Annotated in this window: 98 protein-coding genes, 1 tRNA gene and 1 pseudogene; 61 read left to right on the forward strand and 39 right to left on the reverse strand. The window is 58.5% G+C overall.

Going from position 1 to position 104,408, the window contains the following annotated elements:
* The first annotated feature begins 167 nt into the window (after nucleotides 1-167).
* From SHM7688_RS18725 to SHM7688_RS18745, 5 genes are all read left to right on the forward strand, one after another.
* On the forward strand, nucleotides 168-965 hold the full coding sequence (locus tag SHM7688_RS18725; RefSeq protein WP_083499127.1) for a ChaN family lipoprotein: 798 nt from the start codon (nucleotides 168-170) through the stop codon (nucleotides 963-965).
* A 72-nt stretch (nucleotides 966-1,037) separates the two neighbouring features.
* Nucleotides 1,038-2,234: a bifunctional phosphopantothenoylcysteine decarboxylase/phosphopantothenate--cysteine ligase CoaBC gene (coaBC, locus tag SHM7688_RS18730; RefSeq protein ID WP_058241464.1), complete on the forward strand. Its 1,197-nt coding sequence runs from the start codon at nucleotides 1,038-1,040 to the stop codon at nucleotides 2,232-2,234.
* Nucleotides 2,235-2,297: 63 nt separating this feature from the next.
* Nucleotides 2,298-2,765: a dUTP diphosphatase gene (gene dut, locus SHM7688_RS18735; RefSeq protein WP_058241465.1), complete on the forward strand. Its 468-nt coding sequence runs from the start codon at nucleotides 2,298-2,300 to the stop codon at nucleotides 2,763-2,765.
* Nucleotides 2,765-3,820 carry a HesA/MoeB/ThiF family protein gene (locus tag SHM7688_RS18740; protein ID WP_058241466.1) on the forward strand — a complete coding sequence of 352 codons (1,056 nt, stop codon included), beginning with the start codon at nucleotides 2,765-2,767 and terminating at the stop codon, nucleotides 3,818-3,820. The genes dut and SHM7688_RS18740 overlap by 1 nt, the downstream gene beginning before the upstream one ends.
* Nucleotides 3,821-3,918: 98 nt before the next feature.
* A complete protein-coding gene (locus SHM7688_RS18745; RefSeq protein ID WP_058241467.1) occupies nucleotides 3,919-5,934 on the forward strand; it encodes a M3 family metallopeptidase in 2,016 nt (671 codons plus the stop codon).
* A 164-nt stretch (nucleotides 5,935-6,098) separates the two neighbouring features.
* Here SHM7688_RS18745 and SHM7688_RS18750 read toward each other — a convergent pair whose 3' ends face one another.
* Nucleotides 6,099-6,467, reverse strand: a complete 369-nt coding sequence (locus SHM7688_RS18750) for a hypothetical protein (protein ID WP_058241468.1) — start codon at nucleotides 6,465-6,467, stop codon at nucleotides 6,099-6,101.
* Nucleotides 6,468-6,619: 152 nt separating this feature from the next.
* Here SHM7688_RS18750 and SHM7688_RS18755 point away from each other — a divergent pair, with 152 nt between their 5' ends.
* Nucleotides 6,620-7,129: a hypothetical protein gene (locus SHM7688_RS18755; RefSeq protein ID WP_058241469.1), complete on the forward strand. Its 510-nt coding sequence runs from the start codon at nucleotides 6,620-6,622 to the stop codon at nucleotides 7,127-7,129.
* An 8-nt stretch (nucleotides 7,130-7,137) separates the two neighbouring features.
* Nucleotides 7,138-7,350, forward strand: a complete 213-nt coding sequence (locus SHM7688_RS18760) for a helix-turn-helix domain-containing protein (RefSeq protein ID WP_058241470.1) — start codon at nucleotides 7,138-7,140, stop codon at nucleotides 7,348-7,350.
* Nucleotides 7,351-7,545: 195 nt separating this feature from the next.
* On the opposite strand, the gene SHM7688_RS18765 is transcribed toward SHM7688_RS18760, so the two are convergent.
* From SHM7688_RS18765 to SHM7688_RS18790, 6 genes are all read right to left on the reverse strand, one after another.
* Nucleotides 7,546-9,042, reverse strand: a complete 1,497-nt coding sequence (locus SHM7688_RS18765; protein ID WP_058241471.1) for a phosphomannomutase/phosphoglucomutase — start codon at nucleotides 9,040-9,042, stop codon at nucleotides 7,546-7,548.
* A gap of 64 nt (nucleotides 9,043-9,106) precedes the next feature.
* Nucleotides 9,107-9,940 (reverse strand): 3-deoxy-8-phosphooctulonate synthase, encoded by an 834-nt coding sequence (gene kdsA, locus SHM7688_RS18770; protein WP_058241472.1) that lies wholly within the window; start codon nucleotides 9,938-9,940, stop codon nucleotides 9,107-9,109.
* Complete coding sequence (locus SHM7688_RS18775) at nucleotides 9,940-11,634, reverse strand: KpsE/RkpR family capsule polysaccharide export protein (RefSeq protein WP_058241473.1); 1,695 nt, start codon at nucleotides 11,632-11,634, stop codon at nucleotides 9,940-9,942. The genes kdsA and SHM7688_RS18775 overlap by 1 nt, the downstream gene beginning before the upstream one ends.
* Nucleotides 11,612-12,271 (reverse strand): ABC transporter ATP-binding protein, encoded by a 660-nt coding sequence (locus SHM7688_RS18780; RefSeq protein ID WP_058241474.1) that lies wholly within the window; start codon nucleotides 12,269-12,271, stop codon nucleotides 11,612-11,614. Before SHM7688_RS18780 ends, SHM7688_RS18775 begins: the two co-directional genes overlap by 23 nt.
* A 305-nt stretch (nucleotides 12,272-12,576) precedes the next feature.
* A complete protein-coding gene (locus SHM7688_RS18785; RefSeq protein WP_058241576.1) occupies nucleotides 12,577-13,617 on the reverse strand; it encodes a permease in 1,041 nt (346 codons plus the stop codon).
* Complete coding sequence (locus tag SHM7688_RS18790) at nucleotides 13,610-13,954, reverse strand: ArsR/SmtB family transcription factor (RefSeq protein ID WP_058241475.1); 345 nt, start codon at nucleotides 13,952-13,954, stop codon at nucleotides 13,610-13,612. The genes SHM7688_RS18785 and SHM7688_RS18790 overlap by 8 nt, the downstream gene beginning before the upstream one ends.
* An 86-nt stretch (nucleotides 13,955-14,040) precedes the next feature.
* Here SHM7688_RS18790 and SHM7688_RS18795 point away from each other — a divergent pair, with 86 nt between their 5' ends.
* Nucleotides 14,041-14,622 carry a uracil-DNA glycosylase family protein gene (locus tag SHM7688_RS18795; RefSeq protein ID WP_058241476.1) on the forward strand — a complete coding sequence of 194 codons (582 nt, stop codon included), beginning with the start codon at nucleotides 14,041-14,043 and terminating at the stop codon, nucleotides 14,620-14,622.
* Nucleotides 14,619-15,410, forward strand: a complete 792-nt coding sequence (locus tag SHM7688_RS18800; protein ID WP_058241477.1) for an SseB family protein — start codon at nucleotides 14,619-14,621, stop codon at nucleotides 15,408-15,410. The genes SHM7688_RS18795 and SHM7688_RS18800 overlap by 4 nt, the downstream gene beginning before the upstream one ends.
* A gap of 110 nt (nucleotides 15,411-15,520) precedes the next feature.
* On the opposite strand, the gene SHM7688_RS18805 is transcribed toward SHM7688_RS18800, so the two are convergent.
* Complete coding sequence (locus SHM7688_RS18805; protein ID WP_058241478.1) at nucleotides 15,521-16,450, reverse strand: 2-hydroxyacid dehydrogenase; 930 nt, start codon at nucleotides 16,448-16,450, stop codon at nucleotides 15,521-15,523.
* Nucleotides 16,447-16,857, reverse strand: a complete 411-nt coding sequence (locus SHM7688_RS18810) for a VOC family protein (RefSeq protein ID WP_058241479.1) — start codon at nucleotides 16,855-16,857, stop codon at nucleotides 16,447-16,449. Before SHM7688_RS18810 ends, SHM7688_RS18805 begins: the two co-directional genes overlap by 4 nt.
* Before the next feature lie 103 nt (nucleotides 16,858-16,960).
* Here SHM7688_RS18810 and SHM7688_RS18815 point away from each other — a divergent pair, with 103 nt between their 5' ends.
* The gene (locus SHM7688_RS18815) at nucleotides 16,961-17,824 is read left to right on the forward strand and encodes a LysR family transcriptional regulator (RefSeq protein WP_058241480.1); all 864 of its coding nucleotides are present in this window, start codon (nucleotides 16,961-16,963) and stop codon (nucleotides 17,822-17,824) included.
* A gap of 192 nt (nucleotides 17,825-18,016) precedes the next feature.
* On the opposite strand, the gene rodA is transcribed toward SHM7688_RS18815, so the two are convergent.
* The 5 genes from rodA to SHM7688_RS18840 form a co-directional block, all read right to left on the reverse strand.
* Nucleotides 18,017-19,156, reverse strand: a complete 1,140-nt coding sequence (gene rodA / locus SHM7688_RS18820; RefSeq protein WP_058241481.1) for a rod shape-determining protein RodA — start codon at nucleotides 19,154-19,156, stop codon at nucleotides 18,017-18,019.
* Between the two features lie 9 nt (nucleotides 19,157-19,165).
* On the reverse strand, nucleotides 19,166-21,106 hold the full coding sequence (gene mrdA, locus SHM7688_RS18825) for a penicillin-binding protein 2 (RefSeq protein ID WP_058241482.1): 1,941 nt from the start codon (nucleotides 21,104-21,106) through the stop codon (nucleotides 19,166-19,168).
* On the reverse strand, nucleotides 21,106-21,639 hold the full coding sequence (locus tag SHM7688_RS18830) for a hypothetical protein (protein ID WP_058241483.1): 534 nt from the start codon (nucleotides 21,637-21,639) through the stop codon (nucleotides 21,106-21,108). Before SHM7688_RS18830 ends, mrdA begins: the two co-directional genes overlap by 1 nt.
* Nucleotides 21,632-22,525 (reverse strand): rod shape-determining protein MreC, encoded by an 894-nt coding sequence (mreC, locus tag SHM7688_RS18835; protein WP_058241484.1) that lies wholly within the window; start codon nucleotides 22,523-22,525, stop codon nucleotides 21,632-21,634. Before mreC ends, SHM7688_RS18830 begins: the two co-directional genes overlap by 8 nt.
* A 79-nt stretch (nucleotides 22,526-22,604) precedes the next feature.
* Nucleotides 22,605-23,645 (reverse strand): rod shape-determining protein, encoded by a 1,041-nt coding sequence (locus SHM7688_RS18840; protein WP_058241485.1) that lies wholly within the window; start codon nucleotides 23,643-23,645, stop codon nucleotides 22,605-22,607.
* A 232-nt stretch (nucleotides 23,646-23,877) separates the two neighbouring features.
* Between SHM7688_RS18840 and SHM7688_RS18845 the strand changes: the two genes are divergently transcribed.
* From SHM7688_RS18845 to SHM7688_RS18930, 18 genes are all read left to right on the forward strand, one after another.
* Complete coding sequence (locus SHM7688_RS18845; protein ID WP_058241486.1) at nucleotides 23,878-24,672, forward strand: 23S rRNA (adenine(2030)-N(6))-methyltransferase RlmJ; 795 nt, start codon at nucleotides 23,878-23,880, stop codon at nucleotides 24,670-24,672.
* 192 nt (nucleotides 24,673-24,864) lie between these two features.
* Nucleotides 24,865-26,454, forward strand: a complete 1,590-nt coding sequence (locus tag SHM7688_RS18850) for an arylsulfatase (RefSeq protein ID WP_058241487.1) — start codon at nucleotides 24,865-24,867, stop codon at nucleotides 26,452-26,454.
* 84 nt (nucleotides 26,455-26,538) lie between these two features.
* Nucleotides 26,539-27,519 carry an HAD family hydrolase gene (locus tag SHM7688_RS18855; RefSeq protein WP_058241488.1) on the forward strand — a complete coding sequence of 327 codons (981 nt, stop codon included), beginning with the start codon at nucleotides 26,539-26,541 and terminating at the stop codon, nucleotides 27,517-27,519.
* A 2-nt stretch (nucleotides 27,520-27,521) separates the two neighbouring features.
* Nucleotides 27,522-28,514 carry an AAA family ATPase gene (locus SHM7688_RS18860; RefSeq protein WP_058241489.1) on the forward strand — a complete coding sequence of 331 codons (993 nt, stop codon included), beginning with the start codon at nucleotides 27,522-27,524 and terminating at the stop codon, nucleotides 28,512-28,514.
* A gap of 36 nt (nucleotides 28,515-28,550) precedes the next feature.
* Nucleotides 28,551-29,546: a DUF58 domain-containing protein gene (locus tag SHM7688_RS18865; protein ID WP_058241577.1), complete on the forward strand. Its 996-nt coding sequence runs from the start codon at nucleotides 28,551-28,553 to the stop codon at nucleotides 29,544-29,546.
* Nucleotides 29,543-30,085, forward strand: coding sequence for a DUF4381 domain-containing protein (locus SHM7688_RS18870; RefSeq protein ID WP_058241490.1), 543 nt, complete (start codon nucleotides 29,543-29,545; stop codon nucleotides 30,083-30,085). The genes SHM7688_RS18865 and SHM7688_RS18870 overlap by 4 nt, the downstream gene beginning before the upstream one ends.
* Nucleotides 30,078-31,061, forward strand: coding sequence for a VWA domain-containing protein (locus SHM7688_RS18875; RefSeq protein ID WP_058241491.1), 984 nt, complete (start codon nucleotides 30,078-30,080; stop codon nucleotides 31,059-31,061). The genes SHM7688_RS18870 and SHM7688_RS18875 overlap by 8 nt, the downstream gene beginning before the upstream one ends.
* Nucleotides 31,058-32,686 carry a vWA domain-containing protein gene (locus SHM7688_RS18880; protein WP_223229217.1) on the forward strand — a complete coding sequence of 543 codons (1,629 nt, stop codon included), beginning with the start codon at nucleotides 31,058-31,060 and terminating at the stop codon, nucleotides 32,684-32,686. Before SHM7688_RS18875 ends, SHM7688_RS18880 begins: the two co-directional genes overlap by 4 nt.
* Nucleotides 32,683-34,005, forward strand: coding sequence for a BatD family protein (locus tag SHM7688_RS18885; RefSeq protein ID WP_058241492.1), 1,323 nt, complete (start codon nucleotides 32,683-32,685; stop codon nucleotides 34,003-34,005). The genes SHM7688_RS18880 and SHM7688_RS18885 overlap by 4 nt, the downstream gene beginning before the upstream one ends.
* 10 nt (nucleotides 34,006-34,015) lie before the next feature.
* Complete coding sequence (locus tag SHM7688_RS18890) at nucleotides 34,016-35,974, forward strand: multiheme c-type cytochrome (protein WP_144432634.1); 1,959 nt, start codon at nucleotides 34,016-34,018, stop codon at nucleotides 35,972-35,974.
* Nucleotides 35,975-36,098: 124 nt separating this feature from the next.
* Nucleotides 36,099-38,978 (forward strand): monovalent cation/H+ antiporter subunit A, encoded by a 2,880-nt coding sequence (locus SHM7688_RS18895; RefSeq protein WP_058241493.1) that lies wholly within the window; start codon nucleotides 36,099-36,101, stop codon nucleotides 38,976-38,978.
* A 1-nt stretch (nucleotide 38,979) separates the two neighbouring features.
* Entirely contained in the window at nucleotides 38,980-39,348 is a 369-nt protein-coding gene (locus tag SHM7688_RS18900) for a Na+/H+ antiporter subunit C (RefSeq protein WP_058241494.1), read from the forward strand.
* Nucleotides 39,345-40,898, forward strand: a complete 1,554-nt coding sequence (locus SHM7688_RS18905; RefSeq protein WP_058241495.1) for a monovalent cation/H+ antiporter subunit D — start codon at nucleotides 39,345-39,347, stop codon at nucleotides 40,896-40,898. Before SHM7688_RS18900 ends, SHM7688_RS18905 begins: the two co-directional genes overlap by 4 nt.
* The gene (locus SHM7688_RS18910) at nucleotides 40,895-41,386 is read left to right on the forward strand and encodes a Na+/H+ antiporter subunit E (RefSeq protein WP_058241496.1); all 492 of its coding nucleotides are present in this window, start codon (nucleotides 40,895-40,897) and stop codon (nucleotides 41,384-41,386) included. The genes SHM7688_RS18905 and SHM7688_RS18910 overlap by 4 nt, the downstream gene beginning before the upstream one ends.
* Nucleotides 41,383-41,652, forward strand: a complete 270-nt coding sequence (locus tag SHM7688_RS18915) for a K+/H+ antiporter subunit F (protein WP_058241497.1) — start codon at nucleotides 41,383-41,385, stop codon at nucleotides 41,650-41,652. The genes SHM7688_RS18910 and SHM7688_RS18915 overlap by 4 nt, the downstream gene beginning before the upstream one ends.
* Before the next feature lie 6 nt (nucleotides 41,653-41,658).
* Nucleotides 41,659-42,033, forward strand: a complete 375-nt coding sequence (locus SHM7688_RS18920; RefSeq protein ID WP_058241498.1) for a Na+/H+ antiporter subunit G — start codon at nucleotides 41,659-41,661, stop codon at nucleotides 42,031-42,033.
* A 207-nt stretch (nucleotides 42,034-42,240) separates the two neighbouring features.
* Entirely contained in the window at nucleotides 42,241-43,377 is a 1,137-nt protein-coding gene (locus tag SHM7688_RS18925; RefSeq protein ID WP_058241499.1) for an efflux RND transporter periplasmic adaptor subunit, read from the forward strand.
* Between the two features lie 3 nt (nucleotides 43,378-43,380).
* A complete protein-coding gene (locus SHM7688_RS18930; protein WP_058241500.1) occupies nucleotides 43,381-46,518 on the forward strand; it encodes an efflux RND transporter permease subunit in 3,138 nt (1,045 codons plus the stop codon).
* A gap of 280 nt (nucleotides 46,519-46,798) precedes the next feature.
* Here the strand turns inward: SHM7688_RS18930 and SHM7688_RS18935 are convergent, their stop codons facing one another.
* The 9 genes from SHM7688_RS18935 to fabI form a co-directional block, all read right to left on the reverse strand.
* On the reverse strand, nucleotides 46,799-47,146 hold the full coding sequence (locus tag SHM7688_RS18935) for a VOC family protein (protein WP_223229218.1): 348 nt from the start codon (nucleotides 47,144-47,146) through the stop codon (nucleotides 46,799-46,801).
* A 35-nt stretch (nucleotides 47,147-47,181) separates the two neighbouring features.
* Nucleotides 47,182-48,693, reverse strand: coding sequence for an anthranilate synthase component I (trpE, locus tag SHM7688_RS18940; protein WP_058241502.1), 1,512 nt, complete (start codon nucleotides 48,691-48,693; stop codon nucleotides 47,182-47,184).
* 14 nt (nucleotides 48,694-48,707) lie between these two features.
* A complete protein-coding gene (locus SHM7688_RS18945; RefSeq protein WP_058241503.1) occupies nucleotides 48,708-50,549 on the reverse strand; it encodes a peptidyl-prolyl cis-trans isomerase in 1,842 nt (613 codons plus the stop codon).
* Between the two features lie 106 nt (nucleotides 50,550-50,655).
* Nucleotides 50,656-51,843 (reverse strand): aminotransferase, encoded by a 1,188-nt coding sequence (locus tag SHM7688_RS18950; protein WP_058241504.1) that lies wholly within the window; start codon nucleotides 51,841-51,843, stop codon nucleotides 50,656-50,658.
* Nucleotides 51,844-52,090: 247 nt separating this feature from the next.
* Entirely contained in the window at nucleotides 52,091-52,609 is a 519-nt protein-coding gene (gpt, locus tag SHM7688_RS18955; protein ID WP_058241505.1) for a xanthine phosphoribosyltransferase, read from the reverse strand.
* 68 nt (nucleotides 52,610-52,677) lie between these two features.
* Complete coding sequence (locus SHM7688_RS18960) at nucleotides 52,678-53,601, reverse strand: AEC family transporter (RefSeq protein WP_058241506.1); 924 nt, start codon at nucleotides 53,599-53,601, stop codon at nucleotides 52,678-52,680.
* A gap of 70 nt (nucleotides 53,602-53,671) precedes the next feature.
* Entirely contained in the window at nucleotides 53,672-54,421 is a 750-nt protein-coding gene (locus SHM7688_RS18965; RefSeq protein WP_223229219.1) for a L,D-transpeptidase family protein, read from the reverse strand.
* On the reverse strand, nucleotides 54,421-55,035 hold the full coding sequence (locus SHM7688_RS18970; RefSeq protein WP_058241507.1) for a LysE family translocator: 615 nt from the start codon (nucleotides 55,033-55,035) through the stop codon (nucleotides 54,421-54,423). The genes SHM7688_RS18965 and SHM7688_RS18970 overlap by 1 nt, the downstream gene beginning before the upstream one ends.
* Complete coding sequence (fabI, locus tag SHM7688_RS18975; protein WP_058241508.1) at nucleotides 55,032-55,850, reverse strand: enoyl-ACP reductase FabI; 819 nt, start codon at nucleotides 55,848-55,850, stop codon at nucleotides 55,032-55,034. The genes SHM7688_RS18970 and fabI overlap by 4 nt, the downstream gene beginning before the upstream one ends.
* Nucleotides 55,851-55,975: 125 nt before the next feature.
* On the opposite strand from fabI, the gene pdxH reads away from it, so the two are divergent.
* The 4 genes from pdxH (at nucleotide 55,976) to SHM7688_RS18995 (ending at nucleotide 57,848) form a co-directional block, all read left to right on the forward strand.
* Nucleotides 55,976-56,581, forward strand: coding sequence for a pyridoxamine 5'-phosphate oxidase (gene pdxH, locus SHM7688_RS18980; RefSeq protein ID WP_058241509.1), 606 nt, complete (start codon nucleotides 55,976-55,978; stop codon nucleotides 56,579-56,581).
* Between the two features lie 96 nt (nucleotides 56,582-56,677).
* Entirely contained in the window at nucleotides 56,678-57,235 is a 558-nt protein-coding gene (locus tag SHM7688_RS18985; RefSeq protein ID WP_058241581.1) for a cold-shock protein, read from the forward strand.
* Nucleotides 57,205-57,726 carry a DUF192 domain-containing protein gene (locus tag SHM7688_RS18990; protein ID WP_306341279.1) on the forward strand — a complete coding sequence of 174 codons (522 nt, stop codon included), beginning with the start codon at nucleotides 57,205-57,207 and terminating at the stop codon, nucleotides 57,724-57,726. Before SHM7688_RS18985 ends, SHM7688_RS18990 begins: the two co-directional genes overlap by 31 nt.
* A 45-nt stretch (nucleotides 57,727-57,771) precedes the next feature.
* A tRNA-Pro gene (locus tag SHM7688_RS18995) sits at nucleotides 57,772-57,848 on the forward strand.
* Between the two features lie 198 nt (nucleotides 57,849-58,046).
* Here SHM7688_RS18995 and SHM7688_RS19000 read toward each other — a convergent pair.
* Nucleotides 58,047-59,018, reverse strand: coding sequence for a sulfotransferase (locus SHM7688_RS19000; protein ID WP_083499117.1), 972 nt, complete (start codon nucleotides 59,016-59,018; stop codon nucleotides 58,047-58,049).
* A gap of 15 nt (nucleotides 59,019-59,033) precedes the next feature.
* The gene (locus SHM7688_RS19005; protein WP_058241511.1) at nucleotides 59,034-59,240 is read right to left on the reverse strand and encodes a cold-shock protein; all 207 of its coding nucleotides are present in this window, start codon (nucleotides 59,238-59,240) and stop codon (nucleotides 59,034-59,036) included.
* Nucleotides 59,241-59,680: 440 nt separating this feature from the next.
* On the opposite strand from SHM7688_RS19005, the gene SHM7688_RS19010 reads away from it, so the two are divergent.
* Together SHM7688_RS19010 and preA are read left to right on the forward strand one after the other, a co-directional pair.
* Nucleotides 59,681-61,006, forward strand: coding sequence for an NAD(P)-dependent oxidoreductase (locus SHM7688_RS19010; RefSeq protein ID WP_058241512.1), 1,326 nt, complete (start codon nucleotides 59,681-59,683; stop codon nucleotides 61,004-61,006).
* A gap of 116 nt (nucleotides 61,007-61,122) precedes the next feature.
* Nucleotides 61,123-62,427, forward strand: coding sequence for an NAD-dependent dihydropyrimidine dehydrogenase subunit PreA (gene preA / locus SHM7688_RS19015; RefSeq protein ID WP_058241513.1), 1,305 nt, complete (start codon nucleotides 61,123-61,125; stop codon nucleotides 62,425-62,427).
* A 78-nt stretch (nucleotides 62,428-62,505) separates the two neighbouring features.
* On the opposite strand, the gene SHM7688_RS19020 is transcribed toward preA, so the two are convergent.
* From SHM7688_RS19020 to SHM7688_RS19030, 3 genes are all read right to left on the reverse strand, one after another.
* Nucleotides 62,506-63,102, reverse strand: a complete 597-nt coding sequence (locus SHM7688_RS19020; RefSeq protein ID WP_144432635.1) for a sulfotransferase family protein — start codon at nucleotides 63,100-63,102, stop codon at nucleotides 62,506-62,508.
* A 286-nt stretch (nucleotides 63,103-63,388) separates the two neighbouring features.
* The gene (locus SHM7688_RS19025) at nucleotides 63,389-64,006 is read right to left on the reverse strand and encodes a TetR family transcriptional regulator C-terminal domain-containing protein (RefSeq protein WP_058241515.1); all 618 of its coding nucleotides are present in this window, start codon (nucleotides 64,004-64,006) and stop codon (nucleotides 63,389-63,391) included.
* An 80-nt stretch (nucleotides 64,007-64,086) separates the two neighbouring features.
* Nucleotides 64,087-64,728 (reverse strand): TetR/AcrR family transcriptional regulator, encoded by a 642-nt coding sequence (locus SHM7688_RS19030; protein ID WP_058241516.1) that lies wholly within the window; start codon nucleotides 64,726-64,728, stop codon nucleotides 64,087-64,089.
* Nucleotides 64,729-64,896: 168 nt separating this feature from the next.
* Here SHM7688_RS19030 and SHM7688_RS19035 point away from each other — a divergent pair, with 168 nt between their 5' ends.
* The 3 genes from SHM7688_RS19035 to hydA all read left to right on the forward strand — a co-directional run bounded on the left by SHM7688_RS19035 (nucleotide 64,897) and on the right by hydA (nucleotide 68,077).
* On the forward strand, nucleotides 64,897-66,147 hold the full coding sequence (locus SHM7688_RS19035) for a Zn-dependent hydrolase (protein WP_058241517.1): 1,251 nt from the start codon (nucleotides 64,897-64,899) through the stop codon (nucleotides 66,145-66,147).
* A gap of 129 nt (nucleotides 66,148-66,276) precedes the next feature.
* Nucleotides 66,277-66,561: a GIY-YIG nuclease family protein gene (locus tag SHM7688_RS19040; RefSeq protein ID WP_058241518.1), complete on the forward strand. Its 285-nt coding sequence runs from the start codon at nucleotides 66,277-66,279 to the stop codon at nucleotides 66,559-66,561.
* Between the two features lie 58 nt (nucleotides 66,562-66,619).
* A complete protein-coding gene (hydA, locus tag SHM7688_RS19045) occupies nucleotides 66,620-68,077 on the forward strand; it encodes a dihydropyrimidinase (protein WP_058241519.1) in 1,458 nt (485 codons plus the stop codon).
* Nucleotides 68,078-68,082: 5 nt separating this feature from the next.
* On the opposite strand, the gene SHM7688_RS19050 is transcribed toward hydA, so the two are convergent.
* The gene (locus SHM7688_RS19050; RefSeq protein ID WP_058241520.1) at nucleotides 68,083-68,496 is read right to left on the reverse strand and encodes a cupin domain-containing protein; all 414 of its coding nucleotides are present in this window, start codon (nucleotides 68,494-68,496) and stop codon (nucleotides 68,083-68,085) included.
* 32 nt (nucleotides 68,497-68,528) lie between these two features.
* Here SHM7688_RS19050 and SHM7688_RS19055 point away from each other — a divergent pair, with 32 nt between their 5' ends.
* The 8 genes from SHM7688_RS19055 to SHM7688_RS19090 all read left to right on the forward strand — a co-directional run bounded on the left by SHM7688_RS19055 (nucleotide 68,529) and on the right by SHM7688_RS19090 (nucleotide 74,217).
* On the forward strand, nucleotides 68,529-69,332 hold the full coding sequence (locus SHM7688_RS19055) for an ABC transporter ATP-binding protein (protein ID WP_058241521.1): 804 nt from the start codon (nucleotides 68,529-68,531) through the stop codon (nucleotides 69,330-69,332).
* Between the two features lie 93 nt (nucleotides 69,333-69,425).
* Nucleotides 69,426-69,857, forward strand: a complete 432-nt coding sequence (locus SHM7688_RS19060) for a GNAT family N-acetyltransferase (protein WP_058241522.1) — start codon at nucleotides 69,426-69,428, stop codon at nucleotides 69,855-69,857.
* Nucleotides 69,854-70,786: an ABC transporter permease gene (locus tag SHM7688_RS19065; RefSeq protein ID WP_058241523.1), complete on the forward strand. Its 933-nt coding sequence runs from the start codon at nucleotides 69,854-69,856 to the stop codon at nucleotides 70,784-70,786. Before SHM7688_RS19060 ends, SHM7688_RS19065 begins: the two co-directional genes overlap by 4 nt.
* Nucleotides 70,783-71,628, forward strand: a complete 846-nt coding sequence (locus SHM7688_RS19070; protein WP_058241524.1) for an ABC transporter permease — start codon at nucleotides 70,783-70,785, stop codon at nucleotides 71,626-71,628. The genes SHM7688_RS19065 and SHM7688_RS19070 overlap by 4 nt, the downstream gene beginning before the upstream one ends.
* A gap of 38 nt (nucleotides 71,629-71,666) precedes the next feature.
* Nucleotides 71,667-72,656: an ABC transporter substrate-binding protein gene (locus tag SHM7688_RS19075; RefSeq protein WP_058241525.1), complete on the forward strand. Its 990-nt coding sequence runs from the start codon at nucleotides 71,667-71,669 to the stop codon at nucleotides 72,654-72,656.
* 120 nt (nucleotides 72,657-72,776) lie between these two features.
* Nucleotides 72,777-73,208 carry a thioredoxin TrxC gene (trxC, locus tag SHM7688_RS19080; protein ID WP_058241583.1) on the forward strand — a complete coding sequence of 144 codons (432 nt, stop codon included), beginning with the start codon at nucleotides 72,777-72,779 and terminating at the stop codon, nucleotides 73,206-73,208.
* Between the two features lie 112 nt (nucleotides 73,209-73,320).
* Entirely contained in the window at nucleotides 73,321-73,728 is a 408-nt protein-coding gene (locus SHM7688_RS19085) for an acyl-CoA thioesterase (protein WP_058241526.1), read from the forward strand.
* 111 nt (nucleotides 73,729-73,839) lie between these two features.
* Nucleotides 73,840-74,217, forward strand: a complete 378-nt coding sequence (locus SHM7688_RS19090; protein WP_058241527.1) for a BrnA antitoxin family protein — start codon at nucleotides 73,840-73,842, stop codon at nucleotides 74,215-74,217.
* A 76-nt stretch (nucleotides 74,218-74,293) separates the two neighbouring features.
* On the opposite strand, the gene SHM7688_RS19095 is transcribed toward SHM7688_RS19090, so the two are convergent.
* Both SHM7688_RS19095 and SHM7688_RS19100 read right to left on the reverse strand, forming a co-directional pair.
* Nucleotides 74,294-74,509, reverse strand: coding sequence for a hypothetical protein (locus SHM7688_RS19095; protein ID WP_144432636.1), 216 nt, complete (start codon nucleotides 74,507-74,509; stop codon nucleotides 74,294-74,296).
* Nucleotides 74,510-74,735: 226 nt separating this feature from the next.
* Nucleotides 74,736-75,104 (reverse strand): hypothetical protein, encoded by a 369-nt coding sequence (locus SHM7688_RS19100; RefSeq protein WP_058241529.1) that lies wholly within the window; start codon nucleotides 75,102-75,104, stop codon nucleotides 74,736-74,738.
* Nucleotides 75,105-75,260: 156 nt separating this feature from the next.
* Between SHM7688_RS19100 and SHM7688_RS19105 the strand changes: the two genes are divergently transcribed.
* Nucleotides 75,261-75,740 carry an REP-associated tyrosine transposase gene (locus tag SHM7688_RS19105; protein ID WP_058241530.1) on the forward strand — a complete coding sequence of 160 codons (480 nt, stop codon included), beginning with the start codon at nucleotides 75,261-75,263 and terminating at the stop codon, nucleotides 75,738-75,740.
* Nucleotides 75,741-75,817: 77 nt separating this feature from the next.
* Here the strand turns inward: SHM7688_RS19105 and SHM7688_RS19110 are convergent, their stop codons facing one another.
* Together SHM7688_RS19110 and ettA are read right to left on the reverse strand one after the other, a co-directional pair.
* Entirely contained in the window at nucleotides 75,818-76,291 is a 474-nt protein-coding gene (locus SHM7688_RS19110; protein ID WP_058241531.1) for a hypothetical protein, read from the reverse strand.
* A 587-nt stretch (nucleotides 76,292-76,878) separates the two neighbouring features.
* Nucleotides 76,879-78,546, reverse strand: a complete 1,668-nt coding sequence (ettA, locus tag SHM7688_RS19115) for an energy-dependent translational throttle protein EttA (RefSeq protein WP_058241532.1) — start codon at nucleotides 78,544-78,546, stop codon at nucleotides 76,879-76,881.
* Nucleotides 78,547-78,709: 163 nt separating this feature from the next.
* On the opposite strand from ettA, the gene SHM7688_RS20120 reads away from it, so the two are divergent.
* From SHM7688_RS20120 to SHM7688_RS19810, 4 genes are all read left to right on the forward strand, one after another.
* Complete coding sequence (locus tag SHM7688_RS20120) at nucleotides 78,710-79,207, forward strand: YbjQ family protein (protein WP_223229220.1); 498 nt, start codon at nucleotides 78,710-78,712, stop codon at nucleotides 79,205-79,207.
* 160 nt (nucleotides 79,208-79,367) lie between these two features.
* On the forward strand, nucleotides 79,368-79,973 hold the full coding sequence (locus SHM7688_RS19125) for a nicotinate-nucleotide adenylyltransferase (RefSeq protein ID WP_058241533.1): 606 nt from the start codon (nucleotides 79,368-79,370) through the stop codon (nucleotides 79,971-79,973).
* Between the two features lie 238 nt (nucleotides 79,974-80,211).
* Complete coding sequence (locus SHM7688_RS19130; RefSeq protein WP_058241534.1) at nucleotides 80,212-81,966, forward strand: methyl-accepting chemotaxis protein; 1,755 nt, start codon at nucleotides 80,212-80,214, stop codon at nucleotides 81,964-81,966.
* A 131-nt stretch (nucleotides 81,967-82,097) separates the two neighbouring features.
* A complete protein-coding gene (locus SHM7688_RS19810; RefSeq protein WP_158500715.1) occupies nucleotides 82,098-82,238 on the forward strand; it encodes a hypothetical protein in 141 nt (46 codons plus the stop codon).
* Nucleotides 82,239-82,251: 13 nt separating this feature from the next.
* Here the strand turns inward: SHM7688_RS19810 and SHM7688_RS19135 are convergent, their stop codons facing one another.
* A complete protein-coding gene (locus tag SHM7688_RS19135; RefSeq protein ID WP_058241535.1) occupies nucleotides 82,252-83,073 on the reverse strand; it encodes a family 16 glycosylhydrolase in 822 nt (273 codons plus the stop codon).
* Nucleotides 83,074-83,357: 284 nt separating this feature from the next.
* Nucleotides 83,358-83,900: an OmpA family protein gene (locus SHM7688_RS19140; RefSeq protein WP_058241536.1), complete on the reverse strand. Its 543-nt coding sequence runs from the start codon at nucleotides 83,898-83,900 to the stop codon at nucleotides 83,358-83,360.
* Between the two features lie 149 nt (nucleotides 83,901-84,049).
* On the opposite strand from SHM7688_RS19140, the gene SHM7688_RS19145 reads away from it, so the two are divergent.
* The 5 genes from SHM7688_RS19145 to SHM7688_RS19165 are packed head-to-tail and all read left to right on the forward strand — an operon-like array spanning nucleotide 84,050 to nucleotide 90,775.
* A complete protein-coding gene (locus tag SHM7688_RS19145; protein WP_144432637.1) occupies nucleotides 84,050-85,189 on the forward strand; it encodes an acyltransferase in 1,140 nt (379 codons plus the stop codon).
* A gap of 13 nt (nucleotides 85,190-85,202) precedes the next feature.
* Nucleotides 85,203-86,705, forward strand: a complete 1,503-nt coding sequence (locus SHM7688_RS19150; RefSeq protein WP_058241538.1) for a sugar phosphate nucleotidyltransferase — start codon at nucleotides 85,203-85,205, stop codon at nucleotides 86,703-86,705.
* Entirely contained in the window at nucleotides 86,702-87,547 is an 846-nt protein-coding gene (locus tag SHM7688_RS19155) for a hypothetical protein (protein ID WP_058241539.1), read from the forward strand. The genes SHM7688_RS19150 and SHM7688_RS19155 overlap by 4 nt, the downstream gene beginning before the upstream one ends.
* Before the next feature lie 50 nt (nucleotides 87,548-87,597).
* Nucleotides 87,598-89,469 (forward strand): glycosyltransferase family 2 protein, encoded by a 1,872-nt coding sequence (locus tag SHM7688_RS19160; RefSeq protein WP_083499120.1) that lies wholly within the window; start codon nucleotides 87,598-87,600, stop codon nucleotides 89,467-89,469.
* Nucleotides 89,447-90,775 (forward strand): DUF3131 domain-containing protein, encoded by a 1,329-nt coding sequence (locus SHM7688_RS19165; RefSeq protein WP_083499121.1) that lies wholly within the window; start codon nucleotides 89,447-89,449, stop codon nucleotides 90,773-90,775. Before SHM7688_RS19160 ends, SHM7688_RS19165 begins: the two co-directional genes overlap by 23 nt.
* A gap of 144 nt (nucleotides 90,776-90,919) precedes the next feature.
* Here SHM7688_RS19165 and SHM7688_RS19170 read toward each other — a convergent pair whose 3' ends face one another.
* Both SHM7688_RS19170 and SHM7688_RS19175 read right to left on the reverse strand, forming a co-directional pair.
* Nucleotides 90,920-92,128: an HlyD family secretion protein gene (locus SHM7688_RS19170; RefSeq protein ID WP_058241542.1), complete on the reverse strand. Its 1,209-nt coding sequence runs from the start codon at nucleotides 92,126-92,128 to the stop codon at nucleotides 90,920-90,922.
* The gene (locus tag SHM7688_RS19175) at nucleotides 92,109-94,145 is read right to left on the reverse strand and encodes an ATP-binding cassette domain-containing protein (RefSeq protein WP_058241543.1); all 2,037 of its coding nucleotides are present in this window, start codon (nucleotides 94,143-94,145) and stop codon (nucleotides 92,109-92,111) included. The genes SHM7688_RS19170 and SHM7688_RS19175 overlap by 20 nt, the downstream gene beginning before the upstream one ends.
* Before the next feature lie 176 nt (nucleotides 94,146-94,321).
* On the opposite strand from SHM7688_RS19175, the gene SHM7688_RS19180 reads away from it, so the two are divergent.
* From SHM7688_RS19180 to modC, 5 genes are all read left to right on the forward strand, one after another.
* Nucleotides 94,322-96,010, forward strand: a complete 1,689-nt coding sequence (locus SHM7688_RS19180; protein ID WP_058241544.1) for a DUF3131 domain-containing protein — start codon at nucleotides 94,322-94,324, stop codon at nucleotides 96,008-96,010.
* Between the two features lie 23 nt (nucleotides 96,011-96,033).
* Nucleotides 96,034-97,719, forward strand: coding sequence for a hypothetical protein (locus SHM7688_RS19185; protein WP_058241545.1), 1,686 nt, complete (start codon nucleotides 96,034-96,036; stop codon nucleotides 97,717-97,719).
* A 138-nt stretch (nucleotides 97,720-97,857) separates the two neighbouring features.
* Entirely contained in the window at nucleotides 97,858-98,646 is a 789-nt protein-coding gene (modA, locus tag SHM7688_RS19190; RefSeq protein WP_144432639.1) for a molybdate ABC transporter substrate-binding protein, read from the forward strand.
* A complete protein-coding gene (gene modB / locus SHM7688_RS19195) occupies nucleotides 98,646-99,338 on the forward strand; it encodes a molybdate ABC transporter permease subunit (RefSeq protein WP_144432646.1) in 693 nt (230 codons plus the stop codon). The genes modA and modB overlap by 1 nt, the downstream gene beginning before the upstream one ends.
* Nucleotides 99,335-100,420 (forward strand): molybdenum ABC transporter ATP-binding protein, encoded by a 1,086-nt coding sequence (gene modC, locus SHM7688_RS19200; RefSeq protein ID WP_058241547.1) that lies wholly within the window; start codon nucleotides 99,335-99,337, stop codon nucleotides 100,418-100,420. The genes modB and modC overlap by 4 nt, the downstream gene beginning before the upstream one ends.
* 37 nt (nucleotides 100,421-100,457) lie before the next feature.
* Here modC and SHM7688_RS19205 read toward each other — a convergent pair whose 3' ends face one another.
* On the reverse strand, nucleotides 100,458-100,889 hold the full coding sequence (locus SHM7688_RS19205; protein ID WP_058241548.1) for a DUF1489 family protein: 432 nt from the start codon (nucleotides 100,887-100,889) through the stop codon (nucleotides 100,458-100,460).
* Nucleotides 100,890-101,049: 160 nt separating this feature from the next.
* On the opposite strand from SHM7688_RS19205, the gene SHM7688_RS19210 reads away from it, so the two are divergent.
* Entirely contained in the window at nucleotides 101,050-103,332 is a 2,283-nt protein-coding gene (locus tag SHM7688_RS19210; protein ID WP_058241549.1) for an adenosylcobalamin-dependent ribonucleoside-diphosphate reductase, read from the forward strand.
* 741 nt (nucleotides 103,333-104,073) lie between these two features.
* On the opposite strand, the pseudogene SHM7688_RS19215 reads toward SHM7688_RS19210, so the two are convergent.
* Nucleotides 104,074-104,322, reverse strand: a pseudogene (locus SHM7688_RS19215) (DDE-type integrase/transposase/recombinase); the annotation flags it as partial.
* Between the last annotated feature and the right edge of the window lie 86 nt (nucleotides 104,323-104,408).

Raw genomic sequence — 104,408 nt, forward strand, 5'->3', positions numbered from 1 at the left:
CCGGAGGCGGCGCCCCCGAGAATGAGACTGAGCTTGGGCAGCATCACATGTCCTTTGCGCGTGTTGGCGGGCAAGGTGGGCCAAAGCGGGCGCGGGTGCAAGCCACAAAGGGCGGAGTGGCAAAGCAGAGGCTTGCATCCTGAAGTCAACGGCGTATGTCTGTGCTCATGAAAAATTATATCCTACCATTTATGTCGTCTTTGGTGTTGAGCGTCGTGACAGCGGGGGCGCAGAGCCCTGACTTTGCGGCTTATCCCTCGGTTGATGTGTTCTTCCTCGGCGAAGTGCATGACAATCCGACGCATCATGAGACACAGGCGCAGGCGGTGCGAGAGATCGAACCGGGCGCGATTGTTTTTGAAATGCTGGTGCCAGAACAGGCTGCGAAGATCACCGAGGCCCTTTTGCAGGATCCGGTGGCGCTTGAGGCAGCCTTGGGCTGGAACGACAGCGGATGGCCGGATTTTGCGATCTATTATCCGATTTTTGCTGCCGCTGGACGGGCAGATATCTATGGGGCGCAGGTGCCGCGTGGTGCGGCGCGAGATGCGGTGCGCCATGGCGATTTGAGCGGTGCGCTCAATGGAGAGGCCGCGCTTTATGGGCTGACCGAGGCTTTGCCGGCAGAGCAGCAGGCCACACGTGAGCAGATGCAGATGGAAGCGCATTGCAATGCGCTGCCTGAAGCGATGTTGCCGGGGATGGTCGCGGCGCAGCGTTTGCGGGATGCGCGGCTGGCGCAGGCCACGGTGCAGGCCTGGGCGGAGAGCGGCGGGCCGGTTGTGGTGATCACTGGCAATGGTCATGCACGCACAGATTGGGGCGCACCCAGCCTTTTGCCGGATATGCTTTCATCGGTTTCATTGGGACAGCTTGAGGCCGAACCTGAAGGGACGCAGCCCTATGATATCTGGGTGGTGACCGCGCCTGCGGACCGTGAGGATCCCTGCGCTGCCTTTCAGTGAGGCGGTTTCTTTGGTTGTTTCTCGTTGCTGAGGGGCCTAACTTTGGGCAACTTGGCATAAGGGGGCAGCTAAATGCTGACGGACAAACGCATTCTTCTGATCATCGCGGGGGGAATCGCAGCCTATAAAACGCTGGAGTTGATCCGGCGGTTGCGGGAGCGTGGGGCCTGGGTGACGCCGGTTTTGACGCGGGCGGCTGAGGAGTTTGTTACCCCTTTGTCAGTGTCTTCGCTGGCAGGCGAAAAAGTCTATCGGGATTTGTTTGACCTGACCGATGAGGCGGAGATGGGGCATATTCAGCTGTCGCGCTCTGCGGACCTCATTGTTGCGGCCCCGGCAACGGCGGATTTGATGGCGAAGATGGCGCATGGGCAGGCCAATGATCTGGCCTCGACCCTGCTTTTGGCGACGGACACCCCTGTGTTGGTGGCGCCAGCGATGAACGTGCGCATGTGGGCGCATCCGGCGACGCAGCGCAATCTGGCCCTGCTCAAGCAGGATGGTATTGGCTTTGTTGGTCCCAATGAGGGCGATATGGCCTGTGGCGAGTTTGGCCCCGGCCGGATGAGTGAGCCCATGGAAATTGTGCATGCCATTCAGGGGGCGCTGTCAGAGGGGCCTTTGCAGGGGAGGCGCATATTGGTGACCTCTGGTCCGACCCATGAGCCGATTGACCCGGTGCGCTATATCGCCAACCGGTCGTCTGGGGCGCAGGGCAGTGCGATTGCCGAAGCGCTGGTGAAGCTGGGCGCGGATGTGGTTTTTGTGACCGGGCCTGCAGATGCAGCACGGCCAGAAGGGGTTACGCTGGTTGAAGTGGAGACGGCGCAGGAGATGCTGCGCGCGGTGCAGGGAAGCCTGCCGGTGGAGGCGGCGGTCTTTTGTGCGGCGGTGGCAGACTGGCGCGTGTCCAGCGCGTCAGACAGCAAGATCAAGAAAACCAAAGGTGGGCTGCCGGTGATGGCGTTTGCCGAGAACCCCGACATTCTGGCCACGGTGAGCCAGATGCCAGAGGGACGTCCGGCGCTGGTGGTGGGATTTGCCGCAGAAACAGATGATGTGATCGAAAATGCCACTGCCAAACGTATCCGGAAGGGATGTGATTGGATTGTCGCCAATGATGTGAGCCCGGCGACGGGTATCATGGGCGGAACAGAAAATGCTGTAACCTTGATTTCTGATGCTGGATCAGAGGCTTGGGAGCGGATGGATAAAGTGGCCGTGGCCGAAAAACTGGCAGAGCGTGTGGCCGAAGCGCTGGAGGCGTGACGCGGGCGGGGCAAGATGCGCTGACGCGCAGCCTCCGGCGGGGATATTTGGAGTAAGGGGAAGATGGCAGCAGTTTCCATTAAACTGAAGTGGTTGGCGGAGGCCGACCGGGAGGTGGCGCTGCCATCTTATGAGAGCGCCGGAGCGGCGGGAGCGGATGTGCGCGCGAATTTCCCTGCAGATCAGCGCGAGGGCGTGGTTCTGGCCCCCGGTGCGCGGGCGCTGGTGCCCACGGGGCTGTCGCTGGAAATCCCGCAGGGCTATGAGGTGCAGATGCGTCCGCGCTCTGGGCTGGCGTTGAAGCAGGGGCTGACGCTGGCCAATAGTCCGGGCACGATTGACAGCGATTATCGCGGTCCCTTGGGGGTGATTGTGCTGAACGCCGGTCAGGAAGAGATTGTGATCAGCCACGGTATGCGCATTGCGCAGATGGTGGTGGCACCGGTGGTGCTGGCGGCGTTTGACGTGCAGGAAGATCTGAGCGCAACCGAGCGGGGTGCGGGCGGCTTTGGCTCCACAGGGATCGCGTAATGCTGTTGGTGCTGGCCATGGCAGCCGGGCTCTGGGCGATTGGCTGGATTATGGGCGCGCCCAAATCGGCGCGCTGGGCGATGATTGCTTTGCTCTATATGGCTGTGGTGGGGGTGCAGATTGGCTTTCCGGTGGAGCATCCGCTGGTGATCGCCACCGGGGGCAGCCTTGCGATGTGGTTGCTTCTGGGGGGCGCGGTGGCGCTGGTGTTGGCCTATTCGTCCATGTTGCAGCGGTTGCGGCGGCGGGCGGATGCCAATCAGGCGGTGCAGGGACAGGAAGACAATGCGCAGGCGCTTTTCAGTGATACGGAGCTCAACCGCTATGCGCGCCATATTGTGCTGCGTGAAGTGGGCGGATTGGGGCAGAAAAAGCTTAAAGATGCCAAGGTGCTTGTGGTGGGCGCAGGTGGTCTGGGCTCACCTGTGTTGCTCTATCTGGCGGCGGCGGGTGTCGGGCGCATTGGGGTGGTGGATGATGACGTTGTGGACAATTCGAACTTGCAGCGGCAGGTGATCCACAAAGATGCGGCGATTGGCACGCCCAAGGTGCTCTCTGCGGCGGAGGCCATGGTGGCGCAGAACCCCTATGTGGAGGTGGTGCCCTATCCGCGCCGGCTGACGGTTGAGGATGCGGAGGAGATCATCGGGGAATATGATCTGGTGCTGGATGGCACAGATAATTTTGACACCCGTTATTTGGTGAATGAGATTTGTGTGGCACAGGGCAAGCCGCTGATTTCCGGGGCTTTGTCTCAATGGGAGGGGCAGTTGAGCGTGTTTGACCCCGCCAATGGCGCGCCCTGTTATCAATGTATTTTTCCGCAGGCCCCGGCACCGGGGATGGCACCAAGCTGTGCGGAAGCCGGGGTGATTGGACCTTTACCCGGCGTTGTGGGCACGATGATGGCGGCAGAGGCGATCAAGGTGATCACAGGCGCGGGCGCGGCGCTGCGTGGGGAGATGATGATCTATGATGCGCTTTGGGGGGAGACCCGCAAGATCGGGTTGAAACCGCGCGCGGCCTGTCCGGTCTGTGGCACGGGCAAATCCTAAATTAAGCACCCCTGAGCCTCGGTGAGTGCACAGGGATGTGAGGCGGATTGCACCTCTTCTTTGGGCTGCGTAGGGTGGCGTCAAAGGAGATATATCTGATGACTAATCCGCTTTTGGCCGACTGGGACACGCCCTTCAAGCTGGCACCCTTTGACACGATTTCAGACGATGATTTTGCCCCTGCCTTTGAGGGGGCACTGGCGGCGCATAAAGTCGAAATTGCCGCGATTGCCGATCATGCGGAGGCGCCAAGCTTTGCCAATACCATTGAGGCGCTGGAGAGTGCCGGGGCGGCGTTAGACAAGGTGCTTTCGGTTTTCTTCAGCGTGGCGGGGGCGGAGAGCAATCCGGCGCGTGAGATGTTGCAGCGGGACTTCTCCCCCAAACTGGCGGCGCATTCGGCGGAGATTTCCGCCAATAAGGCGCTGTTTGCGCGGATCAAAACACTTTGGGAGGCACGGGAAAGCCTTGCTCTGAATGCGGAGCAACAGCGGGTTTTGATGCTGACCCATCGCGGCTTTCTGCGCGGCGGTGCGGCGCTGGAAGGGGATGCGGATGCCCGCATGAAAGAGATCAAAGGCCGGTTGGCCGTGTTGGGCACGGAGTTCACGCAGAACCTTTTGGCGGATGAGCGGGATTGGTTCATGCCTTTGGCGGAAGAAGACCTGGAAGGCCTGCCGGGGTTTGCCGTGGATGCGGCGCGGGCGGCTGGGGCCGAGAAGGGTGCTGAGGGGCCGGTTGTCACGCTATCACGCTCTATCATCGTGCCGTTTTTACAGTTTTCGCCGCGCCGGGGTTTGCGTGAGAAAGCTCTTGCGGCCTGGGCCGCGCGGGGTGCCAATGGCGGGGAGACGGATAATCGGGAGATTGCCGCAGAAATTCTGGCGTTGCGGGAAGAACGCGCCAAGCTTTTGGGCTATGGCAGCTTTGCCGACTACAAGCTGGAAACCGAAATGGCCAAGACCCCGGAGGCTGTCCGCAGCCTGTTGATGGAGGTTTGGGCCCCGGCCAAAGCGCAGGCGGAGGCCGATGCGGCTGTCCTCACGGAGATGATGCATGCGGATGGGGTGAACGGCGATCTGGCCCCTTGGGACTGGCGCTATTATGCGGAGAAACGGCGCAAGGCGGAGCATGATCTGGATGAGGCAGCGCTCAAGCCTTACCTGCAGCTGGAGCGTATGATCGCGGCGAGTTTTGCCTGTGCTACCAAGCTGTTTGGCTTGGAGTTCAAAGAGCTGGACGTGCCGCTTTATCATGAGGATTGCCAGGCGTGGGAGGTGACACGCGGGGGCGAGCATGTGGCCGTGTTCATTGGAGACTATTTTGCACGCGGGGGCAAACGCTCTGGGGCTTGGTGCTCGGCCATGCGCGGGCAGGCGAAATTCCCTGAAGTGCAGGGGCCTGTGGTGATCAATGTCTGCAATTTTGCAAAGGGTGAGCCTGCTTTGCTCTCCTATGATGACGCGCGCACCCTGTTTCATGAGTTTGGCCATGCGCTGCATCAGATGCTGTCCAATGTGACCTATGAAAGCATTTCGGGCACCTCTGTGGCGCGCGATTTTGTGGAGCTGCCCAGCCAGCTTTATGAACATTGGCTGGAGGTGCCAGAGGTGCTGGCAGAATATGCCATCCATGCGGAAACGGGCGCGCCCATGCCGCAGGAGATGCTTGAAAAAGTGCTCGGGGCGGCGAATTTTGATCAGGGGTTTGCCACGGTTGAATATGTGGCCTCCGCTTTGGTGGATCTGGCCTTTCATGAGGGGGCTGCGCCGCGTGATCCTATGGCGAAACAGGCAGAGGTGCTGGCCGAGCTTGGCATGCCAGCGGCGATCACCATGCGCCATGCCACGCCGCATTTTGCCCATGTTTTTGCCGGGGATGGCTACAGCTCTGGTTACTACAGCTACATGTGGTCGGAGGTGATGGATGCGGATGCGTTTGAGGCCTTTGAAGAGGTGGGGGATGCGTTTGATCCAAAGACGGCCAAGGCGCTGGAGCAACATATCCTGTCGACCGGAGGATCGGTGGAGGCGGATGCGTTGTACACCCGTTTTCGAGGGCGTTTGCCGGGCGTGGAAGCGCTGTTGAAGGGCCGCGGTTTGGCCGCTGGATAAGGGGGGCGGTGCGCGGGGACCGCGCACCCTACATTGCATCAGACCGTAGGGGGCGCCTTAAAAAGCGTTTCTAGGTTTCAACAAATCACACCTGCCGGGCAGAGATCCCGGCGGGTGTTTTGCTTTGGGTCTGGGGATGTGGTGGTTTGCTGCGTCAGAGAGCGTTAGCCGATCACATCGTGGCCGCGGTTCTGCATGCAGCGGATCAGAACATTGCGCCGCTCGTCCTCCACAGAGGAGGCGTTTTCAGCTGCGCCGACAAGCCCGCCAATGGCCGCACCGGCCAACGCGCCTTCCAGCTCATCCTCTGCATCCACAGCCCCAATCGCTGCACCGACAAGCGCCCCGGTGGCGGCCGTCTCAGCCCCAGCGCCATTGGTGAAGCTGGCGGCCTGTGCATGGCAGGCGGTGTAATCATGATCAAAATTCGCATTGCGCGTGCCGTCCACCGTCAGGGGACGATCCACCGGAGCGGTGCAGGCGCCCAGAGTGATGACAGCAATCAGGCTGAGGGTCAGGGCATTGTGGGTCATTTTACAGTCCTTTTGGAAATGGATTTGTCTTGGATGGCGGCTACCTAAGAGCTGTCGTTTTTCATTTCAAGGTAAAAAATTATTGTTTTACATAAAACATTGCATGTTGATCGTAATTCAATTATTGAGAAGCAACAGATTTGGAGAGAAAAATGACGCTTGTGGCCCGTCTCGCTATGCTGATCACACTGGTGTATTTCACCTTTGGCTGGGCGCTCCTTTGGATCTTTGCCTTTCTGGGAGAGGCGGAGATGCTTGCAGATACGTTTGACTTGCCCTTGGACATGGCGGTGCCGCCGGCCATGGCGCTCTATTTGGGCATGGCGATGATGTGGCCTGCCTTGATCAGCCTGGGCCTTGGCTTCTGGGCGCTAGATCGGATCCTGATGCTGCGCGATCCTCGGGATTTCGCGCGTATGGGGGCGCATTTGCGGTGGTGTGCCTATGCGTTTTTTGGCTTTTGGGTGCTCAATGCGGTGAATGTGGCCTTGCAACCGGTGGTGTTGAGCGCGCATTTGCCGCCAGAGTTGCGTCCGGAGGTGACGTATATCGACATTGACATTGATGTGGTGTTTCTGGCTTTGGCAGCGGTCTTTATGGCGATCAGCCGGTCGCTGAAACAAGCGCAAGATATTGCTGACGAGAACAGCCAGTTCCTGTAGGAGGTCCTATGCCCATACGCATCAACCTCGATTTGGAACTGGTAAAACGCAAGATGACCTCGCGCGAGCTGGCGCAGGCGATTGGTTTGACGGAAACCAACCTGAGCCTGCTGAAATCAGGTAAAGTCAAAGGGATACGCTTTAATACGCTTGAGGCGATTTGCGCACATCTTGGCTGCCAGCCCGGTGATATTCTGGAGTATGTGCCGGAGGAGGAGTAGGGCGCTTTGACGGTGTGGCAGGTGGGTGTGCTCCCGCCTGGCCGGATCAGCCGGTGGGCTGATCGCCCCGTTGGGCCCGGCTCACCCAAGGTGAGCCTAGGCTCAAGCCAAAGGCTTGAGCTGTGCCCAACCGCTGGCAGGGGCCGTCAGGCCCCGAAGGGGGCGGGAGCATTTCTCCCGCCATCCATCGTTTCGTTAGATTTTTTGGTCGTACTCGCCGACGCCTGGCTCGGTTTGGATAACGGCGTCAATCTCGGCAAAGATCTGGCGCATTTCTTCTTCGCTCTGTGCGCTTTCAATCACCACCACGAGGTTCGGGGTATTGGACGATGCGCGCACCAAGCCCCAGCTGCCGTTGTCGAGGATAACGCGGGCCCCGTTGACAGTGACGACCTCGGTAATGGCGCGCCCAGCGATGGTTTCGCCTGCGTCTTTCTTGGCCACCAATTTGGCGACCAGACGCTCCAGAATGTCGTATTTTTCTGTGTCCGACGCATAGGGCGACATGGTTGGGGTTGACCAGGTCTTAGGCAGGGCCTTGCGCAGATCGGACATTTTCATATCCGGGTTGCGGTCCAGCATTTTGCAGACTTCGACAGCCACGCGCATGCCGCAGTCATAGCCGCGCCCGATCGGCTCCGCCAAGAAGTAGTGACCGGATTTCTCAAAGCCCGCCAGCGCCTTGAGCTCATGCACGCGGCGTTTCATGTGGCTGTGACCGGTTTTCCAGTAATCGGTTTTGGCGCCTGTGGCGAGCAGATCGGGGTCAGCGGCATAAAGCCCTGTGGACTTCACATCAGCGACAAAGGTGGCATTGGGATAGATCTTGCCCAGATCCTTGGCCATGATCACGCCGACCTTATCGGCAAAGATCTCCTCGCCTTCATCGTCCACCACGCCACAACGGTCGCCATCGCCGTCAAAGCCAAGGGCCAGATCGGCACCGGAGGCTTTTACGCTGTCAGACATGTCGTGCAGCATCAGCATGGCTTCGGGGTTGGGGTTGTAGTTGGGGAAGGTGTAATCGAGTTCACAGTGGCTTTCGACCACTTCAACGCCCATGCGCTTGAAGATTTCCGGCGCAAAGGCCGCCGCGGTGCCATTGCCGGTGGCGCAGACCACCTTAAGCGGGCGGGACATTTTGAAATCGCCCACAAGATCTTCGATATAGGCTTCACGGACCCCATCCACGACCTCATGTTTGCCGCCCTCATGGGCGTCAAAATCGCCATTGAGCACGATGTCACGCAGCTCGGCCATTTCATCAGGGCCGTGGGTCAGCGGCTTTTCAAAGCCCATCTTCACGCCGGTCCAGCCATTGGGGTTGTGCGATGCGGTGACCATGGCGACCGCAGGGGCATTCAGATGAAACTGAGAAAAATAGGCCATCGGGGAGAGGGCCGGGCCAATATCCTTCACGTGGATTCCGGCCTTCATCAGGCCGATGATCAGCGCCATTTTGATGGCCACGGAATAGTCGCGGTAATCATTGCCAACGGCAATCACCGGCTCGATGCCGCGGCGCTGCATCTGGGTGCCCAGACCAAAGCCAAGCGCGGTCATGCCCGGCAGGTTGATCTCTTCTGGGAATTGCCAGCGGGCGTCATATTCGCGAAAGCCCGTCGGTTTGATCATAGGATCACGCAGAAATTCCCAAGTGTTCGGGCGCACGTCAGGCAAAGGTTTTTTCATTTTAATAAACTCACTTCGTACAATGGTCTTGTCGTCAAAAAGGTCGGTTTAATGAGGTGCGGGCTCACAGCACAATCGGATTGGCTTTGGCAAGCGCATCAAACTGCATCAATGTGTCAATTAGATGAGGCATATGATCAAGGTAAATCATATTGGGCCCATCACAGGGTGCATTGTCCGGATCCTGATGGGTTTCGGTGAAAACCGCGCCGATTCCTGTGGCAACTGCCGCACGGGCAAGCACCGGTGCAAATTCGCGCTGTCCCCCGGATGCACCGCCCAATCCGCCGGGCTGGGCCACGGCATGGGTGGCATCCATCACAACTGGATAACCGGTTTTGGCCATTTCGGGCAGGGACTGCATATCCACCACGAGACGGTTGTAGCCAAATGAGGCACCACGTTCTGTGAGCAGAATGCGGTCATTGCCGGTGCTCTCAATCTTGGCCACGACATTGGGCATGTCCCATGGGGCCAGAAACTGCCCCTTTTTCACATTGATGACAGCACCGCTGCGGCCAGCGGCCAGCAGGAGCGATGTCTGGCGGCAGAGAAAGGCCGGGATCTGCATCACATCGCAGACTTCGGCCACCGGGGCGCATTGCTCTGGTTCATGGATGTCAGTCAGAACAGGCACATCCAGCGCCTCTTTGACCGATTGCAGAACTTTCAGGCCTTCGTCGAGGCCCAAGGCAGGGGCTGCGTTGAGAGAAGTGCGGTTGGCCTTATCAAAAGATCCTTTGAAGATATATTGCGCACCGGCGGCGGCGCAGGCCTCTTTCAAGGTGCCCGCAATCATTTGTGCATGATCTGCACTTTCCAGCTGGCAGGGCCCCGCAATCACTGTGAGCGGAGCATCGTTTGCAACCGTCAGGTCACCAATGGACACTTTTTTCATTACGAGGATACCTGTTCTCTGAGGATGGATGCGGTGAGCGAGATCATCAGATAGATGCCTGAAAAGATCAGGAAGGCCAAGACCGTGTTCTCAAAGCTGCGTGGATAAGAGGGGTCTTCGGAGGCCACAGGGCGCACAGATGTGGTCAGATAACGTACCTGACGGCTGGCTTCGAGTTCGGTTTGCTTCAAGGTTTGCAGCGCTGATTGCATAATCAGATCCGCCGTGGCGAGATCGGCCTGAGCCATTTGAATTTGCGCGGTTTTTTGCGCAAGGGAGCTTTCGCCCTCGGTGGCCTCGGTCATTTTGCTTTCCAGACGGGTCAGCAAATTTTGCAAACGGCGGACATCGCCTTGTACCCCTTCGACGCGGGCCGGGTTCGGGCGGGCATTGTCTTGCAGCGCAGCCAGCTGCAGCTCTTTTTCCTGAAGCTGGATCTGCACATTGGAGATCTGCTGACGCAAGGAGGCGATCAGGCCTTCTGGATCCAGCACGCTGGTTTCCTGAAGCGCAACGAGAGCCGCCTGTGCATCGCGGCGTTCCTGCGCGGCTCTGTCCAGACTGGTCCGTGCGTCGCGCACATGGTCTTCGCGTTTGCGCCGGGACAGATCGTCCGCGATTTCCTCAGCATAATCGACCAGCGCCACAGAGAAGTCGGCGGCAATCTGTGGATCGGCGGCGACGACTTCCATGCGGATGGAGCCTTCGGTCGGATCATAGCCAATTTTCACGAATTTCTTGTAGAGCTTGTAGGCTTCTTCGTTCGTGGGATTGGGATCCAGTCGTTGAATCGGATCAATGTCAGGGCTGGCGAAGTGCGATTTGAACCCCACATCCTGATCCAGACGGATCATAGCCACTTTGGATGTCAGGTAATCCTGCACCGCGATGGCATCTCCATTGGCATTGAGTTGAGAGGGCAGCAGGGAGCCGAGCCCTGTGCCACTGTTGCCGTCGGCCTGTTCCACCATGAAGGAGGATTTGGACGAATACATCGGTGTGGCGACAGAGTAGAAGTACCAGCCCGCAAAGAGCGTGGGCAAAAACACAAAGGCGGACAGGCGCGCAAACAGCAGCAAGAGACGCTTGCGTCGGCGCCGGGCGATGTCCTTTTGGATTTCCCCAATCTCGATGGCGCGCATCTCAGAGGGGGACATGGTTTCGGTGGAGGGCAGGGTGGTCTTGCCCAATTCCATGGTCTGCGGCAACTGCACGCGCCCGGTCTTGGCCGGTTGGGTTTCTTTGTCAGAGGGCACCAGATCAAGCATGTTGGTGCGTTGGAACGGGTCAATGCCCGCCTCCCGCAGAAGCCGGACGGCATCATAATCGGAGGTCGCTGCAAGGCCGTTTTTCTGTGCCATACGGCGCGCCATGCGCAGCTGGCGACCGGTCAGGCCTTCGCGTTTGATGGCGTCAATGGCCGCCTCCGCCCCTTGTGGCGTGGGTTGGTCACTGTTTTGCTGTGTCGGTGCAGCCGGCTCTTGCGCGCGGCCCGCTTTGCCACCTGCTTTGCCTGCCGCGCTTGGCAGACGCACGGCGCGCGCGCTCTTGCCTGTTGGCTGTGTTTCGACGTCAGTGGCCACTGCCGTCGTGCCCTCGGTGATAGGCGCGTCTATGGCGTCGGCGCCTTGCGTCTCAGCCCCTTGGGAGGAGCGGCGGATGCGGAACTTCTTAGCCTTGGGTTTGGTAGTCATAGAGCTGTTTGGCCTCTTCCAAGGTGTCGAACATATAGAGTTTGCCATTGAGCAGCACGGCCGCAGATCTGGCAAATTTTTCCAGCACGTTGGGCTGGTGTGACACAATGATAATGGTGGTTGTGCGCAGGCGCTCGCGCAGTACTTCGCCTGCTTTCTTGTTGAATTCTACGTCTGTCGAGGACGGCATGCCCTCATCGATCAGATACATGTCAAAATCGAGCGCCAGCATCAGTGCAAAGGTAAACCGTGATCTCATCCCGGAGGAATAGGTGCCGAGCGGCTGCTCAAAATATTCGCCGAGATTGCACAGCCAGCGGCAGAAGGCTTCGACATAATCCGGATCAAGACCATAAAGGCGGGCGATATAGCGGCTGTTTTCCACAGCGGTATGTTTATTGACCACGCCGCCCATGAAACCCAGAGGAAAAGAAATACGGCAATCCCGGCGAATGACGCCTTCGTCCGGCTTTTCCAGACCTGCCATCATATTGATCAGGGTGGTTTTGCCGGTGCCATTGGGCGCGAGGATGCCCAGGGAGTTGCCCAGTTCCACACGGAAAGACACACGTTCAAGGATCACCTTGCGCTGTGTGCCGGTCCAGAAGGACTTACTCACGTTGTCGAATTCGAGCATCGACTGCTCCCAATACTGCTCTCGCGTGTCGCTTATACCACGAAACTGTACGACACGATGGTTAACGCTCTGTCGGCGTTTTCAACATTATGTGTGATCAGGAGGGGGATGCGCAACTCTCTCCCTGCGGTTTGCAGGGAGAAGAGAGGAAAAACAGGGGAAATTCTGCGGTTTCCTACACTTGTGAAGGAAGTTGGTCTTTTCGTCGCAGCGCAGATTGTGTGTTTGCGTCCCATGATTTGGCAATGGAAAAGACCGGCGCAGGAGGCTGCACCGGTCCGTCAGAGCGTTAATGGTGGGCGTGATCAGGCAACGGCCTGCCAGAGGGATCCGGCAATCAGGGCTCCGAGCATGGCGTAACCAAAATAGGCGGCAAACACACGGGGTTTGACCAGAGCCCAGACGGCGATGGCGGCTGGGATGCAGCTGACGCCGCCTGCGATCATGAAGGACATCGCCGCCCCATTGGACATGCCCTGCTCCAGAAGCCCGCCGACCAGAGGCACCGCCGCATAGCCGTTGAGATAGGCCGGGGCGCCAACCAATGCGCCCAGCAGGATCGGCTGGAAGCCATCGCCGCCTAAGATCTGCGCGATCCAAGCTGCGGGCACATAGTGGATCATCAGGGCTTCGATCACATAGGCCAAGGCCAGCCATTTCAACAGGAACAGGCCGTTTTCCAGCGTTGTGGTGCGAAAGAGGCTGCGCCGGTCTGCGTCCTTCCAGAACGCCCACTGGGGTTTGGCACCAAAGGGCTTTTTCACCCCGCAGCAGCCGCCAACCTGCGGTTTCTCGCGCAGAGGATCGGCAAAGACAGGTGTGGATTTCAGCAGCATCGTGCCAAAGCCGCCCAGCAGTCCAAGGCCAATGGCGGACAGGGCTTTGGCAATGGCAAATTCAAAGCCCAGCGTGCCGGAGGTGATGGCAAACATCGCGGGATCCATCAGCGGAGAGGCCAGCCAGAAGGCCATGACCGCCGAGAGAGGCGCGCCCACTGCCAGCAGTGCCGCGATGAAAGGGATGACTTCACAGGAGCAGAAGGGCGAGAGCCCGCCCAGAGCGGCGGCAAAGAAAATCATGCGGGTCTCGCGCCCTTCAAAAGCTTTCGCCAGAAGGTTCTCCGCCCCGGTGGCCTTGAGGTAGCCAATTGCAAAGACCGCAAACAGGATAAACGGCGCCGTGTGCAGCAGGGCGTTGGTGGTGAACTGCACCGTGGGCCCAAACTGCGGTGTATCCAGTGCAGCGACGCAGAGCAAAATCAGCAGGAAGGCCAACCAGGCCTTGTCGAGTTTTGCGAGGCGGGCGCGAAATGGGGAGGGGGAAGGGGACTGTGTGGTGTCAGCCATGATCATGGTCCTTACAGTTGTGCACCTCATCGGCGCAGCATTCTCTCAGCAGGAAGGCGGAGAGGTCGCGCACCGCGTCATAGGCGACGGCGGCGCAAATGATGGAACGTCCCTGTTTTTCCTGCGTCACCAGACCAGCCTGGGCGAGGATTTTCATATGATGTGTCAGTGTTGAGCCTGTGACGCCCGTGCGTTTGCCAAGCTCGCCGATAGAGAGCCCCTGATTGCCCGCCCGCACGAGGCAGCGCAGCACGGACAGGCGCTGTTCGGACCCAAGGGCCGCAAAGGTGGAGGCAGCCACCTCAAGAGAGATATCTGGATGTGTTGTATTTTTCATGATTCTAGAAATATCGAAATAAATCCTTCGTGCAAGGGTTATTTCGAATGTTGTCGAAATAAGTGGGGGGAGATATCACAGGGACCATGTCTTTGAGTGAGGAAATCGCCGCCTGTCAGCTCTGCGCGGACAGGTTTGCCAAAACCGCGACACGGCATAGGCCGCGCCCTGTTGTCTGGTTTCAGCCGGGGGTGAAAATTCTTGTGGTGGGGCAAGCCCCCGGAGCGCGCGTGCATGAAAGCGGACGCCCCTTCACCGATCCCAGCGGGGACCGGCTGCGTGACTGGATGGGCATACAGAGCGATGTTTTTTATGACAAAAACCGCGTTGCGATTGTGCCGATGGCCTTTTGCTTTCCGGGGTATAATGCCAAGGGCAGCGATCTGCCGCCGCCGGCGCTTTGTGCAAAAACATGGCGCGGCGTGGTGATGGAGGCGCTTGGAGAGGTGCCGCTGACATTGGTGATTGGGGGCTATGCTCAGAAGTGGCATCTGCGCACAAAGGCCAGTGTGAGCGAGACGGTTGCGGGCTGGCGCGACCATGCGCCCGACGTCTTTCCCTTGCCTCATCCGTCCTGGCGCAATACGGCATGGTTGAGGAAACATCCCTGGTTTGAAGCTGAGCTGCTGCCGGCGTTGCAAACCCGAATCAAGGAGGCTCTGGCGTGAGCGACATGACCCCATTGGATCAGGCCCATGCGGCCATGGAAGCGGCCCCGCAGGATGATGCGGCCCGGTTGCGGTTTTATGAACGTCTGGCGGATGCGGAGCTGTTTCTGCTGTTGGAAAAAGAGCCTGAGAATGATCGGATCGCGCCGGAGATCTTTGACACGTCTGATGCGCGCTTTGTGCTGGTGTTTGATACCGAAGAGCGGCTGGCGCAATTTGTTGGCCGGGTTGCGCCTTATGCCGCGCTTTCGGGGCGGGTGATTGCCAATATGCTCTCAGAGCAGGGCATTGGCCTTGCGGTCAATCCAGATGTGGCTCCATCGGCCATTCTGATCCCTCATGAAGCGCTGGGCTGGCTCGCGGAGACGCTGACCCATGCGCCTGATGAGGTGGAGGCCAAGATTGCGCATTTTGAGGCGCCTGCTGGTCTGCCTGAGGCGCTGATCACGGCGCTGGATGCCAAATTGTCGACCACGGCGGGTTTGGCCAAGATGGCCTATCTGGTGGGCACCACATATGAGAATGGCATGCGCTCTCATATGTTGGGGTTTGTGGAGGTTGTGCCCGGCGCAGAAGGGGCGCTGGCCAAAGCGGTGAATGAAGCGCTGACCTTTTCGGGCATTGAGGCAGGCGCGCTGGATGTCGGTTTTTTTGCCGCCAATGATCCGGTGGCGGGGCAATTGGCGCGGGCGGGTCTGCGCTTTGACCTGCCAAGTCCACCCGAAGCGCAGGAATACAAACCTGTTGCACCGGGCAGTGACCCCGATAAGCCGCCGATGTTGCGCTGATCGGAGGGGCAGGCTCCCGCGCGGATGCGCGCGCTGACGCGCGCCGATCCCCTTGGGCCCGGCTCACCTCACGGTGAGCCTATCTGCACCGCAGATGTGAGTGCGCTTGATCAGTAGCCTGCGCTGCGATCGACCAGATGCAGGAAGGGCAAGCCACTTTCGCCACGCTGCACATTTTCTGCGATCACCTGACTGGCGGTTTTCACGCGCGTTTCTGAGGCGATATGCGGGGTCACCGTTACTTTGGGATGTGCCCAATAGGGGTGATCGAGAGGCAGTGGCTCGATGCGGAAGACATCCAGTGTGGCATGTGCGATCTGCCCGTGATCAAGTGCGGCCAGCAAGGCATCATCATCAATCAGCGGCCCGCGCCCGGGATTGACGATCATTGCCCCCTGCGGCATCAGCGCCAGACGCTCCGCATTCAGAAGGTTCTCCGTTGCGACTGTCTTTGGCAGCAGCAGAACGAGGATGTCCGCCCGCGAAAGCGCCTCTGTCAGTCCCGCCTCTCCCGAGAGACAAGTGACATCTGCAAGTGCTTTGGGGCTGCGGCTCCATCCTGTGACGTCAAAGCCCAGCTGCGCTAAGGCCTGTGCGCAGGTGCTTCCGAGTTCGCCAAGCCCAAGTATGGTCACGCGGCGATCTTGCGCCAGCGGTGGGACATGCGCGGTCCAGTCCCCGTTTTGTCCAAGAATGTTGCGATCCATGCCCAGATGGTGGCGCATCACATGGCCCACCACCCATTCCATCATGCCCTGTGTCATGCCCGGATCGACCATCCGTGCCAGAGGCATTGTCAACGTTGTGTTGCCCACCACGTTTTCCACACCCGCCCAGAGGTTCAGCACGGCTTTGCAGCGCGTGTAGGGGCTAAAATCCTGCACTGTGCTGTTGGGGGCATAGACGATGTAATCGACCTCCTCTGGGGGAAAATCCATCCGCAGATCCACTATGAGGTCTGCCGCTTCAAAAGCTGCTTTGAGGGGGGCTTCATATTCCGGCCAGCGTTCGGCCTTGGCGGCGAAGAGAACATTGATCATGTGGCGAATACTCCGTTCATATCGGAAAAGCCTTTGATTTCAATTGGATTTCCAAAAGGGTCATTGAAGAACATGGTGCTCTGTGCGCCCGGTTCTCCCGCAAAGCGGGTGAAGGGGTTAAGCACAAACTCCAGATCCGATTGCAGGAGGCGTTCGGCCAGAGCCTCCCAATCTGTTTTGGGCAGGATCACGCCAAGATGGGGCATGGGCACCAGATGGTCGCCCACATGACCCGTGGCGGCGGTGGCGAAGGGTTCGCCGAGATGCAGGGACAGCTGGTGACCAAAGAAGTTGTAATCCACCCAAGTGTCGGTGCTGCGTCCTTCCTGGCAACCTAGCAGATCTCCATAGAAGGCACGGGCCTGTGCAAGGTCGCGCACGTTATAGGCCAGATGGAAAATACTCATGTCAGGGGCTCCTTTGGTCGGGACACGACAGTCTGAGCTCGGACTAACGGGTCCATGGAAAATAGGCTATGTTGTTTTTGCGTGTTCAAACATAAGAAAAACTATGGATGTGAGATTTGTCAGAACACTTTTGGCTGCGATTGATGGCGGGTCTTTGGCGGCTGCCGCGCGGGGGCAGGCCATCACGCCAGCCGCCGCGGCGCAGCGGGTAGGGGCGCTTGAAGCCCAGTTGCGGGTGCCGCTTCTGGTGCGCGATGGGCGGCGCATGGCCCCAACGCCTGAGTGTGAAGTTTTATTGGCGGATCTGCGCCAGATGGTGGCGCTTGAGGGGGGGCTTTCTGGGCGGTTGGCTCAGGATCGTTTGAGTGGCACTCTGCGCCTTGGGGCGATCTCCACGGCGCTTGGCGACTATGGTGCCAAGCTGGTGCAGCATCTGGGGGCAGAGGCGCCGGATGTTGCGCTCAGCCTGATGCCGGGAAGTTCCGCGCAGCTTTATGAACAGTTTGAAGCGGGGCATTTGGATGCGGCGTTGTTGGTCGAGCCGCCCTTTCCATTGCCCAAGACCATGCAGTTTGATCTGTTGGAACAGCAGGCTATTGGCTGGGTGCGCCAGCCCGCGGCCGCTGCAGATCTGCCGTTGCTGCTTTACAGTCGGACGGCTTGGGGTGGCGTAACCTGTTGGGAGGCACTTGCGGCGCACGTTGGTCGCGCGCAGGTGCTTTGCGAAATGGATGCAGTCGAGATTCTCGCGCAGATGGTGGCGGATGGGCTGGGGCAAGCGGTGCTGCCGCGCTGGGGAGGGTTGCGTCGGCATCACCCGATGCTCACTTTCTCGCCGATCTCAGGTGCGGTGCGGCAGGTGGGGGTGCTCACATGGCGCCGCGCCCACAGCAGCCCATTGATGCAGTTGTTGTTTGCCGCGCTCACGCGGGGGCGTGGGGCATATAGCATTTCGGGCTTAACTTGAGACACGAATACCCTGCCATGCCTACAGCACTCTCGGGACATTCGTGTCGTGAGATGATTTAGGTAAACCCCGAAACGCTTTAGGCTCAGCTTTGCTGAGCCGGGCCCAAAATCCCGATGTCCCCGATAGGGGGCCGCGGGATGCGGGAGCCTTTGCTTATGCCATAAGCGGGCTGTTCTGTCAGCGAGGCCATTAGCGGGGGCGGTGGACATGGGCGCTTTGGATGAGGCCAAACCCCACCATCAGCACCAGCATGGCTGAACCACCGTAGCTCACCAAAGGCAGCGGCACGCCCACAACCGGGGCGAGCCCCATGACCATCGACATATTGACGGCGAAAAACAGGAAAAACGCGCTGGCGATGCCAAGTGTCAGCAACGAGGAAAAGCGGTCTTTGTTGGCCAGAGCGGCCGCAATGCAAAACAGGATGATCAGCCCGTAGATCGACAGCAGAGATACGGCGCCGATGTAGCCAAACTCTTCGGCCAGCGTGGTGAAGATGAAATCCGTGTGTTTTTCCGGCAGGAAGTTCAGACGGCTCTGGGTGCCCTGCATGAAGCCACGCCCGGTCCAACCGCCCGAGCCCAGTGCAATCTTGGATTGGGTGATGTGATAGCCTGCGCCGAGCGGGTCTGAGGAAGGATCCAGAAAGGTGTCGATGCGGCGATATTGGTAGTTGTTGAGCAGTTGCCATTCCGTGTGGCGCGATTGAAATACGGCCGTTACGAGCCCCACACCCAGACCAATGACCGCGGCAAAATAGCCCCAGTGTACGCCTGCCAGAAACATCACAATCGCGCCCCCGGTCATCAGCAGGATGGAGGTGCCGAGATCAGGCTGTTTCAATACCAGAAAGGTGGGCAGCAGAATCAGGATCACGGGCAGAGCCACCCAGAGGGGCCGGGAGGTTTTGTGGGTCGGCAGCCAGTCGTAATAGGCGGCAAGGCACATCACGAGGGTGATTTTCATCAGTTCGGAGGGTTGCAGCCGCATGAACCCAAGGTCAATCCAGCGCTGGGCACCCATGCCGACGCTGCCCATCACCTCCACCGTCACCAGAAGAATGAGGCTGACCAGATAGGCAAAGCCAGACACAGAGCGCCAGAACCAGATGGGCACCATGGCCACAAACACCATGACCGACAGGCCCATGGCATAGCGTTTCATTTGCGGCTCTGACCAGGGTCTGAAAGACCCGCCAGCCACGGAATAGAGCATCAGGAACCCAACCCCGGCCACGGCAGAGACCAGAAGTAGGATGGGCCAGTTGAGATAGAGTACTTTGCGCAGGCCCGTTGGCACATGTTTGACGTTATATTCCAGATAGCTCATGGGATCGTCCTATGCCCGGTTGCGTCGGGTGATTTCGCGCCCCGGCACCAGTTTTTGCATCTCTTCCTGTTGTTTTTTGATCTTCTCGCGGTCTTTTGCCGGATAGGCCGACAGCGGCGGCGTGCCGCCATAAAGCGCCTGCAAAGTGATGTCGCGCCCAATAGGGGTGGCTGATTTGGAGCCACCGCCATGTTCCACCACCACCGCGACGGCGATGCGGGGATTGTCGTAGGGGGCGTAGTTCACAAACAGGCCGTGGTCGCGTCGCTCCCAAGGCAGGTCTTCGTTGCGCGTCACACCGCGGGCGCGTTCGGCGGCGGTGATGTTGCGCACCTGAGAGGTGCCGGTCTTGCCGGCCATCCGAAACTCATCGTCGATGATGCGCTGGCTATAGGCGGTGCCGCGCCGGTGATTTGAGACCTGAAACATGCCGCGTTGCACTTCGGCGAGATGGGCGGCGTTTAGCTCCAGATTCGGGACAACCGGCAGCGTTTCTTCAACGCCATTGACGGATTTCACAATGCGCGGGTCCAGCGCCTTGCCGCTGGCCAGGCGCGCGGTCATCACGGCGAGTTGCAGGGGGGAGGCGAGCACAAAGCCCTGCCCAATGGAGGCATTGGCCGTATCCCCAACCACCCAGTCCGCGCCGCGCACATCTGCCTTCCAGGCGCGGTTGGGGTTCAAGCCCCGCGCCACGCCGGAGAGCGGCAGATCATAGCGTTGCCCGAGCCCCAGTTTGGTGGCCACTTCGGAAATCTTGTCGATGCCGACCTGAATGGCGAGATCATAGAAATAGACATCGCAGCTTTCGCGCAGCGCCCCGGCGAGATCCATATGTCCGTGCCCGCCCCGTTTCCAGCAATGAAAGCGCCGGTTGGACACCTTCATGTGGCCGGGGCAGTAGACCGTGCCACCATAGCCGACAATGCCAGCCTCTAGCGCCGCAAGGGCAGTAATCATCTTGAAGGTGGAGCCGGGCGGGTAGGCTCCCTGCACTGATTTTGCGGCCAGCGGGCGGTGATTGTCGCTGGTCAATGTGCCATAGTCGGTCACAGAGATGCCCTGCACAAACAGGTTGGGATCAAAGCTGGGCGCGGAGGCCACGGCCAGCAAATCCCCTGTTACACAGTCCATCACCACGGCGGCCGCGCTTTCATCCCCAAGGCGGGCCTGCGCATAGGATTGCAATTGTTGGTCGATGGTCAGCTGTACGTCATCACCCTGTTGGCCTTCGCGGCGATCCAGCTCGCGCATCACGCGGCCAACGGCATTGACTTCCACCCGTTTGGTGCCCGCCACACCGCGCAGATCATCCTCCATACGGCCTTCCAGACCCACTTTGCCGATTTGAAAGCGCGGAATGCGCAGCAGTTGATCAGGATTGTCAATTTTGGAGAGATCATAGTCTGATACGGGCCCAACGTAGCCCAGTACATGGGCCAAGTCGCCTCGCAGCGGATAGTATCTTGAGAGGCCCACCTCTGGTGTTATGCCGGGAAGCGCGGGGGTGTTAACAGCCACCCGAGAGAGTTCATCCCAACTGACGCGATCTGCGATGGTGACGGGCAGAAAGGGAGGAGAACGCCGCATCTCTGTGACGGCGCGATCCAGTTCATTTGGATCGAGCTCGACCAAAGTGGCAAGTTTTTCGATGACTTTGTCCACATCCCCGGCATCTTCGGGCACCAGGGTGATACGATAGGACGGCTCATTTCGGGCCAGCACAATGCCGTTGCGGTCAAAAATTTCCCCGCGGGCAGGCGGGATCAGGCGGATATTGATGCGGTTCTCTTCTGCCAGAAGGCGGTATTGATCCGCTTGATCCAGTTGAAGATGGCGCATGCGAAAGCCGAGCCCGGTCATGAAGGCCAGCATGGAGCCGCCCAGAAAGAGGGTGCGCCGGGACATGCGGCTGTGAACTTCGGTGATTTCCGTTGGGGTTTTGCGCATCAATTGGCTCCCACAGCAGAGTCATGCACATTGGCGCGGCGCACACCAAATAGGATGTGAGATATGAAGACAACCAGCGGATAGACTGCAATATTCATCATCACCTGCATCAGCATGAGGCCCAGAGAGGGCGTTGGCAAGAGCACAAGGGCGGAGATGATGCGGTAGCAGATGGTGATCCCGATCATCAGGACCGCGGCATTGAGCCACTCACTTGCAAAGGTAGCGTCACGCATGCGCGGCGCGCGGCTGCGCTGAATTTCGGTGGCAAGCACCACAATTGCCGCCACAAGCCCCGGTGGACGCAGCAGCAGGAAATCCGCCAAAAGGAAAAGCCCTGCGACCAGCGGGGCCGAGGGGATGTCCGGGCGGCGTCCAGCCCAGGCCAAAGTGACGACCAGCATGAAGTCCGGTCCCGCCCAGCGGCGCGGTGTGGTTTCCAGAGGCAGGAGCTGTACAAAAATAAGCGTCAGACAGAGCCCAGCAAAGAGCAGGCGCATCAACCACTTGCTGGAAAGCGCAGCCTCAGCCATCGCGCCCCTCCAGGAAGGCTTCGGGACCGTCTGGAGCCACAATGGAACCCGGCGTGCCAACGGTTTCGCGGCCATGATGGCGCAGCACACGCAGGAATTCCAAGCGCTCGTAATCCGCCGAGAGACGGACCCGCAGACGTCCAGCCGGGTCTGTGGCCACATGCCCAATCAACAGGCCGCCGGGGAAGACGCCGCCATCCCCAGAGGTGACCACGCGATCGCCGGGGCGCACCAGATCAGGGGTTTCCAGAAAATCCACATGCGGGGCGCTGGAGTTGTCGCCGACAATCAGCGCTGTTTGACCGGATCCCTGAATGCGGGCTGGAATGCGGCTGGAGCTGTCGGTCAGAAGCATCACGCGTGACGAAGATTGCCCAACGCCAGAAATGCGCCCAACCAGTCCGATCCCGTCCATCGCGGCCCAGCCATCAAGAATGCCGTCGCGCGCGCCGATGTTGAGCAGCACAGATTGCCGGAAAGGAGAGCCGCTGTCGGCGAGGACCACGCCGGTGACATAGGTCAGTTCCGGATCAAGGCGCACATTGTTGAGATCCAACAGGCGCGCGTTCTCTTCGCTCAATTGGCTGGCGGCTTCTTTCCAGGCCTTCATTTTCTGCAATTCACGGCGCAGCTCGCGGTTTTGTTCGACGATGCGTTGATAGCTTTGAAAATCGCGCAGAAGATTGATTGTGCCGGTCACCGGCGCCATGGCCCAGTCAAAATTGGGCACAACAGCATTGGTGATCTGAGCGCGGAACCGCTCTACCCGGGGACTGTCGATACGCCAGATCAGAAAAAGGCCCAGCAGGCTCAACAGCAGCACACCCAGAAACAACCGCCTCAGCGGTGCCGCGTAATCTTCGCCCTGGTTGCGGTCTCTGGCCAAGGTGCCTCCGGGTGGTCTGTGATGGGGGCCAGTTTACACCGCCGGTCGGCCTACGCCAATCCGGCGTATGGTGGCCGGTTCAGCTGTCGTAGTCGATGGCGTGGCGGAGTTGTTTTTCATACTCCAGCGCCTTGCCGGTGCCCATTGCCACACAGTTCAGGCTTTCGTCAGCAATGGAGACGGCCAAGCCGGTCTGTTCGCGCAGTGCCAGATCGAGGTCGCCCAGAAGCGCACCGCCTCCGGTCAGCATCACGCCACGATCCACAATATCTGCGGCGAGATCTGGCGGGGTGGCTTCGAGAGCGGTCATCACTGCCTCGCAGATCTGTTGCACCGGCTCAGCCAGCGCTTCAGCAACCTGAGCCTGACTGATTTCGGTCTCTTTGGGCACACCATTCAACAGATCGCGGCCGCGAATTTGCATGGAGGCACCGCGGCCGTCGTCGGGCATACGGGCGGTGCCGATGGAGGTTTTGATACGCTCCGCTGTGGATTCACCGACCAACAGGTTCTGTTGGCGGCGCAGATAGTTGATGATGGCTTCATCCATCCGGTCGCCGCCCACGCGTACAGAGCGGGCATAGACGATGTCTCCCAGCGACAGAACGGCCACTTCGGTGGTGCCCCCGCCGATGTCCACAACCATGTTGCCGGTCGGATCGGTGATTGGCATGCCTGCACCGATGGCGGCCGCGATGGGTTCCGCAATCAGCCCCGCACGGCGTGCGCCAGCAGAGAGCACGGATTGACGGATTGCGCGTTTCTCAACAGGGGTTGCCCCATGCGGCACGCAGACAATGATTTTGGGTTTGGAGAAGGTTGAGCGGCGGTGCACCTTGCGGATGAAATGCTTGATCATCTCTTCGGCGGTGTCAAAATCGGCAATCACCCCATCACGCATGGGGCGGATGGCTTCGATGCTACCGGGGGTGCGCCCCAGCATGAGTTTGGCGTCTTCGCCGACGGCGAGCACTTTTTTCACGCCATCTTTCACATGATAGGCCACCACGGAGGGTTCGCTGAGAATAACGCCTTTACCTTTTACATAGACCAGCGTGTTCGCTGTCCCGAGGTCGATGGCCATGTCAGAAGTAAACAGGCCGCCCAAATTTCCCAGCATATGATTTTGTCCCCAAAGAATCCCTTGGCCCGCGACTCTCTCAAGCGCAGGCGCTTTCTTATAGGAAGAGCAAGCGCTTTGTGAAAGGCCTCGGTTGGCGCAGAGGCAACATTCTGCCGTGACAGCGTCGCCCGTGTGAACTTTTGCAGCAAAAGGATCCAGGCAAGAGGCCGCACTATGATCGTCAGCTTCTCGTCTGGGCAAGGGCGGTGCAGTCGTCTAAAGACGGCATATGCTGTCTTATCAACATATCTACCACGCCGGAAATCTGGCGGATGTTCAAAAACACGCGCTGATGGCGGTGATGCTGGACTATATGACCCAGAAGTCCAAACCCTTGAGTTATCTGGAAACCCATGCGGCGCGTGGTGTGTATCAGCTTGATGATGCTGCTGCGTTGAAAACCGGTGAGGCTGAAGCCGGGATTGGGCGTGCGCAGGATTGGTTTGCAGCGGATCACCCTTACATGCGGGCGCTTGAACAGGTGCGGGCCGTACATGGGGCGGCATCCTATCCGGGCTCACCAGCGGTAGCGGGCGCGCTTTTGCGTCCGGGGGATTCTGTGCAGCTCTGTGAATTGCACCCACAAGAGGCCGGAGCATTGCGACAGGCGATGCGCACAACCGGGGCGAAAATTCATCAGAAAGATGGTTTTGAGACCGTGATGGGGATCTGCCCGCCGACACCGCGGCGCGGGGCGCTGCTGATTGATCCGAGCTATGAGATCAAAGACGACTACAAAACGCTGCCGGGGTGGATTGGGAAGCTGCATCGCAAGTGGAATGTTGGCGTGATTGCCCTCTGGTATCCCATTCTGTCAGATGGGCCCCATAAGCCGATGATTGCGGCGCTTGCAGCGCAGGGCTTTCCCAAGGTTTTGCATCATGAGGTGGTTTTCCCCCCTGCACGAAAGGGGCATCGTATGGTAGGATCAGGCATGTTTATCATCAATGCGCCTTTTGGATTACATGAAGAGGCGCAGCGTCTGACGAAGAGATTTGTCGCTCTTCGCGCCCCCATGCGCTAGCCGTTTGCGGGTATGTTTTCAGCGTTCTGTCGGTTCAGTTTCACTTTCTGAAATTCAAAAATTATCCAGTAAATTCAATTGACATAAGCGTGAGCCTTCGCGATTTTTTACGCGTGGTGCCTGTGGGTGTTTTTATGCCGATATATAGCCAAAAGATATTTTCAGGTGCGCTTTTCTTAAGGGAGTTTTGTTATGGGTTTGAACCCACTTAAGGCCGTCAGAAATGTCACGGCCGCTGCTGCTGTTCTGGCGTCCTTTGCGACCGCTCTGACGGCGCAGGAGAAACCAAATGTGCTCGTGATCTGGGGGGATGACATTGGTCAATCCAATATCTCCGCCTACACGATGGGTCTGATGGGCTATCGCACGCCAAACATCGACCGTGTGGCCAACGAAGGCATGATCTTCACCGATTACTATGGTGAGCAATCCTGTACCGCAGGTCGCGCCTCCTATATCATGGGGCAGTCCGTGTTCCGCTCTGGCCTGTCCAAAGTTGGTCTGCCGGGTGCTGAACTTGGCATGCAGGAAGAAGATCCAACCATCGCAGGTCTTCTGAAGGCAGAAGGCTACATGACCGGTCAGTTTGGTAAGAACCACCTTGGTGACAAGGATGAGCATCTGCCAACCAACCACGGTTTTGATGAGTTCTTTGGCAACCTCTACCACTTGAACGCGGAAGAAGAGCCTGAGAACGAAGACTATCCGGGCGACGCTGTGATGCCGGATGGCCGTTCGTTCCGTGAAGCCTTTGGCCCGCGTGGCGTGATCAAGTCTTCCGCTGATGGCGAAATCGAAGACACCGGCCCGCTGACCAAAAAGCGCATGGAAACCGTTGACGAAGAAACCGTCAATGCGGCCATCGACTTCATCAAGCGTGCCAATGAGCAGGGCAAGCCTTTCTACGTTTGGTGGAATGGTACACGTATGCACTTCCGCACTCACGTGAAGGAAGAGATGCGCGGCAAGGCCAACGATCTGGCAGGTCGTCAGCTGGATGAATACAGCGCTGGCATGATCGAACACGACATTCAGGTTGGTCAGCTTCTGGACATTCTGGATGAGCTGGGCATCGCCGACAACACCATCGTGCATTACTCCACCGACAACGGCCCACATATGAACACATGGCCAGATGCGGGCATGACCCCATTCTGGGGCGAAAAGAACACCAACTGGGAAGGTGCCTTCCGCGTGCCCTCCATGGTGCGCTGGCCGGGCAAGATCGAAGCGGGCTCTGTCTCCAACGAGATCATGCACCACATGGACTGGCTGCCAACCATTCTGGCGGCTGTTGGACGTGACAACATCAAGGAAGAGCTGAAAGCGGGTGGTGTTCAGGCCATTGGGCGTGAGTACAAAGTCCACCTGGACGGCTACAACTTCCTGCCAGTGCTGACCGGTGAGGCCGAAGTTGGGCCACGTAAAGAGATCTTCTACTTCTCTGATGAAGGGGATCTGACCGCGCTGCGTTTCCAGGACTGGAAACTGATCTTCATGGAGCAGAAAGCCTGGGGCACGATGCGTGCATGGCTTGAGCCTTGGACCGAGCTGCGTGCGCCACTGATCTTCAACCTGCGCCGCGATCCTTATGAGCGGTCTTACCGCACTTCCAACACCTACTACGACTGGTGGCTGGATCGCGCGTACTTCCTGGTGCCTGCACAGCAGTATGTGGCCAACTTCCTTGAGACCTTCCAGGAGTTCCCACCACGCCAGAAAGCGGCAAGCTTCAGCCTCGATCAGGTGATCGAAAAGATGACGGCCCCTGTGGGTGACTGATCTTTGATAAAATATGGAGGGACGCGCCCAAGGGTGCGTCCTTCGCTTCTATGACTGTTTGATTTCGAAAATCGGAGACTTTTGATGCGGCTTTTTGTTGGTGCTGGCCTGTTGGCGGCTGCTTGGATGGGACCTGTGATGGCGGATCCACTGCCTTCTTGGCAGGGCGAGTCCAAAGAGAAGATCATTTCCTTTGTGGAAGCCGTTTCTGAAGTGGGGGGCGCGGATTATGTGACGCCCGCCGACCGTGTTGCCGTGTTTGACAATGACGGGACGCTCTGGGCGGAGCAACCGGTCTATTTCCAATTGATTTTTGCGGTGGATCAGGTGGCCAAGCTGGCCGCGCAAGATCCCTCGATCCTGACCAGCGATGCTCTGAAGGCTGCTGCGGCGGGCGACTATGAGGCGCTGGCAGCGACAGGTAAGGAAGGCCTGCTTGAGGTGCTCGCGGCCTCCCATACAGAAGTGTCGCTTTATCAGTTCCAGCAGGACGTTTCGGCCTGGCTGGAAGAGGCGCGCCACCCCAAGACTGGCATGCGCTATGATGAGATGACCTATCAGCCGATGGTCGAACTGCTGCGCTATCTGCGCGATGAGGGGTTTCAGACCTACATTGTTTCCGGCGGCGGCATTCAGTTCATGCGGGTTTTTGCGGAGGATGCCTATGGCATTCCTCCACAGCAGGTGATCGGCAGCTCCATCACCTCAAGCTATGAAATGATCGATGGCGTGCCGGTGATCATGAAAGGTGCAGAGCTGTTCTTCAATGATGACAAGGCTGGCAAGCCTGTGGGCATCATGCACCACATTGGCAAACAGCCCATTCTGGCCGGGGGCAACTCCGATGGCGACTTTGAGATGCTGGAATTCACCACCACCGGCGAAGGGGCGCGGCTGGGCGTTTATGTGCATCACACCGATGCGGAGCGTGAGTGGGCCTATGATCGGGAAGGCCATATCGGTGTCTTGAACCGTGGTCTTGACGAGGCGGATGCGCGGGGCTGGGTTCTGATTGACATGAAAGAGGACTGGAGCCGGATTTTCACAGGCGAGGGTGCAGAATAATCATGGGCACGATGGAGCAGATCCAAGCGTTAAAAGAGCGCATGCAGCAATCGATTATTGGTCAGGAGGCGGTGATTGACCGCCTGCTGATCGGGCTGTTGGCCAATGGCAACCTCTTGCTGGAGGGGCTGCCTGGCCTCGCCAAGACCCGTGCGGTGAAGGCCTTGGCGAAAAATATGGAGTGTGATTACTCTCGCATCCAGTTCACCCCGGATCTTTTGCCGGCAGATGTGACCGGCACAGAGATGTACTTTCAGAGTGACACCGGTGGTCAGTTCAAATTTCAGCCGGGCCCGATTTTTGCCAATATCGTGCTGGCCGATGAGATCAACCGCGCGCCTGCGAAAGTGCAGGCGGCGTTGCTCGAAGCGATGGAAGAGCGGCAGGTGACCGTTGCGGGCACCACGCATAAAATGGCGCCACTGTTTATGGTCTTGGCCACGCAGAACCCGGTGGAGCAGGAAGGCACCTATCCGCTGCCAGAAGCGCAGATGGACCGGTTCCTGATGCACGTGCGCATTGAGTATCCCCCTCTGGCGGATGAAATCGAAGTGATCCGTCTTGTGCGCCGCGAAGAGCAGGCGGCGCTGATGGCGCAGACCGAGGAAGGCGGGGCAGAAGCGCCGCGTCCACCGATTGCGCAGGATGTGGTGTTTGACGCGCGGCGCGAGATCGCGGCTTTGCACTGCGCTGAGGCGATGGAAACCTATATGGCAACCATCGTGCAGGCCACACGCACCCCGGCGGAGTTTGGCGATACCCTTGCCAAATGGATCGAGATTGGTGCCAGCCCGCGTGCCTCGCTGGCCTTGGATCGCTGTGCGCGCACCCATGCCTGGCTGGCGGGCCGCGACTATGTGGATCCGGAAGATGTGCGCGCGATTGCGCCGGATGTGCTGCGACATCGGTTGGCGCTCAGCTATGAGGCGCAGGGTACGGGCGTGTCTGCAGATCAGGTGGTGGCAGAGGTGCTTGCGCAGGTGGCCTTGCCCTAAGCGGGTTTGCGGAGGCAAGAGACAATGCGATTTTCCATGGGGAAACACCGAGCTGCCCTGTCGCGCATGGGGCTTGGCGCGGCTGCGTCGGAGAAGACGAGTGCGACAGACCCGCGCATCCATGTGAGCCTGTCACATTTGCGCGGCCTGGCCCCGGCGGCGCGGGCGGTTTCTTTCCTGCCGCGTCAGCCTGCGACCTCGGTATTGCAGGGGCGGCACCGTTCGCGCATTCGCGGACGTGGGTTGGATTTTGAAGAGCTGCGCGATTATCTGCCGGGGGATGATGTGCGCGCGATTGACTGGAAGGTCACGGCGCGGGCGGGCAAACCCTATGTGCGGGTCTACACCGAGGAGCGTGATCGCCCCACATTGATTGTGGTGGATCAGCGCATGTCCATGTTTTTTGGCTCTGTGCGCAACACCAAGGCTGTGACGGCCGCAGAATGTGCGGCCATTGCCGCCCATCGGGTGACGGCGCAGGGGGATCGCGTGGGCGGCATTGTCTTTAGCGATCAGGATATGGTGGAGCTGCGTCCCGGACGCGGGCAGGCCGCACTGACGCGTATGTTAACGGCGGTTGCCACCGCCAATGCCAGGCTGAGTGCTACAGCGCCAACGGTCACACCCATGGCGCTGAATGACGTTCTGAAATCTGTGCGCAAGCTTGCCATACGGGATCATCTCGTCATCTTGATCAGTGATTTTGATGCGGCTGATGCGGCTGATGCGGCGACAGAGCGCCATCTGGGCACCATTGCGCAACACAATGATTTGGTTTTGGCAGTGGTGCGGGACCCGACATCGGCGCAGTTGCCGGAAGCGGGCACGATTACCGGGACAGATGGCGCAAAACAGGCGGAGCTGAACATGTCAGATGCGCAGATGCGCTCTGATGTTCTGGCGCTGTCTGCGGATCGTCTGGCGCAGGTCCGTACATGGCAAAATCGTATTGGCCTGTCTGTTCTGTCGCTCAGCACAGCGGAAGAGACTTTGCCGCAGGTGGTTCAGGCGCTGGGAGGCGTGAGGCGATGAATGAGACCCAAACGCAGCAGGCAGCAGGGACGCAGGCGCAGGGGGACTCAGACAGCCTCGTCGGCCTGATGAACCAGCTTGCGGAGGTGCCTGACCCGGCGGCTGTTTCTATGATGCCACAGACCGCCGGTTGGGCGGTTCTGGCGGCTGTTTTGCTTTTGGTTGCGGTTTGGCGTGGCTGGGTGCGCTGGAAAAGATATCAGGCCAATGCCTATCGTCGAGAAGCTCTGCAGGCGTTGAGTGGAGCAGGGGAAGATGTGGTGATGATCTCCACAGTCCTCAAACGCACCGCGCTGACCGCCTATGGGCGTGAGGCTGTGGCCTCTCTGAGTGGGGCGGCGTGGTTGCGGTTTTTGGCGCAAACTGGTCAGGAAGCGGCTTTTGAGACCGGGGCAGGGCGGGTGCTTGCAACGGCTGCCTATGTGGCGGGGCCTGTGAGCGGAGGGGCTGAGGTGGCGCAGCTTGCGCGCAAATGGATCAAAACACATGATCCGACCCATCCCCTGCAAGACGTATTGGCGGAGGCGGCAGATGTTTGAACTGACGCATCCCTGGGTTTTTGTTTTGCTGCCTCTGCCTTGGTTGGTGCGGATTTTGACCCCGGCGTTTCGTCAGCGCGATGATGCGCTGAGATTACCGTTTTTTGCGGCGCTGACAGAACGTACCGGCGCTGTCGTACGCGATGGGGCGACGGTTGTTTCCCATAAACGGCGGGCTTTGTTGGTTGGAGCCGTGATCTGGGCGCTTGGGCTTTTGGCTTTGGCGGAGCCTGTGCGTTTGGGGCCGCCGCAAGAAATCACCAAAGCGACGCGGGATGTGATTTTGGCGATTGATATCTCCGGCTCCATGGATGCGGTGGATTTCCCCGGGGCAGATGGCGCGCCTCAGCAGCGTCTTGCGGCTGTTCAGGACGTGGTGGCGGAGTTTCTGGAGAAAAGGCAGGGGGACCGGGTTTCTCTGATTGTTTTTGGATCCCGTGCCTATGTGCAGGCCCCTCTGACCGAAGATCTGGACACCGTCGAAGCGCTGTTGGGGCAGACACAGGTGGGCATGGCCGGGCCGCACACCGCGTTGGGCGATGCGATTGGCCTTGCGATCCATAGCTTTGAGGCCAGCGAAATCGAAGAGCGGCTGTTGATCCTTCTGTCAGATGGCAATGATACCGCCAGCCGGATGAGCCCGGTGAATGCAGCGGAGATTGCCAGTGACAAAGGGGTGACCATGTTTGCCATTGGTGTGGGGGATCCGGAGGGCACTGGAGAAGAGCGTCTTGATATGGATGCATTGAGTGATTTGGCGCAACGTACAGGTGGAGAAGGGTTCTTTGCCGCTGACAGCGCGGCGCTTGAGGCAATTTACAATGAAATCGACGCCCAGACACCGCGCGATCAAGACACGCTGAGCTGGCGCCCACGAGAACCGCTGGGTCATTATGCGCTGATGGGGGCGGTTGCGTTGGGGATGGTGTTGATGCTGGCTTTCTGGGTGCGTGGCATGCGGAGGCCGGTGCGATGACGGGTGAGACGGCAATGGTGTATCTTGATGCGTTTCACTTTTTGCGGGGCTGGCTGTTTTTGGCGGCGATACCGGTTGTTGTGATCTGGTGGCAGACGCGACGGAAATCCTCTGCCGCTGAGCTGCGCAGTGACTGGATCGCACCGCATCTGGCAGCGGCCTTGACCGTGCCGGGAAACAGTTCAAGAGGCGTGCAGCCCATTGATGTGATTGCGCTTGTCTTGCTGTTGCTGATTGGTGCGGCCGCGGGTCCCACATGGAGCCGTGCGCCTGCGCCTTTTGCGGCGCAGACCGCGCCTTTGGTGATTGTGATGCAGGTCACGCCGTCGATGGAGGGCACGGATGTGGCACCCAGCCGACTGGCGCGTGCCAAACAGAAAGCGATGGACCTGTTGGAGTTGCGTGCAGGCGCGCGTACGGCGCTTGTGGGCTACGCAGGGTCGGCGCATGTGGTGGTGCCGATGAGCGAAGATCCCGGAGTGATGCAGCCCTATCTTGAGGGGCTGTCTCCGGATGTGATGCCCATTGAGGGGCGGGACGTGGCACAGGGTTTTGCGCTGGCGCAGAGTTTGCTGGCGCGGGAAGCCAGTGTGGGGGGGATTGTTTTCCTGCTTGATGAACTGGCGGCAGCGGATGTGGCCGCACTCGAAGACACAAGCGCCACTGGCGCGTCTGTGTCACAGGAAGGCGCGGCGGAAGACGCCCCGCCTGCGGAGGGCCGAAAAGTGGCCTCTTTGAGCTTTCTGTATCTCTTGCCGGAGGACGCTGCCCTGCCGTCTGGCCCAACCGGCAGCACGGCCCATATCGTGACGCCGGATGGGCGGGATGTGGCGGCTGTGGAGCGGTCGCTGGCCTCAGCTTATCAACGGGCGCAGTTGGACAATGAGGCCCAGCCTTGGGAAGATCGCGGCGCGTGGCTGGTTTGGCCTGCATTGCTTTTGTTGCTGTTGTGGTTCCGGCGCGGCATGGCCGTGCGCTGGGCGGCGCAAATGGCTTTTGTTCTGTGGGTCTTACAGCCACAGGTGGCGCATGCAGATGGCTGGCGAGACTGGTTTTTGACGCCCGATCAGCAAGGCTGGATTGCCTATCAGAACAAAGACTATGCGCGCGCCGCAGAAGCTTTTGCGGATCCGTATCTGCGGGGCGTCGCGCTTTATCGGGGGGGGCAATATGAGGTCGCGGCTGAGGAAATGTCCCGGCTGGAGACTGCGGATGCCGCCTTTATTGAAGGCATGGCGCATTTGAAATCCCGTGGCTACCGAGATGGTGTACGTGCTTTCGAGCGTGCGCTTGCGCTTGATCCGGCACATGAGGCGGCGGCGCAGAACCTGCCTGTGTCCAAAGAGATCGTGACCTATGTGGAAACCACGCGGGAGCAATCCGACACCGGTGAGGATCGCGGCATCGGCGCGGATGACGTGGTGTTTGACAATGAATCCGGTAAGGGCGTGGAAACCCAGATTGAGGCGTCTGACGAGGACAGCCCAGAGGCGCATTTGTCCACCGATCAGTGGATGCGCACAGTGGACACGCGTACAGAAGATTTTCTGAAGCAGCGTTTTCGCCTTGAAGCGGCGCAACGCAAGAGTGCTGAGACTGCGGGTGCGCAGGAGGCAGAGCAATGACGTGGATTTTGAGATGCCTCGCGTGCCTTGTGTTGGTGAGCGGCGCAGTTTTTGCCCAAGAGCAGCCTGACCCAGAGGCGAATGCCGCTGCAGGGCAGGCGGCACAGGCGCAGATCGAGGTGCAGTTTGAGAAGACGGAAACCGTGCCGGGGCAGCCCCTGACGCTGCGGTTGACTGTTTTTGTGCCCACATTCATGCCGGATCCGCCGATTTGGCCTGATTTTGAGAGTGCGAACCTCTTGGTGCAATTGCCGAAGAAAGCTAGCACTGCCACAAGCAAAACGGTGGGTGGTGAGACCTGGTCCGGGATCACGCGGCGCTATCAGATCACACCTTTGGTGCCGGGGACGTTTACCTTGCCTGCCAGCGATGTTCAGGTGCGTTATCAGGCCGAAAGCGGCAGCGATGTGATCGAAGAAAGCCTTGCAGTGCCTGAGATCACTCTCACTGGGGTGATGCCCGAAGGGGCCGAAAGCCTTGATCCCTTTGTCGCAGCCAATGGTCTCAAGCTGTCTCAAAAGGTGGAAGGCACGCCCGAAGATCTGAAGGCTGGGGACAGTTTTACGCGGGTTGTGACCGCAGAGATTGACGGCGTGACGCCGATGTTTTTGCCATCTTTGGTATCTGAGGAAGCACCCGGCGGGCTGCGTGCCTATCCTGAGACACCGCAGGTGGAGGAGAAAGAAGATCGTGGTCTTCTGTCTGGGCTGCGCACAGAAACCGTTGTCTATGTTGCCGAAGGCGGCGTGGATGGGGTTCTGCCTGAGATCACGCTGAGGTGGTACAATCTGAAGACCCAAAGCCTTGAGGAGGCCACCCTGCCTGAGATCGCTGTCAAAGCGTCTGCGCCTTTGGTTGCGGTTGGGCCTGAGGGGAGAGACTATACACGTCTGATAGCTTGGGTTGGCGTGGCGGCTTTGCTTCTTGTGCTGGCTTTTGCGGCGCGGATCTGGCTGGCGGAGCCTTTGGCGGCCTATTTGGCCGCGCGCCGCCAAAGACATGTGGCAAGCGCGCGCTATGCGTGGAAACGTTTGCAAGGCGCTGTGAAACAGCAGGACCTGCTGCAGACGCAGGAGGCCTTTGCCCTCTGGCGTGCGCGTGTTGTGGGGGTAGACCCAGCAGCGGAGGCCGCAGTCACGGAGGCGTTTTTTGCCCTTGGGCGTGGTCGCTATGGGCGAGAGACATCATCGCAGGCCGTCGCGGATTGGCGGGCTTTGGAGCAGAAATTACATGCACTGCACGGTACGGCGCGCTATCCTTTAAGAAATGAGACAGCCGCTTTGAAAGCTCTAAACCCTGTGGCGACACAGCTAAAGTGAAAGACCCCGAATGTTCCGAATGATCGGTAGCCTGCTGTGCGCGGGGGCTCTTGCCGCTGTTGCCGCCGCCACCTCTGCATCTGCGCAAGATACATCGCAAGCCGCGCAGGAGGTGCCGGAGTATGTGGGTTCTCAGGCCTGTGTGTCCTGTCACGAAGATGCCGCGGAAAACTGGGAGATGTCCCATCATGCACAGGCCTGGCGGATGCCGGGGACAGACATGTTGGTGGGGGCGTTTGAAGGGGAGGTCTTTGAACATGACGGGATGCAGGCGACATTTACCACAGAGGGCGATGCGCGGATTGTCACTGTGTTGGAAAAAGACGGCATCGAGCGTCGTTACACCGTGCACTCTGTTGGTGGGGTGACGCCACTTGAACATCTGATCCTTGAGACTGGCAAAGGCCGGATGCAGAGTTTTGATGTGGTCTGGGATGTTGAGCAGAAGGCGTGGTTCCATCTGTATCCCGATCAGGATCTGCCACCGCAGGATGCCTATCACTGGAGTGGAGCTTACAAGAACTGGAACGCGCGCTGCGCAGAATGCCATGCTACAGGGTTTGAGAAAAACTACGATTTTCGCACCAAACGCTACGCCTCCACACAGGTGGAGATTGGCGTGGGCTGTGAGGCCTGTCATGGGCCGGGGGCGGCGCATCTGGAGATCGTACAAGAGGGGGCGACACCACCCGGGCGCTATGCGGTTGCGTTAAATGACTGGGGCTTTTCGGCAGAGATGGGGGATCCGCAAGAGGCCATGGAGCAATGTGCGGGCTGCCATTCCCGGCGCGAAGCCTTTGGAGATGGCAATCCGCTGCCGGGGACAGCTTTTGCGGATGCGTATAATCTCGCAATGCTGCGGCCGGGCTTGTATCACGCGGATGGCCAGATCCTTGATGAAGTCTATGTCTATGGGTCGTTCAAACAGTCCAAAATGCACGATGCGGGCGTCACCTGTGCCAATTGCCACGAACCCCACAGCGGCGCCCTGGTCGCGGAGGGCAATGCGATCTGCACACAGTGTCACTCTGAGGCAGGAAATCCTGATTTTCCCACGTTGCGACTGGCAGAATATGACAGTGTTGCCCACACGAAACACGCAGAAGACAGCGAAGGTGGGCAATGCGTGAGCTGTCACATGATGGATCAGGTCTATATGGGCAATGACTGGCGTCGCGATCACAATTTCCGCGTGCCGCGCCCGGATGTCTCCGCAAGATTGAATACTCCGGATGCCTGCACCCGATGTCACAGTGATGAGGATAGTGACTGGGCGGCGGCGCAGGTGGCGGCATGGTTTCCCGAAGGGCGCTGGCGCAGCCCGCATTATGGGGACGTTCTGGCGCGAGGGCGCAGCAACTCGCAAGCCACAGCTGGTGAGCTGATGGCGCTGGCACAGGACGCCAGTCAGGCGGATCTGGTCAGAGCAACAGCGCTTTGGCTGTTGGGGCCGGGCGCCAATGCGCTGGATTTGGCAGAGCTGGGGGCCTTTTTGGAGGATCCTGACCCACAGGTGCGGGTTGGCGCGCTGGATGCTTTGAAGGAACGGGCCGCCGTGGCCTCGGCTCCCTATCTGATCAAAGGGCTCAATGATGAGGTGCGTGCGGTCCGGATCGCCGCAGCGCGGGCGATCATGGGGCAACCTGCCTCGCGGATGCCAGACAGCCTGCGCCCATATGTTGGGCAGGCCTATCAGGAATTTGGCGCCATGGTGCGCAACCAGTTGGACTTCGCAGAGGCGCATTTGCAGGTGGCGGGCTATTCGATGGTAGCTGGCAATATCCCGGCAGCCATTGCCTCTTTGAGGGAAGCTGTCCGTATCAATCCTCAAAATGTTCAGGCGTGGCAGTCACTTGTGCGCCTTTCTGCGCAAACTGAGGGGCGGGCCGCCGCTGCGCGTCATCTGCGAAGAGCGTTGCGCTACAACCCGGAAGATCAGGTGTTGCAGCAAATGGCAGATCAGCTATAGGTAGCAGCACAGGCACCCCTGAGCCGCTTAACCCTTAGGTTTTGCTACAACCTTTCGACGGAGTCGGTTGTTTTAGCTAGGTTGCAAGTCTATCTATCGGAAAACAAATAGGGGGAGAGCGTTGATGCGCGACGGCAGTATTCTGGCATTCATTGCCATATTGCCCTTTTTGGGTGCTTTGATGCCGGGGATCATGATACGGGCGGGGCGCAATGCCTGTGCATCGTTCACGGCCGTGCCTACGGTGCTTGCCTTACTCTTGTTGCTGACACAGGCGCCTGCGGTGATGCGCGGCGAAGTCCTGTCCACAACAATAGACTGGCTGCCGCAACTTGGCCTGTCTGCGAGCTTTTTTCTGGATGGTTTGGGGCTCTTGTTTGCGGGGATGATCCTCGGCGTTGGGCTCTTGGTCATCCTTTACGCGCGTTTCTACCTATCCGCCAAAGATCCGATGGGGCAGTTTTACACGTATCTGTTGCTGTTCCAGGGGGCGATGCTGGGCATTGTCCTGTCTGACAACATCCTGCTTTTGCTTATCTTCTGGGAGATGACCTCTCTCTCCTCTTTCCTCTTGATTGGCTATTGGAAACATCTGCCGGAAGGGCGGCAGGGCGCGCGCATGGCACTGACAGTGACGGGGGCCGGAGGGCTCGCGATGATTGGGGGCATGCTGATCCTTGGCAACATTGTTGGCAGCTACAACCTGACCGACATTTTGGCACAGGGCGATGTGATCAAGGCGAGCGAGTGGTATCTGCCTGCGCTCATTCTGATCTTATTGGGGGCGTTCACGAAGTCTGCGCAGTTCCCTTTCCATTTCTGGTTGCCACATGCCATGGCCGCGCCGACGCCGGTTTCGGCCTATCTGCACAGTGCAACGATGGTGAAAGCCGGTGTCTTCCTGATGGCCCGGATGTGGCCCGCCCTCGCTGGCACCGACGCGTGGTTTTATCTCGTGGCAACCACAGGTCTGATCACTATGGTGCTGGGCGCTGTGATCGCTTTGTTCAAGGATGACTTGAAGGGGCTTTTGGCGTTCTCAACGGTCAGCCACTTGGGTTTGCTGACCATGTTGCTGGGCTTTGGCACCAAAGCGGCGGCGATTGCAGCTGTGTTTCACATCATCAACCATCTGACCTTCAAAGCCGCGCTGTTTATGACGGCAGGGATTGTTGATCACGAGGCGCACACACGCGACATCAAGCGTTTGGGCGGTCTGGCAAAGCTGATGCCGATTACCGCCATCATTGGCACGATCACGGCCTTGTCCATGGCGGGGATTATTCCTCTCAATGGCTTTATTTCCAAAGAGATGATGCTGGAAGAGACGCTGCATACCACATGGTATCACAACCCCTGGCTTGTGCCGGTTCTGGCGACGCTGGGGGCGAGCTTTTCTGTTGCGTATTCCTTCCGGTTCATTTTCCATGTGTTTGGCGGCCCGGTGCGCGATGATTACCCGGCCAAGCCGCATGATCCGCCCTTTGGTCTTTACGCCGCGCCTGCGATTTTGAGCGTTCTGGTGGTGGTGATTGGTCTATTGCCACATCTCGCGGAACCTTTGGTGAAGGTGGCCTCCAGTGCCGTAGTAGGTGCTGAAACCAAGCCGTACCTGAAAATTTGGCATGGTTTGAACACAGCGCTGTTCATGTCCGCTGTGGCCGTGGTGTTGGGTGTTGTGCTCTTTCTGCTGCATGGCGGCTTGGACAAGATCTGGAACCGCATGCCCCGCCCGGAAGCCAAAGACATGTTTGATCGCGCCATGGCGGCGGCGGTTGCGACGACACGCAAGATAACGGAGGGCACCCACAATGGGGTGATGAGCCGCTATCTCGCTGTCTTTGTGGTGTTTACCGTTGGGCTAGGCTACCACGCCTATGCAACCGGTGGACTTGGGCCTGTGACACGCGCGCTTCTGCCTGTGCCGCCTCTTGTCTGGGTCGGATGGGTGGCGATGATTGCGGCGGCCTGGCTTGTGGTGAGCCAGCATCGCAATCGCTTCCGCTCCCTGATCTTTATTTCCATTATCGGTTTGATGATTTCCGGTGGCTTTGTCTATCTGTCTGCGCCCGATCTGGCGCTCACACAAATCTCCGTGGAAACCGTGACCATTCTGCTTTTGCTGTTGGCGCTTTACTTCTTGCCCAAGGAAACACCCGCGGAAAGCAGCACAAGCAAGCGTCTGCGTGATGGGGCGATTGCCGTGACAGCGGGCGTGGCTGTGGCAGCTTTGGCGATGGCGTTTCTGTTGCGCGATGGCGAGAGCATTTCGGCTTATCACCTTGCCAATTCCTACAAAGGGGGCGGGGGCACCAATGTGGTCAACGTCATCTTGGTGGATTTCCGGGGCTATGACACCTATGGCGAGATCATCGTTTTGGGTATCGCGGGGCTGACCATTTATGCGCTGATGGACGCGCTGTTGCGCGGGCCTGCGGCCAAACGGCTGCGCGACAGAACCTTCTCACCTGACCGTTCGCGGGATCGCCACCCGTTGATGATGGTGGTGGCCACACGTGCCATGCTGCCGATTGCGCTGATGGTTGGGGTCTATATCTTCCTGCGCGGTCACAATCAGCCCGGCGGTGGCTTTGTCGCGGGGCTCGTGGTCTCTATTGCGCTGTTGATGCAGTATATGGCTTCTGGCTTTGCCTGGACACAGCTGCGCCAGCGTATGGAGTATCACACGATGATCGGCTGGGGCGTCTTGATTGCCGGGCTGACCGGTGTGGGGGCCTGGCTGGCAGGCAAGCCTTTCCTGACAAGCGCGTTTGGATATCTGCACTTCCCGCCTATCGAGGAATTTGAATGGGCCACGGCGATTGCCTTTGATCTTGGCGTGTTCCTTGCAGTGCTGGGGGCGGTGATGCTGATGCTTTACAGCCTGTCGCGGATTGCACGGTTTGCGGGGGAGACGGTGAACGTGGAGCCGATGGATTATGATCCATCCACGCAAGCAGAGGAGGCGTCAGAGGCGCCGCAGGCACAGAAGGAGGGCCAGTGACATGGAAATGATTGTGGCCAGTGCCATTGGTGTTTTGACCGCCAGCGGGATTTACCTGATCTTGCGCTTGCGGGCCTTCCCGGTGATCCTTGGGATGGCGATGCTGTCTTATGCGGTGAACGTCTTTCTGTTTGCGACGGGGCGGCTGGCTGTCAATGCGCCACCGATCCTCAAAAAATACGCGGATTTGGCCTATTCCGACCCTCTGCCACAAGCGCTGGTTCTGACAGCGATTGTGATCAGTTTTGGCATGACGGCGGTTTTGGTGATGATTGCGCTGGGCGCCTATCTCGAAGCGGACAATGACAAGATCGATATGACAGAAGATGCGCCTGAAAATGCGTCTGAGCAGAAAGGGCGGGGCGCATGAACCACTGGATTATTGCACCGGTTGTGCTTCCGGCGCTTCTCGCGCCGATCATTGCCTATGTGATGCGCCACGACATTGTCTTGGCGCGCTGGGCTTCGACGGCGGGCACTGTTGCCCTCGCGGCGATTGCGCTTGGCCTTGCTGTGCTGGCCTCTGATGGGGCCACGCATGTCTACTATCTTGGCAATTGGACTGCTCCATTCGGGATTGTGCTTGTGTTGGACCAGCTGTCGGCGATCATGGTGTTGCTGACCTCTGTGCTGGCGTTGATTGTGCTCTGGCATGCGATGGCCACGGGATGGGACAATCGGGGGCGGCATTTCCACGCGCTGTTTCAGTTTCAGCTGATGGGGGTCTGCGGGGCCTTTTTGACCGGGGATGCGTTCAACCTGTTTGTGTTCTTCGAAGTGCTTTTGATTGCCTCTTATGGTCTGATGATCCATGGCGGCGGCAAGGTGCGGCTGAAGGCTGGTCTGCAGTATGTGGTGATGAACCTTGCCGGCTCCACGTTGTTTCTGTTTGCGCTTGGGACGCTTTATGCGGCGACCGGAACGCTCAACCTTGCCGATCTGGCGGAGAAAGTACGCCTGTTGCCCATTGAGGATGCGGCGCTTTTGCGTGTGGCGGCGGTGCTTTTGCTGATGGTGTTTGCCATCAAAGCCGCGCTGTTTCCGGTGCAATTCTGGTTGCCGGGCACCTATGCTAATGCGCCAGCGCCGGTGGCGGCGCTTTTTGCCATCATGACCAAGGTCGGTGCCTATGCCATCATCCGCTTTTACACGTTGGTATTTGGGCCGGATGTGGTGGCCACACAGGGGCTTGCGGGCAGCTGGCTGGTGCCCGGGGCGATCATAACACTGGCGGTAGGGGCCTTTGGGGTTCTGGCGGCAAGGCGACTGATGCCGATGCTGTCTTTTGCTGTTGTCGGCTCAATGGGTACGTTGATGTTGGCTGTGGCGGCATTCACGCCGGAGGCCATTGCCACAGCGATCTATTATCTTGTGCATTCCACCTTTGCCGCGGCGGCGCTGTTTCTGTTGGCGGATTTGGTGGTCAGCCGACGGCGGGATGACGCTTTGCATCACCAGCCACCGGTTGTGCAGAATGGGATGTTCGCAGCGCTGTTCTTTGTGACGGCTATCGCTATGACAGGCATGCCGCCTCTGAGCGGGTTTCTGGGCAAGCTGCTGGTTTTGGACGCTGTGCAGGGCATGAGCTGGATGACAGCGGCTTGGAGCGCCATTCTGATTGGGTCACTGATCACGATTGTTGGTTTTGCGCGGGGCGGCAGCGTTTTGTTCTGGAAGGCGACCTCGCTGGTTGTCGCCGAGGATGGTAGCTCTGACATGGTGACCCCCAAGGCGCAGGAGGCTGCACCAGCGACGGTGTTGCAATTTGCGCCGGTGGCACTGTCATTGGTATTGCTGGGGTTTCTGGCAGCGTTGGCAGGGCCGTTGATGGGCTATTTCGATAGCGCAGCGGCGCAGTTGTTTGATGTTGAGCATTATGTATCTGCCGTGCTGGGCGGCAATGGGGAGGTGTTAAAATGAGGCGTCGTTTGCTACCGCACCCACTTTTCAGCCTGTCACTTCTCGTGGTCTGGCTGATGCTTGTGAATAAAGTCACGCCGGGCAATGTCCTTTTGGGAGCAATCCTTGGGGTGTTTGTGCCGATGTTGACAGCACCTTATTGGCCGGGGCAGCCGCACATCAAAAAACCACTGAAAATGGTGGAATATGTTCTGGTGGTGATCTGGGACATTGTGGTCGCCAACTTTCAGGTTGCACGCATCATTCTGTTCAAACGCAATGAAGATATTCGATCCGGCTGGGTCTGCGTGCCGCTTGAGATCACCGCACCAGAAGCCATCACACTTTTGGCGGGTACCATCACGATGACGCCGGGCACGGTTTCGGCCATGTTGTCGGCCGATGGCACAAGCATTCTGGTGCATTACCTGCATGATGATGATCCCGATACAATCGTTGAAGAGATCAAGACCCGCTATGAACGCCGTTTGAAGGAGATGTTCCCATGATCAGCGTCGCCTTGTTCTTCGCATTTGCCTGTTTTGGTTTGGGGCTTTTGCTGTGTGTCTATCGTATCGCCATGGGGCCAACAGCTGCGGATCGCATTCTGGCGTTGGACACGATGGTTATCAACGTCATCGCGCTCTTGATCCTATATGGCATCCTCAAAGGCACGGCGATTTACTATGAGGCTTCCATGCTGGTGGCGATGGTCGGCTTTGTTTCCACGGTTGCCTACTGCCGCTTTGTGCTGCGCGGCGACATCATTGAGTGAAGGCGTATGAACATGTTTGTAGAGATTGTCATTTCTTTCTTCCTTGTGGTGGCGGGTATCTTTGGGCTTGTCGGCAGCTTTGGCATGGTCAAGTTGAAGGACACCATGCAGCGACTCCATGCGCCAACCAAGGCGACAACAGTGGGCGTTGGTGGGGTGTTGATTGCTTCGATGGTGTATTTCCTTCTCGTGAAGGGAACCCTGTCGTTTCATGAACTGCTGATCACCCTGTTTTTGTTCCTGACGGCGCCTGTAAGTGCTCATTTCATCGCCAAGACCTTCATTCAGGCCAAGATGAAGCCAGAGGAGTTGCCCGGATCAGAAAGCGACTATGGCTGGGCGATTTATGATGATCCGCCAACCTACTACGACAAAGACTGAATAGGTGACCTAGGGTCAGATTTTGCCTTAAGAAACGCACGCAAACTCTTTTGCGTGCGTTATTTTTTTGCCCAAAGCGCTTTCGAGTGGCGTTCAAGCTTGCCGCATGGCGCGCCGCGTGTTTCTATAAAGCGATTGTTACCCGAGTTGAGTCCCCAAGTGGAGCACTCATGGCATCGGCACCTAGAGAATGTGGGAACAAATACCATGAAACTTGTTCATTTCACCCCTTTTGCAGCCGCTTTGATTTCGGCGAGTTTGACTGCACCAATCGCTCTCGCACAGGATGCGCCGGCCCCAAAAGTGTCTGTGGCTGCGGCCTATACGGACGAACTGGTGGATGAAGCGATTTTCATCGGCAAAGGCGAGGCGGTGAACAAGGTTGACCTTGTGGCGCGGGTCAGCGGCTTTGTGGAAGATATCCTCGTGCAGGATGGCGATGACGTATCCGCTGGGGATCTACTTTTTGAAATTGAGCCTGAGGTTTATCAAGCGACATTGACAGCGCGTCAGGCCGATTTGGCGCAGGCGGAAGCCAATCTGCGGCTGAGCGAAGTGGAGCTTGTGCGCAAGACAGAGCTATTTGAGCGTGATGTAGGCACCGAGGCAGATCGGGATGTAGCGCTGGCCAATAATGAGGTGGCCAGGGCGCAGGTGGAAATGGCCAAAGCCGCCATTGAGCAGGCGCAGCTCGATCTGGATTACACACATGTGCATGCTCCTTTTGATGGCCGGGTGGGGCGCGCCAATGTGAGCGTTGGCGAATTGGTTGGCCCCAACAGCGCCACGCTGATCAACATTGTCAGCACGGCGCCGATCTATGCCGAGTTCTCTTTGACGGAACGGCAGCTCGTCAATGTGATGGAGCAATATGAATCCTCCATTGCGGAGTTGACAGAGCGCGGACGTGCGCCTGAAGTCTATGCGATTTTGCCAAATGGCGAAGAACTGGAAGAAGCCGGACAGGTGGTCTTTGCGGACAACCGGATCAATTCGGCCACAGGCACAATCACTCTGCGGGCGGAATTTGCCAATGAACGCGGGCTGTTGTTGGACGGCGCTTTCCTGAACCTGCGGATTGCCAGTGCGGAGCCCTCCAAGGTTCTGATGATCCCTCAGGCGGCGGTGCAACGGGACCAGCGCGGTGATTTTGTTTTGGTCGTAGGTCAGCAACAGACGGTGGAACAGCGGTATGTTACGCTGGGCCGTCAGGTGGAGACCGCCGTGGTTGTCGAAGATGGCATGCGCGAAGGGGAGACCGTGATTGTTGAGGGGCTTCAGCGGGTGCGCCCTGGTGTGACTGTGGATGCAGTTCTGGCCGGTCAGCCGACAGAGGAGCAATAAGCCGTGTTTTCAGCGATCTTTATCCGACGCCCGAAAACGGCGTTTGTGATTTCACTGGTGCTCTCCATCATGGGGTTCATCGGGTATAACGCACTGCCTGTGGAACAGTTCCCTGACATCACGCCACCGGTTGTGACTGTCTCGACCAACTACACAGGCGCAAGCTCGGAAACCGTGGAAAACACGGTTGCCGCGCCGATTGAGGCGCAGGTGAACGGCGTGGATGACATGATTTACATGTCCTCTGACAGCACCGACACGGGCTCCTATAACCTGTCTGTGACCTTTGAGGTTGGCACAGATCCGGATATTGCCTCGGTGAACGTGCAGAACCGTGTGGCGCAGGCGACATCTCAGTTGCCGACCGAGGTGACCAACAATGGTGTTGTGACGCAAAAATCCTCGACCAACATGTTGTTGATCGTGACGCTGGCGTCTCCCAATGGCACCTATGACGAAGTCTTCCTGTCCAACTATGCCTCGATCAATATTCGGGATGCTCTGGCGCGGGTGAAAGGCGTTGGTAATGCCGACGTCATGACCAATTTTGAGTACTCCATGCGGATGTGGATGGATCCGGATCGCATGGCGAGTTTGGGTCTGACCCCGGCTGATCTGGTGGCGGCGATCCGCGAGCAGAACCTTGAGGTGTCCGCCGGTCAGATCGGGACCCCGCCGATCAAATCCGGTCAGCAGTTTCAATACACCATCAAATCCAAGGGCCGTCTGACCACGGTGGATGAATTTGAAAACATCGTGCTGCGCACCGGTGAGGCCGGCAGCATTGTGCGCATGAAAGACGTCGCCCGCGTTGAACTGGGGGCAAACTACTACAACGCCTCTGGCCGGGCTGATGGCAACCCAGCGACGGTTCTGGCGATCTATCAGGCACCGGGCGAGAACGCGCTTGCGGTGGCGGAAAAGGTCAAATCAGAGATGGAGCGTCTGGCGCGCGCCTTTCCGGATGATGTGACCTATGCCATTCCCTATGACAGCACGCTGTTTGTGGAACAGTCTCTCAATGATGTGGTCTCGACACTGATCCTGACCTTCATTCTTGTGATTTCTGTGGTGTTCATTTTCTTGGGCAACCTGCGTGCAACAGCCATTCCGGCTGTGGCCATTCCTGTCTCGCTGATTGGGGCATTTGCCTTCCTGCTGCTGTTTGGCATGTCGCTGAACACCATCTCGCTGTTTGCGCTGGTTCTGGCGATTGGGATCGTGGTGGATGACGCCATTGTTGTTGTGGAAAACGTGGAGCGGATCATCGCAGAAGAAGGGCTTCCGGCGGCGGAGGCGACCCGGAAAGCGATGGGGCAAATCACTGGTCCGGTGATCGCCACGACGTTGGTTCTGTTGGCTGTGTTTGTCCCCGTTACCTTCATGCCGGGGATCACGGGACGGCTTTATACGCAGTTTGCAGTGACCATTTCGACCGCAGTTGTGATTTCTTCGATAAACGCGTTGACCCTGTCTCCGGCCCTGTGCTCTCTGATCCTGAAACCCCGAGATCCAGCTGGGCCCAAGGGGCTGATGGCGGTGTTTGAAAAGGGCGTGGACGGTGCGCGTTCTGGCTATGTGGGCATCGTGAAACGTATGGTGCGCGTGCCTATTCTGGCGCTGGTCATTCTGGGGGCGCTGATGCTGGGCTCCGGGACGCTGCTGAAATCTCTCCCTGCCGGGTTTATCCCGCTGGAAGATAACGGCACGCTGTTTGTCGATGTGCAGCTGCCGGATGCGGCCTCGCTGGAACGCACCGAGACCGTGACAGAGCGGTTGAATGCACAATTGGCGGAAATTCCGGGCGTCGCTGGCTCTGTTCAGGTGAATGGTTTCAGCCTGCTCAATGGGGCGGGCTCCAACGTGGCGCTGATCATTCTGAACCTTGAGCCGTGGGATGATCGCACAACCGATGAACTCAGCGCCGATGGCATTCTGGCCAAAGTCTATGGCATCGCCAATCAGGAGATTTCTGCCAGTGTGATCGCCTTCAACCCGCCGCCGATTTCGGGCCTTGGTCTGAGTGCTGGTGTGGAAATGAAGGTGCAGCAGACCGGAGGCGGCACCGCGCAAGATCTCGCCGCCGCTGTGGGATCTCTTGTGTATGCCGCCAATCAACGTGAGGAGATGGCGCAGAGCTACTCGACCTTCCGGGCCAATGTTCCCAAGGTTTATGTGGATCTGGACCGCGAGAAAGCCAAATCGCTGAATGTCTCCATCGCGGATATTTTCACAACGCTTCAGGGCTATATGGGGTCAATTTACGTCAATGATTTCAACCTCTTTGGTCGGGTGTATCGCGTGATGATCCAAGCGGATGGCGACTATCGCTCTCAGGTGGAAGACATCAATGGGCTCTATGTCCGTTCCAAGGACGGTGAGATGGTGCCGATGGGCACTTTGGTGGATATCAAGAATGAGCTGGGGCCCGTGGCGCTGAACCGCTACAACATGTTCCGTTCTGCCACCGTGACGGGGGTGCCAAAAGAAGGGCTCTCAACCGGGGATGCGATCCGTGTGCTTGAGGAGGAGGCCGCGACGGCGCTGCCACCGGGCTATGCCTTTGAATGGACCGGAACCGCACAGCAGCAGCAGGCAGCCGGGGGGCTTGTGGTGATCATTCTGATCATGGCGGTGATCTTCGGCTATCTGTTCCTTGTGGCGCAGTATGAAAGCTGGACCATGCCGGTGGGGATTCTGTTGTCTGTTACGGTGGCGCTCTTTGGGGCTTTGGCCGCCGTGGCGGTCTCTGGCGGGGATGTGAACCTCTACACGCAGATCGGGATGATCATGCTGATTGGTCTGGCGTCCAAAAACGCCATTCTGATCGTGGAGTTCGCGATGGAGCGCCGCGCTGCTGGATTGTCGATCAAGGAGGCAGCTATCGAGGCAGCCACTCAGCGTTTCCGTGCGGTGATGATGACGGCCCTGTCCTTCTTGCTGGGCGTTGTGCCTCTGCTGGCCGCCAATGGTGCAGGTGCGGCGAGTCAGAAAGCCATCGGTATTGCCGTGTTTGGTGGCATGCTGGCGGCGACTGTCATTGGCGTGGTTCTGGTCCCGATCCTCTATGTGCTCCTGCAAGGGATGCGTGAACGGATTAAGGGAACCCACAAGACGACAACGTCCACAGAAGCTGGATAAACTTCTATTGGAGGCTGACCTGGGTGTTGGCCTCCATCCCCCATTTTGCCCGACCTCGTTCTGCTGGCGAGGAGATACACTGCGGATGTTGCGGGATTAATCTTTGCTGAGAGGCGTGAAACACCGTCGGTATTGCGTCGGTATCGCCTCCGTAAAGTGACGGTGCATTTTGGCGACAGACAGGGTTGATCAGGCGCGCGGTGCATATGGGCCATGCGCAACAGCTTATGAGCTGCCTGGTGATCTTCAAGGTGTTTGAGAGGCCTGCGGCGCGGTGGTTTCATGCCCGGCTGGCGAGCCACCAGATGTTGCCAAAGGGATCGGTGATCCCGGCCATATGCTCTCCGTGTGGGCGCAGGTTTGGCGACATCAGAGAGATGGCGCCCAGTTCCAGAGCTTTGGCATAGGCCGCCGCCGCATCAGACACCTGAATGTGTATCTGGGAGATGTTTGCGGGGTAATCCCGGGTGGCTTGATTGAGCATCAGAACCGACGTGCCAATGCGCAGGCGAGCGTGTTGGATCGTGCCGTTGTCGTAGCGGGTGTCTTTGATCAGCTCTGCGCCAAAGAGGGCGTGCAGGAAAGTGATAAACCCATCCGCGTCTGGCACCGTAAAATAGGGGGTCACGGTGCTGAGACCTTGGGATGGGTTCGTCGGGGCGCTCACGTATTGCCATTGCCGGTGAAGCGCGCGGCGTCTGCGGCGGCGCGGCGGATGGCGTTGGATTTGTGGACGGTCTCCATATATTCAGCCTCCGGGTCGCTGTCATAGACAACGCCGCCACCGGCCTGAATGTAGAGCTTCTGATCTTTCACAATCGCGGTGCGCAGCGCGATGCAGATGTCCATGTCGCCGCCGGAGCTGAAGTAGCCCACGCCGCCGCCATAGATGCCGCGTTTTTCCGGTTCCAGCTCGTCGATGATTTCCATGGCGCGCACTTTGGGCGCCCCGGAGACGGTGCCTGCGGGCATGCCTGCAAAGAAGGCATCAAGCGCGTCTTTGTCCTCGGCCAGTTCGCCCACGACGTTGGAGACGATGTGCATCACGTGGCTGTAGCGCTCGATGATGAATTTCTCGGTTGGGCGCACGGTGCCGACTTTGGCGACGCGGCCAGTGTCGTTGCGGCCCAGATCAAGCAGCATGAGGTGCTCGGCCAGCTCTTTCTTGTCGGCCAGCAGATCTTCCTCCAGCGCCTTGTCCTCTTCGGGCGTTGCGCCACGGGGGCGGGTGCCTGCGATCGGGCGGATGGTGACTTCGTCGCCAAACACCCGCACGAGGATTTCGGGGCTTGCACCGACCACCTGAAAACCGCCGAAGTTGAAATAGAACATGAAAGGCGACGGGTTGGTGCGGCGCAGGGAACGGTAGAGCGCGAAAGGCGGCTGTGGAAATTCCTGTGTCCAGCGCTGTGCCGGGACCACCTGAAAGATGTCGCCTGCCTTGATGTAGTCTTTGGCCTTCTCCACCGCGGCCATATAGCCTTCTTTGGTGAAGTTGGAGGTGGGCGGGGAGACCTCATGGGCTTCGCCCAGATCGCGCGCGGCCTGTGGCATGGCGCGTTCCAGATCGCGCACCGCATCCATCACGCGCTCAGCAGCCTGCGCATAGGCGGCTTTTGCGGATTGGCCGTCGCTTACCCAGGCGGGGGAGACCACGGTGACCTCACCTTTCACACCATCCAGCACGGCAACCACAGAGGGGCGCAGCATGCAGGCATCGGGCAGGCCAAGGGGATCCGGGTTGATGTTGGGCAGATGCTCCACCAGCCGGATCATATCATAGCCGAGATAGCCAAAGAGACCGGCGGAGGCCTGTGGCAGGTCTTCGGGCAGGTCGATGCGGCTTTCGGCGATCAGGGCGCGCAGGTTGGTGAGCGGGTCACCCTCCTGTGGGGTGAAGCCATCGGGATCGAAGCGTGCAGAGCGGTTGATGCGGCTTTCTGTGCCATGGGTTTGCCAGATCAGGTCCGGCTTCATGCCAATGATGGAATAGCGCCCGCGCACTTCGCCGCCGGTGACAGACTCCAGCATGAAGGCGTCCTTATGGGCGCCTGTCAGCTTGAGCATGAGTGACACGGGCGTGTCGAGATCGGCAGCAAGCCGGGTGTAGACAACCTGATTTTGGCCAGCCTCATAGGCTTTGGCAAAATCTTCATATGACGGGGTCAGGTCCACCTTGGCGGCCTTTCTTATTGGAACTGCGCATGCACTGCGTTGAGTGCCTGCTGATTGATTTCTGCCGGATACATGGCCTGCAGCGCTTCGGCATAGGCCTGAAACACATCCTGCGCGATGCTGGAAGACAGTTGCGCGGTGATGCCTTCTTTGAGGCGGGCCACTTCGGGATCTTCGGTGTCTGGTGCGGAGATGGCATTCAGACGCACAAGGATCAGACCCTCGGCGCTGGGCACGGTGCGCAGCTCACCGGGGGTCATTTCAAAGACTGTGGTGAGCAGGGCGCGCGGCGTGCTTGGAATGAAAGCGCCGCGGTCGATGCCGGTTTCTTCATTGGCGGTGAAACCAAAGGAGGTGAAGCTGGTGCCATCGTTCAGGCGCGGGCGCAGGCTTTCCACCATTTTTTCAAGGGCTTCGGTGGCGCGCTCTGCGGTGATCGCAGCGATCGCCTCTTCGCGCACATCCTCCAAGGGGGCCGGGCGGGCCTCTGTCTCGCCTTCCAGACGCAGCGCAAAGATGCTGCCATCATCCAGCACGTCCACCTGCGGGAAATCATCTTCCGTGACCGCCGCAGCGACCGCGCGGAAGCCTTCATAGCCTGCCAGCGGATGGGTCGCGGTGGGGTGCCACTCCAGTGTGCCAAGGGTCATGTCGGTTTCATCGGCCACTTCCTCAAGCGTGGCGCCACCGGCCAGAAGATCGTCGATGTCGCCAATCTGTGTGTCAATCAGGCGACGGGCACGATCGGCTGCAAGCTCTTCGCGCAGCATGTCGCGCGCCTCTTCAAAAGAGGTGTTCTGTGCAGGCAAAATGCCGTTCACGCGGAAGATGGCCGGGCCAAGAGAGGTTTCAGCCGGGCCTGCCACGGCGCCTGCTGGTGTTAGGAAGACAGTGGGGCCTGCGGCGCCCAGTTCGGCCTCGGTCACATCGCCCAGATCCACATCCGAGAGCGCCAGACCTCGGGCCTCTACCAGCGCTTCGAAGGTTGTGGTGCCAGCGGCAATGTCATCCAGCGCCTTTTGCGCAGCGGCTTCGTCGGCAAAGGCCAGACGCTCAACCAGACGGCGCTCTGCACGGTTGAATTCGGCATCACGATCTTTGTAGAGCTGTTCCAGCGCGGTTTCGTCGATCTCCACCTGGTCAAGGATCATGTCTGGGCTCAGCCAGACGTAGGTGATCTGACGGCTGGCGGGCAACATGAAGCGGGCTTGATTGTCCTCATAGAAAGCGGCGATGTCCTCTTCGCTTGGTGCGGTGACCGGGCGGATCAGGTTCTCTGCGGTGAGGGGGGCCCATGTGAAATCCCGCTCTTCGCCCACATAGGTGATGACCGTATCCGCATAGGCGGCTGGCATTTGCAAACCGGAAATTATGGCGCCTTGCAGCAGGCTGCGGGCGGTGTCTTCGCGGACGGTGTCTTCAAAATCGGCTTCGCTCATGCCCGCCTGATCAATGGCAAAGCTGTAAGCGTCGCGATCAAAGGAGCCATCCAGCCCCTGAAACGCCGGAATGGCCATCAGTTCCTGACGCAGGTTTTCATCGCCAATGGAAATGCCGAGGCGCGCGTTTTCCGCATCCATCGAACGGGTGGTGGTCAGGCGGGCCAGCACAAGGCGGTCGATGCCGAAGGCCTGCGCCTGTGCAAAGGGCAGAGACTGGCCTGTTTGGGCTTCCAGAGCACGCAGCTCTTCTTGAAGAGCGCGGCTGTAGTCATTGACAGATATGTCTTTTTCGCCAACGGAGCCCACCGAATGGATGGTGCCGGACAAATTGGTCACGCCAAAGCCGCCAAGCCCAAGAATGAGCAAGGCCATGAGGATCCAGACCATCGTTTTTGAGGTTTTGCCCTGCGCCATCTCTGCGTTCCGCCCTGTGTTTGTTCGAGTTTCTCGGCAGAAGGTCTACGCGGTTGGGGCAAGGGGGGCAAGCGTGATTGCCGTGCCCCTGATCTGCGCAGTGGCGTTATTTTGCGTGCGGCGCATCCACCGCAGCGATGCGATCAAAGAGAACGCCAATTTCCTCGCGATCGACATTGGCAAAGGCGATGCGCAGGGAGCGTTTTCTTAAGGGATCTTCATCTGGTGTAAACATTGTGCCGGGCAAAGTGAGCACCGCGTGCTCGCGCACCAGCATTTTGGCCAGCGCATCGCTGTCCATTTCGAAAGGATGTTCGAAATAGGCAAAATATGCGCCTGCACCAAGCAATTTCCAGCCATTTTTGTCGATTTTGTGGAGGTTGTCTGTGATAGCCTGACGGCGATCCAGTATCTCCAATCGCTCCTGAGCGAGCCAGTCGGACAGGTTTTTCATGCCCCAGAGCGCGGCGTGCTGGCCCAGTTGGTTGGGGCAGATGGCGACAGTGTCCAGAAACTTTTCGGCCTCAGCCAGCGTCTCTGTGTTGCAGACCATGGCACCGACGCGGTGACCGGTGAGGCGGTAGGCTTTGGAAAAAGAGTAGAGCTGGATCAGGGTTTGGTCCCAATCGGGATCGCTGAAGAGATCATGGGGCGCGCCGCTGCGAGAATCAAAATCGCGGTAGGTTTCATCCACGATCAGTTTGACGCCTTTGCTCCGGGCATGGGTATAGATGGCGCGCACCAGCTCTGCCGGGTATTCCACACCGCCGGGGTTGTTGGGGGTGACCAGCACAATGGCGCGGGTGCGGGGCGTCATCAGGCGCAGGATCTGGTCTGGATCAGGCAAAAGATCCGCGCCGGTGGACAAGGGAACAGCGGTGACACCTTGCATGTCCAGCCACATTTTATGATTGAAGTACCAAGGTGTTGGGAGGATAATCTCATCTCCCTCACCCGCGATGGCGGCAAGAGCTGCGCTAAAGGCCTGATTGCAGCCGGAGGTGATGCCAACCTGCGCCGCCGTGATCTTGCCGCCATAAGCGGCGCACCAGTGATCTGCAACTTCCGCGCGCAGCTCAGGTAGCCCAAGCACCGGACCATAGAGATGTGTTTCAGGATTGCTCACCGCAATCTCAGCAATGTGGCGGCGCAGCCCTTCTGGGGGTGGGGCCACTGGAGCGGCCTGGCTGACATTGATCAGAGGTTTTTCGGCGGTGAAACTCACCCCTTTAAGCCAGCGACGGGCCTCCATCACAGGTGGCGCGAATGTGGCGTTGGTGCGAGAGAGGGTCATGGCGGCTTCCTGGCGTCTGAGGTTGGGCCGACCCTATGCGCGGGTTGCGCGATGGTCAGCGGCTTTCACGCAGAAAAGCCACCAATTCAGTGATGTGCAAGCGATTGTTTGCTCTTGCGTCTATATCTCCCGGTCTTCCTCTTGAAAGAAATATCCCGGGGTGGCCGCATCGCAGATGCGGCAGGGGCAGCGCCCCTAAGACAGCCTTAGCCGAAATAGAGTGCGCTCACCTCAAGATCGCCAAGGATCAGTCGTTGCCGCGGTAGGGCTCGACATATTGCAGGGCCATGTCCCATGGGAAGAAGATCCATGTGTCCTGGCTGACGCCGGTGATGAACGTGTCCACCTGCGGCTCGCCCTGTGGTTTGGCATAGACCGTTGCAAAATGCGCCTTCGGGTAGGTGTCGCGCACCAGTTCCAGCGTTTTGCCGGAATCCACCAGATCGTCGATGATCAGCACGCCTTCGCCGTCGCCCATCAGCGCAGCGTCGGGCGCTTTCAGAATTTCGGCCTCACGGCGCTGATCAGCCTTGCCGCCGCCGGAGTGGTAGGATTTCACGGAGATGGTGTCGACCACGCGGATGTCGAGTTCGCGGGCCACGATCATCGCAGGCGCCATGCCGCCGCGGGTGATGGCAACAATCGCGCGCCATGCGCCATCGTCCGGGCCTTTGCCGTCCAGACGCCACGCCAAAGCCCGACTGTCGCGGTGGATTTGATCCCAGCTGATGTGGAAGCCTTTTTCGTGTGGCAGACGCTCGCTCATGGTGGACTCACCCCTTTGTCGCAGATTTTGGCTCTTCTATCAGAAGCACATTGTGGCGCAAACCGTCTTTAGATGAGGGGCAAGACAGAAATATAAAGCGGGAGGATCCCCATCGATAGGATGGTTTGCCATGACAGGATATCTGCATAGAGATCCGCGTTACCCCCCATCTGCTTGGCAACAATATAGCCGTTGGAAGCGGCGGGCACGGCCAACACCATGAGCCCGGCCAATGTTTCTAGAGGGGACAAGCCGAAGCCTTTTGAGAGCAGCAGAAAGATCAACGGACAAAGAATTAGTCGAAAAGCAATGCCTGTGGCGATGGTTGGCGTGATGTGCAAGAGGCGCTTGATTGACAAGGCTGCCCCAACGGTCAAAAGGCCAATGCCCAGTGCAGCCCGGCCAATCAAATCAAGCGTTTGAGAGGCCACAGGGGGCAGATCCAAGCCAGACAGGTTAATCACAAGCCCAATTGCACAGCCCTGTACCAGCGGATTCTTGGCAATTTGCAAAACGACCGCCTGTGGCGTCAGGGAGACGGTGCCATAGCGGGCCAGCACGACGATATTAAAGATGTTGATCAGCGGAATCAGGACGGCCATGGCTGCGGCAATAAGGATCAGGGTTTCAGGACCACTCAAAAGCTCTGCCGCCGCCAGAGCAATAAAGGCGTTCCAGCGGGTCGTGGTCTGCATCAGAGTGGTGAAGTCTTGATCGGGCAGGCGGCCCTTTCCGCGCAGGGCACGAAAGATAAATACAGCCATCGCGCAGATGCCGAGGGTCAGAACTGTTGCGCTGATGACGCCCGCGAATGCGACGGGCGCAAGATCAGACTGGGCAATGGAGCGTATCAGGACAACGGGAATGAGCAGCTTGAAGCTCAAGGTTTCAATTGCGGTCCAGCCCGCCTTGTCGATCACGCCGCGCAGGGCGAGACCGTAGCCACAGAGCATGGTCAGGATGATTGGGAGAAAGGCAGCCGTCACATTCATTCATATTCTCCCGCACGCGTGATTGCCCGTCTTCTAGCAAAGCTTTCGGTGGGGACAAGCCATGGCGGTATCAGGATGCAGGAGAGACGATGTAGCGATCCCGCTGCACCGATATGTGCGGCGGGCGGCGGCTTTGTTCGAAGGTGCCATAAGCGGGCGCGAGGCTTTGCCAGTAGCTTTCCCATGGGTGCCCAGCTGCACGGGCCATGCGCGCCTCGGTGGGGCGAAAAGGGAAGGCGTGGACCGGTACAAAGGGTTGCCCGGCGTTCAGCGCGGCTTCTACGGTGACATAGATCTCTTCGATCATCGGATCGGTCATCGCGTAGCACCCCACAGAGACACAATCGCCGTGCACCATCAGGTAGCTGCCGGTGCGCCCCTTTGCGCGGTCGTAGGCATTGGGGAAGCCCAGATTGAAGGACAGGTGATAGCTGCTGTTTGGATTGAGCGCGGCTTTGTCCACGCGGTAGAAGCCTTCGGGCGACTGGCGGTCGCCTTCCTTCAGTTTGGGGCCAAGCGCGCCAGAGTGGTTGCAGATCGGATAGGTTCTGAAGAGCGCATAGGGCCCTGCCTCTGATTGCAGCCAGAGTTCGAGGATTTTTTCTTCTTTGAAGATGCGGATGTAGGTTGGGGCCCCCAGGTGGAGATCGGCCTCGGCCATGGCTGCGCGGAGCTTGGGCGTTTGATAGGCGCGGATCTCACCGATGCCTGTGCGCGGGGAGCGCAGATCAGGCTTTGGAGCCGGGATCTGAGGAGGGTATTGGAGTGCAAGCCACGCAAATGCGCCGCATGCCACAAAGAGTGCGAGAAGGCGGCGCATCACAGCGCGGCGATTTTCACGCCAAGGGCTGCGAGCAGCCCGCCGAAGATGCGGTCAATCCAGTATTTCAGCCCGATGTAGACTTCGCGGGTTTTGCTGAGTGAGAACAGACGCGCCACGGCCGTGTTCCAGAGGAACTCACCCAGAAAAATGCACAGGAGCACCAACGCCAGAGCCGGAGGTGTTGCATCTGTGGGGACGGTGCCCACAAAAACCGCACCAAAGAAAACTGCGGGTTTGGGATTGGCGAGCTGTGTCCAGATGCCAAGGCGCAAAGCAGACCAGAGCGAGGGCAGGGCGGCGGCATCTTCACCGTCTTCCAGCGGCACATCTGCGGCGCGCCACATTTTGATGGCGGTCCAGATCAGGAAGCCTGCGCCGCCAATTTTCAGCGCCGTCAGCAGGAAGGGGGCGTATTCAAACAGAAGCGCAAGACCAAAGAGTGCGGCACCGGCCCAAAAAACGGCCCCCAGACCGATGCCTGCGGCCAGTGCTGCGCCAGTTTTGAGCCCGTCGCGCAGCCCCACGCGCGCCGCCATCAAGACGGCTGGGCCGGGGCTGATGGCGGCCATGAGGCAGAGCGAGATTGTCGCAACAAAAGCTGCGACGCTCATTTGCGGCCCACTTCTGTGTCGATGTCTGGTGCATCCACCGCCTTCATGCCGACAATATGATAGCCAGAATCCACATGCAGGTTTTCGCCGGTGACGCCGCTGCTTAGATCGGACAGCAGGTAGAGGGCAGAGTTGCCCACGTCATCAATGGTGACGTTGCGGCGCAGGGGCGAGTTCAACTCATTCCATTTCAGAATATAGCGGAAGTCGCCAATGCCTGCGGCGGCGAGGGTTTTGATCGGGCCTGCGGAAATCGCGTTGACGCGGATGCCGTCTTTGCCGAGATCTTCGGCGAGGTATTTCACGGAGGCTTCCAGCGCGGCTTTGGCGACGCCCATCACGTTGTAGTGCGGCATGACCTGCTCAGCCCCATAGTAGGTGAGTGTCAGGGCAGAGCCGCCGTCTTTCATCAGCTTTTCCGCGCGCTGCATCACGGCGGTGAAGGAATAGACGGATACGTCCATGGTCATCAGGAAGTTGTCTTTAGATGTATCAACGTAACGACCGCGTAGCTCGTTTTTGTCAGAGAAGCCAATGGCATGAACGATGAAGTCAATTTTGCCCCATTTGGCTTCGATTTCAGCAAAGGCTGCATCAATGGAGGCCGGGTCGGATACGTCGCAGTCAATCAGCGTGTCTACGCCAAGTTTTTCGGCGAGCGGAACCACGCGCTTTTTGAAAGCGTTGCCCATGTAGGTGAAGGCCAATTCGGCGCCAGCATCGGCACAGGCTTTGGCGATGCCCCAAGCGATAGACTTGTCGTTGGCAAGGCCCATGATCACGCCGCGTTTGCCGGTCATGAGGTGATTTGACATCCGGTCCACTCCGTCCCACTTCGTTATGGCAGACGTTTAGGCGATTGCTCTTGACGCATCAAGGGCTTCACATTGGTGAGGAGACGGGCAAGGGTGGTCCGTGATTCAGAATTCCGGAGGCAGAAATGACTGAACGCGGCGGTATATTTGCGGGCGATGATCCTTTTGCGATCGCGCGTGCCTGGCTGAAAGAGGCGGAGAAAAGCGAACCAAATGATCCCAATGCCATCGCGCTTTCGACGGTGGACGGAGCGGGCATGCCCAATGCGCGCATGGTGCTGCTCAAGGATATCGAGGAGGCGGCCTTTGTTTTCTATACGAATTACGGCAGCGTGAAGGCGCAGGAAATCGATGCCAGCGGGGCGGCGGCCTTTGTGATGCACTGGAAGTCTCTGCGGCGTCAGATCCGGGTGCGCGGACACGTTATGCGCGAAGAGGGGCCGCAGGCCGATGCCTATTTTGAGTCGCGCAGCCTGAAGAGTAAATTGGGCGCTTGGGCCTCGGAGCAATCAAAACCGCTCAATTCTCGGGCGGAATTGATGGCAAAAGTGGCAAAAATGACAACACAGCACGGCACCCACCCCAAACGCCCTGATTTTTGGGGCGGATTTCGTATAATTCCTACGGAGATTGAGTTCTGGGCCGATGGTGCGTTTCGCTTGCATGATCGGTTCCGCTGGACCCGCGAAACACCTGAAAAACAGTGGGAAATCCTTCGCCTTAACCCCTAAGTGGGGCGGAAATCAACGAGCAAGCGCATGAAATGCATGGAATTTTTGCGCTTGCTGATTTGTGCGGAATGCCGCACAGTTTAGTTCATCATGGGGATGATACAAACTAAGGTTGAGGCATTGAGTACTCTAGAGAAAGACACCACCCGCGTTGCAGGCGTGGTGAAGTGGTTCGATCCGGTCAAAGGTTTCGGATTCATTGTTTCGGATGCAGGTGGGCCGGACATTCTTTTGCACGCCAACGTGCTGCGCAATTTCGGTCAGAGCTCTGTTGCGGATGGATCCGCGATTGATGTGTCGGTTCAGGTGACGGACCGAGGCTCGCAGGCCGTTGAAGTGCACCGCATTGATGCGCCGGAAACAGAGAGCCCGGTGGCCCTGTCCGATTTTGAAGGTATGGATCTGGATGACATCCGTGCCACGCCTCTGGAGCCTGCACGGGTGAAGTGGTTTGACAAGGGCAAGGGCTTTGGCTTTGCCAATGTGTTTGGTCGCCCGGAAGATATTTTCCTGCATATTGAAGTGCTGCGTCGCTCTGGCCTGAGCGATCTTCAGCCCGGCGAAGCCTTGGCGCTGCGTGTGATCGACGGTAAACGTGGTCGCATGGCAACTGAGGTATTGGCGTGGGAAAACGCAGTTTTGGACAACTCCTAAAATTTGGCGGCGCCGGTCGTGGGATCGGCGTCATTCTGGCAGCTGCGCTGATTGGCGCGCTGCCGCGTGCGGGGCACGCACAGGGCGCCTGTCGAGAAGACACCCTTTGGCTCAAAGGGGACTGGGGGCAGGCGCGATTCACCGTAGAAGTGGCTGACACACGCAGCGCGCGGGCTGAGGGGCTGATGCATCGCAGCGCCATGCCAGCCAGTGCGGGGATGATCTTTGTTTATGACCGTACGGGGCCCGTGTCTTTCTGGATGCGCAATACGTTGATTCCCCTCGATATGCTGTTTGCAGACGAACATGGGGTGATTCAGCGCATTCATCATGAGGCGATTCCCCTTGATGAGACCCCGATTCCAGGTGGTGAGGCCATCCGCTATGTTCTTGAGATCAATGGCGGAATGGCAAAATCCCTAGGAATTACTGAGGGTAGCGCCATGCGCCATCCAAGTTTTTTGCAAGAAATTGCAAATTGGCCATGTTAGGGGTTTTCATTCCCGAACAGTGGGGGTAAACGGTGCTCCACGGATCGGGGCGTAGCGCAGCCTGGTAGCGCACCTGTTTTGGGTACAGGGGGTCGCAAGTTCGAATCTTGCCGTCCCGACCATATTTCCTCTGAGAGGAAAAGAAAAAAGGCGTCACCTTCGGGTGGCGCCTTTTTCTGTTGCATGTCTCTTGCAGCGCAATGACCGGTTCCGCTGAATGGCCAAGCAGGTGGTGATGGCATGCGCCGGAGTGCGATGCGCGGGGACGTGGGCCTGTGTGACAGGGTCCAGCTGTCCCGGTTGCGTTTGTTAAAGCAGTGTCAGCGCCGCTTCTCTTTGGGGATTTGGGCGTGGGTCAGCTTATTGCCGAGGATCTGGTCCAAATCCTCTTGCGACAGCCTGTTGTTCAGAAAATCAAACAGGCGGTCAAAGCTGCACGGATCTGCGACATAGTCATCGTAGTGCATTTTCAGCCCGCGATCCGGAAAGGCAGTCAGATATTTATCAAAAGCTTTTTCAGTGTTTGAGAGCTTTCGAATGACCTGCGCGCGCGGTTGCTGTTGCCACCAGCCGGATTTTGCAACGCTGTCGAGATTGCGCGTGTTGAACACAAATTTTGCGTTTGGAAAATAGCGGTGGATGAAATTCAGATACGGGGTGAGCAGGGGGAGATTTTCATTGTATCGCACTTCTTTGAAGCCCGAGACGCTTACGCCCTCTGACGGTTGCAGCACGGTTTTGATGAAGGTCTCTGCAAGGCTCTTGCCGAAGACATCGGGATCGACAAGCTCGCCTCCGAACCAAGGATGAGAGGAGGCTGTGGCGGTGTTGTGCTGGCGCAGCCCGTTCATGGGGCCGCTGTTTGAGATCTGTCGCCAAGATTGGAATAGATAGAATAGGGCGTGCGCATTTTCGCCACGGATTTCGTAGCCGGGAAGGGCGTTTATGACATTTTGTAGAAGGGTGGAGCCGGAGCGCCCGTAGGTTACGATAAAAACGTAGGAATTGGGGAACATTATATTTGAACTGTCGTTTTGAGAGTTTGCTAATTGAACGGATTGAGTGATCGGATCAGTAAGGAGCGCTGGTGAAACTCCGAAGTGCGGTAAGCGCGGTGGATGTGATTTCGACCGTACTTTGGGACATACAGCCGGGTCTGTCCAGACCGACGGCTGCACGCCCATGGGAAAGCGCAGGGGCAGGCGGCGATCTGACCATATTTGAACGTTGGCACCTGCGCCAAGTCTGTTGCGCAAATAAAAAAGGCGCTGCAGATACAGCGCCTTTTCCAAATGGTTGTGATCAGATCACAGCAGTGCCAGATCGACGGCGCTTTCGCGGCCGTCACGGCCAGCTTGCAGCTCGTAGCTGACTTTCTGGTTGTCCGCGAGGCCGGTCAGGCCGGAGCGCTCTACTGCGGAAATGTGAACAAAAACGTCCTTGCCGCCATCTTCTGGGGCAATGAAGCCGAAACCTTTGGTGGTGTTAAACCATTTGACGGTGCCTGTAGCCATCGTCTGTCTCCATAATTTAGTGCTGTCCGCGTCATGCGACAGCCCGGCGGGTATCTTGATCGAAAAGCTGAGCCGGTTAGGAGCAGAGGGTCGACATTAGAAACTGCGCACCCCACATCTGAGGAGATACGCCGCAGAAAACAAGGCCGCTTTTTGCTCAAAGCGACCATTTTGGGCATTTTTTGCAGAATATTCACATAAACCCCACCGGGTCAGGGCGGATGTGCGCCTGCCGCGCGCCGGGAGCGGACGGTTGCGCCTGACAATTGGCAGGCATGGGGTGATCAACAATTGGTCACAGTGCGGGAGAACCCGAAGCAAAATTCCGCAAAATTCAGTAGAATCCTGACTTTGACCGTATGGTAAAAAAATTTATTGATCGGTGACGGGGCCTGTGCCAGCCTGATGCCTGTAGCCAACAAGGTGTATGGGGAGGTTTCATGTCCAACACACCCTTTAGCGACGGCATTCAGGCAGGGCGATTGAGCTCAGCGGAACTGTCCGAAAATTTCGGGGATTTGCATCCTCGCTATGATGTTCATGAGGCGCTGGTGGCGGCGGATCGCTGTTACTTTTGCCATGATGCGCCCTGTATGACGGCCTGTCCGACAGACATTGATATTCCTCTGTTCATTCGCCAGATCGCCACAGGCACGCCGGAAGCGGCAGCGAAGACCATTTTCAGTCAGAATATTCTGGGCGGGATGTGCGCGCGGGTGTGTCCAACGGAGACGCTTTGCGAGCAGGTCTGTGTGCGTGAGACAGCAGAGGGGGCGCCGGTGGAGATTGGCCGGTTGCAGCGCTATGCCACCGATGTTTTGGTGGAGCGTGGGGCGCATCCGTTTGTGCGGGGGGCCTCGACAGGAAAGAAGGTCGCAGTTGTGGGCGCGGGGCCGGCGGGTCTGTCTGCGGCGCACCGTCTGGCGCTGCATGGTCATGACGTGACGGTGTATGATGCGCGCGCCAAGGCGGGCGGACTGAATGAATTTGGCATCGCGGCCTATAAGTCTGTCGACAGTTTTGCCGAACGCGAGGTGGATTGGCTGCTGAAGATCGGCGGAATCACCATCGAGACAGGCAAGAAGCTGGGCGAGGGGCTGTCGTTGGACGGTCTGAAAGCGGCATTTGATGCGGTGTTCCTGGGCATTGGTCTGGGCGGTGTGAATGCGCTGGGTGTTGAGGGCGAAGACAAGGACGGCGTGGAGGATGCGGTGGGTTTCATCGCGGAGCTGCGTCAGGCCAAGGATCTCACCCAGTTGGAAATCGGGCGTGATGTTGTGGTGATTGGCGGCGGGATGACGGCGGTGGATGCCGCTGTGCAAGCCAAGCTGTTGGGCGCGCTGAATGTGAGCCTTGTCTATCGCCGTGGCAAAGACCGCATGAACGCCTCGGAGTTTGAGCAGGATCTGGCCGCCTCCAAAGGGGTGCGGATCATCACCAACGCCGCGCCCAAAGCGGTGATCGGCAATGGCGCGGTGCGCGAGATCGAATTTGAGTACACCGACAATGATCTGAAACCGACCGGCCAGAGCGTGCGGTTGCTGGCGGATCAGGTGTTCAAGGCGATTGGTCAGACGCTGGTAGGCGAAGGCCTGCCCACGCTGGAGCGGGGCAAGATCAAGGTGGATGAGACCGGTCGGACCTCTGTGGAGGGCATCTGGGCCGGGGGTGACTGCGCCACGGGTGGCGATGATCTGACCGTGACCGCAGTGGCGGAGGGCCGTGATGCGGCTGAGGATATTCATGCGGCTTTGAGGGCCGATTGACAGCATAGATTCCCGTCCCGGGCGAGACCCGGGACCTCGCGCCGGGTGCGTGATGGCCAGAGGCCCCGGATCAGGTCCGGGGCGCGGGGGAACCAACCAAAAAGGAGATAAGCGATATGGCCAATCTCGAAAGTGATTTTGTCGGGATCAAATCCCCAAACCCGTTCTGGCTCGCATCCGCGCCGCCGACGGATAAGGAATATAACGTGCGCCGCGCCTTTGATGCGGGCTGGGGGGGCGTTGTCTGGAAGACGCTGGGGGCGGAAGGCCCGCCGGTGGTGAATGTGAACGGGCCGCGTTACGGGGCCATTCACGGCGCAGACCGGCGCCTGCTGGGGCTCAACAATATCGAGCTGATCACTGACCGTCCGCTGGAGGTGAACCTTGAGGAAATGGCGCGGGTGAAGCGGGATTATCCGGATCACGCGCTGATCGCGAGCGTCATGGTGCCCTGTGAGGAAGACGCGTGGAAGCGCATTCTGCCGATGATCGCGGAAACCGGTTGTGACGGGTTTGAGCTGAACTTTGGCTGCCCGCATGGGATGGCCGAGCGTGGCATGGGCTCTGCTGTGGGGCAGGTGCCGGAGTATATCGAGATGGTGTCGCGCTGGTGCAAGGCGGCCACCGACCTGCCGGTGATTGTGAAGCTGACGCCCAACATCACCAATATTCTCTATCCAGCCGAAGCGGCGCTGCGCGGTGGGGCGGATGCGGTGAGCCTGATCAACACGATCAATTCGATCACCTCGGTCAATCTGGATGCGATGAGCCCGGAGCCGATGATTGATGGCAAAGGCACGCATGGCGGCTATTGCGGCCCTGCGGTGAAGCCGATTGCGTTAAATATGGTGGCAGAGATCGCGCGGAACCCTGAAACCGCACGCCTGCCGATTTCCGGCATTGGTGGCGTGACCACTTGGCGTGATGCGGCAGAGTTCATGGCGCTGGGGGCGGGCAATGTGCAGGTCTGTACGGCGGCGATGACCTATGGCTTTAAGATTGTGCAGGAGATGATCTCGGGTCTGTCTCAATGGATGGATGAGAAGGGTTATACCTCAACAGCGGATTTTGTTGGCATGGCGACGCCGAATGTCACCGACTGGCAGTATCTGAACCTCAATCACGTCACAAAGGCTGTGATCAATCAGGATGATTGCATCAAATGCGGACGCTGCTATGCGGCCTGTGAGGACACCAGCCATCAGGCGATCGAGATGTCTGAGGACCGTGTGTTCACCGTGAAGGATGATGAATGCGTGGCCTGTAACCTTTGCGTCAATGTCTGCCCGGTGGAGAATTGCATCACCATGCGCACGCTGGACGCGGGCGAGATGGATGAGCGCACAGGGACGCCGGTTGCCGCCGAATATGGCAATTGGACCGCGCATCCGAACAATCCGGCGTCGACTGCGGCGGAGTGATTATGCGTGTTTTGGAAATAAGAGCGGCCGGGAATGTCCCGGCCGTTTTCTATTGGATGTGTTTGGGGGGGATCGGTGTCAGGCGGCGTCGCCCATGGCAATCTGCAAATCTGCGCCGTCGTCCTGCCAGCCTTTTTTCTCGACAATCCGGTCGGTGCTGCGCACCTCTGCCCAGTGGCTTGTGTCGAGCGGAAACTCCGGCGCAGCGAAATCCACCAGTTTCTGAATGTCGTCCTTGTCGGTGTTGAAGACCAAAAGACGATCCGCCTCCCCTTTAAAAAAGCTACGGACCTTGCGCAGGTGGCGGTCAAAATCAGAGGACCAAGCGGCCACAACCTCATCAGAGGACAGGTTTTTGCGGGCCATTTCCTGTTTGAGGTACAGCCCGTTGGCATGGCGCACCCGACTGCGCAGCCAATCGTCCTTGTCACGGGTGTTCATCAGGAATTTGGCGTTGGGGTAGTGGCGGGCAAAGGTGGCGTAGCGTTTGAAATTCTCCACCACATCGGAGCCACGTTTGTATTCCATGTCAAAAAACGCGGTGAAGCGTTCCAGCCCCTCAAGTGGGGCGTGGCCATTCAGAATGTTGTCGTGAATGCGCTCCTGTGGGCTGCGCATGCCCAGAAAGCCTTTGTGGTGGCGTTTCCAGTAACGCCCACCGCTGTGCAGTGCCATGTGATGGGAGCGAAGGAATAGAAAGAAAAGGGCGCTCGTGGCACATTTGTTGTGCCCGATCTGAAACAGAAGCGGTTTCGTACTCATTTGCCTGCCTACAATTTTATTTTTAGTTTATTTATTTTTTAGGCAGCTTAGCCAATTTCGGCAGATGCCCAAAAGGAAAATGGCAGGTGGGGGAAAGGTGTCGCTTCTTTGCCGCAGTGGGCTCAGGGCCCCTTCATGTTCCCGATCCGGTACAACATCAATGGATCTGAGCCAGATATCTGGCTCAGGAACGGCTGGATCAGCGCGTGAGGAGTTTGCGGAACAACATGTCCAGATAGGCATCGGCGCCCTCTGTTGGGCTGCTGGCCTCTGGCATCAAAGTACGCACCTGCACGGCAAAATCTGCATAATGTTGCGTGGTGGCCCAGATCGAAAAAATCAGGTGGCGCGGATCTACATCGGCCAATTTGCCTTCGGTGATCCATTGGCGGATCACGGCGGTCTTGCGATCCACCAGCGGTTTGAGATCACTTTCCAGATGGGGGGCCATGCGCGGGGCGCCTTGGAGGATTTCGTTGGCGAAGAGGCGGCTTTCACGTGGGAATTCACGGCTCATTTCCAGCTTGCGGTGGACATAGGACATGATCTCCTCAATCGGGTCGCCGTTGGGATCCATATCTTCGAGCGGATCGAGCCAGGTTTCCATCAATTGGTTGAGCAGGGTTGTGTGAATGTCTTCTTTGCCACTGAAATAATAGAGGATGTTGGGCTTGGAGAGCCCGGCCTCCTCGGCGATCAGATCAAGCGTGGCCCCCCGAAACCCCTGACTGGAAAAGACTTCCAGTGCGGCTTCAAGGATGCGCTTGCGATTGCGTTGTTGAATGCGGCTTGGCTTGCGTGCCGGGGCCTGAGACATGATCTGCGTTCCGTTCTGCGTTGCTCTGCCTAGGCTAAAGAAGGCAGCGGCGCAGGTCCATAGGGCGTGAGGTCAGGTTTTCACGCGGTTGGCAGGGCACCAATGCCGCGCAAGATGATGGTTTTGATGTTGTTTTTGGCGGCTTCCCATTGCGCATCGGAGAGGGGGGCGCTGCCGTTTAGGGTCTCAATCTGATGGCCAAAATCGGCGTAATGCTGGGTGGTTGCCCAGAGCATATACAGCAGATGGCGCGGGTCGATGGGGGCCATGCGGCCCTCGGAAATCCAGCGTTCGATGACGGTGATGCGCCCGTTGGTCCAATCGGTGAGCGTGGTCTCCAGATAGTCCTGAATGACCGGAGCGCCGTGCATCACTTCACTGGCCCAGACTTTGGACCCGTTTGGATGACGGCGGGAAATTTCCATTTTGGCGTCGATATAGGCACCAATGCCTTCCTCGGGGCCCTCAGCCTGATCAAAAACATCGGCGGCCTGAAGCCAGATTTCGAAGATGTTCTGAACCACCTGCCGATAGAGTAACTCTTTGGTGGGAAAGTAATAATGCAGGTTGGCCTTGGGCAGACCGGCGACGTCGGCGATCAATTGCATGGTGGCGCCGCCAAAGCCGGCCTCGGCAAAGACTTTTTCTGCTGCTGATAAAATAAGCGCCTCCGCCTCCTGACGGCGCAGTTTCTTGCTGTTTGAGGGGCTGGCTTTGGGCATCAAAGAGACCTTGAGAAATTTCTTGACCGGTTGGTCAGGCTATGTTGCTCTGAAATTGACCATACGGTCAGGATGCCTGCGAAAGCAAGAGCCCCACCAGCAAGGGACCGATCCGCGCGTGAGCGTGGCGTCGCGGCAGCCCCGGCCAGAACAAGGGAGTGTGAGACAATGGCAGCACCGGGTGAGAACCTGAAGGTGAACGGAGATCGGCTGTGGGACAGCCTGATGGAAATGGCCAAGATTGGCCCCGGTATTGCCGGTGGCAACAATCGTCAGACCCTGACTGATGAAGATGCAGAGGGCCGTGCGCTGTTTCAGACCTGGTGTGAGGCTGCGGGCATGACCATGGGCGTGGACACGATGGGCAATATGTTTGCCACCCGTGCCGGTGAGGACCCTGACGCGCTGCCGGTCTATATGGGCAGCCATTTGGACACGCAGCCCACAGGCGGCAAATATGACGGTGTGCTGGGCGTGCTTGGCGGGCTGGAAGTTGTGCGCTCGATGAATGATCTGGGCATCAAGACCAAACACCCGATTGTCGTTACCAACTGGACCAACGAAGAGGGCACACGCTATGCGCCTGCTATGTTGGCTTCTGGCGTATTCACTGGGCGGCATACACAGGATTGGGCCTACGGGCGTGCGGATGCTGAGGGCAAGACATTTGGCGATGAGCTTAAGCGCATCGGCTGGGTGGGCGACGAAGAGGTGGGCGCGCGCAAGATGCATGCGATGTTTGAGCTGCACATCGAGCAGGGGCCTATTCTGGAAGCGGAAGGCAAGGACATTGGGGTTGTCACCCATGGTCAGGGGCTGCGCTGGATTGAGTGCACCGTTACGGGCAAAGAAAGCCACACCGGATCTACGCCGATGCCTATGCGCAAGAATGCGGGCCGGGGTTTGGCGCGTATCACAGAGCTGGTGCATGAGATTGCCATGAAGCATCAGCCCAATGCGGTGGGCGCAATTGGCCATGTGGATGTCTATCCCAACTCACGCAATATCATTCCGGGCAAGGTGGTGTTCACCATAGATTTCCGCAGTCACCTGCAAGAGGTGATTGACGCGATGCTGGCGGAGTTTGCCGAGAAAGCGCCCAAGCTTTGCGAAGAGATCGAAGTTGGGCTGGATTGGGAAATCGTCGGCCAGTTTGATCCGCCCGCCTTTGACGAAGGCTGTGTCAGCGCGGTGCGCAACGCTGCGGAGCGTCTGGGCTATAGCCACATGGATATCGTGTCTGGCGCGGGGCATGACGCCTGCTGGATCAACGATGTGGCCCCTACAGCGATGATCATGTGTCCTTGTGTGGACGGGTTGAGCCACAATGAGGCGGAAGAGATTTCCAAAGAATGGGCCTCGGCCGGCACGGATGTTATGCTGCACGCGGTGCTTGAGACAGCGGAAGTTGTGGAGTGAGCTTGCCATTGGCACCCCCCGTCCCGGGCCTGACCCGGGACCTCTGGCGGTCTCAGGCAGGGCGAGGCTTTGTCGTGGGGCTGGGGCGGTGTTTACGATTTGGTAACCACGATGGCGCGAGGGTTGGAGATGTCCCACTTCGTTTACATCCTGGCCTCCAGACCGGGCGGCGCGCTCTACGTTGGGCGCACAACCGATCTTCGGTTGCGCCTGCAGGCGCATCGGGCGGGGCTGTCGACACACACACACAAATACAACATCAAAACACTGGTCTGGTTCGAAGAACACGAATCCTTCGAACCGTCTCTGCGGCGCGAACGTGCGATCAAACGTTGGCGGCGGGACTGGAAAATCAAACTGATTACAGATGCCAATCCAAATTGGCAGGACATAACGGCGTTTGTTCCGGCGTGATTGCGGGCGAGGCCCCGGATCACGTCCGGGGCGGGGCGCGCATTCAGGGAGTTAAGTTATGACCACAAAGGTTATCAAGAACGGCACCGTAGTGACCGCAGATCTGTCTTATGAGGCGGATGTGTTGATTGAAAACGGGGTGATCATTGAGATTGGCAAAGGCCTTAAAGGCGACGAGGAGCTGGACGCGACCGGCTGTTACGTGATGCCGGGGGGGATTGACCCGCATGTGCATTTGGAAATGCCGTTTATGGGCACATACTCCAGCGATGATTTTGAGAGCGGCACACGCGCGGGTCTTGCAGGGGGCACCACCATGGTGGTGGACTTCTGTCTGCCCAATCAGGGCGAGAGCCTGATGGATGCGATCAAGCGTTGGGACAATAAATCCACACGAGCGAACTGTGACTATTCTTTCCACATGGCGGTGACCTGGTGGGGGGAGCAGGTTTTCAACGATATGAAGACCGTGATTGAGCAGCGCGGCATCAACACATTCAAGCATTTCCTCGCCTATAAAGGCGCGTTGATGGTGAATGACGATGAGCTGTTTGCCTCTTTCAACCGTCTTGCGGAGCTGGGCGGGATTGCCATGGTGCACGCCGAAAACGGCGATGTGGTGGCGGAGATGACCGCCAAACTGCTGGCGGAGGGCAATGTGGGGCCGGAAGGCCATGCCTATTCGCGCCCGACGCAGGTGGAAGGCGAAGCCACCAACCGCGCGATCATGATTGCCGATATGGCCGGTGTGCCGCTCTATGTGGTGCACACCTCCTGTGAGGAGGCCCATGAGGCGATCCGGCGTGCGCGTATGCAGGGCAAGCGGGTTTGGGGCGAGCCGCTCATTCAGCATCTGACGCTGGATGAGAGCGAGTATTTCAACCCGGATTGGGATCATGCGGCGCGCCGGGTGATGTCGCCGCCGTTTCGCAACAAGAAACATCAGGACAGCCTCTGGGCCGGTCTGCAATCGGGCAGCCTGAGTGTGGTTGCCACCGACCACTGCGCCTTTACCACCGAGCAGAAACGCTATGGCGTGGGCGATTTTTCCAAGATCCCCAATGGCACCGGCGGGCTTGAGGACCGGATGCCGATGCTCTGGACGCACGGGGTGGAGACCGGCCGTCTGACCCCCAATGAGTTTGTCGCGGTGACCTCCACCAATATTGCCAAGATCCTGAACTGCTATCCCAAGAAAGGCGCGGTTCTGGTGGGGGCGGATGCGGATCTTGTGGTCTGGGATCCTAAGAAGACCAAGACGATTTCCGCAGGCAGCCAGCAGAGCGCAATTGATTACAACGTCTTTGAAGGCCAGGAGGTCAAAGGCCTGCCGCGCTTTACCCTGACACGGGGCCATGTGGCGGTGCATGATGGAGAGATCCGCACGCAGGAAGGCCACGGCAAATTTGTGGCACGCGAAGCCAATACGACGGTCAACAAGGCGCTGAGCACCTGGAAAGAGCTGAGCGCGCCGCAGCCTGTGCAGCGGACGGGCATTCCGGCCACGGGTGTGTGATGCGCTTAAGCGGGCACCAGATCCTCAAGCTCGGGCAGGAGGCGCACGCTTTCCTGTTCGTGCGGGTCGGTGCGGGCTATCACGGCAACCGCTTCAACCTCGCCGGTATTGACCGGCAGGTGGGGGACGCCCGCTGGAATATAGACCAGATCGCCCGCAACGGTTTCCATATGGTGCTCAAGCTTTTCGCCCCAGTACATCGCGGCAGAGCCTTCCATCACATAGATCGCCGTTTCATGGCTTTCATGCAGATGGGCTTTGGCGCGACCGCCGGGCGGGATGCGCAGCAGGTGCATGCAGATGCCCTGAGCACCGGTGGTTTCGCGGGCAATGCCCTCAAAATAGCTGAACCCCTGTTTGCCGGCATAGGTGCCGCCGGGGCGCAGTTTTTGGCATTTGGGGGGCATAGACGACGTCATGAGGGCGTGCTCCTGAAAAAGGCAATAATGATATGACTATGACAGAGGGGGAGAGCGGTGTGTCAACCGTGATCAGAGCAAAAAACCTGAGCCTGACCTTTGAGACCAATGATGGTCCTGTGCATGCGCTTAAGGATGTGAACCTTGATATCAACAAGGGGGATTTTGTTTCTTTCATTGGGCCGTCAGGCTGTGGCAAGACCACCTTTCTGCGCTGTATGGCCGATCTGGAGCAGCCCACGGCCGGGGAGATCACCGTCAATGGGGTAAGCCCGGAGGAGGCGCGTAAGGCGCGGGCTTATGGCTATGTGTTCCAGCATGCGGGGCTTTACCCGTGGCGCACCATTGGCGGCAACATTCGCCTGCCGCTGGAGATCATGGGGATTTCCAAGGCAGAGCAGGATGCGGCGGTCAAAGAAGTGCTGGAGCTGGTGCATCTGGAGGGCTTTGAGAAGAAATTCCCCTGGCAGCTTTCCGGCGGGATGCAACAGCGGGCCAGCATTGCACGCGCGCTGGCGTTTCATGCCGATATTCTCTTGATGGATGAGCCATTTGGGGCGCTTGATGAGATTGTGCGCGATCACCTCAATGAGCAGCTTCTGGAGCTCTGGGCGCGCACCAATAAGACCATTGGCTTTGTGACTCACTCGATTCCAGAGGCGGTGTATCTCTCCACCAAGATTGTGGTGATGAGCCCGCGCCCGGGGAGGATTCACGATGTGATTGAAAGCACCCTGCCAAAAGAGCGGCCTCTGGATATTCGTGACAGCCCTGAATTTATTGAGATTTCCCATCGGGTGCGGGATGGGCTGCGGGCGGGGCATGAAAATGACTGAGTGGCGGGAAACACATGTCCCGGGCTTGGCCCGGGACCTCTGGGCGCACATCGGCATGAGGCCCCGGATCAGGTCCGGGGCGGGAGGTGCTTTATGAACAAAGGTGACATCAGGCGCGCGCAGGTCGCAGATGCGCCTGCGATGGCGCGGATTGTCTCTGACTGGGAGGCGGCTACAGATTGGATGCCGTCGATCTATGGGCCGGAGGAGATTGCCGACATGATCCGTGAGGCGATGCCTGAGCGGGAGATGTGGGTCGCGGGAAACCCAATTGAGGGCTACCTGTCCTTTGATCCGAAGGTGAACCGGGTTGGCGGGCTTTATTGCCGGAAGACGGGCGCGGGGTTGGGTAAGGCTCTGATGGAGAAGGCCAAAGAGGGACGCGACTTTATCTGGCTTCACACGCATGAGGCAAATGAAGCGGCGCAGCGGTTTTACAAACGCGAAGGTTTTGAGGAAGTCAGCCGACACGATGGCGACATTCATAAAGGTCTGCGCGAAGTGCGGATGGAGTGGCGGCGATGAGAAACCTACTCCCGATTTTGACCGTTCTGGCGGCGATTGTGGGCATTTGGTGGCTGGCGGTGGCGCCGATGAATGTGCGCCCGGCGCTGGATATTGCCGAACGGGGCGGTGCGGTTGTGGTGCCGGAAGGCTCTGTGGAACGCCGCGATGTGTCTGTCTTTAAGCTGATGCTTGACAACCCCTCTCTGGTGGCGGCGGGCTATGATCTCAAACGGCCGCGGTTGCCGACACCGGCGCAGGTGGGCGAAGAGCTGTGGAAGACCACGGGTGCGATGGTGGCCAAAGGGCGGGCTTGGTCGAAACGCTCTCTGATCTATCACGCCTGGGTCACGTTGCAGTCGACGCTGTGGGGCTTTGTGTTGGGCACCACCGTCGGTATTCTGGGCGCGGTGGCCATCGTTTACAGCCGTGTGGTGGACATGAGTGTGATGCCCTGGGCGATCATCAGCCAGACCGTGCCGATTGTGGCTTTGGCACCGATGATCATTGTGGTGTCCAATCAGGTGGGCATTGAAGGACGGGGCGTGCCCAAGGCGATCATCTCGGCTTATCTGTGTTTCTTTCCGGTGCTGGTCTCGATGGTCAAAGGTTTGCGCTCCCCGACGGGCGAGCAGCTGGATCTCTTAAAAACCTATAACACCAGTGGGGTGCAGAGTTTTCTGAAGCTTCGCCTGCCCGCCAGCGTGCCTTATCTGTTCACCGCGCTGAAGGTCGGCATCGCCGCTGCGTTGGTGGGTACGATTGTGGGTGAGCTGCCAACAGGGGCGATCAGCGGGCTGGGCGCGCGGATCCTGATCGGGGATCAGTTTGGCACGCCGTTGGCGATCTGGTCGGCGCTGATCTGTGCTGCGGTGCTGGCTGGTCTTCTGGTCACATTGATTGACATCACTCAGCGGGTGACACTGCGCAAGATGGGGTTCCACGGATGATCTGGATTGTTGCAATGCTGGTGTTTTGGGCCGCTGCCTGGCGCACCAATGTGTGGCTGGCGAACTCGGCTTATGCAGGCATGATGGTGGTGCGTATTGCGGTGCCGGTGCTGTTTGGGATCACCATATTGGTGATCTGGGAATGCCTTGTGCGTGGCTTTGGGGTCAGTCAGGTGATCCTGCCACCACCCAGCCAGGTGATGGTGGTGTTTGCCCAATCCACAGACCTTCTGTGGGTGGATTTTGTGCAGACCGTTGTGAAAGGCGCGTTGCGCGGCTTTCTGATGGGGGCGGCGGCGGCCTTTGTGGCGGCGCTTCTGATTGACCGCAGTGCGTTTCTGACCCGCGGCCTGCTGCCGATTGGCAATTTTGTCGCCGCCTTGCCGATTGTCGGCGTGGCCCCAATTCTGGTGAACTGGTTCGGGTTTGACTGGCACTCCAAAGCGGCCGTTGTGGTGGTGATGGTGTTCTTTCCCATTCTGGTGAACACGGTGCAGGGGCTGCGCGCCACGGACGCGATGCAGCGCGATCTGATGCGCACCTATGCGGCGGGCTATTTTCAGACCTTGCTGAAGCTGCGCATCCCTGCGGCGCTGCCTTTCATTTTCAACGGGTTGAAGATTGCCACAACCCTTGCTTTGATCGGGGCCATTGTTGCGGAGTATTTCGGCTCGCCCACGCGCGGGATGGGATTTCGGATCTCGACTGGCGTTGGCAGCCTTTCAATAGATTTGGTCTGGGCGGAGATTTTTGTCTCGGCTCTGGTGGGCAGCGCCTTTTACGGGGTGGTGGCCTGGATCGAAAAACGGGTGACCTTCTGGCACCCATCACAAAGAGGTTGATCAACAACCCAATTGATATTCAACAAGGAGAAACTTGCATGAAACTCTCGACTTCTTCTCTTACGGCGGCGGCCCTTTCCCTGCTGGGGAGTGCGGCGCTGGCTGCGGATGATGTGACCTTGCAGCTGAAATGGGTGACCCAATCCCAGTTCGCGGGCTACTATGTGGCGCTTGAAAACGGGTTTTACTCGGATGAAGACCTGAATGTGACCATTAAGCCGGGTGGCCCCGATATTGCGCCGACACAGGTGCTGGCTGGAGGCGGCGCGGATGTGACCGTTGAGTGGATGCCAGCGGCGCTGGCAGCGCGTGAAAAGGGCCTGCCGATGGTGAACATTGCGCAGCCGTTCAAATCCTCGGGCATGATGCTGACCTGCCGCAAGGATGCGGGTGTGGCGAGTACCGATGATTTTGCCGGTAAGACGCTGGGCGTGTGGTTCTTTGGCAATGAGTTCCCTTTCCTGAGCTGGATGTCGCAGCTGGAGCTGGGCACTGATGGTGGGGACGCCGGTGTTGAGGTGCTCAAGCAGGGTTTCAACGTGGATCCGATCCTGAACGGTCAGGCGGCCTGTGTGTCCACCATGACCTACAATGAATATTGGCAGGTGATTGATGCGGGTCTGACCGCGGATGATCTGACCACGTTCAAATACGAAGATCAGGGTGTGGCGACGCTGGAAGACGGGCTTTATGCGCTGGAAGAAAACCTCGCCGATCCGGCCTTTGAGGACAAGATGGTGCGTTTTGTACGTGCGTCCATGAAGGGCTGGAAGTGGGCCGAAGAGAACCCTGAAGACGCGGCGATGATTGTGCTGGAGTATGATGAGACCGGTGCGCAGACCGAAGAGCATCAGGTGCGTATGATGGGCGAGATTGCCAAGCTGACCGCAGGCTCCAACGGCGCGTTGGATGTGGCGGACTATGAGCGCACGGTGGCAAGCCTGATGTCCGGTGGCTCTGATCCGGTGATCACCGCCACTCCAGAAGGCGCATGGACCCACGCCATCACCGACAAAGCGCTGAAGTAAGCGTTGAGACCTTAGAGACTGAAGAGGCCGGGGGATGCCCCGGCCTTTTACGTTGGAAGGGCTTTCAAACCGTAGAGTGGCATCTTATGTCCGGTTCGCAAGGTGACGATGGAGGCGACCATGAGCGGTAAGAAGCTGACCTGCTTTAAGTGTGGGCAAATCAACCGGGTGCCCTATGACAAGCTGGGCGCGGGCCCCAAATGTGGCACCTGTGGCACTGGATTGATGAGCGGCAAAGTGGCCGAGGTCGATCTGGCCACGTTTGAAAAAGCCGTTCGCAATGATGATGTGCCTTTGGTGGTGGATTTCTGGGCACCTTGGTGTGGCCCCTGTCGTCAGATGGCGCCGCAGTATCAGGCGGCCGCGCAGGATTTCAAAGGGGCGGTGCGGCTGGTGAAGCTCAATACAGAAGCGCACCGCAATGCGGGCAGCAAATACCGTATTCGCGGGATTCCCACGATGGCGGCTTTCACCAATGGCAAAGAGCGGGCCAGACAGTCCGGAGCACTGCCGAAAACAGCGATTGTGAAGTGGATCAAGGCTTCGGTCTGATACCGCCGGAGAGCGGCGGCGCTTTGCCTGCCGTGTGGTGTGTGTCGCAACGTCAGCTTGCTTTTGTCCCGTGGGCTTTGTCGCTATCGTAGGGGCAAAGAGAGGACCTGGCATGAGCGACGAGCAACAACCAGATGGGGAAGCGACCCTGCGTGTGGTGGCAATGCCATCGGATGTGAACATCAATGGCGATATTTTTGGCGGCTGGGTGTTGAGCCAGATGGACATCGCAAGTGGCATCGTGGCGGCACAGCGGGCCAAAGGGCGTGTGACCACTGTGGCAGTGGATGCGATGAAGTTTATCCGCCCTGTGCAGGTGGGCAATATCTTATGTGTGTGGGCCTCTGTCGCGCGGGTTGGGCGCAGCTCGATGGCGATCAAGATCGAAGCCTGGGCCGTGCGCCATCGGCGCGGGGTTTCAGAGAAGGTGACAGAGGCGATTTTCACCTATGTTGCCATTGACGAGGATGGCAACCCGCGCCCGGTACCGCAGGAAGATGCCCCTTGGCCGCAAGTGTAGGTGCAGGAAGTCGCCCCCGGCGTCTTCGGCGGGGCCGCGCAACGGCGTGCGTGCGCCCTGATTGGGATTGCGCAAGGGCTTTGCGGCAGGCTTCATGACAGGAGGATTGTCATGGCAGAGCCATCATTGCCCTTTGGCGGGCGTCAGAAGATATCACGAGACAGCAAAACAAAGCGGGCCGCGCGCGAGGGTTTGGCGCGCAACCTGTTGGTGCTGACCTCGCAGGCCTGGGTGGGAGCTGCTTTGCGCGAGGCGGTTCCTGAGGCATGGCATCATCTAGAACAGGATTTGGATGTCAGTGAGCGCAAAGAGAAAGTGACGCTCTATCTGGATCGCTCCGTGGCGCAGTTCTACCGGGCCATGGGCAAGGGGTATCAGGCGCGGATCAACCGTCTGCTGGCCACATGGGCGCAGATGAAAATTGCCGAAGAGATCCGCCATGAGGCCGATGTTATGACGTGGTTGCGGGAGGCCGAGGAGGATCCATAGAGCGCGCCGCGCCTTGTTTGCGCTGGTGGCGAATGACTGTCGCATCGCCAGTCGCGCGCATATGCAGTCGAGAGGATCAGGCTTGATGGCCGTTAAAGAGGTCGGTCTCATCATGGCTGGGACGCAGCGTGCCCAGGGCCATTGCCAAGGTGAGCGCTACGGCGGGAAAGGCCAGGGAGAAGCTCAAATAGGTTGTGAGCAAGGCCCAGACGGAGGCATCCTGAAACATCATCTGGAAGGCTCCGATGAGAAGCCCGGCCATGCTACCAGCAAAGATCAGAACGAGAGCCATGATGCGCCTTTCCATATGCCTTCTGGCGGGGGGCTGAGGCGGGTGACCTTAGCATACCCCAAATGCGTCAAGATCACTATGGGCTTTGAAATGGGGCAGCAATATGGCGCCTATGCGGCGGGAGCGTGGGTTTGTGCCGAGTTCACGTGGGGTTAACCATGCATATGCCATGCGCCTGAGCGTGCGAGGCATGCAAGCTGTTGCGCGCGGTCAGATGTGTTGCCCGCTATTCTCGGTTCAATAGCCATTGTACCACGGAGGTCAGCCACGCCGCTGTCAGTGCGCCCGTGGCCATCCAGCCAAGGTACCAGAGCTGCCCTGCCAGTTGGTCCTCGGCATAGGAGGCTGCGAATTGTGTCTGGCCGTATTTGGCGGTGGCAAAGGCAAGAATGGTCCCGAGCATTGTGGCGACCGTGAGTGGCATCGGGCGCAGCTTGAGGCCTGCAAGCGTGGCGAGGAACAGGCCGATGAGCGCGCCGATGAGGAGGGTTTTCTGGCTCCACCACGGATGTGCGCCGAGGCTGCGACCTGTGTCCAGAGCGATGAAGAGGGCCATGAGGATGGCGGCGATGAGGGCAGGAAGCAGATGGCGCATGATATGGTCCTCGTGAGTGGTGGTTTAGCGAGGATGGGGGCGCGAGGCGGTGGTTTTAAGAGGTGTTACAGCGCGATGGCGGGGGTGTGATGTTTGTTGCTGGTGGCGAGCTGGGCCGTTAGAGATTTGTTAACCATGTCAGCGCAGGCTTAGGCGATGTCCCGCTACATTCGCCCCAAGGTGCCCGGCGCGACGGTGTTTTTCACCGTCAATCTGGCTGAACGGGGCGATGATTTGTTGGTCCGGCGTATTGATCGGCTTCGAGAGGCGGTGATCAAAACACATGCAGAGCGGCGGTTTTACATCGATGCCTGGGTTGTGATGCCCGATCATATGCACGCCGTCTGGACTTTGCCGCCGGGGGACAGCGACTATGCGCGGCGGTGGCAAATCATCAAGGCGCGGTTTTCACGGGCTGTGCCCAAAGGGGTGCAACGCGATAGTCATGTGGCGCGGCGAGAACGCGCGGTGTGGCAGCGGCGGTTTTGGGAACATCATATTCGGGATCAAGAAAGCTACGCGGCGGCGATACGGTATTGCCATTTGAACCCAGTGAAACATGGGTTTGTTCAGCGTGCTGAGGATTGGCCGTATTCATCGGTGCATCGCGACATAGCAGCAGGGCGATGGCCGTAGGGTGCGCGGTTGCCGCGCACCGGTTTTGCATGCGGTCAGAAAGCGTGGTGCGCAGTGAATGCGCACCCTACGGTCTATTAGCTATCGCTTCCTTTAGATTCTGGAGTTCCCTGGAGCGCGTCAATCAAATCGATTCCGAATACTTGCGTTCCAAAAGCCAAGAGCGCCAGAAGAGCAGATGTTACGAGCGTCGAGACAACACCAACTTTCAGTAAGCTCCAAAACGATCCTGCCTTTTTAATCCCGTGTACTGCATCCGAGACGGAGCCCTTAATTGCCTCTTGTTCAATGCCTGGGCGCTCATCCTCGACAAAGGAATTAGCAAAGCCGATCAAAATGTCTTGTGCATTCATGCGGTATCGTTCACATGAATCCTCAGTTGACGTTGTTTCTGCAAAAGCGGCCTTTTCAGCGTTGTTTGGAGGCCGTTTGTTCTTTTCCTCAAAGTTTGTAGCCCAAGACCGTTTGTGGCGCTTATACAATGCGTAAGCTATGAGCCCTTCTACATCTTCATTGTCTTTGCCCGCCAGTAGGCTAAACATTGGATTCATAAATCAATCCGCTTTCTCGGGGGGATTTAGCTCACGCAAAACTTTAGAAGCAGCTTTAAGCCCCTTTTTGTAAGTTCCACGGTTTACAGAAATCACATGTTGTCCAGTTGATCCATGCTGCGCACGACTTACGAACTTTCCGCTACGTCCGCTACGCTTCACAACGCGAAAAAACACGTCTTGATCACGTTTTATGGCTGTCATTGTTTTTCCTGCTGCTCTTCAGAAAGTTCATATAGTAGAAGCTATCCAAAGTCACTAGTGTAACCAGTTTCAGAAATTATGCTTAATTTTGTGTAATCGTTACATCCGGAGTTGAGCAAAGTTACTTGCAACGTTCTTTCAGTGTAAAGCCCTAATAGTGAGTAGTCTTGTATTTGCTCTCAGGAGTTCATGGCGCTGAGGTGATGGCAGGAACCCACTAGCATTGAGCAAAATGTCGCCGGTGGGTACGGCCTCATGGGGGTGTTTTATTTCGTAGGTTACGCAGCGTTTGTGTGCCGCATCCGCCGTAGGGTGCGCGGTTTCCGCGCACCGTTTGCTCGTTTGGCCGGGTGGCGTGGTGCGCAGTGAATGCGCACCCTACGTTAGCGGGTGAACTTTTTGTGCTTGAGGCGCTTGGGTTCCAGAGCATCCGGGCCCAGACGGCGTTTTTTGTCTTCTTCGTAGTCCTCAAAGTTGCCTTCGAACCATTCCACATGGGCGTCGCCTTCAAAGGCGAGGATGTGGGTACAGATACGGTCGAGGAAGAAGCGGTCGTGGGAGATGACCACGGCGCAGCCGGCGAAATCCACCAGCGCGTCTTCGAGCGCGCGGAGGGTTTCCACGTCCAGATCGTTGGTCGGTTCGTCGAGCAGAAGGACGTTGCCGCCTTCTTTCAAGAGGCGCGCCATGTGGACGCGGTTGCGTTCCCCACCCGACAGCAGGTTCAGTGGTTTCTGCTGGTCGCCGCCCTTGAAGTTGAAGGACGAACAGTAGGCGCGGGAGTTCACTTGCGCATCCCCCAGCTCGATGATCTCGGCGCCGCCGGAGATGGCTTCCCAAACGGTGTCTTTGTCGTTCAGATCATCGCGGGACTGGTCCACATAGCTGAGCTTCACGGTGTCGCCATATTCCACAGTGCCCTGATCGGGCTGTTCCTGACCGGTGAGCATTTTGAAGAGCGTGGATTTACCGGCGCCGTTGGGGCCGATCACGCCGACAATCCCGCCCGGTGGCAGGGAGAATTCGAGGTTTTCGATCAGCTGCTTGTCGCCAAAGTGCTTGGACAGCCCGTTGACCTCGATCACCTTGGAGCCAAGGCGCGGGCCGTTTGGAATGACGATCTGCGCGCGGGTGATTTTCTCGCGCTCAGACTGGCTGGCCAGATCGTTATAGGCGGCGATACGCGCTTTGGATTTGGCCTGACGGGCTTTCTGACCCTGACGCATCCACTCAAGTTCACGCTCAAGCGTTTTCTGCTTGGATTTGTCTTCGCGGGCTTCCTGCTCCAGACGTTTGGCTTTCTGCTCCAGCCATGCGGAGTAGTTGCCCTCATACGGAATCCCGCGGCCGCGGTCGAGTTCGAGGATCCAGCCGGTGATGTCATCGAGGAAGTAGCGGTCGTGAGTGACGCAGAGGATGGTGCCTTTGTAGTCGATCAGGTGCTGTTGCAGCCAGGCGATGGTTTCCGCATCCAGGTGGTTGGTCGGTTCGTCAAGCAGCAGCATGTCGGGCGCTTCCAGCAGCAGTTTGCAGAGCGCGACACGGCGTTTCTCACCACCGGAGAGGTCAGCGATATTGGCGTCATCAGGCGGGCAACGCAGGGCCTCCATGGAGATGTCGACCTGACTGTCCAGATCCCAGAGGTTTTCGCTGTCGATGGCGTCCTGAAGGACGGTCATCTCTTCCATCAGCTCGTCGGTGTAGTTCTCCGCCATTTCGATGGCGATGGCGTTGAACCGATCAACTTTGTCTTTCTTTTCCTTCACGCCGAGCATGACGTTTTCACGCACGGAGAGGCTGTCATCCAGCTGCGGCTCCTGTGGCAGGTAGCCCACGCGCGCGCCTTCTGCGGACCACGCCTCACCGGTGAAGTCTTTGTCCAGACCGGCCATGATCTTCATCAGGGTGGATTTACCAGCGCCGTTGACGCCGACCACACCAATTTTCACGCCCGGAAGGAAGGACAGGTGGATGTTTTCAAAACATTTTTTACCACCGGGGTAGGTCTTGGACACACCCTGCATGTGGTAGACATATTGATAAGATGCCATGGGAGCCGACTCCGTTCGCCAAAATCACGTTAGAGCGTGTGATAGCGGAGGGCGGGGGCGGGGGCAATGGAGGTTGGGAGATAGGACGTGGCAAGTCCTTTGCTGCCGGAGAGCTTATCGGGTATTTTCGCTAAATCCTGTTCGACTATTTAATGGAAGTGACATGGCGACTTGTATCGATTGCAAAAAGAAAATTAACGAAATTAACAATTACAAGGGGCGTTGTGGTAGTTGTCACGCTGCTATGCTGAACCAAGATCTTCCAGAGCATTTGAAACTGAAAAAGCCTGATAGGTTTTCCGCCGATGATTTTGCGGGGCATTTGAGCCGAAAAGGCGGAATGGTTGTGACTACAGAAGCTCAGGTCGATTTTCCTATCGCTGAGCGTTGCGGCATTGTGAGCTCTGAAGTGGTCGTTGGTATGAACGTACTTAAAGACTTTATGACAGGGGTCCGAAATGTCGTTGGTGGGCGGACAGGTAACGTTCAAAAGGTGTTACGGGATATTCGATTGCAGGCAATTGAGGAACTAAAAGACGAGGCTGCAGAGCTTGGAGCAGATGCGGTTATCGCAGTGAGCTTAGACTACAACGAAATTGGTGCCACAGGAAGCACGATGCTAATGTTGGTTGCCCACGGTACCGCAGTAAAGCGGAAGTGAGCAAGGACGAAGGTAGAACATGAAGGTGGCCGAGTTCGATGTGCGCTTCACCTTCTGGGACCTTGCTGAGCAAGGCCCTTTCTGCCAGTGGGGCACTTCCAAAGCTTTGCTTTGGCATAGGAACCATTGACCTTCCCCTCACAAAAGCCCACTAAACCTCGTGCCTTACGGATTGCCATATGTTGCGCGGGGTCAGACGATTGGCCTGTTGGGAGGATCGTTTGATCCGCCTCACGCGGGCCATGTGCATCTGACGCGGGAGGCGATGAAGCGGTTTGGGCTGGATCGGGTCTGGTGGCTGGTGAGCCCCGGCAATCCTCTTAAGGCGCGCGGCCCGGCGGCGTTGGCGCGACGGATGGCGGCGGCGCGGGCGATCATGGATCACCCCCGTGTGCATGTCAGCGATTTTGAGGCGCAGGCTGGCACGCGGTATACGGCAGAGACCCTTGCGCTTTTGCAGAAGAGTTGCCCGCAGGCGCGGTTTGTCTGGCTGATGGGGGCGGATAATCTGGCGCAGTTTCATCGCTGGCGCGACTGGGAGGAAATCATGGCGCGGGTGCCGGTGGGGGTTCTGGCGCGGCCCGGAGACCGGCTTGAGGCGCGTCATGCCAAGGCCGCGCAGGTGTTTCACAAGGCCCGTCTGCACCCCGCTCAGAACCGGCTGCTGAGTCGCAAAGCGGCGCCTGTCTGGGGCTTTGCCAATATGCCCATGCGCGCCATCAGCTCCACTGAGATCAGAAAAAACGGCGCTTGGACAACGAGTTAAGTGTTTTTCGTGGCGCGCAGTGAACGGCGCTGTGGCTGTAAGCAACAATTAACGCAACTTTCCTAGGGTCAGTCTCGCAGGACTGGGCTGTCTTGGGCGCGTGGCGCTTGGGATACGGCCAGCGGTGTTCCGTTTCTGGGCAAGCCGCTGTGGCGTTTCTTGGATGGCCTCCTGACCGAGATGACAACAGCACCTCCACTCAGGTGCCTTATTGGGGGCCGCACTGCGGAACTGGGCGATGGCCTTTATTGTGAACTTTCTGACGCGTCTGCTGGACCGTTTTTTTGGTTTTTCGATCATGGGGCGGCTGCTGCTGCCGATTGTCGGATGTATCGTTGTGTTCTTTGCCAGCTCCACCGTGTGGTGGATGAATCTTCAAACCACCACCTATCAGCACGCGTTTGAAAGCGAGTTGGAGATGGCGCAGACCTTTATGGCGCCTCCGGTGGCGGCGGCTGTCTGGGATTTCAACACCGATGGGGCCAATGGCGCCATTGCGGGCATTGTTGAGATGGAAGACGCGCTGTTTGCCAAAGTGTTCGTGGATGGGGACGCTTTTGCCGAAGTGGTTGTGAAAGGCGATGACGCCACGGCCTGGAACGCGCAGATTGCGGAAATTCTGGCGATGGAAGAGGCCAGCGCGCGGCTGTTTGTCGGGGATGTGGAGTTCATCAAATTCCCGGTCAATCACACCGACGGCACGGTTGTTGGGGAGATGGTGATTGGCTTCGATCTGACCCGTGTGGCGACGGCTGTGAACCAGCTGTATCTGCAGTCCCTGATTGTGGGGGTGGCGATGGTTCTGGTTATGGCCTTCATCGTTTACATCATCGCGGCGAGTGTGACCCGGCCTCTGGGCGGCATCATTGAGCGCATTGATGCGCTGCGTGAAGGGGATACCGCGAGCGAGGTGCCAAGTGATACGCGCAAAGATCAGCTGGGCCGACTGGCACGTGCGGTGACGGAGTTTGTACAGACCATCAAGGCCAATAAGGCACTGGAAGAGCAATCCCAAGAGACTGCACGGGCGCAATCCGAAGTGGTTGGCGAACTGGCAGATGGTCTGAACCAATTGGCACAGGGGCAGTTGAGCCATCGCATAACCACCGCATTCGGGGAGGATTATGAGATGCTGCGGGCTGATTTCAACAAGACCGCAGAGGCGCTTGATGATGTGATTGGCCGGGTGCTTGGTACGATTTCGCAGATCGAGGGTGAGACCGGTTCTATGGCGGAAGGCACGCAGAACCTGGCGAAACGCACCGAAAATCAGGCGGCCACGCTTGAGGAAACCGCCGCCGCGATCAGCCAGATCACCGATAGCGTGCAGAGCGCCTCCGATCAGACCAAATCGGTGGAAAACACCGTGGATGCCACCAAATCCGAGGCGCTGCGCGGCGGGGAAATCGTCAAGAGCGCCGTGGATGCGATGCAGGATATCAAAGACAGCGCAGGCAAGATCAGTGAGATCAACCGCGTGATCGAGGATATTTCCTTCCAGACCAACCTGCTTGCGCTGAACGCTGGCGTGGAAGCCGCGCGTGCGGGGGACAGTGGTCGTGGTTTTGCGGTTGTGGCCTCTGAGGTGCGCTCACTGGCGCTGCGCTCTGCGACCAGCGCCCATGAGATCAAGGAATTGATCGATACCTCCGCCGATCAGGTGGAAGTGGGCGTGGATCTTGTGGATCAGGCCGGTAAGGCGATTGAGGAAATCATCACCAAAATCCAGGACGTAAGCACGCTGGCTGTGCAGATTGCCGAAAGCTCTCGTGATCAGGCAACCGCGATCACCGAGATCAACTCTGGTGTGATGGATCTGGACCGCGTGACACAGCAGAACGCCGCTTTGGTGGATCGCTCCAGCGCGCAGGGGCGTGCGCTTCAGGAGGCCGCCAGCGAGCTGGCGGAACTGGTGGCGGGGTTCCGCCCCTCCACGGCGGTTGAGACGATGACCGAGGATGCTGAGGAGATCAGTTTCCAGCGGTCTGCGTAAAACGGATGTGACCGGGGCGTTTGGGCGCCCCGGTTTTTTTCTGCTCCAGAAGGGAGGTTGTGAGATGCCTGAGAGCTTTGTCTATTGGCCTATTTGTGCGGCGCGTCGGGTGCGGCAGATCGGGGCGGCTCATGAGTAAGCGCATTCAGGTCTTTTGTGCGTTGACGTTTTTGTCGGCGATGGCGCTTGCCGCCACCGGATGGGCAGGTGCCGATATGGGCGCGGCCTTGACACCAAGCGCGCTGTTTCCTCCGCAAGTGGACGCGCAATAGGACAGGGTGACGCCTATGAGCCGGGGTGGGTCTCTAGCCCGCTCTGAGGCTGGGATGTACGTGGGGTTTTGGCGGGTGTGAAGGACATGTGGCCCACAAAGGCTTTGGCATGGGTGCCCGTCTGGGCCGTGCCAGCCCAGTGCGTCAGCGGGGTATCGGCGGCCCAGAGATTGGCAAAAAGAAACCCCGGCACTTTGGGCAGAGGGGCTTCCTCCTCGGTCACCTCAAATAGCAGCGTACCATCCACATACCAGCGCAGGCGGTCGGGCAACCAGTCAAAGGCATAGCTGCGCAGCGTTTGAGCCGCGTCAAAGCCCAGATCCACTTTGCGATCATAGAGTTTGCCATCGACAAACCACGCGATGTTGAGGCGGGTGGTGTCCTGACCGAGAAATTCGATGTCGATTTCATCGTGGCGGGTGCCATAATGCGGGCCGGTGTAGGTGAAAAAACCTGTGACCAATCCGGCGCCTTTGGCCGGGCGGATGCTGGCCTCATAGCGGCCAAAATGGGTGCGCTCCTTGTGACGTAACGAGGCCCCAAGAAAACGGTTTTTGGCGTTGTCTTGCGGCGCGAGTGTCAGGTGCAGCCCTTTGTCGATATGTAGATTGTCGCGCGACCAGTCCGTGTCAAAAAACGGATGGGAAAACCTGTAGTGCGCGATGGCCCAATGTCTGTGCCAGTCTGGTGTAATGGGCTTTTCAAATGTTTCCAGAAGTGTGGGCCGCGGTGCCAGCACGGCACCCGGCTCTGCGGGAGCAGTGGTTGCGAATGCCAAGCAGATAGCCACAAAGAGCCCACAGCGCGCGCTGCGGTTTGCGTGTGATTTTCCCATGTTTCAGGTCCCCACCCGATATCACGGTTAACCTTCTGTTAACCATGATCCAGTGAGAGGATTTAAATTGGGCTGGGGCAAGTGAAAAAGGGTTAAGTGGTTAATGATTGCGCCGAAGAGCCGCCCAGCGAACCGTATGGCGCGCTAGGGGCTGACTTCATCGGGAAACTGGGGGCAGGAGGCTGGAGCAGTTTGCGTCTGAGTTGAAGCGCTTATTCGCGGCCTTTCTCATACGGTCGAACGCGAAAGGCGATCTGATTGGCTCACATACAACGCAAGGTGCTTTAAGGGCAGGTCTTGGCTTCGATTGTGACACGGCGGTTGCGGCGGGAATTTGAGGGGATGTCTGGCAAAGGCAGCGTTTCGCCCAAAGAGCGCACGTCGAGAATGCGGCTCTTATCGGTGAGGCTGATCTTGAGCGCCTCGGCAACAGCCTCTGCGCGTCGGAGCGCAAGCGCCTGATTGGCCTGCGCGCTGCCAATCGTGTCTGAATGCCCGGTCAGCCGCAGGCAGGCTGTGCGCATGGGGGTGCTTTCCAATACGGCGGCCACTGTGGCCAGTTTGACTTTGGCAGTGTCATCCAGCCGGGCCCCACCGGAGGGAAAGAAAATATGACTTTCCTCAATATCATCAGGCAGAGCGCTGGCAGCGGGTGTTTGCGCCGCTGGCACCGGCTCTGAGGTGAGCAGGGGGCAACTTTCCGCTGGAACGCCATAGGCGGCCTGCATCTGGCTACAGATTTCATCAGGAGATAGCGCCCAAGCGCCGGGCGTAGAGAGCAGACCACACAGCCCCAGTGCGATGGGGCGAAAACCAAAAAACCGCATAACAAAACTCCTCACCCTAAAAAGGCTATGGGCGAGGGGTTTATTTTTTCTAAATCGCACTTGGGACCCTTCATCAATTTTCTTTACCATTTGTTGAAGATTGGTTGCCATCATGTTCTGGTATTGTTCGTTTGGTGTTGGTGGTCTGCATGGTTGCAGAAGGTCCTCTGGCGGGGCGGCATGCGTGGATTGACACGCTGCGCCTGTTTGCCGGAATTTCCATGATTGGTCTGCATGTGAGCGCAGATGCGCAGGGGCAGCCCTTCCCGGAGGCGACGCCGGCGGAGCGCGTTGTGCCGATGCTATTGCGCACGGTGCTTTATACCGCCCGCACGGAGCTGTTCCTGATAGTGTCTTTGCTGCTTTTGTTGATGGCACAGGCGCGGCATCTGCGCAGCTATGGCGTAGTGATACGGGATCAGGCGCGGCGCCTGTTGGTGCCCTTCGTGTTCTGGACGGTGTTTTATGCGGGGTTTGGGCTGATCAAGGCGCAGGCGTTTGGCTATGGCGCGGCGCAATTGGACAGGGTGACTTCCGTGCAGGGCTGGCTGGGATTCCTGCTTCTGGGGGATGTAAAATACCATATGCATTTTATCCCAACGCTCTTTGGTCTGGTGCTGATGTATCCGGCCTATCAAAGCGCGCGCAAACAGCCCGTCTGGGGGTTTTTGATTTTGGTTTTTTTGTTTTTAAAGAGCGCCTTGGAGGGTGAACTTTACTCTCTTTTGTGGGGCGGCGATGTGCTGCCATATGTGGTGCGCGCGGTGAAAATTCTGACCTATGCAGGCTATGGGTTTCTGGCGGGCGCTGTTTTGGGACTTTGGGAGCGCAGCACCGCGCAGGTGCGCGCAGAGTGGTTTGCGCCGCTGGCGCTGGTGGCGGTGGCGTTGTTTGCGGTCAAGCTCCTGGCGACGGTGCAGGTTGTGATGCAGGGGCGATGGGATCTGACAGATCCGGCCGCCTATTGGGCGGACTATATGATGCCGGCCGTGCTCTTGCTCCTGTGTTTGAGCCGCGCAGATCGCAGCTGGCCCCGTTGGGGCAGTCGTTTGGCGCGCTACACTTTTGGGCTTTATCTCTGCCATCCGATGTTTCTGGATCTGGCGGAGATTGCCCTGAGCGACAGCGCGCTTTCGCCAACAGCGCTGATGGTTTTGGAACTGCTCTGGACGGTGCCAATGACCGGTTTGGCTGTTTGGGGCTTGGCAGGGTGGCGCGGCACGGCCTGGACGGTGGGGCTTGGGCCGCTGCCCGGCATGGGCCGCCGTCTGAAGCCGCAAGATATCTGAAAAGGAGTGTGCAATGCTCACCATGAGCGATGATCACGGGCGGATCACCGTCATCAAACTGGCCTGCAGCCGATTGACCTCTGCGGATTTTGGCACGCTGCGACGGGCGCAGGTGCAAGCCGTGCAGCGCGGGCGCAGCGCCTTTCTTGTGGATTTGAGCGCGGTGCGGCGGATCACCCGATCTGGGTTGGCGGGGCTTGTCGAGTTTCAGAGCGCCGCGCCGCGTGAGGTGGTGATTGGCTATTTTGGGGCCTGTCCGGCGGTGGCGCGAGAGATTGACCGTTGTGCGCTGTCACGGCTTCTGACCGTGTTTGAAACGCGCGAGGCGGCACTTGCGGCCCCCGCGTTTCGGGCGCGGCGGCTTGCCGGGATGAAAGCTGTGGTGCTTGTGGCCGGGGCAGGCCGGCGTATGGCACCGTTAAGTGCGCAGACGCCCAAACCATTGCTGGATCTGATGGGGCGTCCGGTGCTGGAGCATGTGATGACACATCTGGCGGGATTTGGACTGCGGGATGTGCTGATCAATCCCGGACACCTCGGACCGCAGTTTCATGCACGTCTGAGCAGTGCGGGGCTGCGGCCGGTGCAGTTTTTCAATGAAGGGCGCTACCTTGGGCCACACTGGCAGGCCGCGCCTTTGGGCTCCGCGAGCACGTTGCTGGCCATGCAGGCGCAGCTGTCAGCTTTTGATGAGGATTTTGTCGTCATGTGCGGGGATGCGATCAGCACCGTTGATCTTGCGGAGATGGCCTCCTTGCATCGGCGCAGCGGTGCGGATGTGACCCTTGCAGTACAGCAGGTGCCGCGTGATGCGGTACAAAATTACGGCATCCTTGAGATTGATGCGCAGGCGCGTGTGACCGGGTTTGTGGAAAAACCGACGCCAAAGCAGCCACCGTCCCGCCTTGCCAGCACCGGGATCTACATTTTTCACCCACGCGCGCTGCGTCATCTGGCCTATGGGGCGCCGCAGGACATTGCGCATGATCTCCTGCCAGCCATTTTGGCGGCGGGGGGGCGCATACAGGCTTATCAGGGGGCATTTGACTGGTGCGATATTGGCTGCCCGCGCGACTATTTTCTGGCCAATTCACGAGCCTTGCGGGGATTGCTGCCGCAGATCACGCCGCAGGGGCGCGAAATCCGGCGTCACGTTTGGGCGGCACCGGGGGCGGTTGTAGCACCCCGGGCTGTGATTGTCGGCCCCTGTTTCATTGGCGCGGATGCGGTGGTGGAAGCGGGGGCCAAGCTCGAAGGCCCCACGGTGATTGGCGCGGGGGCACATGTTTCAAGCCGTGTTCTGGTGCGGCGCTCCATTGTGATGGCACAAACCGCTGTGGCGCCGGGCAGTTGGGTGGATGACATGATTGTCAGTGGGGATTGGGCCGTGGATCACCGGTTTGCCGATGGCAGTGAACAGCCGCAAGAGCCGATGGAGGGCGTGAACTGGTGCGGCGATCGGCCCATTGCGGCACATAACCGGGATGTCACACCGGAGTGGAGGGTGGCGCAATGAGGCTGGCGCGCACAGGGCAGGGGCTGGTCGCGGTGCTGCTGGCATGTCTGTTGGCTGTGCCCGCCCGACCACTGTTGGCGCAGACAGCGGAGGTGCAAGGGGCACAGGCAGGGCGCGCGGCTGCGGCGTTGCCCCATCTGACCCGTGATCGATTTTGGATTTTGTGGGAACGCGTGCGTTATTTTGGCACGCATTGCCCCGCAGGTGCGACCTGTCAGGAGTTGCGCAGCTATTCCAGCAGGCCCCTGATCACCAACAACACAGGCTATATCTTTCGCCTGTTTGGTTTGCAGGAGGGGCCGGATCCTGAGAGCGATGTGCCCAAAGATCAAGCAGGCGCGCCGCAGGTCTGTCAGCCGGATGCCGCGCGCCGAATGCTGGGATTTGATCCGCTGGCCTTACCCAAATCGGTGAAAGGCGAAGTGCTGCGCGGGATTGAGGCACTGCATCTGGATATCACCGGGCTCAAGGCGCCGCCAGGTTTCGGCGCTGACTTCGGTCGTCAGCTGCAGGGAGAGTTTGTCAGCAAGCTTTCTGCGGCGGGATTGCGCGTGGTCAGTAAAGAAGAGCTGTCGCGGCTGCCGGGACAGCCGGTGCTCAACATCTATTTTTCTTTTTCCGATCCTGAGGACCTTTGTGATTACACCTATTCGGTTTTTGCCAGCCTGGCGCAGGACGTGCTTTTGGTGCGGGATCTGCGCATCAAAGTGGCGGCGGGCGTGTGGTCTTACTCCACGGGCAATACGGCCAAGGATCATCAGGGCACGGAAGCAGATGCGATCATGCGGGTGGTCGATGCGTTGATCCAAGCGCATCGGGAGGTCAATACGCCTTCGCGGTGAACCATAGAAATCAATGCCGTTGTCTGACACCGTTGAGAAAGTTTCAGTCCATGAAAACGCCCTACTTCAAGGCCTTTGAGAGCCGGAGGCCCCGGTTCAATTCCCCTATGACGCCTGTGCAAAGACGCCTGTGGCATGGATTGGCCGGGGTCAGTGCTGCCAGCGGCGCGCTGTATCTCCATTGGCGCTGGACCACCTCCTTGAACCCTGATGCACTGTTGTTTTCAGCATTGGTGGCCGGGGCGGAGACGTTGTTTTATCTTGGCGCACTGCTGTTTACGTTTGATATCTGGGACGAAGGCGACACGCCCCAGCAGCCGCCCCCCAAGATGCGTGAGGCGGCGGGATTGGACGGGGCGGCGGGGCCCATTGCGGTGGATGTCTTCATCACCACCTATGACGAGCCGCCAGAAGTGGTGGCGCCTTCGGTGCAGGAGGCCAAAGCTGTACAGGTGCCAGAGGGGGTGGGCATGCGCATCTGGCTTCTGGATGATGGCAACCGCGCCCAGATGGCAGATTTGGCGGCGCGTGAAAACATCGGCTATTTCGCGCGCGATACAAATGAGGGTTTCAAAGCGGGCAATCTGCGCAATGGGTTGTTGCAGACATCCGGCGATTTTGTGGTGATCTGTGATGCGGACACGCGGTTGTTTCCACGGTTTCTGCACAATACGTTGGGCTATTTCTGTGACCCTCAAGTGGCCTGGGTTCAGACGCCGCATTGGTTTTACGATCTGCCAGAAGGGCAGCCCTGGGCCGCGTGGCTCGCTCGGCATCTGGGGCTTTCGCCGAAGGGCACGCTGGCGCGCCGGGGAGGGGGGGCGCTGACATGGATCACGGGGCGGTCTCATGTCGGCAGCGATCCATTCATGAGTGATCCGTTGATGTTCTTTGATGTGATCCAGCGGCGGCGCAATCGTAATGGGGCGGCGTTCTGTTGTGGGGCGGGATCCATCCATCGGCGGGAGGCGGTGTTTGACGCGGCGCTCAAACGTAAGGCCTGCGCGGTAGGCAGGCTGGAGGTGGCGCGCGCGCTTGCGGGGCTGACTGTGCAAGATCAGCTGAGGGCGGTGCCGCTGGAACCTTATAAATTTCATGTCTCAGAAGATCTTTATACTTCGATCTTGCTGCATGAGGATTCTACGGCAGGCTGGCGCAGCGTCTATCATCCGCAAGTGGAATCGCGGATGCTGTCGCCGATGAGCCTTGAGGCCTGGGCAGGGCAGCGCTTGAAATATGCCGGGGGCAGTTTTGACATCGCGGTGCGGGACAATCCGCTGTGGCGCAGGGGCTTGAGCTGGCAGCAGAAGCTGCACTATGGCGCGACCTTCTGGTCTTACATCAGTTTGCTTTGGGCGCCGATCCTGTTGTTGGCACCGATGGTGTCATTGATCACAGGTGTGACTCCGGTGAAGGCCTATACAGTTGACTTTTTTGCGCATTTCTTGCCCGCAGTTCTGGCGGGGGAATTGGCCATGATCTGGGGGTGCAAGGGCCATGGGCTGGGCGCGGGACGGGTGCTTTCGGTGGCGGTTTTGCCGGTGCATATGCGTGCGCTTTACTGTGTTCTGCGCGGGCAACGGCCGGGATTTGCGCCGACGCCCAAATTGCCCATGAGCGGCGCAGGACGTCGCCACGTTGTGCCACATCTGCTGGTTATAGCGGCAATGAGCGCTGCAGTGGCGATAGGGATCTGGCGCACGTGGAGTGGGGATCCGGGGTTCAGCCCACCGTTGCTGGTGATCAACCTGTTCTGGCTGATGTGCAATATGATTTTGGTCGCACGCCTGCCGCTGGCAGCGTTGTTTCAAGGCGCTGTGCTGTCGCCGGATGCGGACGACATAGACGCTGAGGTGTCCTTTACGCCCAGATCTATGCTAGCTGAGAAGGAGGTGTTTCATGCCTGTCGATCGTCGATTTAGGCATGCTCCACGCCATCGTAACCGTGTGAGTGTGGCCTTTATGATTGGGGTTCTTGCCACCGCTGGTGTGGCGGTGGGCGCTGATGACTGGGGGCATGTGATGCGCCAGACCCGGCTGGGGGCCTTTCCGGACAGTGGCCAGGCGGCGCAGATGCCTGTGCCACAGCCCGCCCGTGGGCTGACTGCGCAGGATTGGCAGGATGCGCGCGTGGCCTGGGCCTATTTTGAGGCGCATTATCGCGCTGAGACCGGCTTTGTGGATGCTGTCTCACGCTATGCCAGCGCGACCCTATGGGATCAGGGCTCTTATCTGATGGCTTTGGTGGCTGCCGAAGGGCTTGGTTTGATCACGAGTAAAACCTTTGAGACGCGCAGCGCTGCCCTGCTGGCGGGGCTTGAGCGCCTGCCGCTTTTTGAGGGACGCTTGCCCAACAAAGCCTATGACACGCGCAGTCTGGCCATGGTGGATTACGAAAACACCCCTGTGCCTGAGGGCATCGGTTGGTCTGCGCTGGATGTGGCCCGTTTGTTGATGGCCTTACGTGCGCTGGAAATGCGCGCGCCGCAGTTTGGACCACCTGTGCGCCAGCTTCTGGCGAGCTGGGATCTTGGGGCGATGACAGCGGAGGGGCAGCTTTGGGGGGCGACACGCCACGCGGGAGAGACGGAGTATTTGCAGGAAGGCCGGATTGGCTATGAGCAATATGCTGCACGTGCGGCTGCCTTGTGGGGGCTGGATTCGCTGTATGCCAGCACGGCACGCCCGATTTTGGCCTGGCAGGAGATTCAGGGCGTGCAAGTGGGCACTGATCGGCGGCGCGCCCGCAGCTTTGGCGCGATCACTCCGGTGGCCAGTGACCCCTATCTGATGCAGGCGTTTGAGATGGGGCTGACTGCGGAGGCGGCGGTCTTGGCTGGGCGGCTCTATCAGGCACAGGAGGCCCGGTTTCTGGCCACCGGACAGTTGACCAGCGTGAGCGAAGACCACATCGATCAGGCCCCTCATTTTCTCTATGGCACGGTGTTTGGCAATGGCCGCGACTGGGCGGTTTTGAGTGAGGCGGGCGCACATTATCCACAGTTGCGCAGCATCAGTCTGAAGGCGGCGGTGGGCTGGGATGCGCTCTATGGCAGTGCATACACGCAAAAATTGCGGGCGGCGTTGCGGGATCTGGCCACGCCTGAGGGCTGGTTGGTGGGGCGCTATGAGGTGGATGGGCGGATCAATGCAGCTCTGACGCTGAACACCAATGCGGTTGTGCTGGAAGCGCTGCACTACAAACATCGAGGCCCGTTGCTGCAATAGGTGTTGCAGAGCGGCGTGATAGCCGCACAGAGAGATGTGAAACACAGAGAGATGTGAGACAAAGAAAGGGCGCGGTTTCTGCGCCCTTTTTTGTTCTTAAGAGCTGCGCGGTTTTGCGCAGGGGGTGAACGCCAGAGTATCTCTTCAGAAAGCGGTAAAAATGGGGGTGGCCACGGTGCTGAGGATGTCAGACAGGCGTTGGGGGGGGAGTGCCACCGTCAGGGTGGAGCGTGTGCCGGCCGGCAAGCTGGCCAGTGCCTCCTGTGTCATGGGGGGCAACTCGGTTGTGGCAAAACGCAGAGTGAGGCGCATGCTTCCGGGTGTTTGAGCTGTGGCTTCTGAGCGGTCAATCACCTGGCCTTCAAGTTGACGCTGTGCCGGGGGGAGGCCCGCAAGCTGCATGGAGAGTGTTGTGCCAATGGGCAAAAGCTCCGCCTGCGCGCGGGGCAGATCCACATAGGCCTCATAGCGGGTTTCGTCACTTTGCAACACCTGTGCCAGCACCAGGTCTATGTCACGGGGCTCTGAGCCGGTCAGATCACGCAGGCGGACCAGTTGACCGTTCTGTGGCGCGCGCAGCCAGGGAGTTTCATTCTGAGAGGTCAGGGTTTGCAGGCGTTGTTCGAGAAGGTCGGCGCGGCTTTCCAACTGCTGCACCTCCTGCAAGATGATTTCGTGATGATCCTCCTGGAGCGATGCCAGGGCAAATTCGAGATCGCGGATCAGGTTTTCCAGCGTTTCGCGCTCCAGCGCGGCGCGCAGCTTCAGGATTTGGCGCACCGGGTCCTGCGTGGCCTTGGCGCGCATCAGAAGCTCCTCTACGGCTAGAGCGCTTTGCCGACGCAGGCTGTCGCGCCGATGCATCAGCCGCTCCTGCTTCAGGCGATGGCGGCGGTGTAGGTGGAGACATTCGGCCTGCAACGCCTCTGTGCGTAGGTCTTCGAGAGGAGGCGTTGGGGGCGACTCTGGCGGGGATATAAGGGTGTCCTCACCCATCAGAAGACAGGCACGGTGGCGCGTGTTGCGGCCCAGTTCGGCTTCGGTTTCGGCGATGGCGGCGCGCAGGCGGGGCTGATCAAAGCGGGCAAGCTTCTGCCCCTGTGTTACCTCCGCCCCCTCCGCGACCATCATGGCGGTCAGGGAGACCCCCGCAGGCAATACAACCGGGCTGACTTGTGCGGTGCTTTCAAACTGGCCGATGTGATGCTGACTCTGGATCACCGGGATGTGGCGGGCGAAGGCCCAGGCGCTGAGTGCGAGAAGGGCGCAGATCAGCAGAGCCCAGATCAGCCAGACCAAAGGGCGCAACGTTATGAAGCGGGGGGCGCGCATATCAAGCTTGGGGTGTTGCATCGCTATCCACCTTGCGCGCATTCAACAGGCGTGGGTCATAGGTTTTGATGGTGACCAGAAGATGGCCGTCACCCTGTGAGGCCCCGGTCTCTACCTCTAGACAATCCCGCGTGATTTTGGCGAGAGGAGAGAGCCGTTCCCCTTCCACAGATGTTTGTGCCGCCGCGCGCGCCTTTTGCATTGCACCACTGGACAGGGCGAGGCGGGTGTCAATCATCTTCAATTGGCAGTGGCCCGCGAAGTGTTTGAACTCAAAGGACAATTGATCTGCGGCATATTCTGGGCCCGGGGCAGTTTGACAGGCGACACTGAGCATTTCATTGGCCACCATACAGACCGCGCGGCGGTTGGCCTCATCTCCGTCGCGGCGGAATTGGCTGCAGATCCAACCATCGAGAGCCTCCTCCTGATCCAGATCGCGGGGGCAGACAAAGCGGTTCCAGCCGGAAGATTGCCGGGCGCGGATTTCGGCGGTTGGGGCAAATTCGATGACGCGGCCATTCTGCATCATCAGAAGGTGATCACAGGCCTCAAGCAGACGCCGGTTTTCGGTGATGATCAGGCTGATGTGGCCGAGGCGGGATTCGGCCCGGATACGATCGCTCAGGGCCGTCATCAGAGTTTCATTGGCGCCATCTTCGGGACGGTCAAAGAGGTAAAGCTGTGGCCGCAGCGTGAGGGCACGGGCCAGTGACAGTGCCTTTTGCTCTGTGCGCGACAGATGGGTGACATCCGTCGTGGTTTCGATGCGATTGACGGTATCTGCAGTAAACACAAGGGATTGCAGCACGCGTCGTGCGCGCGTCACCTGCGCCTCGTCTGCAAAGCATGTGAGATTATTCGCGCCGCCACCGGGTACGGATAGGGGCTCTGGTGGCACAAAGACGCTGCTCAGCTGGCGCTCATGCGCGTGCCGCTCCCACAGGGGAGTGCCATGCAGTGCCACATGGCCGCGCACAGACAACCTTGTCATGTCATGGGGGGCATGCAGGGCCCGCATCAGTAGGGATTTTGCGGAAAAACTGTCTCCGCAGATGCCGATAATGGCACCGGGCTCGGCCTGAAAAGAGACATCCGTCAGCAAGAGGCGGCCATCTGGGGCGCGCACCGATAGATGACTGACAATCAGGGCGGTGTCCGTCTCTGCGTCCTCGGATACATAGGGGGCGGGCAGTGCGATCACCTCAGCGGCGCGATGCGTGTTTTCCGGATCGTGCCGCGTATTTTGGCGGAAGAAGGCGATGAAAGCCTGCACAGACCAGGCGGTGATCAGTGCGGCAGTGGCCACAGCGGAAAGATCCAGCACATCCTGTGCCGTCAGCCAGCTTGCCAGAGCCAGTGCCCCGATCAGTGTGCTAAGGCCCAGGGCGCGGCATAGTGCGGTGAACAGCGGGCTTTCGCCGCGCGCAGCGTTGGCCATATCCACTGCACGCTGATCGCGGCCGGATAGAAAGGAGATAGCCTCTTGTGGCACAAAGGCCCAAAGCGGCTCCCCGGGCAGGCCGCGATCCGCCAGCCGGCTCAGCCCCCAAGCCAGTGCCCCGCCCAGCACAAAGGGGATGGCGAGCCGTAGATCCAGCATGGCCAGCACCGTTCCAGCCAGAACCCCCACCACCGCGCGCCCGAAAGCGGCATGGCGCAATCGCATGTAGCGATACCCGGCGAGGGCACGCGCATGGCCAACATCAAAAATCAGAATGCCGATGATTGGCACAAGCGCGCCCGCAAAAAGCAGGGGGGCCAGGATGCTCTGCTGATTTAGGGCCACTTGATCATAGAAAAACACAATAAAAACAGCGGTTGCCAACAGGCAGACACCAGCGCCCATGGAAAACAGCACCGAGATAAACGCCGCCCAGGCTGGCGTAGCGCGATCCCGGTAGGTCGTGGCCATCACTGTGGCAGATTTTTCCGCGGATTGCGCAGCAGTGGACGTTGCACGCGATGTTGCGCGGGTGGCCTTCAAACCGGACGACACAGGCTGGCCAGCACCCGGTTGGGACGACACATCAGACATAACCAAAACACCTCAAAACACATTATCAAATATACGATCCGCGAGTTAACAATTACTTGATCTTCAATTATTTCTTATCTTTTTGTTCTTATTTTGTTTTTCGGATATTTTGTGTTGGTTGTATTTTTTTAACGTATTTGGATTTTCATAAATGTGTTCCGTTTGGAGTGTGTTTTATGAAGAGTGATGATGGATTGCGCAAACGGTCTCCGTGGTGGGGGATTGTCGTGTTCTGCATGGCGGCGCTATCGCTTGGGGGGGCGAGCTATGGCGTGGGGATTTCGGCGCGTAAGATTTTTCTCGCACAGGAAGAAGAGATCATCCCGATCATCGCGGGCGGCGCGCTGGATGACATTCCTGCCTTGATGCGTGGCAATCTGCCCAGCGTGACAACCAGCATGGTATTTGGGGAAGAGCGGCATGTGAAACCCCCGCGCATGTGTGACATGCCGGAGGATTTTTTTGAGATATTGCCGCGCGCGCAGGGGGCGGCCCATGGCTATGATAAATACAATGGGTATATTCGGAAGTATCGCGCCAGACGGGGATTTTTACATGAACGGGAATTGCGGGCGGCGCGGGTGGCCTGGCATTATTTTGAGACCTATACGCAGCCCAATACCGGCCTTGCCAATTCGGTAGGTAATTATCCATCAACCACGCTTTGGGATACAGCGTCTTATATCGCTGGATTGGTCGCCGCTTATGAATTGTGCCTGATTGAAAAGCCGGAGTTTGACCGGCGCATTACACAGCTTTTGACGACCATCAAAGGGTTGGAGTTGTTTCGCAAAGAGCTGCCCAACAAAGTGTATCACACCCAGACCGGCGCCAAGGTGGATTACACCAACAAGCCCGGAGAGATTGGGTTTTCTGCGCTGGATATTGGCCGGTTTCTGGTCTGGATGCGGATCTGCAAGAACCGCTATCCTTATCTCGCCAACACCATCGACTCTGTTCTGTTGAAGTGGGATTTCCGCAATGTGCTGGATGCAGAAGGGTTGATGTTTGGAGCCTATGTGGATTCCGAAACAGACGAGACCGTTTATGCACAGGAAGGGCGCCTAGGCTATGAGGAATATGCCGCAAAGGGCTTTGCGCTCTGGGGGTTTCAGCCGCGTCTGGCCCATCGTGCAGAACCGTTTCTGACGGCGTCAATCTATGGGGTGCAAGTGCCCTATGATGGGCGTGACCCGCGGGTGTTTCACTCTCAGAACTACGTGGTCACGGAAAGCTACCTTCAAGATGGGCTCGAGCTTGGCTTTGACATGCCCCATGATGACAGCAGCCCGGCCTGGGTGCACACCGATGGCTGGCGTGCGGAATTTGCGGACCGGATCTATCAGGTGCAGGAGAACCGCTGGCGTCAGACGGGTTTTATGACCGCGCGCTCAGAGCACAATGTGAAGGGGCCGCCCTATTTCACTTATGATACGATTTTCTCAGACGGCTACCCCTGGAATACGGTCACGCCACGGGGGGACTATGTGCCCGACCATGCGGCAGTCTCCGGCAAGGCGGCGCTGGGCCTTTGGGCGCTGTGGGACACGGACTATACCGATGTGCTCTATGAGGCGATGATTGAGCTTTATGATCCTGAAAATGGCATGTTTGAAGGGCTTTATGAGCGCGGGCAGGGCCGGGTTGAGATTTTCACCGCCAACAACAACGGCATTATTCTAACTGCCCTACTGCATAAGGTGCAGGGCACCATCCTGACGCCTTACATTGGCGACACCGAAGTCTGGTACACCGCCTTTCGCGATCAGGACATTCGTCTGCTGCGCAATTACCCCGACCCACCGCAAAAAGAGGACTGGCTGCCGGCGCTGCGTCACTCCGTACAAGAGAAGGCTGATTTCTGATGAGATATCCCAAGCACGTGCGAATGACTTTGATGGGCTTCCTGTTGGTCTGGGCGCTGCCTGCGGGCGGGCAGGCACCGGATGCCACGGGGGGCGGGCCAGAGGCCTTTGCCTCTGAAAATGCCATTTTGGACACCTCGATTCCCTTTGCCATTGGCGCGCGTGAGGCGCGACAGGCACTGCGCGGTTCTTTTGGCTGGCCCAGTTTTCAGGAAGGTCTGGTGGAGGGGGTGTATTTTCGGTTTGATCCGGATGGCTATGCCCGTTTTGCGCCAACGCCACGTCTGGACACAGATGTGTTTGAGGTGATTTGCCGTCCACGCACCTATGCCTGCGCCGCCCGCAAGAGCGGCATCGAAGTTTTCCTGACCGAACGCGGGCAGTTGCAGCTGAAGCTGGAAGATGCGCTGGCGGGGGATACGTTTTACGTGATGGAAGGTGTGTCCGAGATACAGGTGCCAGAGCGCATTTTGCAGCCTCTTGATGTGCAGCTGGAGCTGCTTTTGGGGGCTGGGGGCGATCTGGTCACCCGGCGTGGCGGGGCCGAAGTCGGGCGCGTATCGCTCAAGGGATTTTCCGCGGTCACTGCCTATCTGCGCTGGATTGCTGCGCGGCAGGACTATTCTGTTTTACCGAGAGGGTGGCCGGTGCCCAATGCCGAAGGGGCCGGGGCGGCCAATACCATGACTCAAGCCGCCAGTTGGAACTCCCCGATGCCGCAGCCGCAGGTGCTGGCACCCGAATATCTGTCCAATCTTGCGGGTGCCCCCGTGGCGCGGGCCCCGGCCACCACCGCGGCGCCGATTGTTACCGGTGCTGCAGTTGAGCCTGCGCCTGTTGCGGCACCAGTGGCCTTGCCGCCAGTGCCCGCCACCGCGCATGCGGGGCCGATGGGAACGCCCACAGAGCTTGGTCAAGCCGAGGCTCTGCGCGCAGAAATCGAAACGCTCAAGCACATCATATTGCAGCAGGGCCTTCAGAGCAGCACAGACGATTTTGAGCGTTCTCAGGAGGGCACGCGCGCGCCGATGGGCACCATGGCGCGGCCTTCTGCCTGGTCTGTAGGTGAGGCGGAGAACACTGCAACGCTGGCGCAGTTGAGTGCCGCTATTGCCGCAATGCAGACCCAGATTGAAAACCTGCGTGCACCGATGGCCGCGCCGTCTGTCGTAAGTGGTGGCGCGTCGCAGAGTCCGCAGGCAGCTTTACCGATGGGGTGGCCGAGCGAGGGAGCCGCGCAGGGCGTGGCCGAGGGCTTCGCCGTGCCCGAGCCGTTGGTTGCCACAACTGAAGGGGCGGTCCGTATGGCGCAGGCGGAGACGGTGCCTTTCCTGATGCAACGCTATGGTATGTCGCAAGAGGCGGCACAAAAGCTTGCCCTGCGGGCCGAACAGGAGGCGAAGCTGCGCCCTGAAACTTTGACGCCTGCGCCGTTTGGGGCGACACCTGCGCGCGCGCAAGCTCAATTGGGGGCGAGCGCGCCAACACAAACCGCAGCAGGGGTGATGTATCAAAGCACATTGGTGGATCAGATTCTGGCCGAGCTGGAAAATGATTTGCAAGTGCAGGGCGCACCGCAGCAAAACGACGCGGAGAGCGCGGTGCGGGTAGAGGACTACGTGCTGTTGTCGCAATATTTTAAATCAGCGGCCTTACCGCAGTTGCAGGAAATGGCTCGACAGGCCTCAAAGACGCAGGTGTCGCCTTGATCGCAGTGCGCATTTGCCAAGCCTTGCAGGCGTATCACGCGCCCGCGTCACAACCCCGTCAGCGCCGCCAAAGCGCTTGCACACTTATGGGGGCTTTCGGTATCCCTGTGAAAAGACTTGAGGTTGCCAGAGCATTCCATGAGATTTGCACAGCGGTTTATCCAGATGGGATCTGCATTTTGGGCAGGTTGTTTGGCTGTGCTACCGTCCTGCGTGTTATCGGGGCAGGTGACGGTTTTTGCTGCCGCGAGCTTGAAAGAGCCGCTGGAAGCGGCCGCCGCGCAGTTTGAAGCGCAGACAGGGCATGATGTTGTCCTGTCTTTTGCCGGATCCTCAACATTGGCACGCCAAATCACATATGGTGCGCCTGCGGATGTGTTTGTGTCGGCCAATGTCGCATGGATGGAGCATCTGATTGCGCAGGGGGCGCTGCTAGCGGAGAGCGAAAAAACGCTGTTTGGCAACCGTTTGGCGCTTGTGATGCCTGCGGACCAAGATGTGTCGGCGGCAGATTTTCCTGCGCAGGACCTTGCGGAATTTCTGGGCGATGGGCGCATGGCGATGGCGCTGGTGGAGGCTGTGCCTGCCGGGATCTATGGGCGGCAAGCTTTTGAGGCGCTGGGTCTGTGGCCAGAGCTGGCACCGCAGGTGGCGCAGGTGGACAATGTGCGTGCGGCGCTGGCGCTTGTGGCATTGGGAGAGGTGCGCGCCGGGGTGGTTTATGTGACGGATGCCGCCGCTGAGGGCCGTGTGCAGATTGCCGCAGTTTTTCCTGAGGAGCTGCATGATGACATAGTTTACCCCGCTGCCATTGTGCAGGGGCAGGATCGGCCGGAAGTACGGGCCTTTATGACCTTTTGGGAGGGAGAGGCGACACAGGCGGCTTTTGCGCAGCATGGGTTTCGCCTTTTGAGGCGCGCGCCATGATCGGCTGGTTGGGGCCTGAGGAATGGGCGGTTGTGCTCTTGTCCTTGAAAGTGGCCTTTTGGGCCATGATCGGCGCCGCGCTACCCGGCATTTTGGTGGCCTTTGTGCTGGCGCGGCTGGAGTTTCCGGGCAAGCAGGTGCTCAATGTGCTGGTGCATCTGCCTCTGGTACTGCCGCCGGTGGCGACCGGTTATCTGCTGTTGGTGACCTTTGGTACGCAGGGCATGATTGGCGCGGCTCTGAAAGAGGTTGGTCTTGTGTTTGCCTTTCGCTGGACCGGGGCGGCCCTGGCGGCGGCGGTGATGGCCTTTCCGCTGTTGGTGCGGGCCATTCGCCTGTCGATTGAGGCGATTGACCCGAAACTTGAAGAGGCTGCCGCCACGCTGGGAGCCTCACGGTTGCGGGTGTTTGCCACCATCACCCTGCCTCTAATGCTGCCGGGGCTTTTGGCAGGATTGGTGCTGGCCTTTGCCAAGGCGATGGGGGAATTTGGGGCCACAATCACCTTTGTGAGCAACATTCCAGGGCAGACCCGCACGTTGCCCAGTGCGATCTATGCGTTCTTGCAGGTGCCGGGTGGTGAGGCCGCAGCGATGCGTCTTGTTGTGGTGAGCATTGTCATCGCGGCAGGGGCGCTGGTGCTGTCTGAAGTTCTGGCGCGGCGCATTGCCGCCCGAGTGGGGCAGGCATGAGCATATCAGTACACATTCAGCAGCAGTATTCCGGGTTTGATCTCGATGTCGCTTTTGATGTGCCTAAAGGGCTGACGGTATTGTTTGGGCGTTCGGGATCAGGCAAAACCAGCGTGATCAATGCGGTGGCTGGTCTCAACCGGGCGTGTCAGGGGCGTATTGAGGTGGATGGGCAAGTCTTGAGCGACACGGCTGCGGAGCTTTGGGTGCCGGCCCATAAGCGCGCGCTTGGCTATGTGTTTCAGGAAGGCCGTTTGTTTCCACATATGACGGTGCGGCAGAATTTGCTTTACGGTCATAGAATGGCGCGGGGGCGGCCTGAGATTGCCAGCTTTGATCAGGTTGTGGACCTCTTGGGGATTGGTACTGTGCTGGCCCGTCGTCCGGCAGATCTTTCTGGCGGAGAGAAGCAGCGCGTGGCCATTGCTCGGGCTCTGTTGGCGCGGCCGCGTCTGATCCTTGCGGATGAACCGTTGGCCGCGTTGGATGCGCCGCGCAAGTCGGAAATCCTGCCGTATTTTGAACGGTTGAGAGATGAGTTTTCCCTGCCCATTCTGTATGTGACCCACTCCATGGCGGAAGTGGCGCGTCTTGCGACAACGGTTGTGGCGCTCAAAAACGGGAAGGTGGAGCGCGTGGGCGCGGCAGCAGATCTACTGTCTGATCCAAGCTTCACGCCTCTGGGGCCGCGAGAGGTTGGCGCGGTGCTTGATGCCAAGGTGGCGTGCCATCACGCAGACGGGCTGACGGAGCTTAACGCCAATGGGGTGGCGCTGTTGTTGCCAAAGCTGGCACAGGATGTTGGAAAGCCGGTGCGTGTGCGGGTTGCGGCGCAGGATGTGATCCTGTCACGCGAGGTCCCCACAGGTTTGTCGGCGCTCAATATTGTGGCAGGGCAGGTGTGCTCTGTGCGGTCTGGGGGCGGGCCGGGGGCGATTGTGGCGCTTGAGACAGCGGCGGGACGCATATTGGCGCGCGTCACCCGACGCTCTGCCACAGCGCTTGGGCTTGTGGAGGGCACCTGTTGTTATGCGGTGATCAAATCCGTGTCCGTGGCCCCGCAGGATATTGGCGCGGGATAAGGCGCAGTGTGTGACTGTGAGAGGTATTGCGGGTGTCTCACAACACGCCGATTTCTGCCAAGGCGCGGTTGAGCTCTTCGGGGAGAACATCATCGCTGGCCCGTCCTTCGGGCAGATCTGCGGGCGCATCTTCTGGCTTCAGGTACCGCCATCCCTGAAACGGGCGTTTGAGAGCGGCCTGCGTGAGGTAGATCTGCGGCTTGAGCACAATTGCGCAGCGGCGTACGCCATCTGATCCAAAGACCTCATCCAGACGTAAGATGGGCTGTCGGCACTGAATGGCCCCTTTTATGACCCAGTAGATCGAGCCGCCGTTCAGGATTTCAGCTTCCCGTTTGGGCCACATGCGGGTCACGTGGCGGGGCAGGCCATCTGGGAAGCGCGCCAAGTTGGCTTCTTGCCAGGCGGCGAGTGTTTCCGGGCTTTCTGTTCCGACGGAGAGTTTGACGAGATGGACGGTTTTACCCACAGTTTTTCCACAGTTTTATGCGATAATCACACCGTATATGGTGTTGAGTTTGTGCTCAACCCCTAAATAGTGTGTTTGCCTGTTGTGCCTATGGCTTTGTGGTGTTTATATTATCTTACACCACCTCCAACACACATCAAGTCAATCAAGGAAGCCAGCGATGAGTCGTTTCGCCGCCCCAATTGCAGAACAAATCTGGGATATGAAGTATCGTTTCAAGGAGGCGGATGGCACACCGATTGATTTATCGGTGGAGGACAGTTGGCGGCGGATTGCGCGCGATCTGGCACGCGTGGAGAAAGACCCCGATCAATGGGAAGATAAATTTTACGCTGCGCTGGAGGACTTTAAATATCTGCCAGCCGGCCGCATCACTGCCGGTGCAGGCACCGCGCGTCAGGTGACTTTGTTCAACTGCTTTGTGATGGGCACGGTGCCAGACAGCATGTCAGGCATTTTTGACATGCTCAAGGAAGCGGCGCTGACCATGCAGCAGGGTGGGGGCATTGGCTATGATTTTTCCACCATCCGTCCACGTGGCGCAGATGTGAAAGGGGTTGCTGCGGATGCTTCTGGCCCGCTGTCGTTCATGGATGTGTGGGACGCCATGTGCCGCACCATCATGAGCGCGGGCAGCCGTCGCGGCGCGATGATGGCGACCATGCGCTGTGATCACCCGGATATTGAAGCGTTCATCACCGCAAAATCCGATCCCGCACGTCTGCGGATGTTCAATATGTCCGTGCTGGTGACGGATGCCTTTATGGAGGCCGTGAAAGCAGATGGCCCATGGGAGCTCGTGTTTAAAGATCGCGTGTATCATACGGTGCAGGCGCGGGACTTGTGGAACAAGATCATGCAGAGCACCTATGAGTATGCGGAGCCCGGTGTGATTTTCATTGATCGCATCAACCAGCGCAACAATCTGAGCTATGTGGAAGAGATCGCGGCCACCAATCCCTGTGGCGAACAGCCCTTGCCACCTTATGGTGCCTGCCTTCTGGGATCGATCAATCTGGCCCGTCTGGTGAGAGATCCGTTTGAGACGAATGCGGAGCTCAATGAGGCGGCGTTGACCGAGTTGGTGGCGACCGCTGTGCGTATGATGGACAATGTGGTGGATGCCTCCAAGTTTCCGCTGGAGCAGCAGGCGCAGGAAGCCCAAGCCAAGCGCCGTATTGGTCTTGGTGTGACGGGGCTTGCGGATGCTTTGTTGATGCTTGGCCTGAAATACGGCACCGAGGAAGCGGCGCGTCAGACCGAAGCCTGGATGAAAGCGATCGCCCGCGCCGCCTATCTGGCGTCAGTGGATTTGGCCGAGGAGAAAGGGGCTTTCCCGCTCTTTGACAAGGAAAAATACCTTGCGGGGGGCATGGTTCAGGATCTGGATGAAGACGTGAAAGAAGCGATTGCGGAACATGGCATCCGCAATGCTTTGCTGACCTCCATTGCCCCCACAGGCACCATCAGCCTGTATGCGGGCAATGTCAGCTCTGGCATCGAGCCGGTGTTTGCCTATGCCTATACGCGCAAGGTTTTGCAGAAGGACGGCTCCCGCACCGAAGAAGAGGTGGTGGATTATGCCGTGCAGCTGTGGCGGGATAAGTTTGGTGACAAGACGCTGCCAGAGTATTTTGTGAATGCGCAGACGCTTGAACCCGCAGCCCATGTGCGCATGCAGGCGGCGGCGCAGAAATGGATCGACAGCTCTATTTCCAAGACGATCAACTGCCCCGAAGACATCAGCTTTGATGCGTTCAAGGATGTCTACATGCAGGCCTGGGACAGTGGTTGTAAAGGGTGCACAACCTATCGGCCCAATGATGTGACCGGTTCCGTGCTCAGTGTTGCAGATGAGAAACCTCCGGCGGAAGCGCCAGAGCAGGTGCGGGGAGGCGACGATGCGGCCGAGGTGATTTACATGTCGGAACCTCTACAGCGCCCGCAGAGCCTTGAAGGGGCCACATACAAGCTCAAATGGCCTGACAGCGAGCATGCGATTTATCTGACGGTGAATGATGTGGTGATCAATGGACACCGTCGTCCATTTGAAGTGTTCATCAACTCCAAGAATATGGAACATTACGCGTGGACGCTGGCGCTGACACGGATGATTTCCGCTGTTTTCCGGCGCGGGGGCGATGTGTCCTTTGTGGTGGAAGAGCTGAAAGCGGTGTTTGATCCTCGTGGCGGGGCTTGGATGGAGGGTAAGTACATCCCTTCCATCTTGGCGGCCATCGGCGGCGTATTGGAGCGCCATATGATTGCGATTGGCTTCATTGAAGGCGAGGGTATGGGATTGAAATCCGACCCAAAGGCCGAGGTGATGGCCGTGGGCGAAGCGCCGCGTGGCAAGGCCTGCCCCAGTTGCGGGGAGTTTGGCCTGCAGATGGTTGAAGGCTGTATGACCTGCCCGAGTTGTGGGTATTCCAAGTGCGGATGACGTTTGCGACGCCTTTTGTGTGGTGTTGTGAAAGCTCGCATCAGTCTGCAATTTGAGCAGTTCAAATCGCAATTCTGACCACCAATGGTTTGCTACCGCTTTCAAGGGGCGGTGGCATTTTCGTTCTCTTTATGAGGTACTGTCAGAGAAGCTTGTGTAGATTTGGTAGCTCGAGCACACTCTGGCTTCGTTTTTGTAGTGAGCCTTGTACCAGGCATGTAGTTCCTCACAGTGTACCCGTCAATTTTGTCAGAATGCCGCTCTGGAGAACGGTCAAATTCTCAGGTGACAAAGGTTAACTGCAAAGCTTCACCCGGCTTTGAATGCGGCACTCATATTGCTTCACCCACAAAGTACAACTACTGATTGATCCGAGGCATTCTATTTAGAAGGTCCTGAATTTGGTTCACTTTTTTCAATGGAGCATAAGATCAGCGACTATTTCCATCGCTAAACCTCCTGAGCGAAGAATACGTGCTTGTGCAAGCATGGAAGAAGTCAGCAGCCCAGATCCGTTATCACAATTGGTTCTCTGACACCTTGGAACTCGATCGCGCAGCAGCAGATCTGCCGAACTTCATTGCCCGTCTATCGGATCAACTGAAAGGTGGCAGATATGAAACGTCACCCCTTAAGCTTGTTCCTGCTCCAAAAAGCCAAAGTTGGCACGTCGACTCCACAGGGCTTTGGCGACCTCTTCCCGGAGAGAAAGACAAGATTCGCCCTCTCGCCCATGTCAGCCTTTCCGTTGAAGCGCTCGATGAATGCGTTCTGGGTTGGTTTTCCTGGCGCGATGTAGTGCCAGTCGATGCTGGTTTCCTGCACCCATCTTAGAACAGCCATACTGGTGAACTCGGTTCCATTGTCAGACACGATCGTGCACGGCACGCCCCGCTCTGCAATCAACCGGTCCAGTTCCCGGGTGACCCGCAAGCCCGACAGCGATGTATCGGCCACCAGCGCCAGGTTCTCCCGCGTGTGATCATTGACCCAGCCCCTTGATCCGGGCCGTTTGGATGTAGAATCCGTTCCTGTTTCTTTCTTGTGATTAGGTTGCGGTCAAGGCCTGCTGAGCG

It is taken from the genome of Shimia marina (assembly GCF_001458175.1).
Taxonomy (GTDB): Bacteria; Pseudomonadota; Alphaproteobacteria; order Rhodobacterales; family Rhodobacteraceae; genus Shimia; species Shimia marina.

Excerpts from the sequence above, each read along its gene's own strand:
- SHM7688_RS18725 (WP_083499127.1), top strand. The coding sequence starts at position 168 with ATGAAAAATTATATCCTACCATTTATGTCGTCTTTGGTGTTGAGCGTC.
- coaBC (WP_058241464.1), top strand. The coding sequence starts at position 1,038 with ATGCTGACGGACAAACGCATTCTTCTGATCATCGCGGGGGGAATCGCA.
- dut (WP_058241465.1), top strand. The coding sequence starts at position 2,298 with ATGGCAGCAGTTTCCATTAAACTGAAGTGGTTGGCGGAGGCCGACCGG.
- SHM7688_RS18740 (WP_058241466.1), top strand. The coding sequence starts at position 2,765 with ATGCTGTTGGTGCTGGCCATGGCAGCCGGGCTCTGGGCGATTGGCTGG.
- SHM7688_RS18745 (WP_058241467.1), top strand. The coding sequence starts at position 3,919 with ATGACTAATCCGCTTTTGGCCGACTGGGACACGCCCTTCAAGCTGGCA.
- SHM7688_RS18750 (WP_058241468.1), bottom strand. The coding sequence starts at position 6,467 with ATGACCCACAATGCCCTGACCCTCAGCCTGATTGCTGTCATCACTCTG.
- SHM7688_RS18755 (WP_058241469.1), top strand. The coding sequence starts at position 6,620 with ATGACGCTTGTGGCCCGTCTCGCTATGCTGATCACACTGGTGTATTTC.
- SHM7688_RS18760 (WP_058241470.1), top strand. The coding sequence starts at position 7,138 with ATGCCCATACGCATCAACCTCGATTTGGAACTGGTAAAACGCAAGATG.
- SHM7688_RS18765 (WP_058241471.1), bottom strand. The coding sequence starts at position 9,042 with ATGAAAAAACCTTTGCCTGACGTGCGCCCGAACACTTGGGAATTTCTG.
- kdsA (WP_058241472.1), bottom strand. The coding sequence starts at position 9,940 with ATGAAAAAAGTGTCCATTGGTGACCTGACGGTTGCAAACGATGCTCCG.
- SHM7688_RS18775 (WP_058241473.1), bottom strand. The coding sequence starts at position 11,634 with ATGACTACCAAACCCAAGGCTAAGAAGTTCCGCATCCGCCGCTCCTCC.
- SHM7688_RS18780 (WP_058241474.1), bottom strand. The coding sequence starts at position 12,271 with ATGCTCGAATTCGACAACGTGAGTAAGTCCTTCTGGACCGGCACACAG.
- SHM7688_RS18785 (WP_058241576.1), bottom strand. The coding sequence starts at position 13,617 with ATGGCTGACACCACACAGTCCCCTTCCCCCTCCCCATTTCGCGCCCGC.
- SHM7688_RS18790 (WP_058241475.1), bottom strand. The coding sequence starts at position 13,954 with ATGAAAAATACAACACATCCAGATATCTCTCTTGAGGTGGCTGCCTCC.
- SHM7688_RS18795 (WP_058241476.1), top strand. The coding sequence starts at position 14,041 with ATGTCTTTGAGTGAGGAAATCGCCGCCTGTCAGCTCTGCGCGGACAGG.
- SHM7688_RS18805 (WP_058241478.1), bottom strand. The coding sequence starts at position 16,450 with ATGATCAATGTTCTCTTCGCCGCCAAGGCCGAACGCTGGCCGGAATAT.
- SHM7688_RS18810 (WP_058241479.1), bottom strand. The coding sequence starts at position 16,857 with ATGAGTATTTTCCATCTGGCCTATAACGTGCGCGACCTTGCACAGGCC.
- SHM7688_RS18815 (WP_058241480.1), top strand. The coding sequence starts at position 16,961 with ATGGATGTGAGATTTGTCAGAACACTTTTGGCTGCGATTGATGGCGGG.
- rodA (WP_058241481.1), bottom strand. The coding sequence starts at position 19,156 with ATGAGCTATCTGGAATATAACGTCAAACATGTGCCAACGGGCCTGCGC.
- mrdA (WP_058241482.1), bottom strand. The coding sequence starts at position 21,106 with ATGCGCAAAACCCCAACGGAAATCACCGAAGTTCACAGCCGCATGTCC.
- SHM7688_RS18830 (WP_058241483.1), bottom strand. The coding sequence starts at position 21,639 with ATGGCTGAGGCTGCGCTTTCCAGCAAGTGGTTGATGCGCCTGCTCTTT.
- SHM7688_RS18840 (WP_058241485.1), bottom strand. The coding sequence starts at position 23,645 with ATGCTGGGAAATTTGGGCGGCCTGTTTACTTCTGACATGGCCATCGAC.
- SHM7688_RS18845 (WP_058241486.1), top strand. The coding sequence starts at position 23,878 with ATGCTGTCTTATCAACATATCTACCACGCCGGAAATCTGGCGGATGTT.
- SHM7688_RS18850 (WP_058241487.1), top strand. The coding sequence starts at position 24,865 with ATGGGTTTGAACCCACTTAAGGCCGTCAGAAATGTCACGGCCGCTGCT.
- SHM7688_RS18855 (WP_058241488.1), top strand. The coding sequence starts at position 26,539 with ATGCGGCTTTTTGTTGGTGCTGGCCTGTTGGCGGCTGCTTGGATGGGA.
- SHM7688_RS18860 (WP_058241489.1), top strand. The coding sequence starts at position 27,522 with ATGGGCACGATGGAGCAGATCCAAGCGTTAAAAGAGCGCATGCAGCAA.
- SHM7688_RS18865 (WP_058241577.1), top strand. The coding sequence starts at position 28,551 with ATGGGGAAACACCGAGCTGCCCTGTCGCGCATGGGGCTTGGCGCGGCT.
- SHM7688_RS18870 (WP_058241490.1), top strand. The coding sequence starts at position 29,543 with ATGAATGAGACCCAAACGCAGCAGGCAGCAGGGACGCAGGCGCAGGGG.
- SHM7688_RS18875 (WP_058241491.1), top strand. The coding sequence starts at position 30,078 with ATGTTTGAACTGACGCATCCCTGGGTTTTTGTTTTGCTGCCTCTGCCT.
- SHM7688_RS18880 (WP_223229217.1), top strand. The coding sequence starts at position 31,058 with ATGACGGGTGAGACGGCAATGGTGTATCTTGATGCGTTTCACTTTTTG.
- SHM7688_RS18885 (WP_058241492.1), top strand. The coding sequence starts at position 32,683 with ATGACGTGGATTTTGAGATGCCTCGCGTGCCTTGTGTTGGTGAGCGGC.
- SHM7688_RS18890 (WP_144432634.1), top strand. The coding sequence starts at position 34,016 with ATGTTCCGAATGATCGGTAGCCTGCTGTGCGCGGGGGCTCTTGCCGCT.
- SHM7688_RS18895 (WP_058241493.1), top strand. The coding sequence starts at position 36,099 with ATGCGCGACGGCAGTATTCTGGCATTCATTGCCATATTGCCCTTTTTG.
- SHM7688_RS18900 (WP_058241494.1), top strand. The coding sequence starts at position 38,980 with ATGGAAATGATTGTGGCCAGTGCCATTGGTGTTTTGACCGCCAGCGGG.
- SHM7688_RS18905 (WP_058241495.1), top strand. The coding sequence starts at position 39,345 with ATGAACCACTGGATTATTGCACCGGTTGTGCTTCCGGCGCTTCTCGCG.
- SHM7688_RS18910 (WP_058241496.1), top strand. The coding sequence starts at position 40,895 with ATGAGGCGTCGTTTGCTACCGCACCCACTTTTCAGCCTGTCACTTCTC.
- SHM7688_RS18915 (WP_058241497.1), top strand. The coding sequence starts at position 41,383 with ATGATCAGCGTCGCCTTGTTCTTCGCATTTGCCTGTTTTGGTTTGGGG.
- SHM7688_RS18920 (WP_058241498.1), top strand. The coding sequence starts at position 41,659 with ATGAACATGTTTGTAGAGATTGTCATTTCTTTCTTCCTTGTGGTGGCG.
- SHM7688_RS18925 (WP_058241499.1), top strand. The coding sequence starts at position 42,241 with ATGAAACTTGTTCATTTCACCCCTTTTGCAGCCGCTTTGATTTCGGCG.
- SHM7688_RS18945 (WP_058241503.1), bottom strand. The coding sequence starts at position 50,549 with ATGGCGCAGGGCAAAACCTCAAAAACGATGGTCTGGATCCTCATGGCC.
- SHM7688_RS18950 (WP_058241504.1), bottom strand. The coding sequence starts at position 51,843 with ATGACCCTCTCTCGCACCAACGCCACATTCGCGCCACCTGTGATGGAG.
- gpt (WP_058241505.1), bottom strand. The coding sequence starts at position 52,609 with ATGAGCGAGCGTCTGCCACACGAAAAAGGCTTCCACATCAGCTGGGAT.
- SHM7688_RS18960 (WP_058241506.1), bottom strand. The coding sequence starts at position 53,601 with ATGAATGTGACGGCTGCCTTTCTCCCAATCATCCTGACCATGCTCTGT.
- SHM7688_RS18965 (WP_223229219.1), bottom strand. The coding sequence starts at position 54,421 with ATGCGCCGCCTTCTCGCACTCTTTGTGGCATGCGGCGCATTTGCGTGG.
- SHM7688_RS18970 (WP_058241507.1), bottom strand. The coding sequence starts at position 55,035 with ATGAGCGTCGCAGCTTTTGTTGCGACAATCTCGCTCTGCCTCATGGCC.
- fabI (WP_058241508.1), bottom strand. The coding sequence starts at position 55,850 with ATGTCAAATCACCTCATGACCGGCAAACGCGGCGTGATCATGGGCCTT.
- pdxH (WP_058241509.1), top strand. The coding sequence starts at position 55,976 with ATGACTGAACGCGGCGGTATATTTGCGGGCGATGATCCTTTTGCGATC.
- SHM7688_RS18985 (WP_058241581.1), top strand. The coding sequence starts at position 56,678 with ATGATACAAACTAAGGTTGAGGCATTGAGTACTCTAGAGAAAGACACC.
- SHM7688_RS19005 (WP_058241511.1), bottom strand. The coding sequence starts at position 59,240 with ATGGCTACAGGCACCGTCAAATGGTTTAACACCACCAAAGGTTTCGGC.
- SHM7688_RS19010 (WP_058241512.1), top strand. The coding sequence starts at position 59,681 with ATGTCCAACACACCCTTTAGCGACGGCATTCAGGCAGGGCGATTGAGC.
- preA (WP_058241513.1), top strand. The coding sequence starts at position 61,123 with ATGGCCAATCTCGAAAGTGATTTTGTCGGGATCAAATCCCCAAACCCG.
- SHM7688_RS19020 (WP_144432635.1), bottom strand. The coding sequence starts at position 63,102 with ATGGCACTGCACAGCGGTGGGCGTTACTGGAAACGCCACCACAAAGGC.
- SHM7688_RS19025 (WP_058241515.1), bottom strand. The coding sequence starts at position 64,006 with ATGTCTCAGGCCCCGGCACGCAAGCCAAGCCGCATTCAACAACGCAAT.
- SHM7688_RS19030 (WP_058241516.1), bottom strand. The coding sequence starts at position 64,728 with ATGCCCAAAGCCAGCCCCTCAAACAGCAAGAAACTGCGCCGTCAGGAG.
- SHM7688_RS19035 (WP_058241517.1), top strand. The coding sequence starts at position 64,897 with ATGGCAGCACCGGGTGAGAACCTGAAGGTGAACGGAGATCGGCTGTGG.
- SHM7688_RS19040 (WP_058241518.1), top strand. The coding sequence starts at position 66,277 with ATGTCCCACTTCGTTTACATCCTGGCCTCCAGACCGGGCGGCGCGCTC.
- hydA (WP_058241519.1), top strand. The coding sequence starts at position 66,620 with ATGACCACAAAGGTTATCAAGAACGGCACCGTAGTGACCGCAGATCTG.
- SHM7688_RS19050 (WP_058241520.1), bottom strand. The coding sequence starts at position 68,496 with ATGACGTCGTCTATGCCCCCCAAATGCCAAAAACTGCGCCCCGGCGGC.
- SHM7688_RS19055 (WP_058241521.1), top strand. The coding sequence starts at position 68,529 with ATGACTATGACAGAGGGGGAGAGCGGTGTGTCAACCGTGATCAGAGCA.
- SHM7688_RS19060 (WP_058241522.1), top strand. The coding sequence starts at position 69,426 with ATGAACAAAGGTGACATCAGGCGCGCGCAGGTCGCAGATGCGCCTGCG.
- SHM7688_RS19065 (WP_058241523.1), top strand. The coding sequence starts at position 69,854 with ATGAGAAACCTACTCCCGATTTTGACCGTTCTGGCGGCGATTGTGGGC.
- SHM7688_RS19070 (WP_058241524.1), top strand. The coding sequence starts at position 70,783 with ATGATCTGGATTGTTGCAATGCTGGTGTTTTGGGCCGCTGCCTGGCGC.
- SHM7688_RS19075 (WP_058241525.1), top strand. The coding sequence starts at position 71,667 with ATGAAACTCTCGACTTCTTCTCTTACGGCGGCGGCCCTTTCCCTGCTG.
- trxC (WP_058241583.1), top strand. The coding sequence starts at position 72,777 with ATGAGCGGTAAGAAGCTGACCTGCTTTAAGTGTGGGCAAATCAACCGG.
- SHM7688_RS19085 (WP_058241526.1), top strand. The coding sequence starts at position 73,321 with ATGAGCGACGAGCAACAACCAGATGGGGAAGCGACCCTGCGTGTGGTG.
- SHM7688_RS19090 (WP_058241527.1), top strand. The coding sequence starts at position 73,840 with ATGGCAGAGCCATCATTGCCCTTTGGCGGGCGTCAGAAGATATCACGA.
- SHM7688_RS19095 (WP_144432636.1), bottom strand. The coding sequence starts at position 74,509 with ATGGCTCTCGTTCTGATCTTTGCTGGTAGCATGGCCGGGCTTCTCATC.
- SHM7688_RS19100 (WP_058241529.1), bottom strand. The coding sequence starts at position 75,104 with ATGCGCCATCTGCTTCCTGCCCTCATCGCCGCCATCCTCATGGCCCTC.
- SHM7688_RS19105 (WP_058241530.1), top strand. The coding sequence starts at position 75,261 with ATGTCCCGCTACATTCGCCCCAAGGTGCCCGGCGCGACGGTGTTTTTC.
- SHM7688_RS19110 (WP_058241531.1), bottom strand. The coding sequence starts at position 76,291 with ATGAATCCAATGTTTAGCCTACTGGCGGGCAAAGACAATGAAGATGTA.
- ettA (WP_058241532.1), bottom strand. The coding sequence starts at position 78,546 with ATGGCATCTTATCAATATGTCTACCACATGCAGGGTGTGTCCAAGACC.
- SHM7688_RS20120 (WP_223229220.1), top strand. The coding sequence starts at position 78,710 with ATGGCGACTTGTATCGATTGCAAAAAGAAAATTAACGAAATTAACAAT.
- SHM7688_RS19130 (WP_058241534.1), top strand. The coding sequence starts at position 80,212 with ATGGCCTTTATTGTGAACTTTCTGACGCGTCTGCTGGACCGTTTTTTT.
- SHM7688_RS19810 (WP_158500715.1), top strand. The coding sequence starts at position 82,098 with ATGAGTAAGCGCATTCAGGTCTTTTGTGCGTTGACGTTTTTGTCGGCG.
- SHM7688_RS19135 (WP_058241535.1), bottom strand. The coding sequence starts at position 83,073 with ATGGGAAAATCACACGCAAACCGCAGCGCGCGCTGTGGGCTCTTTGTG.
- SHM7688_RS19140 (WP_058241536.1), bottom strand. The coding sequence starts at position 83,900 with ATGCGGTTTTTTGGTTTTCGCCCCATCGCACTGGGGCTGTGTGGTCTG.
- SHM7688_RS19145 (WP_144432637.1), top strand. The coding sequence starts at position 84,050 with ATGGTTGCAGAAGGTCCTCTGGCGGGGCGGCATGCGTGGATTGACACG.
- SHM7688_RS19150 (WP_058241538.1), top strand. The coding sequence starts at position 85,203 with ATGCTCACCATGAGCGATGATCACGGGCGGATCACCGTCATCAAACTG.
- SHM7688_RS19155 (WP_058241539.1), top strand. The coding sequence starts at position 86,702 with ATGAGGCTGGCGCGCACAGGGCAGGGGCTGGTCGCGGTGCTGCTGGCA.
- SHM7688_RS19160 (WP_083499120.1), top strand. The coding sequence starts at position 87,598 with ATGAAAACGCCCTACTTCAAGGCCTTTGAGAGCCGGAGGCCCCGGTTC.
- SHM7688_RS19165 (WP_083499121.1), top strand. The coding sequence starts at position 89,447 with ATGCCTGTCGATCGTCGATTTAGGCATGCTCCACGCCATCGTAACCGT.
- SHM7688_RS19170 (WP_058241542.1), bottom strand. The coding sequence starts at position 92,128 with ATGCAACACCCCAAGCTTGATATGCGCGCCCCCCGCTTCATAACGTTG.
- SHM7688_RS19175 (WP_058241543.1), bottom strand. The coding sequence starts at position 94,145 with ATGTCTGATGTGTCGTCCCAACCGGGTGCTGGCCAGCCTGTGTCGTCC.
- SHM7688_RS19180 (WP_058241544.1), top strand. The coding sequence starts at position 94,322 with ATGAAGAGTGATGATGGATTGCGCAAACGGTCTCCGTGGTGGGGGATT.
- SHM7688_RS19185 (WP_058241545.1), top strand. The coding sequence starts at position 96,034 with ATGACTTTGATGGGCTTCCTGTTGGTCTGGGCGCTGCCTGCGGGCGGG.
- modA (WP_144432639.1), top strand. The coding sequence starts at position 97,858 with ATGAGATTTGCACAGCGGTTTATCCAGATGGGATCTGCATTTTGGGCA.
- modC (WP_058241547.1), top strand. The coding sequence starts at position 99,335 with ATGAGCATATCAGTACACATTCAGCAGCAGTATTCCGGGTTTGATCTC.
- SHM7688_RS19210 (WP_058241549.1), top strand. The coding sequence starts at position 101,050 with ATGAGTCGTTTCGCCGCCCCAATTGCAGAACAAATCTGGGATATGAAG.